The organism is Streptomyces sp. NPDC102451 (genome assembly GCF_044765485.1).
Classification (GTDB): Bacteria; Actinomycetota; Actinomycetes; order Streptomycetales; family Streptomycetaceae; genus Streptomyces.
In genome coordinates, this window is record NZ_JBIWKD010000014.1 from 1 (window position 1) to 113,528 (window position 113,528).

At 71.3% G+C, this 113,528-nt stretch carries 98 protein-coding genes, 1 tRNA gene and 2 pseudogenes (1 of these 101 running past the window's edge); 37 read left to right on the top strand and 64 right to left on the bottom strand.

Going from position 1 to position 113,528, the window contains the following annotated elements; genetic code table 11:
* Positions 1-440 precede the first annotated feature (440 nt).
* Complete coding sequence (locus ACIRD8_RS26710; RefSeq protein WP_403996563.1) at positions 441-1,448, bottom strand: stage II sporulation protein M; 1,008 nt, start codon at positions 1,446-1,448, stop codon at positions 441-443.
* A 119-nt stretch (positions 1,449-1,567) separates the two neighbouring features.
* Here ACIRD8_RS26710 and ACIRD8_RS26715 point away from each other — a divergent pair, with 119 nt between their 5' ends.
* Complete coding sequence (locus ACIRD8_RS26715) at positions 1,568-2,518, top strand: RDD family protein (RefSeq protein WP_403996566.1); 951 nt, start codon at positions 1,568-1,570, stop codon at positions 2,516-2,518.
* 31 nt (positions 2,519-2,549) lie between these two features.
* On the opposite strand, the gene ACIRD8_RS26720 is transcribed toward ACIRD8_RS26715, so the two are convergent.
* From ACIRD8_RS26720 to ACIRD8_RS26760, 9 genes are all read right to left on the bottom strand, one after another.
* Positions 2,550-3,182 (bottom strand): hypothetical protein, encoded by a 633-nt coding sequence (locus tag ACIRD8_RS26720; protein ID WP_403996569.1) that lies wholly within the window; start codon positions 3,180-3,182, stop codon positions 2,550-2,552.
* 124 nt (positions 3,183-3,306) lie between these two features.
* Positions 3,307-4,764, bottom strand: a complete 1,458-nt coding sequence (ahcY, locus tag ACIRD8_RS26725; RefSeq protein ID WP_403996571.1) for an adenosylhomocysteinase — start codon at positions 4,762-4,764, stop codon at positions 3,307-3,309.
* A gap of 262 nt (positions 4,765-5,026) precedes the next feature.
* The gene (locus ACIRD8_RS26730) at positions 5,027-6,112 is read right to left on the bottom strand and encodes a cation diffusion facilitator family transporter (protein WP_403996574.1); all 1,086 of its coding nucleotides are present in this window, start codon (positions 6,110-6,112) and stop codon (positions 5,027-5,029) included.
* Between the two features lie 87 nt (positions 6,113-6,199).
* Positions 6,200-7,390 (bottom strand): mannose-6-phosphate isomerase, class I, encoded by a 1,191-nt coding sequence (manA, locus tag ACIRD8_RS26735; RefSeq protein WP_403996577.1) that lies wholly within the window; start codon positions 7,388-7,390, stop codon positions 6,200-6,202.
* Between the two features lie 55 nt (positions 7,391-7,445).
* Positions 7,446-8,582 (bottom strand): SIS domain-containing protein, encoded by a 1,137-nt coding sequence (locus ACIRD8_RS26740; protein WP_403996580.1) that lies wholly within the window; start codon positions 8,580-8,582, stop codon positions 7,446-7,448.
* A 40-nt stretch (positions 8,583-8,622) separates the two neighbouring features.
* The gene (locus ACIRD8_RS26745; protein WP_015577430.1) at positions 8,623-8,805 is read right to left on the bottom strand and encodes a Trm112 family protein; all 183 of its coding nucleotides are present in this window, start codon (positions 8,803-8,805) and stop codon (positions 8,623-8,625) included.
* Positions 8,806-9,002: 197 nt separating this feature from the next.
* The gene (locus tag ACIRD8_RS26750; RefSeq protein ID WP_403996583.1) at positions 9,003-10,370 is read right to left on the bottom strand and encodes a phosphomannomutase/phosphoglucomutase; all 1,368 of its coding nucleotides are present in this window, start codon (positions 10,368-10,370) and stop codon (positions 9,003-9,005) included.
* A gap of 61 nt (positions 10,371-10,431) precedes the next feature.
* Positions 10,432-12,048, bottom strand: coding sequence for an L-lactate permease (locus ACIRD8_RS26755; RefSeq protein ID WP_403996586.1), 1,617 nt, complete (start codon positions 12,046-12,048; stop codon positions 10,432-10,434).
* A 222-nt stretch (positions 12,049-12,270) separates the two neighbouring features.
* Positions 12,271-12,642: a DUF3499 domain-containing protein gene (locus ACIRD8_RS26760; protein WP_403996589.1), complete on the bottom strand. Its 372-nt coding sequence runs from the start codon at positions 12,640-12,642 to the stop codon at positions 12,271-12,273.
* A gap of 322 nt (positions 12,643-12,964) precedes the next feature.
* Here ACIRD8_RS26760 and ACIRD8_RS26765 point away from each other — a divergent pair, with 322 nt between their 5' ends.
* Complete coding sequence (locus ACIRD8_RS26765; RefSeq protein WP_403997029.1) at positions 12,965-13,393, top strand: metallopeptidase family protein; 429 nt, start codon at positions 12,965-12,967, stop codon at positions 13,391-13,393.
* Positions 13,394-13,407: 14 nt separating this feature from the next.
* Here the strand turns inward: ACIRD8_RS26765 and ACIRD8_RS26770 are convergent, their stop codons facing one another.
* From ACIRD8_RS26770 to ACIRD8_RS26780, 3 genes are all read right to left on the bottom strand, one after another.
* Positions 13,408-14,943, bottom strand: a complete 1,536-nt coding sequence (locus tag ACIRD8_RS26770; RefSeq protein ID WP_403996592.1) for a DUF5719 family protein — start codon at positions 14,941-14,943, stop codon at positions 13,408-13,410.
* Positions 14,940-18,761, bottom strand: a complete 3,822-nt coding sequence (locus ACIRD8_RS26775) for a glycosyltransferase family 2 protein (protein WP_403996595.1) — start codon at positions 18,759-18,761, stop codon at positions 14,940-14,942. Before ACIRD8_RS26775 ends, ACIRD8_RS26770 begins: the two co-directional genes overlap by 4 nt.
* Before the next feature lie 259 nt (positions 18,762-19,020).
* The gene (locus ACIRD8_RS26780) at positions 19,021-19,284 is read right to left on the bottom strand and encodes a WhiB family transcriptional regulator (protein WP_031093859.1); all 264 of its coding nucleotides are present in this window, start codon (positions 19,282-19,284) and stop codon (positions 19,021-19,023) included.
* Between the two features lie 657 nt (positions 19,285-19,941).
* Between ACIRD8_RS26780 and ACIRD8_RS26785 the strand changes: the two genes are divergently transcribed.
* The 3 genes from ACIRD8_RS26785 to ACIRD8_RS26795 are packed head-to-tail and all read left to right on the top strand — an operon-like array spanning position 19,942 to position 22,770.
* Complete coding sequence (locus ACIRD8_RS26785) at positions 19,942-20,442, top strand: cysteine dioxygenase (RefSeq protein WP_403996598.1); 501 nt, start codon at positions 19,942-19,944, stop codon at positions 20,440-20,442.
* A gap of 52 nt (positions 20,443-20,494) precedes the next feature.
* On the top strand, positions 20,495-21,451 hold the full coding sequence (gene cofD / locus ACIRD8_RS26790) for a 2-phospho-L-lactate transferase (RefSeq protein ID WP_403996601.1): 957 nt from the start codon (positions 20,495-20,497) through the stop codon (positions 21,449-21,451).
* The gene (locus ACIRD8_RS26795; protein ID WP_403996604.1) at positions 21,448-22,770 is read left to right on the top strand and encodes a coenzyme F420-0:L-glutamate ligase; all 1,323 of its coding nucleotides are present in this window, start codon (positions 21,448-21,450) and stop codon (positions 22,768-22,770) included. The genes cofD and ACIRD8_RS26795 overlap by 4 nt, the downstream gene beginning before the upstream one ends.
* Before the next feature lie 15 nt (positions 22,771-22,785).
* Here ACIRD8_RS26795 and ACIRD8_RS26800 read toward each other — a convergent pair whose 3' ends face one another.
* The 3 genes from ACIRD8_RS26800 to ACIRD8_RS26810 form a co-directional block, all read right to left on the bottom strand.
* The gene (locus ACIRD8_RS26800) at positions 22,786-23,790 is read right to left on the bottom strand and encodes a DNA-3-methyladenine glycosylase family protein (RefSeq protein WP_403996607.1); all 1,005 of its coding nucleotides are present in this window, start codon (positions 23,788-23,790) and stop codon (positions 22,786-22,788) included.
* A gap of 78 nt (positions 23,791-23,868) precedes the next feature.
* Complete coding sequence (locus ACIRD8_RS26805; RefSeq protein WP_403996610.1) at positions 23,869-24,960, bottom strand: sugar phosphate nucleotidyltransferase; 1,092 nt, start codon at positions 24,958-24,960, stop codon at positions 23,869-23,871.
* A 78-nt stretch (positions 24,961-25,038) separates the two neighbouring features.
* Positions 25,039-26,502 carry an N-acetylmuramoyl-L-alanine amidase gene (locus ACIRD8_RS26810; RefSeq protein WP_403996613.1) on the bottom strand — a complete coding sequence of 488 codons (1,464 nt, stop codon included), beginning with the start codon at positions 26,500-26,502 and terminating at the stop codon, positions 25,039-25,041.
* 140 nt (positions 26,503-26,642) lie between these two features.
* Here ACIRD8_RS26810 and ACIRD8_RS26815 point away from each other — a divergent pair, with 140 nt between their 5' ends.
* The 4 genes from ACIRD8_RS26815 (at position 26,643) to ACIRD8_RS26830 (ending at position 32,605) form a co-directional block, all read left to right on the top strand.
* Positions 26,643-27,395, top strand: a complete 753-nt coding sequence (locus tag ACIRD8_RS26815) for a TIGR03089 family protein (RefSeq protein ID WP_403996616.1) — start codon at positions 26,643-26,645, stop codon at positions 27,393-27,395.
* 186 nt (positions 27,396-27,581) lie between these two features.
* A complete protein-coding gene (locus ACIRD8_RS26820; protein ID WP_403996619.1) occupies positions 27,582-28,958 on the top strand; it encodes an LCP family protein in 1,377 nt (458 codons plus the stop codon).
* 223 nt (positions 28,959-29,181) lie between these two features.
* Complete coding sequence (locus ACIRD8_RS26825) at positions 29,182-30,876, top strand: LCP family protein (protein WP_403996622.1); 1,695 nt, start codon at positions 29,182-29,184, stop codon at positions 30,874-30,876.
* Between the two features lie 49 nt (positions 30,877-30,925).
* A complete protein-coding gene (locus ACIRD8_RS26830) occupies positions 30,926-32,605 on the top strand; it encodes an LCP family protein (protein WP_403996625.1) in 1,680 nt (559 codons plus the stop codon).
* Between the two features lie 69 nt (positions 32,606-32,674).
* Here ACIRD8_RS26830 and ACIRD8_RS26835 read toward each other — a convergent pair whose 3' ends face one another.
* A complete protein-coding gene (locus tag ACIRD8_RS26835) occupies positions 32,675-33,697 on the bottom strand; it encodes a glycosyltransferase family 2 protein (RefSeq protein ID WP_403996628.1) in 1,023 nt (340 codons plus the stop codon).
* Positions 33,698-34,030: 333 nt separating this feature from the next.
* Here ACIRD8_RS26835 and ACIRD8_RS26840 point away from each other — a divergent pair, with 333 nt between their 5' ends.
* A complete protein-coding gene (locus ACIRD8_RS26840) occupies positions 34,031-35,395 on the top strand; it encodes an LCP family protein (protein WP_403996631.1) in 1,365 nt (454 codons plus the stop codon).
* A 26-nt stretch (positions 35,396-35,421) separates the two neighbouring features.
* Here ACIRD8_RS26840 and ACIRD8_RS26845 read toward each other — a convergent pair whose 3' ends face one another.
* Both ACIRD8_RS26845 and ACIRD8_RS26850 read right to left on the bottom strand, forming a co-directional pair.
* Positions 35,422-36,849 (bottom strand): MFS transporter, encoded by a 1,428-nt coding sequence (locus ACIRD8_RS26845; protein WP_403996634.1) that lies wholly within the window; start codon positions 36,847-36,849, stop codon positions 35,422-35,424.
* Positions 36,850-36,853: 4 nt separating this feature from the next.
* Positions 36,854-38,098: a M20 family metallopeptidase gene (locus ACIRD8_RS26850; RefSeq protein WP_403996637.1), complete on the bottom strand. Its 1,245-nt coding sequence runs from the start codon at positions 38,096-38,098 to the stop codon at positions 36,854-36,856.
* A gap of 59 nt (positions 38,099-38,157) precedes the next feature.
* On the opposite strand from ACIRD8_RS26850, the gene ACIRD8_RS26855 reads away from it, so the two are divergent.
* Entirely contained in the window at positions 38,158-39,303 is a 1,146-nt protein-coding gene (locus tag ACIRD8_RS26855) for an Lrp/AsnC family transcriptional regulator (RefSeq protein ID WP_403996640.1), read from the top strand.
* Between the two features lie 52 nt (positions 39,304-39,355).
* On the opposite strand, the gene ACIRD8_RS26860 is transcribed toward ACIRD8_RS26855, so the two are convergent.
* On the bottom strand, positions 39,356-39,904 hold the full coding sequence (locus tag ACIRD8_RS26860; protein WP_403996643.1) for an acyl-CoA thioesterase: 549 nt from the start codon (positions 39,902-39,904) through the stop codon (positions 39,356-39,358).
* A 119-nt stretch (positions 39,905-40,023) separates the two neighbouring features.
* Between ACIRD8_RS26860 and ACIRD8_RS26865 the strand changes: the two genes are divergently transcribed.
* Entirely contained in the window at positions 40,024-41,280 is a 1,257-nt protein-coding gene (locus tag ACIRD8_RS26865) for an LCP family protein (RefSeq protein ID WP_403996646.1), read from the top strand.
* Positions 41,281-41,366: 86 nt separating this feature from the next.
* Here ACIRD8_RS26865 and ACIRD8_RS26870 read toward each other — a convergent pair whose 3' ends face one another.
* Together ACIRD8_RS26870 and ACIRD8_RS26875 are read right to left on the bottom strand one after the other, a co-directional pair.
* Positions 41,367-41,576 (bottom strand): DUF397 domain-containing protein, encoded by a 210-nt coding sequence (locus ACIRD8_RS26870; protein WP_403996649.1) that lies wholly within the window; start codon positions 41,574-41,576, stop codon positions 41,367-41,369.
* Positions 41,573-42,483 (bottom strand): annotated as a pseudogene (locus ACIRD8_RS26875) (helix-turn-helix domain-containing protein). Before ACIRD8_RS26875 ends, ACIRD8_RS26870 begins: the two are co-directional and overlap by 4 nt.
* Before the next feature lie 22 nt (positions 42,484-42,505).
* Between ACIRD8_RS26875 and ACIRD8_RS26880 the strand changes: the two are divergent.
* From ACIRD8_RS26880 to ACIRD8_RS26895, 4 genes are all read left to right on the top strand, one after another.
* Positions 42,506-42,943, top strand: a complete 438-nt coding sequence (locus ACIRD8_RS26880) for an ATP-binding protein (RefSeq protein ID WP_403996652.1) — start codon at positions 42,506-42,508, stop codon at positions 42,941-42,943.
* Positions 42,944-43,226: 283 nt separating this feature from the next.
* The gene (locus tag ACIRD8_RS26885) at positions 43,227-44,264 is read left to right on the top strand and encodes a helix-turn-helix domain-containing protein (RefSeq protein ID WP_403996655.1); all 1,038 of its coding nucleotides are present in this window, start codon (positions 43,227-43,229) and stop codon (positions 44,262-44,264) included.
* A 16-nt stretch (positions 44,265-44,280) separates the two neighbouring features.
* A complete protein-coding gene (locus tag ACIRD8_RS26890) occupies positions 44,281-45,177 on the top strand; it encodes a hypothetical protein (RefSeq protein ID WP_403996658.1) in 897 nt (298 codons plus the stop codon).
* Between the two features lie 128 nt (positions 45,178-45,305).
* Positions 45,306-45,608 carry a hypothetical protein gene (locus ACIRD8_RS26895; RefSeq protein ID WP_403996661.1) on the top strand — a complete coding sequence of 101 codons (303 nt, stop codon included), beginning with the start codon at positions 45,306-45,308 and terminating at the stop codon, positions 45,606-45,608.
* A gap of 10 nt (positions 45,609-45,618) precedes the next feature.
* On the opposite strand, the gene ACIRD8_RS26900 is transcribed toward ACIRD8_RS26895, so the two are convergent.
* Positions 45,619-45,840, bottom strand: coding sequence for a hypothetical protein (locus tag ACIRD8_RS26900; protein WP_403996664.1), 222 nt, complete (start codon positions 45,838-45,840; stop codon positions 45,619-45,621).
* 197 nt (positions 45,841-46,037) lie between these two features.
* A complete protein-coding gene (locus ACIRD8_RS26905; protein WP_403997032.1) occupies positions 46,038-47,195 on the bottom strand; it encodes an acyl-CoA dehydrogenase in 1,158 nt (385 codons plus the stop codon).
* Positions 47,196-47,404: 209 nt separating this feature from the next.
* Here ACIRD8_RS26905 and ACIRD8_RS26910 point away from each other — a divergent pair, with 209 nt between their 5' ends.
* Entirely contained in the window at positions 47,405-48,748 is a 1,344-nt protein-coding gene (locus ACIRD8_RS26910) for a UDP-glucose dehydrogenase family protein (RefSeq protein WP_403996667.1), read from the top strand.
* A 143-nt stretch (positions 48,749-48,891) separates the two neighbouring features.
* Here ACIRD8_RS26910 and ACIRD8_RS26915 read toward each other — a convergent pair whose 3' ends face one another.
* From ACIRD8_RS26915 to ACIRD8_RS26925, 3 genes are read right to left on the bottom strand one after another with little or no spacing between them, the layout of a single operon-like run.
* On the bottom strand, positions 48,892-50,085 hold the full coding sequence (locus tag ACIRD8_RS26915) for a dipeptidase (protein WP_403996669.1): 1,194 nt from the start codon (positions 50,083-50,085) through the stop codon (positions 48,892-48,894).
* A 10-nt stretch (positions 50,086-50,095) separates the two neighbouring features.
* Positions 50,096-50,632, bottom strand: a complete 537-nt coding sequence (purE, locus tag ACIRD8_RS26920) for a 5-(carboxyamino)imidazole ribonucleotide mutase (RefSeq protein WP_403996671.1) — start codon at positions 50,630-50,632, stop codon at positions 50,096-50,098.
* On the bottom strand, positions 50,629-51,768 hold the full coding sequence (locus ACIRD8_RS26925; RefSeq protein WP_403996674.1) for a 5-(carboxyamino)imidazole ribonucleotide synthase: 1,140 nt from the start codon (positions 51,766-51,768) through the stop codon (positions 50,629-50,631). The genes purE and ACIRD8_RS26925 overlap by 4 nt, the downstream gene beginning before the upstream one ends.
* A 176-nt stretch (positions 51,769-51,944) precedes the next feature.
* Here ACIRD8_RS26925 and ACIRD8_RS26930 point away from each other — a divergent pair, with 176 nt between their 5' ends.
* Positions 51,945-52,463, top strand: a complete 519-nt coding sequence (locus ACIRD8_RS26930; protein ID WP_403996676.1) for a GtrA family protein — start codon at positions 51,945-51,947, stop codon at positions 52,461-52,463.
* A 28-nt stretch (positions 52,464-52,491) separates the two neighbouring features.
* Here the strand turns inward: ACIRD8_RS26930 and ACIRD8_RS26935 are convergent, their stop codons facing one another.
* Both ACIRD8_RS26935 and ACIRD8_RS26940 read right to left on the bottom strand, forming a co-directional pair.
* A complete protein-coding gene (locus tag ACIRD8_RS26935) occupies positions 52,492-53,760 on the bottom strand; it encodes an ATP-binding protein (RefSeq protein WP_403996679.1) in 1,269 nt (422 codons plus the stop codon).
* Between the two features lie 14 nt (positions 53,761-53,774).
* Positions 53,775-54,452, bottom strand: coding sequence for a response regulator transcription factor (locus tag ACIRD8_RS26940; RefSeq protein WP_031098784.1), 678 nt, complete (start codon positions 54,450-54,452; stop codon positions 53,775-53,777).
* Positions 54,453-54,939: 487 nt separating this feature from the next.
* Between ACIRD8_RS26940 and ACIRD8_RS26945 the strand changes: the two genes are divergently transcribed.
* The gene (locus ACIRD8_RS26945) at positions 54,940-56,430 is read left to right on the top strand and encodes an oligopeptide:H+ symporter (protein WP_403996682.1); all 1,491 of its coding nucleotides are present in this window, start codon (positions 54,940-54,942) and stop codon (positions 56,428-56,430) included.
* Positions 56,431-56,532: 102 nt separating this feature from the next.
* Here the strand turns inward: ACIRD8_RS26945 and ACIRD8_RS26950 are convergent, their stop codons facing one another.
* Together ACIRD8_RS26950 and ACIRD8_RS26955 are read right to left on the bottom strand one after the other, a co-directional pair.
* Positions 56,533-57,024 (bottom strand): ATP-binding protein, encoded by a 492-nt coding sequence (locus ACIRD8_RS26950; protein WP_403996685.1) that lies wholly within the window; start codon positions 57,022-57,024, stop codon positions 56,533-56,535.
* Positions 57,025-57,222: 198 nt separating this feature from the next.
* Positions 57,223-57,591, bottom strand: a complete 369-nt coding sequence (locus ACIRD8_RS26955; RefSeq protein WP_403996688.1) for an STAS domain-containing protein — start codon at positions 57,589-57,591, stop codon at positions 57,223-57,225.
* Between the two features lie 294 nt (positions 57,592-57,885).
* On the opposite strand from ACIRD8_RS26955, the gene ACIRD8_RS26960 reads away from it, so the two are divergent.
* The 3 genes and pseudogenes from ACIRD8_RS26960 to ACIRD8_RS26970 all read left to right on the top strand — a co-directional run.
* Positions 57,886-58,869, top strand: coding sequence for an RNA polymerase sigma factor SigF (locus ACIRD8_RS26960; RefSeq protein ID WP_403996691.1), 984 nt, complete (start codon positions 57,886-57,888; stop codon positions 58,867-58,869).
* A gap of 197 nt (positions 58,870-59,066) precedes the next feature.
* Entirely contained in the window at positions 59,067-60,215 is a 1,149-nt protein-coding gene (locus tag ACIRD8_RS26965) for a DegT/DnrJ/EryC1/StrS family aminotransferase (protein ID WP_403997035.1), read from the top strand.
* Between the two features lie 34 nt (positions 60,216-60,249).
* A pseudogene (locus tag ACIRD8_RS26970) lies at positions 60,250-61,575 on the top strand (lipopolysaccharide biosynthesis protein); the annotation flags it as partial.
* Here the strand turns inward: ACIRD8_RS26970 and ACIRD8_RS26975 are convergent.
* The 10 genes from ACIRD8_RS26975 to hutU form a co-directional block, all read right to left on the bottom strand.
* On the bottom strand, positions 61,535-62,665 hold the full coding sequence (locus ACIRD8_RS26975; RefSeq protein WP_403996694.1) for a glycoside hydrolase family 26 protein: 1,131 nt from the start codon (positions 62,663-62,665) through the stop codon (positions 61,535-61,537). The pseudogene ACIRD8_RS26970 and the gene ACIRD8_RS26975 sit on opposite strands and share 41 nt — an antisense overlap.
* The gene (locus tag ACIRD8_RS26980; protein WP_403996697.1) at positions 62,662-63,072 is read right to left on the bottom strand and encodes a hypothetical protein; all 411 of its coding nucleotides are present in this window, start codon (positions 63,070-63,072) and stop codon (positions 62,662-62,664) included. Before ACIRD8_RS26980 ends, ACIRD8_RS26975 begins: the two co-directional genes overlap by 4 nt.
* Before the next feature lie 18 nt (positions 63,073-63,090).
* Positions 63,091-64,779: a hypothetical protein gene (locus ACIRD8_RS26985; protein ID WP_403996700.1), complete on the bottom strand. Its 1,689-nt coding sequence runs from the start codon at positions 64,777-64,779 to the stop codon at positions 63,091-63,093.
* Between the two features lie 324 nt (positions 64,780-65,103).
* Positions 65,104-65,886 (bottom strand): polysaccharide deacetylase family protein, encoded by a 783-nt coding sequence (locus ACIRD8_RS26990; RefSeq protein ID WP_403997038.1) that lies wholly within the window; start codon positions 65,884-65,886, stop codon positions 65,104-65,106.
* 26 nt (positions 65,887-65,912) lie between these two features.
* Positions 65,913-67,190 carry a glycosyltransferase family 2 protein gene (locus ACIRD8_RS26995; protein WP_403997041.1) on the bottom strand — a complete coding sequence of 426 codons (1,278 nt, stop codon included), beginning with the start codon at positions 67,188-67,190 and terminating at the stop codon, positions 65,913-65,915.
* A gap of 88 nt (positions 67,191-67,278) precedes the next feature.
* Positions 67,279-68,361: a GNAT family N-acetyltransferase gene (locus tag ACIRD8_RS27000; protein ID WP_403997044.1), complete on the bottom strand. Its 1,083-nt coding sequence runs from the start codon at positions 68,359-68,361 to the stop codon at positions 67,279-67,281.
* Between the two features lie 140 nt (positions 68,362-68,501).
* On the bottom strand, positions 68,502-69,683 hold the full coding sequence (gene hutI / locus ACIRD8_RS27005; protein ID WP_403996703.1) for an imidazolonepropionase: 1,182 nt from the start codon (positions 69,681-69,683) through the stop codon (positions 68,502-68,504).
* A gap of 107 nt (positions 69,684-69,790) precedes the next feature.
* The gene (locus ACIRD8_RS27010) at positions 69,791-71,161 is read right to left on the bottom strand and encodes a formimidoylglutamate deiminase (protein ID WP_403996706.1); all 1,371 of its coding nucleotides are present in this window, start codon (positions 71,159-71,161) and stop codon (positions 69,791-69,793) included.
* The gene (locus ACIRD8_RS27015; RefSeq protein ID WP_403997047.1) at positions 71,152-72,375 is read right to left on the bottom strand and encodes an allantoate amidohydrolase; all 1,224 of its coding nucleotides are present in this window, start codon (positions 72,373-72,375) and stop codon (positions 71,152-71,154) included. The genes ACIRD8_RS27010 and ACIRD8_RS27015 overlap by 10 nt, the downstream gene beginning before the upstream one ends.
* A 17-nt stretch (positions 72,376-72,392) precedes the next feature.
* Positions 72,393-74,057, bottom strand: a complete 1,665-nt coding sequence (gene hutU / locus ACIRD8_RS27020) for a urocanate hydratase (protein ID WP_403996709.1) — start codon at positions 74,055-74,057, stop codon at positions 72,393-72,395.
* Between the two features lie 128 nt (positions 74,058-74,185).
* On the opposite strand from hutU, the gene ACIRD8_RS27025 reads away from it, so the two are divergent.
* The 5 genes from ACIRD8_RS27025 to ACIRD8_RS27045 all read left to right on the top strand — a co-directional run bounded on the left by ACIRD8_RS27025 (position 74,186) and on the right by ACIRD8_RS27045 (position 77,912).
* Positions 74,186-75,544, top strand: coding sequence for an APC family permease (locus ACIRD8_RS27025; RefSeq protein WP_403996712.1), 1,359 nt, complete (start codon positions 74,186-74,188; stop codon positions 75,542-75,544).
* A 202-nt stretch (positions 75,545-75,746) separates the two neighbouring features.
* Entirely contained in the window at positions 75,747-76,151 is a 405-nt protein-coding gene (locus ACIRD8_RS27030; protein ID WP_403996715.1) for a hypothetical protein, read from the top strand.
* Complete coding sequence (locus ACIRD8_RS27035) at positions 76,148-76,951, top strand: winged helix-turn-helix domain-containing protein (RefSeq protein ID WP_403996718.1); 804 nt, start codon at positions 76,148-76,150, stop codon at positions 76,949-76,951. The genes ACIRD8_RS27030 and ACIRD8_RS27035 overlap by 4 nt, the downstream gene beginning before the upstream one ends.
* Positions 76,952-76,989: 38 nt before the next feature.
* Complete coding sequence (locus tag ACIRD8_RS27040) at positions 76,990-77,460, top strand: roadblock/LC7 domain-containing protein (RefSeq protein WP_403996721.1); 471 nt, start codon at positions 76,990-76,992, stop codon at positions 77,458-77,460.
* A gap of 77 nt (positions 77,461-77,537) precedes the next feature.
* Entirely contained in the window at positions 77,538-77,912 is a 375-nt protein-coding gene (locus tag ACIRD8_RS27045) for a hypothetical protein (protein WP_099177260.1), read from the top strand.
* Positions 77,913-77,922: 10 nt separating this feature from the next.
* On the opposite strand, the gene ACIRD8_RS27050 is transcribed toward ACIRD8_RS27045, so the two are convergent.
* Positions 77,923-78,462, bottom strand: coding sequence for a hypothetical protein (locus tag ACIRD8_RS27050; protein ID WP_403996724.1), 540 nt, complete (start codon positions 78,460-78,462; stop codon positions 77,923-77,925).
* Positions 78,463-78,612: 150 nt separating this feature from the next.
* Positions 78,613-79,461, bottom strand: a complete 849-nt coding sequence (locus tag ACIRD8_RS27055) for a MurR/RpiR family transcriptional regulator (protein WP_403996727.1) — start codon at positions 79,459-79,461, stop codon at positions 78,613-78,615.
* Positions 79,462-79,616: 155 nt separating this feature from the next.
* Between ACIRD8_RS27055 and ACIRD8_RS27060 the strand changes: the two genes are divergently transcribed.
* Positions 79,617-80,198, top strand: coding sequence for a thioredoxin domain-containing protein (locus ACIRD8_RS27060; RefSeq protein ID WP_403996730.1), 582 nt, complete (start codon positions 79,617-79,619; stop codon positions 80,196-80,198).
* Between the two features lie 22 nt (positions 80,199-80,220).
* On the opposite strand, the gene ACIRD8_RS27065 is transcribed toward ACIRD8_RS27060, so the two are convergent.
* On the bottom strand, positions 80,221-81,024 hold the full coding sequence (locus ACIRD8_RS27065) for a maleylpyruvate isomerase family mycothiol-dependent enzyme (RefSeq protein WP_403996732.1): 804 nt from the start codon (positions 81,022-81,024) through the stop codon (positions 80,221-80,223).
* 135 nt (positions 81,025-81,159) lie between these two features.
* On the opposite strand from ACIRD8_RS27065, the gene ACIRD8_RS27070 reads away from it, so the two are divergent.
* Complete coding sequence (locus ACIRD8_RS27070; protein WP_403996734.1) at positions 81,160-81,582, top strand: hypothetical protein; 423 nt, start codon at positions 81,160-81,162, stop codon at positions 81,580-81,582.
* A gap of 299 nt (positions 81,583-81,881) precedes the next feature.
* On the opposite strand, the gene ACIRD8_RS27075 is transcribed toward ACIRD8_RS27070, so the two are convergent.
* The gene (locus tag ACIRD8_RS27075; RefSeq protein WP_403996737.1) at positions 81,882-83,285 is read right to left on the bottom strand and encodes a cystathionine beta-synthase; all 1,404 of its coding nucleotides are present in this window, start codon (positions 83,283-83,285) and stop codon (positions 81,882-81,884) included.
* A gap of 163 nt (positions 83,286-83,448) precedes the next feature.
* On the opposite strand from ACIRD8_RS27075, the gene ACIRD8_RS27080 reads away from it, so the two are divergent.
* The 3 genes from ACIRD8_RS27080 to ACIRD8_RS27090 all read left to right on the top strand — a co-directional run bounded on the left by ACIRD8_RS27080 (position 83,449) and on the right by ACIRD8_RS27090 (position 87,214).
* Positions 83,449-84,492 (top strand): SGNH/GDSL hydrolase family protein, encoded by a 1,044-nt coding sequence (locus ACIRD8_RS27080; RefSeq protein WP_403997050.1) that lies wholly within the window; start codon positions 83,449-83,451, stop codon positions 84,490-84,492.
* Between the two features lie 149 nt (positions 84,493-84,641).
* Entirely contained in the window at positions 84,642-85,862 is a 1,221-nt protein-coding gene (locus ACIRD8_RS27085) for an acetyl-CoA C-acetyltransferase (protein ID WP_403996740.1), read from the top strand.
* Positions 85,863-86,368: 506 nt separating this feature from the next.
* Complete coding sequence (locus ACIRD8_RS27090; RefSeq protein ID WP_403996743.1) at positions 86,369-87,214, top strand: hypothetical protein; 846 nt, start codon at positions 86,369-86,371, stop codon at positions 87,212-87,214.
* Here the strand turns inward: ACIRD8_RS27090 and ACIRD8_RS27095 are convergent.
* Positions 87,211-87,540: a hypothetical protein gene (locus tag ACIRD8_RS27095; RefSeq protein WP_403996746.1), complete on the bottom strand. Its 330-nt coding sequence runs from the start codon at positions 87,538-87,540 to the stop codon at positions 87,211-87,213. The genes ACIRD8_RS27090 and ACIRD8_RS27095 overlap by 4 nt on opposite strands.
* A gap of 100 nt (positions 87,541-87,640) precedes the next feature.
* Between ACIRD8_RS27095 and ACIRD8_RS27100 the strand changes: the two genes are divergently transcribed.
* Entirely contained in the window at positions 87,641-87,871 is a 231-nt protein-coding gene (locus ACIRD8_RS27100; RefSeq protein ID WP_124277313.1) for a DUF4287 domain-containing protein, read from the top strand.
* An 83-nt stretch (positions 87,872-87,954) separates the two neighbouring features.
* Here ACIRD8_RS27100 and ACIRD8_RS27105 read toward each other — a convergent pair whose 3' ends face one another.
* The 6 genes from ACIRD8_RS27105 to ACIRD8_RS27130 all read right to left on the bottom strand — a co-directional run bounded on the left by ACIRD8_RS27105 (position 87,955) and on the right by ACIRD8_RS27130 (position 93,756).
* Positions 87,955-88,842, bottom strand: a complete 888-nt coding sequence (locus ACIRD8_RS27105) for a Bax inhibitor-1/YccA family protein (protein ID WP_403996749.1) — start codon at positions 88,840-88,842, stop codon at positions 87,955-87,957.
* A gap of 93 nt (positions 88,843-88,935) precedes the next feature.
* On the bottom strand, positions 88,936-89,424 hold the full coding sequence (locus ACIRD8_RS27110) for a hypothetical protein (RefSeq protein ID WP_403996752.1): 489 nt from the start codon (positions 89,422-89,424) through the stop codon (positions 88,936-88,938).
* A 270-nt stretch (positions 89,425-89,694) separates the two neighbouring features.
* Positions 89,695-90,825, bottom strand: a complete 1,131-nt coding sequence (locus ACIRD8_RS27115; RefSeq protein ID WP_403996755.1) for a hypothetical protein — start codon at positions 90,823-90,825, stop codon at positions 89,695-89,697.
* A complete protein-coding gene (locus ACIRD8_RS27120) occupies positions 90,825-91,730 on the bottom strand; it encodes an NAD(P)-binding domain-containing protein (RefSeq protein WP_403996758.1) in 906 nt (301 codons plus the stop codon). The genes ACIRD8_RS27115 and ACIRD8_RS27120 overlap by 1 nt, the downstream gene beginning before the upstream one ends.
* Positions 91,727-92,932 carry a hypothetical protein gene (locus tag ACIRD8_RS27125; protein ID WP_403996761.1) on the bottom strand — a complete coding sequence of 402 codons (1,206 nt, stop codon included), beginning with the start codon at positions 92,930-92,932 and terminating at the stop codon, positions 91,727-91,729. The genes ACIRD8_RS27120 and ACIRD8_RS27125 overlap by 4 nt, the downstream gene beginning before the upstream one ends.
* A 212-nt stretch (positions 92,933-93,144) precedes the next feature.
* On the bottom strand, positions 93,145-93,756 hold the full coding sequence (locus ACIRD8_RS27130; protein WP_403996764.1) for a hypothetical protein: 612 nt from the start codon (positions 93,754-93,756) through the stop codon (positions 93,145-93,147).
* A gap of 277 nt (positions 93,757-94,033) precedes the next feature.
* Between ACIRD8_RS27130 and ACIRD8_RS27135 the strand changes: the two genes are divergently transcribed.
* Positions 94,034-95,440 carry an XRE family transcriptional regulator gene (locus ACIRD8_RS27135; protein WP_403996767.1) on the top strand — a complete coding sequence of 469 codons (1,407 nt, stop codon included), beginning with the start codon at positions 94,034-94,036 and terminating at the stop codon, positions 95,438-95,440.
* On the opposite strand, the gene cutA is transcribed toward ACIRD8_RS27135, so the two are convergent.
* From cutA to ACIRD8_RS27175, 8 genes are all read right to left on the bottom strand, one after another.
* The gene (cutA, locus tag ACIRD8_RS27140; protein ID WP_403996770.1) at positions 95,344-95,667 is read right to left on the bottom strand and encodes a divalent-cation tolerance protein CutA; all 324 of its coding nucleotides are present in this window, start codon (positions 95,665-95,667) and stop codon (positions 95,344-95,346) included. The genes ACIRD8_RS27135 and cutA overlap by 97 nt on opposite strands.
* Before the next feature lie 201 nt (positions 95,668-95,868).
* Positions 95,869-95,955: transfer RNA gene (locus ACIRD8_RS27145), tRNA-Leu, on the bottom strand.
* 250 nt (positions 95,956-96,205) lie between these two features.
* Positions 96,206-98,620, bottom strand: a complete 2,415-nt coding sequence (locus ACIRD8_RS27150) for a glycosyl hydrolase 2 galactose-binding domain-containing protein (RefSeq protein ID WP_403996773.1) — start codon at positions 98,618-98,620, stop codon at positions 96,206-96,208.
* Complete coding sequence (locus ACIRD8_RS27155) at positions 98,617-99,528, bottom strand: ATP-binding cassette domain-containing protein (RefSeq protein WP_403996777.1); 912 nt, start codon at positions 99,526-99,528, stop codon at positions 98,617-98,619. Before ACIRD8_RS27155 ends, ACIRD8_RS27150 begins: the two co-directional genes overlap by 4 nt.
* Positions 99,510-100,454, bottom strand: a complete 945-nt coding sequence (locus ACIRD8_RS27160; protein WP_403996780.1) for an ABC transporter ATP-binding protein — start codon at positions 100,452-100,454, stop codon at positions 99,510-99,512. The genes ACIRD8_RS27155 and ACIRD8_RS27160 overlap by 19 nt, the downstream gene beginning before the upstream one ends.
* Before the next feature lie 4 nt (positions 100,455-100,458).
* Positions 100,459-101,364, bottom strand: a complete 906-nt coding sequence (locus tag ACIRD8_RS27165) for an ABC transporter permease (RefSeq protein ID WP_403996783.1) — start codon at positions 101,362-101,364, stop codon at positions 100,459-100,461.
* A complete protein-coding gene (locus tag ACIRD8_RS27170) occupies positions 101,361-102,356 on the bottom strand; it encodes an ABC transporter permease (protein WP_403996786.1) in 996 nt (331 codons plus the stop codon). Before ACIRD8_RS27170 ends, ACIRD8_RS27165 begins: the two co-directional genes overlap by 4 nt.
* Before the next feature lie 85 nt (positions 102,357-102,441).
* On the bottom strand, positions 102,442-104,175 hold the full coding sequence (locus ACIRD8_RS27175; protein ID WP_403996789.1) for an ABC transporter substrate-binding protein: 1,734 nt from the start codon (positions 104,173-104,175) through the stop codon (positions 102,442-102,444).
* 224 nt (positions 104,176-104,399) lie between these two features.
* Here ACIRD8_RS27175 and ACIRD8_RS27180 point away from each other — a divergent pair, with 224 nt between their 5' ends.
* From ACIRD8_RS27180 to ACIRD8_RS27190, 3 genes are all read left to right on the top strand, one after another.
* Positions 104,400-105,419: a LacI family DNA-binding transcriptional regulator gene (locus tag ACIRD8_RS27180; protein WP_403996792.1), complete on the top strand. Its 1,020-nt coding sequence runs from the start codon at positions 104,400-104,402 to the stop codon at positions 105,417-105,419.
* Positions 105,420-105,590: 171 nt separating this feature from the next.
* Positions 105,591-106,358 (top strand): ABC transporter ATP-binding protein, encoded by a 768-nt coding sequence (locus ACIRD8_RS27185; RefSeq protein WP_099177280.1) that lies wholly within the window; start codon positions 105,591-105,593, stop codon positions 106,356-106,358.
* 60 nt (positions 106,359-106,418) lie between these two features.
* On the top strand, positions 106,419-108,950 hold the full coding sequence (locus ACIRD8_RS27190) for an ABC transporter permease (RefSeq protein ID WP_403996796.1): 2,532 nt from the start codon (positions 106,419-106,421) through the stop codon (positions 108,948-108,950).
* Positions 108,951-109,009: 59 nt separating this feature from the next.
* Here ACIRD8_RS27190 and ACIRD8_RS27195 read toward each other — a convergent pair whose 3' ends face one another.
* The 4 genes from ACIRD8_RS27195 to ACIRD8_RS27210 all read right to left on the bottom strand — a co-directional run.
* On the bottom strand, positions 109,010-110,314 hold the full coding sequence (locus ACIRD8_RS27195) for a class I SAM-dependent methyltransferase (protein ID WP_403996798.1): 1,305 nt from the start codon (positions 110,312-110,314) through the stop codon (positions 109,010-109,012).
* Positions 110,315-110,566: 252 nt separating this feature from the next.
* Positions 110,567-111,970 carry an NAD(P)/FAD-dependent oxidoreductase gene (locus tag ACIRD8_RS27200; protein WP_124277324.1) on the bottom strand — a complete coding sequence of 468 codons (1,404 nt, stop codon included), beginning with the start codon at positions 111,968-111,970 and terminating at the stop codon, positions 110,567-110,569.
* 448 nt (positions 111,971-112,418) lie between these two features.
* Complete coding sequence (locus tag ACIRD8_RS27205; RefSeq protein ID WP_403996801.1) at positions 112,419-113,360, bottom strand: exopolyphosphatase; 942 nt, start codon at positions 113,358-113,360, stop codon at positions 112,419-112,421.
* Between the two features lie 40 nt (positions 113,361-113,400).
* On the bottom strand, positions 113,401-113,528 hold the final stretch of the coding sequence (locus ACIRD8_RS27210) for a DUF501 domain-containing protein (protein ID WP_403997052.1). It continues 403 nt past the right edge of the window; the window shows 128 of its 531 coding nt (coding positions 404-531); its start codon lies beyond the right edge, outside the window; it ends in the stop codon at positions 113,401-113,403.

Here is a 113,528-nt window from a genome sequence, read left to right on the forward strand (position 1 = left end):
CTCTATCAGACTCTTTCGTGTCCGATTCCCGGCCGAAGCGGGTTCCTGCTTGGCGGTTAATTTACCACCGTGCTTTCCAGTTCTTCGCTTTCGCGTTTCCCTTTCCGGCGGTTCCGACTTTACCAGACTCTTTTCCGTTCCGTTTCCGGTCCGAATTTGATTCCGGTGGCCTGTGGAGTGGCCTTTGCCTTTCGGCTGACTCGACTTTATCAGAAGCAATTCGGCCGGAGCGAATCCGGCTTTTGCTTGAAAGAGAAGAATCGATCGGCTCTGCGAGGAACACGCCCTCTGCACGAGCGAGATGAACTTTAGACGTTCCCGACCGAGCTGTCCAGCTCGGCGGAACCGTTAAAATCTACCTCTCCACGCAGACCGTGTCAACAGTCTTTGTGGGCGACCAGAAGACTAGCAGGTCAGCGGCCCCGCTCGCACATCGCCCCTCAGGCGACGGCGGGAAGCTCGGCGCTGCGCTCCCCCGCTTCCAGGTCTCCCGTGTCCCCGGCACGGGCGGCTCGGCCTCCGAGGACATAGACGTAGGCGAGAAAGGCCAGTTCAGCCGCGACGCCGATGGTGATGCGGGCCCAGGTGGGAAGGCCCGACGGGGTGACGAAGCCTTCGATGACACCGGAGACGAACAGGACCAGCGCCAGGCCGATGGCCATGCCTATCGCGGCGCGCCCCTGCTGGGCCAGTGCCGAGCGCCGGGTGCGTGGCCCAGGGTCGATGACCGTCCAGCCGAGACGGAGGCCTGTGCCCGCTGCGACGAAGACTGCGGTGAGTTCGAGCAGGCCGTGCGGCAGGACGAGCCCGAGGAAGGTGTCCAGCCGGCCGGCCGAGGACATCAGCCCGATGCCGACGGCGAGGTTGAGCACGTTGACGAAGAGGATCCAGATCACCGGTAGGCAGAGGAACGCCCCCAGCACCAGGCACATGGCCGCCGCCTGAGCGTTGTTCGTCCAGACCTGGGCGGCGAAGGAGGCGGCCGGGTGACTGGAGTAGTACGTCTCGTAATCACCTCCGGGCCTGGTCAGGGCGCGCAGGTCCTCCGGGGCGGCGATCGACGCCTGGACCTCCGGGTGTGTGCCGATCCACCAGCCGATGACTGCCGCCAGCAGGACGGAGAGCACTGCCGTGGGTATCCACCAGTGGCGCGAGCGGTAGACGGCTGCGGGAAAGCCGGCGGTCAGGAAGCGCGCGGCGTCACGCCACGAAGCGCGCCGGGTCCCCGTGACGGTGGAGCGTGCGCGGGCCACGAGCTGCGTGAGGCGAGCGGTCAGCATGGGGTCCGGGGCACTGGACCGGATCAAGGACAGATGGGTGGCGGTGCGCTGGTACAGGGCGACGAGTTCGTCCGCCTCCTCGCCTGTCAGGCTGCGTCCTCGGTGCAGTAGATGGTCCAGGCGGTCCCACTCGGCGTGGTGGGTGGTCACGAAGACATCGAGATCCATGGTCGGCTGCTGCTCCAGGCATGGGTGCGTACGGGTCCGTACTGCGGCGGTGCGCTGCGGGTCAGCTTGGCAGACTGTGGTCCCGAGGGGCAGGGAAGGGCGGCGAGGGGTGGGTGGCGATGAATGAGCTCGTGACCGGGGACGCGGTCGTACTGGGGTTGCAGCCGGCGAGGCTGCCCAGCCGGGCGTTGGCGATCGCCATCGATCTCGCTGTGCTCCTGACCGTCTTCGTTCTGCTCTCCATCGGTCTGGCCGTGGCGACCGTGACGCTCGACGAAGCGGCGACCGCCGCGATCGCCGTCGCCACGTTCCTTCTGGTGCTGGTGGGCGGACCGGTCGCGGTCGAGACGCTCAGCCATGGCCGTTCGCTCGGAAAGCTTGCCTGCGGACTGCGCGTGGTGCGGGACGACGGCGGGCCGATCAGGTTCCGGCACGCGCTTGTGCGGGGGGCGATGGGGCTGGTCGAGATCCTGGGGACGTTCGGGGCCGTGGGCTGCATCGCCTCACTGGTGTCGGCCCGTGGCCGTCGGCTGGGTGACGTGTTCGCGGGGACGCTCGTCGTACGTGAGCGGGTGCCTGCGGGGCGGGCTCTCGCCGTGCCGCCGCCCCCGCCCTGGCTGGTGGGACGTTTCGCGCAGCTGGACCTGTCGGGCGTGCCGGACGGGCTCTGGCTGGCCATCCGGCAGTACCTGACGCGGATGACCCAGCTCGACGCCGCGGTGCGCGGGTCCATGGCCGAGCGCCTGTCCTCGGACCTCGTCGCGCGTACGGGCGTTCCGGTGCCCGATGGGGTTCCGGCGGCTGCCTATCTGGCGGCCGTGGTGAACGAGCGTCAGGCGCGGGATGTCCGGAGGGTGGCCGCGGCGGTGGGTCGCACGATCCGGGCCGGAGCGCCCGTCGCCGGATCCGTGGCCGGCCCCGTGCCCGCGCCCGTGCACCGGGAGCCCTCGGATGGCCGGGCTGCGGTGTCCGGGCCGCCTGCGGCTGCCCGGACCCCGGCGGCTCCCGCAGGCGGGGACACGGCCGGGCCCGAGGGCCGGGCCCCGACAGGCTTCGCCCCACCCGCCTGAATCCCGGCCCATTCGGGCCACTCGTCGCGCCTCAACCTCCGTCTGACGCGCGGGGCATGGCCGAGGGCGGGGATTCGAGGTGTTCGAGCTCGATGCCCGGCGCCGCCAGCACCACGTCGCCAGCGATGTGTACGGCGTGCTGATCACCGGTGTCCAACGCGTTGACCTGGTATTCGTCCACGACCAGGGGCCCGTTGTCAGTGGCGTGCGCTTCACTGTTCAGCAGCGACCAGGACTGGTCGACGGTACGGGGGGCGAGGACCGGGTCCGTGAAGGTGACCAGACGGACGCGGGTCGCGGGGGAAGCGGGGGTGAGGCGCAGGAGCCGGGCAATGGCGACGAGGAATGCGGGGGACGTGCCGGAGAAGGTGTGGGCGCGGACGTTGCCTTCGGTGGCATGAGTGCCGGTGGGATCGGTCCGGACCCAGGTGACCCCGTCGAGGGCGGCGCCGCGGATCTGCCAGCTCGCGGCGTGCAGTTGGAGACGGATGGGGCGGCCGAGCTCGTCCAGGGCCAGATCGACGGAACCCAGGTGATCGCCCGAGGGGGCGGTGGTCTGGGAGACGTAGCGCCAGCCCGACGGGCCGGGCGCGCAGTGGAAGTGTTCTTCGCCGAGGGGGGTGTGGTCGTGGACATCGTGGAGCGAATAACGGCCGCGGGGCATGGGGTCCTTCGGGTTCCTCGGGCTGTGCGGGTGCGGTACGGGGCAGGCCCCCGGCACGGGGGTGCGGGGGCCTGCGCTCGGACCTGCTGCTGAGAGCTGCGCCGGCCGGTGGCCGACGGCCGGCTCAGTAGCGGTAGAGGTCGGACTTGTACGGGCCTTCCACCTGGACGCCGATGTAGTCGGCCTGCTCCTGGCGCAGGGTCGTGAGCTTCACGCCCAGCGCGTCGAGGTGGAGACGGGCGACCTTCTCGTCCAGGTGCTTCGGCAGCACGTAGACATCGGTCGGGTACTCCTCGGGCTTGGTGAACAGCTCGATCTGGGCCAGGGTCTGGTCCGCGAACGAGTTGGACATCACGAACGAGGGGTGGCCGGTGGCGTTGCCGAGGTTCAGCAGACGGCCCTCGGACAGCACGATCAGGACCTTGCCGTCGGCGAACGTCCAGGTGTGGACCTGCGGCTTGACCTCGTCCTTGACGACGCCGTCGATCTTCGCCAGGCCGGCCATGTCGATCTCGTTGTCGAAGTGGCCGATGTTGCCGACGATGGCCTGGTGCTTCATCCGGGCCATGTCGGAGGCCATGATGATGTCCTTGTTGCCCGTGGTCGTGACGAAGATGTCCGCGGTCTCCACCACGTCGTCCAGCGTCGTGACCTGGTAGCCGTCCATCGCGGCCTGCAGGGCGCAGATCGGGTCGATCTCCGTGATGATCACCCGGGCGCCCTGGCCGCGGAGGGACTCCGCACAGCCCTTGCCCACATCGCCGTAGCCGCAGACGACGGCGGTCTTGCCGCCGATGAGGACGTCGGTGGCGCGGTTGATGCCGTCGATCAGCGAGTGGCGGCAGCCGTACTTGTTGTCGAACTTCGACTTGGTGACCGCGTCGTTGACGTTGATCGCCGGGAAAAGGAGGGTGCCGTCGCGGTGCATCTCGTACAGCCGGTGCACACCGGTCGTGGTCTCCTCGGTCACGCCGCGGATCTCGGACGCCAGCTGGGTCCACTTCTGCGGGGACTCACCGAGCGTGCGGTTCAGCAGGGTGAGGATGTACGCGTACTCCTCGCTGTCCGCGGTCGACGGGTCCGGGGCCTGGCCGGCCTTCTCGAACTCGACGCCCTTGTGGACGAGGAGGGTGGCGTCGCCACCGTCGTCGAGGATCATGTTCGGGCCGCCGGTGGGGGTGTTCGGCCAGGTCAGGGCCTGCTCCGTGCACCACCAGTACTCTTCCAGGCTCTCGCCCTTCCAGGCGAAGACCGGGACGCCGGCGGGGGCGTCCGGGGTGCCGTTCGGACCGACCGCGATCGCGGCGGCGGCGTGGTCCTGGGTGGAGAAGATGTTGCAGGAGGCCCAGCGGACCTCGGCGCCCAGGGCGACGAGGGTCTCGATGAGCACCGCGGTCTGCACCGTCATGTGCAGCGAACCGGTGATCCGGGCGCCGGCCAGCGGCTGCGTGGCGGCGTACTCCTTGCGGATCGACATCAGGCCGGGCATCTCGTGCTCGGCGAGGGTGATCTCCTTGCGCCCGAAGGCGGCGAGGGAAAGGTCGGCGACCTTGAAGTCCTGGCGATTGGCGGCCGTCGTCATAACGGGCTGCTCCTCGTAGTGGGTCGAGGGTGGGCTGGCTGGCTCTGCGGCGGCCACGGACACACGAATGCCCGGGCGATCCGCAGTGCAGTCCGTCGGAGGCCCTCTCTCCCTCGGCCGGTCCGCTTCCGCGGACCGATCGACCGCCATCAGCAGCGACGTCTGGTACTCCCCCGAATCTACACCGAACGGCCCAGTGAGCCCCAGCCCGCCCGGGGGGCGGCGTGGGGCACGGGGCCGTTCGGGGCTGATCTTCAGCGGCTCAGTGGCCGGATCCCGCCGGTTCGTCGCCCGCAGGTGCGTCGCCCGCAGGTGCGTCGCCCGCCGGTGCGTCGCCCGCCGGTGTGCTCCCCGCAGGAGCATCGCCCGCAGGCGCGTCGCCGGGAGCGGCGGGGCCGCCCGGGGTTTTGCCGGGGTTGGTGCCGGCCGCGGCGGCCGCCGCGTTGTAGATGTCGGGCTCGAGGTAGATGACCCGGGCGATCGGGACGGCCGCGCGGATCCGGTTCTCGGCGGCGTTGATCGCCTCGGCGACCTCGGCGGCGGACTCCTCGGCGCGCACCGCGATCTTGGCGGCGACCAGGAGTTCCTCCGGACCGAGGTGGAGCGTGCGCATGTGGATGATGCGGGTGACGGTGTCGCCGTCGACCACCGAGGCCTGGATCTTCTCGACGTCCTCGATGCCGGCCGCCTCACCGAGCAGCAGCGACTTCGTCTCCGCGGCGAGAACGATCGCGATCACGATCAGCAGGATGCCGATGCACAGGGTGCCGATGCCGTCCCACACTCCGTCGCCGGTGCCCAGCGCCAGGCCGACGCCGCCGAGGGCCAGGACCAGGCCGACGAGGGCGCCGAAGTCCTCCAGGAGGACGACGGGGAGCTCGGGCGCCTTGGCGCGGCGGACGAACTGCGTCCAGGACAGCTTGCCGCGGGTCTGGTTGGACTCGGCGATGGCCGTACGGAAGGAGAAGCCCTCGGCGATGATCGCGAAGACCAGCACACCGACCGGCCAGTACCAGGCCTCGATCTCGTGCGGGTGCTTGATCTTCTCGTAGCCCTCGTAGATCGCGAACATGCCACCGACGGAGAACAGCACGATGGACACGAGGAAGGCGTAGATGTAGCGCTCGCGCCCGTAACCGAAGGGGTGCTGGGGGGTCGCCTCGCGCTGGGCCTTCTTGCCGCCGAGCAGCAGGAGTCCCTGGTTGCCCGAGTCCGCCAGTGAGTGGACGCTCTCAGCCAGCATCGATGAGGAGCCACTGAAGAGGAACGCCACGAATTTGGCCACTGCGATCGCGAGGTTGGCGGCGAGTGCCGCCACGATCGCCTTGGTTCCGCCTGACGCGCTCATGGGTGCGTGGTGTCCCTTCCTCGGTGCTGCGGCACGGGCGCCGCGCTACGGCCGGACATTGTTGCAGCCGCTGGTGCGGACGGTATGTCAGACCACCACGGTCGCGCGGAAGAGCGTTCCGGTACCGGCCACTTCTACCGTTTCATCCGCCGGGACGAATACGGATTCGCCGGGTGCGAGGCCGATCCCGCCTGCCCGTGGGGCGCCTGCCGTGCAGAGCAGGATCTGTGCGGTGGCAGCCGTGAGGTCGACGGGGGCACCGCCGGACGGCAGGACGTAGCGCGAGAGCCGGAATTCGTCGACCGGCGTCTCGTACACCTCCTCGCCGGTGGGCGCGGCCTCGGGGCGCAGGATGCCGGGCTCGGTGGCCTCGAAGCGGACGATGCGGAGCAGTTCGGGGACGTCGACGTGCTTGGGGGTCAGACCGCAGCGCAGCACGTTGTCGGAGTTGGCCATGATCTCGACGCCCAGGCCGCCGAGATAGGCGTGGGGCACGCCCGCGCCGAGGAACATGGCCTCGCCGGGCTGGAGTTGTACGTAGTTCAGCAGCATCGCCGCGATGACGCCGGGGTCGCCGGGGTAGTGGTGGGCGATCTGGGCGTACGGGGCGTGGGCGCCGCCGAGCCGTTCGGCGGCCTCGGCCGCCTCAGCGACCGTGTGCGTCATCTCGTCGGGGTCCGCGGTGAGGATCGCCGTGAGGACCTCGCGCAGGGCCCCGTCCTCGGGGTGGGCGCGGAGCAGGTCCACGTAGGGCTTGAGGGAGTCGACGCCGAGGGCGGCTATCAGGTCCGCGGCCTCGGCGGGCCTGCGGAAGCCGCACAGCCCGTCGAAGGGCGTGAGCGCGCAGATCAGCTCGGGCTTGTGGTTGGCGTCCTTGTAGGTGCGGTGCGGTGCGTCGATCGGGATGCCCCGGCGTTCCTCGTCCGCGTAGCCCTCCTGCGCCTGGGCGAGGTCGGGGTGGACCTGGAGGGACAGCGGGGCGCCGGCCGCGAGCAGCTTGAGCAGGAAGGGCAGGCGGGGGCCGAAGGTGCGGACGGCCGCGGCGCCGAGTTCGCGCTCGGGGTCGGCGGCGATGACGTCCGTGAGGGACTGCTCGTCCGTCCCCGGGTTCGCGGCGTCGGCCGCGGCGGCCCGGGTGAGGCGCGAAGGGGCTCCCGGGTGGGCGCCCATCCACATCTCGGCCTGCGGTTCGCCGGTCGGGGCTGTGCCGAGCAGCTCGGGGATGGCCGTGGTGGACCCCCAGGCGTAGGGGCGCACGGTGTTGGAGAGCCGGTCCATGGAGATGTGTCCTCGTGTGATGCGCGGGGCGCGGGTCCCCGGGGGTGGCGGGCCGTCAGGCCCGGTTGTCGGAGGCCAGGGAGGCGTAGACGGCGGCGAAGTCGGTGACCGCGAGGAGCTCGGCGAGGGCTTCGAGCTCGCTGCCCTCCTCCGGTTCGAGTTCGCTGATCGCGGTGTCGTGGCTCAGGGCCAGTTCACGGGCGGCCGGGCTCGCGGTCAGGCCGCCGGTGGGCCGGTCGCGGAGCAGGACGACACGGGCCCGCATGGCCTCGGGCTCGTCCACCCGGTCCCGGAAGAAGTCGTCGGGGTCGGCCCCCGCGGCGAACGCTCCGGCGAGCAGCCCCCCGTGGGAGGGCAGCGCCTCCGGAAGCTCGGCCACCAGGGCCGGGCGGCCGGCGAGCTCGGCCAGGACGGCGGCGAACCGCCGTCCGACGGGACCCGCGGCCTCACCCTCCGTCCAGATGAGGGGCAGGCTGTCGGCGAGTTCCGCGGCGAGGGTCTTGGCCGGGTTGCTGTACGTGGCGATGGCCGGCCCGCAGCGCTCCGCGGTGCGGTCGAGGCGGTCGGCGACCTTCTGCAGCGTGTCCGTGGGCGCGTCGATCAGGCCGACCCGGTCCAGCAGGGCGAGCAGCGGGGTGAGCAGGGCCCAGAGCGTGCCGGGGCCCGCGGCCGAGGTCTCGGCGTCGTACTCGCCGTGCGGGGCGGCCGCCATGGGGACGACGAGTCCGTGGACCCCGTCGACCGCTTCGCGGAGCGGGGACCGTACGGGTGCGACGGCGACGACGGTGCAGCCGCGGCGGTACGCCTGCTCGGCGAGCAGCGCGAGGCCGGGTTCCGAGCCGTCTGCCGTGGCGATGAGCAGCAGGTCCACGGATCCGGCCCAGCCGGGCAGGGCCCAGCGCAGCGCTCCGGCGGCGGCCTCGACCCCGGTGGGGCGGATCGCGATGACGGGCGCGGAGGCGCCGGCCAGGGCGCCGATCAGGTCGGCGACGCCGGACGCGGCGGTGCCTGGCCCCGCGACGAGGACGGCACGCGGCCGGCCCTCGGGGGCCAGGGAGCCGATCCCCGCCTCGGCAGCGTGCCGGGTGGCGGTGCGGACGCGGGCTCCGGCCTCGGCGGCACCGCGCAGCAGACCTCGCCGGTCGGCTCGGGCCAGTGCTTCCGGTGCGTCGAGCAGCGACTCGTCGAGCATGGTGGTGGGCCTCCGATCACCGTGCTGATCAGCGTGCGGGTTACGCGGGGCGGCGGGCCTCGTCGACGAGCAGCACCGGGATGCCGTCCCGCACCGGGTAGGCGAGGCCGCAGTCGGTGCCGGTGCAGACCAGCTCGGGGCTTTCGGCCGCGGACCTGTCGTCGAGCCCGGCGTGGCAGGCCGGGCAGGCGAGGATCTCCAGAAGGCCGGCTTCGAGCGGCATGGGGTGGGTCCCTTCGGGCATGCGGTGCGGATCCGGTCCGGACCCGGGTTCGGGTCCGCGGAGCTTGGGGCGTGGTCAGCCTACCGCCGGGCCGGGAGGGTCGCGGCCCGGCGGCCCCCGCCCGACCGCGCATGCGTCGGCGTCAGGCCCGGTGGCGGTGCGGACGCGGTGGGTGCAGGACGTCCGGCCGGGACCGGTCAGGCGCGGACGAGGGCGAGGACCTCGTCGCGTACCGCCGTCATGGTGCTCTCGTCCCGTGCCTCGACGTTCAGACGCAGCAGTGGCTCGGTGTTGGAGGCGCGGAGGTTGAACCACCAGTCGGGGCCGGTGACCGTGAGTCCGTCAAGCTCGTCGAACCGCACGTCGTCGCGGTGGTCGTACGCCGCCCTGATCACGGCCAGCCGGTCCGCCTGGTCGGCCACGGTGGAGTTGATCTCGCCGGAGCCCGCGTAGCGGTCGTACCGGTCGAGGAGCCCGGAGAGCGGGCCGTCCTGGCCGCCGAGCGCGGCGAGGACGTGGAGGGCGGCGAGCATGCCCGTGTCGGCGTTCCAGAAGTCGCGGAAGTAGTAGTGCGCGGAGTGCTCGCCGCCGAAGATCGCGCCGTGTTCCGCCATCTCGGCCTTGATGAACGAGTGGCCGACGCGGGTACGGACGGGGGTTCCGCCGTTCTCGCGTACGACTTCGGGGACCGACCAGGAGGTGATCAGGTTGTGGATGACGGTGCCCTTGCCGCCGTTGCGGGCCAGCTCACGGGCGGCGACCAGGGCAGTGATCGCGGACGGGGAGACGCCTTCGCCGCGCTCGTCGACGACGAAGCAGCGGTCCGCGTCGCCGTCGAAGGCCAGGCCGAGGTCGGCGCCCTCGGCGAGGACGCGGGCCTGGAGGTCGACGATGTTCTTCGGGTCGAGGGGGTTGGCCTCGTGGTTGGGGAAGGTGCCGTCCAGCTCGAAGTACATGGGTACGAGGTCGAGGGGCAGGCCCGCGAAGACGGTGGGGACGGTGTGGCCGCCCATGCCGTTCCCGGCGTCCACGACCACCTTGAGCGGCCGGATCCCGGAGAGGCCGACGAGGCCCAGCAGGTGCGCGGCGTAGTCGGTGAGGGTGTCGCGCTCGGTGACGGTGCCCGGGGTGGTGGCGGAGGTGGCGGGCAGGCCGTGCTCCGACCACTGCTCGACCAGCGTGCGGATCTCGGTCAGGCCGGTGTCCTGGCCCACCGGTGCCGCCCCGGCGCGGCACAGCTTGATGCCGTTGTACCGCGCCGGGTTGTGCGAGGCCGTGAACATCGCTCCGGGCAGGTCCAGCGCCCCGGACGCGTAGTACAGCTGGTCCGTGGAGCAGAGCCCGATGAGGGTCACGTCGGCGCCGCGCGCCGTCGCACCGCGGGCGAACGCGGCGGCCAGGCCGGGTGAGGACGGCCGCATGTCGTGGCCGATGACGATCGCGTCCGCGTCGGTGACCTGGACGAAGGCGGCACCGAACAGTTCGGCGAGCGGCTCGTCCCACTGGTCGGGCACGACTCCGCGCACGTCGTACGCCTTCACGAGCTGCGACAGGTCAGCAACCACGGACGGTCCTCCTGGGATCTTTACGGACCGCCCAAACTACCCGGCGGCACCGGACCGCCGGTCAGGGGAGCATCCAGCCCAGCACCACCGTGCTCTGCGCCATCACGATCAGGCACATCACCAGCAGCAGGCCGAGGCTCCACGGCAGGACCTTGCGCAGCAGATCGCCCTCGCGTCCGGCGAGCCCGACGGCCGCGCAGGCGATCGTCAGGTTCTGCGGGGAGATCATCTTGCCCAGCACTCCCCCGGAACTGTTGGCGGCGGCCAGGAGCACGGGCGAGAGGCCCGACTCCTGCGCGGCGGACACCTGGAGCGCACCGAAGAGGGCGTTGGCCGAGGTGTCGGAGCCGGAGACGGCGACGCCGAACCAGCCGAGCACCGGGGAGAGGAAGGCGAGCCCGGCACCCGCCGCGGCGACGGACTGGCCGATGGTGGCGGCCTGTCCGGAGAGGTTCATGACGTAGGCGAGGGCGAGGACGGAGGTGACCGTGAGGATCGCGTAGCGCAGTTCGTGCACGGTGGCCACCCACTCCCGCGCCGCCGCACCCGCCCGTACGCCGATGACGAAGGCCGTGATCAGGCCCGCGAACAGGACGAGGGTGCCGCCCGTGCCGAGGAGCGGGAGGGAGAACACGTTGGCGCCGACCGGTTCGCCGTCGGGCCCCGCGACGTCGAGGAACGGCCAGTCGAACACGCGCGTGGCCTCGGCCAGCAGCCGCTTGACGGGCGGGATCTGGGCGATGGAGAACACCGCGACGATCAGTGCGTACGGGGCGTAGGCGCGCAGCACCTCGCGGCGCGGGTCCTCCTGGTCCAGGTCCTCGCTGCGTACGCCCGTCAGCACGGCGGCGCGCACGGGTTCGGCGGCGGGCCTGCGGGCTCCGGGGAGGGCGATCAGCGCGCCCGCGCCCACCAGGGCCGCCGCGATGTCGGCGAGCTGCGCGGAGACGAAGTTGGACGCGGCGAACTGCGCGACGGCGAAGGCCACTCCGCAGACGAGCGCGGGCAGCCAGGTCTCCCGCAGCCCTCGCCTGCCGTCGACCAGGAAGACCAGGATCAGCGGGACGACGAGCGCGAGCAGCGGGGTCTGGCGGCCGACGACCGTGGCGACGTCGTCCAGCGGCAGCCCGGTGACCTGGGCGAGCGTCACCACGGGCGTGCCCATGGCGCCGAAGGCGACGGGCGCGGTGTTGGCGACCAGGGAGACGACGGCGGCCTTCACCGGGTCGAAGCCGAGCGCGACGAGCATGACGGAGCAGATCGCGACGGGAGCGCCGAAGCCGGCCAGCGCCTCCAGGAGCGCGCCGAAGCAGAAGGCGATGACCAGCGCCTGGATGCGGGGGTCGTCGGAGACCCGGCCGAAGGAGCGCCTCAGGATGTCGAAGTGCTGGGTGCGGACGGTCATCCGGTACACCCAGAGGGCGTTGACGACAATCCACATGATGGGGAAGAGCCCGAAGAGGACGCCTTGCGCCCCCGCGGACAGGGTCTGCCCGACGGGCATGCCGAAGGCCAGCCAGCCGACGAGCACGGCGACGGCGAGCCCGATGAGTCCGGCGCGGTGGGCCTTCATGCGGACGGCGCCGAGCAGGACCAGCACGGTCACCAGTGGCAGGGATGCGACGAGAGCGGACAGACCGAGCGAATCGGCTACGGGTTCGAGTTGCTGGACAAACACACAGGCCTCCCCGGGATTCCGTGATGCGGAAGCGATCTCTCACGGGTGGGGGAATGGTCGTGTCCGCGACAAGCCAGCGTCAATGCTCCGTACCGGAAAAGTTCTTCAGGGCGGAGACCGGGGGCGGGCCGGACGGCGATGTGACAGGTGGGACCGGTGGGGCAGACGGTGCCTCAGCCGCCCCGCACAGACGCTGCGTCGGGGCCTTGCGCAGACGGTGTGTCAGGAGTCCGGGGAGCGCAGCACCCGGAGGTGCCCGCGGCGCGCGACCTCCACCGGGTCCGCCGCCCGGGGACCCCGGCCGCCCTGCTGCCGGTCCTGGGGCCTGGCCGCCTCACGCACGGCGTTGGCGAGCGCTTCGAGATCGTCACCGTTGGGGCGGGTGGGAGCCGAGGGGTCGGAGAGCCGGACGACTTCCCAGCCGCGCGGCGCGGTGAGCCGTTCACCGTGCTCGGCGCAGAGGTCGTAGCAGTGGGGCTCGGCATAGGTGGCGAGCGGGCCGAGGACCGCGGTCGAGTCGGCATAGACGTACGTCAGTGTCGCGACGGCGGGACGGCCGCACGCGGTTCGCGAACAGCGACGTACAGGGCTCACGATGTTGGACGGTACCGCACTCTTGAGCGGGCTGCGACGACTCTCCCTCAGCTCACCCCGTCGTGTCGCCCATCGAACGGGGCCCGGCGCGGGGCCGGCGCAGCCGTTCCGACCTGCGGGGAAGCCCCTGTGCGCCGGTGTGCGCGGGCCGGGCCGAGGCCGCCGGGGAGAACGTGAGCGTTCGTTCGACGGAAGCTCAGCGATCACATCGAGGACCGGAATCGCACTCGATCCTGGCTGGAATGGTCATCCGGGGACACACAGCGAACCGGCGGAGAAGCCGTGATCGCCGCGGCCCGAGGAGAGTTACGCTGCGTCGGTGATGGACAGTCCCGTACCGCCCCTCCCCTCCGAGCCCCGGCCCCGCCGCCGCGACCGCCATGGCCGCGGCATGCGCGGACCGGTCGCACCGCCACAGGTGCCGCTGTCCGTCAGCAGGGCCGACAGTTTCCGGGATCTCGTCCAGGATTCGGTGGAGCGGCTGGAGCGGCGCTGGCCGCAGCTCACGGATGTCGACTTCCTGGTCCTCGATGTGCCGGACGCGCTCGAGGAGACCGTGCCGCTGGGGCGCGCGCTGTCCGCCGCGAAGGGACGGCCCGCCCAGATCGTCGTCTACCGGCGCCCCGTCGAGATCCGCACCAAGAGCCGCGACGAGCGCGCCCTGCTGATCCACGAGGTCGTGGTGGAGCAGGTCGCGGAGCTGCTCGGCCTCTCGCCCGAGTCGGTCGACCCGCGCTACGGGCAGGACTGAGCAGCCCGCGGTCCTCAGTCGTCCAGGACCGTGAGGTCCTGCTCCGCCTCGGGCACCTCGACCGTGCCCCCGTCGTCCTGCAGCGTCTGCACGGTGAACATGTCGATACCGCCCTCCGCGATCGTGAGCGTACGAGCCGCGTGCACCGGGCCGCCCGACTCGGTCTCCACCGTCAGGGCGTAACCGCCCTTGAGGCCGGCCGGGGCTTCCGGCGTGACCTCGATCGTCGTGCCGCCCTTGACCGTGTACGTCTTGACGGCCGCCTCGCCGCCCCCGCTGCCCGCCGACGCCGTGACCTTGACCTTGGCCGTTTCGCCCGGTGCGGTCAGGGAAAGCACCGAACCCTTCGCCCGGTTGTCGGCGACGCTCGCCCGTTCGCCGACGGGCCCGGTCGCCGGGATGAACGCGACCTCCTGCTCGGCACCGGTACCGCGCACCACGCGCAGCGCGGCGACCACCGGGGTCCTGCTGCCGTCGGTGGGCGTCAGCCGGAGCGATCCGGGCTCCCCGCGGGTGACGTCCTTGAGGTCGACGCTCGCGGTCATCTGCGACTTGATGTGCAGGGTGTCGTTCCCGGCGGGTGAGAACGCCCCGTTCTTGCCCAGGAGCTGGACCTTCACATCGGCGTCGTCCTCCCCCGGCGCGAACGCCACCAGCCGTACGGAGGTGGCGTCGGCCGGGATCCCGGGCAGGACCTGGGTGCCCGCCGGGTCGGCGGAGGCGGCCAGCCAGTCGCTGCCCACCTCGTCCTCGGCGGCGCTCACGACCGCGCCGACACGCCCCGACCGGGTGGTGACGTGGACGGTGACGTTCTCGGCGGCCTCGCTGGTCAGGGTCGAGATCAGCATGGGGACGCTCGACCGCGCCGGGACGGTGATGCCCTCCCCGACGTCGGACTTCAGGGGGCCCTCGGCGCCGTACAGCTCGATGTCGGCGACGGCGGCGGTGTCGTCGGGGTTGGTGAGGTGCACGTAGTCCTGACGTGCCTTCCCGGTGCTCGCGCCCGGGAACCAGAAGTCCGTGTCGGGGGCCGTGCAGCTGACGCCGAGCAGGCCCCGAGCACCGCCCGCGGCGGCCGTGGTGGTCTGCTGGGCGGTCCAGCCCGGGGCGAACCTTCCGGTGGCGGTGCCGACGAGCGCGGGAGCTCCGGACTTGGAGGTCTCGGCGGTGGCCGGCTTGCCGAGGTCCTTGAGGGAGACGACGGGCTTGCTGTCGGCCGCCTTCTTCTTGGCGTCGGCGTCGGCCTTGTCGTCAGCCTTGTCGTCGGCCGGCTCGTCCTCGTCCGCGGGCAGTGCGTCGGCCGCCTTCAGCTCGGCGGCTCCGTCCTTCGGCCCGTCCTTCGCCACCGGGGTGAAGGACGTGTACGTCGTATCCGCCAGCTCGGACGTGCTCGGGGCCGGGCAGACCAGGCTGGAGCGCTCGACGGGAAGCCGGGCGGCGGCCTTCGCCTCCGTGGCTCCCTCGTCGCCGGGCACCGTGAGCGCGGCGAAACCGGTGACGGCGGCCAGGGCGACGACGCCCGCGATGAGGGACAGGGGGGTGGACTTCACTCGGACTCGCCTCGCGATGCGTTGCCGTTGCCGTGCGGCCACGGGTTTTCCTGGCCCGGGGTCGCGTTCTCGTCGTGCCCGTCACGCCCGTCGTACGGGGCGGGTTCGCCGGTCCCCGTGGCGTAGGGCTGCTGCTGGGCGTAGCCGTACGGGTCGTAGGCGCCCTGCTGCTGGTACGGATCCTGCTGGTACGGGTCCTGCTGATAGGGATCGGGGTGGTAGTACTGCCCGGCGTCCTGCCCGCCCTGGTACTGGCCGTAGTCGGCGCCCTGGTACTGCTGCGCGTCCCACTCCCCGTACTGCTGCTGCGGGACCGCCGCGTAGGTGCCGGTGCCGTCCTGGGCGTCCGGGACGGCGGCGTACGTACCCGTGCCGTCCTGGTCGTCCTGGACCGCCGCGTACGGGTCGGTGTTCTGCTGGGCCGGGATGTACTCCCCCGGCGCCTGTTCCGGAAGGCCGGGAGCCTGCTCGCCGTATCCGGCCCCGGTCTCCGGGCCGGCCTCCGCGTACGCCGTCCCCACGCCGTCGTCGCCCGCCGCCGCGGCTTCCGCCTGGGCGGCGGCGCGCAGCCTGCGTGCCCGGCGGCCCTCCCCCTCGACCGGCTCGGCCGCGACGGCCTCGGTCTCCTCGGGCAGGTCGTCGTCGATCTCCCGGCGGCGACCCGGCAGGGCCATCACCACCAGGACGACGCCGAGCGCCACCTGCGCCCAGACCCAGGCGGTGTGCGTGACGGGTGCGTCGTAGGTGAGGTCCAGGGCGCCGCCCTCGGTGGGCAGGTCGAAGCCCTGCGCCCAGCCGTCGACCGTCTTCGGGGTCAGCGCCCGGCCGTTCAGCGTGGCCTGCCAGCCCGGGTCGGCCGCGTCGGCGATCCGCAGCACCCGGCCGGAGTCGCCCTCGGGAATCTTGCTGTGCGCCTCGACGGCCAGCGACCCGACGGGTACGGGCTCGGCGCCCGCGCCGGAGGGCACGATCGCCACACGGGAGACCTGGCGGTCGACCCGCCACAGGGCGCTGCCGTCCAGCTGGCTGAGCCTGCTCAGGCCCGGGGTCGAGTCCAGCACCCGGCTCATCTCGCGGGGCGCCCCGTCCCGTACGAGGACGTAGCGGATCGCGAAGCCGCTGAGCTGGCTGCCCTGGTCGGCGCCGGAGCCCGCGACCAGGTTGGCGACGACCTTGTCGAGGTGGGTGTTGCTGCCGCCGGCCTCGGTGAGCTCGGCGTCGCCCAGCCGGGCGCCCGAACCACGGACCAGGCTGTAGGAGACGGCGGCGGGTGACGTGCCCCCGAGCACCAGCGTGCGGGCCTGGTCGCGGGTGCTGCTCTCCTCCGCGACGAAGGCGGGCACCTGCACGGGGTCGCGGCGCTCCAGCGGACCGGCCGCGCCGCCGATCATCCAGCCGGCCGCGGCCAGGACCGGGGCGAGCCCGGCGGCCAGGGCGATCAGCGCGGCGACCGGCTGACGCCAGCCGAAGCTCAGCGCGGCGACCCGGACCCGGGCACCGTCCGCGCCGAGGAGCGCGGCGGCGAGCAGCGCGATGCCGTAGACGAGGGTGGCGGGCCCCGCCCAGGTGGAGCCGTTGGAGAGCGCCGCGAAGACCAGGGAGACCAGCACGACGGCCCAGGCGGTGCGGATCGCGAACTGCCGCTCCCCGCGCAGCAGGGCCGCCAGCGCAGCCAGCACGATGCCCAGCAGCAGGACGCCGCCCGCGGCCTTGGGGCCGCCGGGGCTGATGCCGAGCAGGTCGAGGGCGGACGCCGTGCCCGTACCGATGTCGAGCCCGGCCTCCTTCAGGAAGTTCGACGGGCTGCTCAGCAGGGACAGCGACCAGGGCGCGAGGACCAGGACCGGGGTACCTGCCATGGCCAGGAAGCGCAGTCCGTACGCGGTGATGTCGCCCCGCCGCAGCACGAGCACCCCGATGCCGAGGACCACCGCGAGCGGCCAGACGACCGGCGTGAAGGCCATGGTGAAGGTGAGCAGCAGGGTGTACGCCCAGGTGGCGCGCCAGCTGCCGCGTGCGGTGGAGCCGTCGCCCCGCAGTCCGTGCGCGGCGACGGCCGCGCGGGCGATCAGCGGGAGCAGGACGGCGAGGACGGCCGTGCCCAGCCGCCCGGTGGCCAGCGCCCCGGTCGCGGCGGGCAGGAAGGCGTACGCGACGCTCGCCCAGGCCCGCAGGAGCCGGGACTCGATCAGCGGCCGGGAGGCGAAGTACGCGGTGAGCCCGGCCAGCGGGACCGAGCAGACGAGCAGGAGGGTGAGCGCGAAGCCCGTGGAGCCGAGGAACAGCGCCGACAGGGCGGCGATCACGCCGAGGTAGGGCGGGGCGGACTGGGTTCCGCCGGTGCCGACGGGGTGCCAGCCGTCCGCGTAGCGCCCCCAGAGGTCGGAGACGTCAGCGGGGGCGGGCAGCAGTGCGCCGCCCGCGAGGGCGCCGCTGCCGAGGAGGCCTCGGCAGGCGACCAGCGAGACGAGGAGGAGGAGCGCGAAGAGCACGGGGCCGGGCTTGCGGCCGACCTTCTTGAGCCGTGCGAACTGCTCTATCTCCAGGAAGTCGGCGTCGTCACCGCCGGGCCCGGACTCCACCACTCCGTGACGTGAACCGCCGGAGTCGGAGTCGGTGCGGCTGCCGAAGTTGCCCGCGACCTGTTCGAAGGTGGCCCGGACCGTGGCACCGGGCGGCGGGAAGAGCGACCGCAGCTCGGCCGCGTCCACCGCCCCTCCCTTGCGCGCGCGGCGCGCGGCGAAGATCCGCCCGGGCCGCAGCAGGGTGCCGAAGAGTCCGGCCACCTCGTCGAGCGCCTGCCCGGGCACCTTGCCGACGAGGTAGGCGAGGGTGCGCAGCAGGGTGCCGACGACGAGGCGGAGCAGGGCCCACGGCAGCTGTTTGCCGCGGGCGTTGACGAGCATCGTGTAGACGGCACCGGCCTTGTCGACGCGGTGCGGACTGGCGACGGAGCGTCCGGCACAGTCGATGGGGCGGCGTTCCCTGGCGGAGGCCTCGGCATGCCGCAGGACGGCGTCGGGCGCGACGAGCACCCGGTGTCCTGCCATGTGGGCGCGCCAGCAGAGGTCGACGTCGTCGCGCATCAGCGGGAGCCTGCGGTCGAAGCCGCCGAGCTCCTCCCAGACGTCGCGGCGCACCAGCATGCCGGCGGAGGAGACGGAGAGCACCGTACGGACCTGGTCGTGCTGGCCCTGGTCCTGCTCGCGGCGGTCGAGGCCGGTCCAGCGGCGTCCGCTGTTGGCGATGGAGACGCCGACCTCGAGGAGTTGCTTGCGGTCGTACCAGCCGCGCAGCTTGGGTCCGACGATCGCGGCGTGCTTGTCGTTGTCGACGACGCGGAGCATCTCGGCGAGCGCGTCCGGCTCGGGTGCGCTGTCGTCGTGCAGCAGCCAGAGCCACTGGACGGGTTCGCCGTGCGGGAACTCCGGCAGGTCGTACGCGTCGTCGCGCCAGCTGCGGGTGACCGGGTCCCAGCCGCTGGGGCGCTTCAGGTACGGCAGGTCGTCCGGGGTGAGGACGCCGGCCGTACGGGTCGCCTCCTCGACGGCCGTACCGAAGCTCGTACGCCGGGCCAGGTGGAGCACGCGCTCGCCGCCGAGCGCCTCGGTGACCAGGCGGGCGGAGTCGTCGGCGCTGCCGGTGTCGGCGGCGACGACGTTCTGTACGGGGCGCTCCTGCCCGAGCAGTCCGCCGAGCACATGGGGCAGCCAGCGTGCCCCGTCGTGCGAGACGAGCACGGCGGTGACGACGTGCCGGGGGAACTCTGGGGCGGCGGCGGCCGCGTTCGGCGCCGCCGAGTGGCTGTGCACGGACATCGGGGTACGGGCCCTCCGGCCGGGTCCGGAGGGGGTCCCCCCCGGGGGCTGCATCGGTGTACACGCGCGCCGCGGCGGGGCGTTGGCGCGTCTCTCGGACGGGGCCCCACACTAACGGTACGGATGTCCGCCCCGCGCCGAACGGTTGACCGGCGGGAACCGGGGAGGGCCGGACACACCGATGGCCTGAGGGCGGCACCCTGCGTCACAGGGCACGGCTCCCAGGCCATCGCGGTCCCGGCGTCCGGGGTGTGCGGCGTCAGATGGCCGCCTTCTTCAGACGTCGCCGCTCGCGCTCGGAGAGGCCGCCCCAGATCCCGAACCGTTCGTCGTTGTTGAGGGCGTACTCAAGGCATTCGGAGCGGACTTCGCAGGCGAGACAGACCTTCTTGGCCTCGCGGGTGGAGCCGCCCTTCTCGGGGAAGAAGGACTCGGGATCGGTCTGGGCGCACAGCGCGCGCTCCTGCCAGCCGAGCTCCTCGTCCGCGTCCTCGACCAGCAGTTGCTGGAACAGCTCGGTCATGTGCGCCCCTCGTCTGTCTCTTGCGTCCCGTGATGCGGCCGTTATCGATACGGCCGAACGACACGAGTGAAATTACAAGTGTGTAGCTTCGGGCCAGTCAAGCGAAGATCTGCTATTGGCCTTGGTATTCACTCTGCGGAACCAAGCGTATGCGCTAAGTGTTCAAATCACCAAAAACCTGACATATGCCATCGGCGTCATCCGGCTCCGCTTCTCACCGAGTGAGACGAGTGGGATGGCCCCGATGTTTCGATTCGATCACCGAAGCGACCAAGATCACAGTAGGGTCACGGACTTTCAACCGCGTTTACGGAAGCGGTTGATGCGCCACCTTGCCCCTGCGAGGGGTGCCAAAACCTTTCTCCATTAGGCGCAACCGGATGGGGTGAAACATTGCCGCCAAATCGGGCATTGAGTTGACAGGGGACGGATCCACCCGGTCTCCTTGACTTCATGCACGCGACCGCAGTGACGTACCAGGCCCACACCCGTGGGTTCCGTACGGCTGTCCAGGCCCGCTGTTGCTGTTCCAGCTGTCACAGCTGTTGAAGCCCTCGCGCTCCAGCTCCGATCCAGCTTCGTTTCATCGCATTCCGGTCACCCCAGGCTCGGGGACCCCCCGCACGCGCACCCACATGCCGAGGAACCACCGCACCCATGAACAGCGACAGCGACCTTTCGATCGCCGGCGACATCCTTGAGGTCCAGCACCTTCTCCAGCCGGCCAGCCCCCACCCCTCCACCGTGGCCGGGTTCGTCGGACTCGCCCGCTCCATCGCCGCCGACCGCGGCCGGTGGGCGCCGCTCGTCCGGTACGACACCACCACCCGCTGGTACCACCGGCTGCAGACGGGGCCGGGCTACGAGGTATGGCTGCTGAGCTGGGTCCCCGGCCAGGGCAGCGGCCGCCACGACCACGGCCTCTCCTCCGGCGTACTCACCGTCCTGGACGGCGAGTTGACCGAGCACACGGCACGCGGGGCACAGGCCCTGGGGGCGGGCGCGCAGCGCGTCTTCGCCCCGGGGTACGTCCACGAGGTCGTCAACGACTCGCTGGAACCGGCCGTCAGCCTGCACGTCTACTTCCCGGGCCTGACCGACATGCCGATGTATTCGGCCCGGTGCGCCACGGCCGCCGACGACGTCGTCCCGGCCTGAGGCTCCGCCACCGCCCCACAACGATCAGGCTCCGCCTGACAGACTGTCGTTCATGCGCATTGTGGTTCTGGCCGGCGGTATCGGTGGTGCTCGTTTTCTGCGTGGCCTCAAACAGGCCGCGCCCGACGCGGACATCACGGTGATCGGCAATACCGGCGACGACATCCATCTGTTCGGACTGAAGGTCTGCCCCGACCTCGACACCGTGATGTATACCCTCGGCGGGGGCATCAACGAGGAGCAGGGCTGGGGGCGTACCGACGAGAGCTTCCGGGTCAAGGACGAGCTCGCGGCGTACGGGGTGGGGCCCGAGTGGTTCGGCCTCGGCGACCGTGACTTCGCGACCCACATCGTCCGTACGCAGATGCTTGCCGCGGGCTACCCGCTGAGCGCGGTCACCGAGGCCCTCTGCGCCAGGTGGAAGCCGGGCGTCCGGCTGATCCCCATGTCCGACGACCGCGTCGAGACACATGTGGCGGTGGACGTCGACGGCGAGAGCAAGGCCATCCACTTCCAGGAGTACTGGGTGAAGCTGCGCGCCTCCGTGCCCGCGCAGGCCGTCGTGCCGGTGGGCGCGGAGCAGGCCAAGCCCGCGCCGGGGGTGCTGGAGGCCATCGCCGCGTCCGACGTCATCGTCTTCCCGCCGTCGAACCCCGTCGTGTCGGTGGGCACCATCCTCGCCGTGCCCGGCATCCGGGAGGCGATCGCCGAGGCCGGGGTCCCGGTCGTCGGGCTCTCCCCCATCGTCGGTGACGCGCCCGTGCGGGGCATGGCCGACAAGGTGCTGGCTGCGGTGGGCGTCGAGTCCACCGCCGCGGCCGTCGCCCAGCACTACGGTTCGGGGCTGCTCGACGGCTGGCTCGTCGACAGCGTGGACGAGGCAGTGGTCGGCGAGGTCGAGGCGGCGGGGATCCGCTGCCGCGCCGTCCCGCTGATGATGACGGACGTGGACGCCACCGCCGAGATGGCCCGGCAGGCCCTGGCGCTGGCCGAGGAGGTACGGGCATGAGCGGCGGACCGGCCGGCACGGCGCCCTCGTACCGGGTGTGGGCGCTGCCCGGGGTGCCCGAGGTGCACAAGGGTGACGACCTCGCGAAGCTGATCGCCGCCACCGAGCCGGGTCTGGTGGACGGTGATGTCCTGCTGGTCACCTCGAAGATCGTCTCCAAGGCTGAGGGCCGGATCGTCGAGGCCACGGACCGGGAGGCGGCGATCGACGCCGAGACCGTCCGGGTGGTCGCCCGGCGCGGGACGCTCAGGATCGTCGAGAACCGGCAGGGGCTCGTCATGGCCGCCGCCGGGGTCGACGCCTCGAACACCCCGGCCGGGACGGTGCTTCTGCTGCCCGAGGACCCGGACGCGTCGGCCCGGCTGATCCGCGACGGCCTGCGGGACACGCTCGGGGTCGAGGTCGGGGTCGTCGTCACGGACACCTTCGGCCGCCCCTGGCGCAACGGCCTCACGGACGTGGCGATCGGAGCGGCGGGGGTCAGGGTCCTGGACGATCTGCGGGGCGGCACCGACGGGTACGGCAATCCGCTGAGCGCCACCGTCGTGGCCACGGCCGACGAACTGGCCTCGGCCGGCGACCTGGTGAAGGGCAAGGCCTCCGGGCTGCCGGTCGCGGTGGTGCGCGGGCTCCCCCATGTGGTGGCGGACGCCTCCGAGGACGAGGGTGCCCGCGCGATGGTGCGGGTCGCGGCCGACGACATGTTCCGGCTGGGTACGTCCGAGGCGGTGCGGGAAGCGCTGAACCTCCGGCGCACGGTGCGGGAGTTCACGGACGAACCGGTCGACCCCGGGGCCGTACGACGGGCGGTGGCGGCGGCAGTGACGGCTCCGGCGCCCCACCACACCACGCCGTGGCGGTTCGTCCTGCTGGAGTCGGAGCAGTCGCGTCACCGGCTGCTGGACGCCATGCGGGACGCCTGGATCGCCGATCTGCGGCGCGACGGGCGCAGCGAGGAGTCGGTCGCCAAGCGGGTGCGGCGGGGCGATGTCCTGCGCGACGCGCCGTACCTGGCGGTGCCGTGCCTCGTGATGGACGGCTCGCACACCTACGGGGACGAGCGCCGGGACACCGCGGAGCGCGAGATGTTCGTGGTCGCGGCCGGTGCGGGCGTGCAGAACTTCCTGGTGGCGCTCGCGGGTGAGCGCCTCGGCTCGGCGTGGGTCTCCTCGACGATGTTCTGCCGGTCCGTGGTGCGCGAGGTGCTGGACCTGCCGGACTCCTGGGATCCGCTGGGCGCGGTGGCCGTGGGGCACCCGAAGGGGACGCCGCCGGCACGGCCCGCCCGGGACGCGGGGGCGTTCATCGAGGTCCGCTGAGGCGAGCCGCCCGGCTCACAGCCGGGCGATGTCGCGTGGCGTCATCCGGGGGGCACGGCGGGCCGGGGTGTGGCCCGAGAGCATGATCAGACGCGTCGCCCGGTGGCGCTGGCCCTCGTACGGGGCGAGGAGGGCCAGCATCTCCTCGTCGTCGGCGTTCCTGTTGTCCGCGAGTGCGTGGCCGACGATGCCCGGCAGATGGAGGTCGCCGACCGTCACCGCGTCCGCCGCGCCGTTCGAGCGCTGGAGGGTCTCCGCCGCCGTCCAGGGGCCGATGCCCGGGATCAGCTGGAGCCGGGCCGTCGCCTCGGGGAGTTCCATGGCGGCCGCCTCCTCCATGCGCCGCGCCACCCGGACCGCGCGCAGGATCGTGGCGGAGCGTTTGGCGTCCACGCCCGCGCGGTGCCACTCCCAGGACGGGATCAGCGACCAGGTCCTGGCGTCGGGCATGACGTACAGGCCGTACGTGCCGAAGGTCACGTCGGCGGGGCCGGGCGCTGGGGTGCCGTAGGTGCGGACCAGCAGCCGCCAGGCGCGGTAGGCCTCGTCGGTGGTGACCTTCTGCTCCAGGATCGACGGGATCAGGGACTCCATGACCAGCCCGGTGCGCAGCAGCCGCAGCCCGGGCCGGCGGCGCTGGGTCAGGGCGAGCAGCCGGTGGCGCGGCCGGAAGTCGTCCGGGGTGTCGTCCGCGCCGAGCAGCGCCGGGAGTCCGTCCAGGAGCCACTGCGCGCCCGGGCCCCAGGCAGCCGCCGAGACGCTGCCGTCCCGGGACGCGGAGACGCGCAGGGTGCCGGGGCCGGCCGGGGTGCGGGTCGCCCGCCAGAAGGATCCGTCGGGCAGCGCACGGTAGGTGGGGTCCGCGGGGCCGCGCCGCAGCGGGCTCAGGACGAGCCGCAGGTCGAACGGGCCCGGCGGGGCCCACGTCCGGGTCCGCGGCGTGGCGGACGCGGCGCCGGCACCGGACCCCGGATCCTGCCGGGGCACGGCGGTGGTGCGGGGTACGAAGCGTCCTGCCACGGGTGAGGTCCTCGGTCGTCGGGGGTGCCTATCGAGGGTAAGGCCGACGCGGACCTTTCAGCGGGTGGAGGGGCCGGGTCACTGGTCGGACGAGAAGCGGACCGAGGCGTCCGGGAGGACCGCGCCGCACCAGACACGGATCCCGTCCCGCAGTTCGTTGTCGGCTCCCACCTGGGCGCCGTCGCCGATCACCGCGCCCGTGAGCACCGAGCGGGCGCCGATCCTGGCGCCGGCTCCGACCAGCGAGTCGGTGATCACCGCGCCCGGCTCCACGACGGCGCCGTCCAGCACGGTGGAGCCGGAGATCCTGGCGCCCTCGCCGATCAGGGCGCCCTCGCCGATGACCGTGCCGCCGGTGAGCTTGGCGTCGGCGGCCACCGAGGCGGTGGGCAGGACGAGCCGGTCGCCGCAGCGGCCGGGGACCGCGGGGGACGGGGCGCGGCCGAGGACCAGGTCGGCGGAGCCGCGGACGAACGCCTGCGGGGTGCCGAGGTCCAGCCAGTACGTGGAGTCCACCATGCCCTGGAGATGTGCGCCGTCGGCCAGCAGGCCGGGGAAGGTCTCGCGCTCCACGGAGACCGGCCGGCCGGCCGGGATCGTGTCGATGACGGAGCGGCGGAAGATGTACGCCCCCGCGTTGATCTGGTCGGTGACTATCTCCTCGGGGGTCTGCGGCTTCTCCAGGAAGGCCGTCACCCTGCCCGTGGCGTCCGTCGGTACGAGACCGAAGGCGCGCGGGTCCTCCACCCTGGTGAGGTGCAGGGAGACGTCCGCCCCTGAGGTGGCGTGCGCCGCGACCAGGGCCCGGATGTCGAGGCCGGTGAGGATGTCCCCGTTGAACACGATGACGGGTTCGTCCGGGCCCGAGGCCAGGCGCGACGCCACGTTCCGGATGGCTCCGCCGGTACCGAGGGGTTCGTCCTCGGTGACGTACTCGATGGAGAGGCCGAGCGACGAACCGTCACCGAAGTACGGTTCGAACACCTCCGCGAGGTAGGACGTCGCGAGCACGATGTGCTCCACCCCGGCCGCCCTGGCACGCGCCAGTTGGTGCGTGAGGAAGGGCACCCCCGCCGCCGGGACCATCGGCTTCGGGGTGTGCACCGTGAGCGGGCGCAGCCGGGTGCCCTTGCCACCGACCAGGAGGATCGCTTCTTTTGCCTCTGTCACAGCACCGTCTCTGCTTCCTGCTGGGGCCGGGCCTCGTATCGGCTGGCCAGTGTATGCAGACCGTTCGGAACCTCCCGGTCAGCGGCCCTGCAGCTTCGCCGAACTGGTCCGCGCCGTGCCGAGCTTGTTGTAAAGACGGATTCCTGGGCATTCGGTTGCGAACCCGTCGCGGTGCCCGGAGATGACGTTGAGTTTGGCCTTCGCACCCTTCTTGTACTTCCCGCTGCCGCCGGAGACGAGCGTGACCTTCCCCTTGGGGTTGCGGCCGAACAGGCCGAGCTTCCAGGCGGTGAGCTTGGCGATGGCGGTGACCGCGGCCGCGGGCGGGTTCTTCGAGCTGTACGTCCCGAGTACCGCGATGCCCATGCTGTTCGAGTTGAAACCGAGGGTGTGGGCGCCGAGCACCGCCTTCGTCACGCCTCCGGCGCGCCCTTCGTAGATGTTTCCGCACTTGTCGACGGCGAAGTTGTAGCCGAAGTCGCGCCAGCCGCTGCTCTTGACGTGGTAGCGGTAGATACTGCGCAGGACGGAGGGCGCCTGGGCGCAGGTGTAGTTGTTGCCGGTGGCGCTGTGATGGATGAAGGCGGCCTTGACGGTCGAGGTGTACGCGAAGGCACGTTCGCGCAGGCTCTCGTCGGCGCCCCAGCCCTTGCGGGTGACGATGCGCGGGCGCGGTCCCACGAACGGCTTGGCGCCCGCTCCGACGACCGCCTGCTCCTCCGACTCGGCCTTGCTCAGTGCGGGGATCTCGGCGGCACCGAGCGGCGCGAGGTCGGCGTTGACCGCGGAGCTCTCGGCCGCGGCCATGCTGAGGCCCGCGGACTCCGGGAGCGCGCCGGCCTGGGCGGCCGAGGCCGTCGCGGGCGTCGCGGTGCCCGCCGGCTGGGTGACGGCGGACGGGGTGCCCGCCGTCGGGGTGCCTGCCGCCGGGGTGGCCTCGGCGGTCGACGGCTCCGGGTCGTCGCCCGGGTCGACGAGCTCCACCCGGAGGCCCGCCGGGAGGGGCGCGGTGTCGGGAGGGCCGCTCCGGGGTCCGGCGGTCTCGGACCGTACGCGTACCTCGACGCCGTCCGAGTCGCCGACCCAGAGGGGGGCGGTGGAGCCACGCACCGTGCCCGATTCGCGTTCGGGGCTGCCCGAGTCGGCGGCGTGGTCGGTGTTGTGGGTCTCCAGGGACTGCCAGCCCGACCACCTGGTGGTGCCGGTCGCCCGGGTGCGGACCTGGACGGTGCCGTGCAGTTCGGCGTCGGCGTCGTCCCAGACCACGCCGACGAGCGAGAAGCGGTGCGAGTCACGTCGCAGCAGCCCCTGTGCGGCTGCCGGATTCATGGATTCGGTGGGTTTGCCGGTGGTCCGCGGGACCGCGTCGGTGAGCGGCCGGAGGCGCAGTGACTGGGTCGAGCCCACGGGTTCGGCGGGAGCGGCCGCTGGCGCCCGCGGGACCGGGGCCTGGACGGGGGCGGCGGAAGCGGGCGCGGCGAGCGGGAGGGTGAGTGCCGTCGCGCAGGTGACGCCGATCGAGGTTGCAAGAAGTGCACGCATACAGGAAATCCTTGACAGAGTCCGGCATTCCCGGCTACTGGAGTAAAGCCGCCACCAGTTGACGCACCGTCTGCCGAACCGGTGTACGGGGCACTCGTCACGCCCTGCCGGGCCGGCGCCCGCCGCGTACCCTTGCGCGGATGAACGCCAGCGATCGCACCCCCGCCGACCTGCTGCGATCCGCGCTCGCCGCGGACCCCGGCCGCCCCCTCGTCACCTTCTACGACGACGCAACCGGAGAGCGCGTCGAACTGTCGGTGGCCACCTTCGCCAATTGGGTGGCCAAGACCGCCAATCTGCTCCAGGGCGACCTCGCCGCCGAGCCGGGCGACCGGCTCGCCCTGCTGCTCCCCGCGCACTGGCAGTCGGCCGTCTGGCTGCTCGCCTGCTCCTCGGTGGGGGTCGTCGCCGAGGTGCAGGGCGACCCGGCCTCCGCCGACCTCGTCGTCAGCGGACCGGACACGCTCGACCGGGCCCGTGCCTGCCGAGGTGAGCGGGTCGCGCTGGCGCTGCGTCCGCTGGGCGGCCGCTTCCCCCGGCCCCCCGAGGGGTTCGCGGACTACGCGGTGGAGGTGCCCGGCCAGGGCGACCGCTTCGCCCCGTACGCCCCGGTGGACCCGGCGGCCCCCGCGCTCTCGGTGGGCGGCGTCGTCCTGACGGCGGACCAGCTGGTCGCGCGGGCCCGCGAGGACGCGGCGGAGCTGGGACTCGGCCAGGGGTCCAGGCTCCTGACGGGCCGTACGTACGACACCTGGGAGGGGCTGTCCGCCGGACTCTTCGCCCCGCTGGCCGCGGGGGGCTCCGTGGTCCTCTGCCGCCATCTGGACCAGCTGGACGAGAACGGGCTGGCCAAGCGCGCCGAAAGCGAGCGGATCACCGGCACCGCGGTATGACAAGCGCTCCGAACGCCACCCGTCCGGCCCACGGCGGGCCGAGCCCTCACGACTGCGCACCGGCGGCGGTACATGATCGGGCGGTACGAAGCACCGCCGAGAACGCCGCCTGAATGCACAACCAAGCGTGAGGTTCAGCCGTCTACTCCTGCGACCGGCGGCCCATCGCGCCGCCGAACGTGAAGGATGGACGCAGACGTGAGCGACAGCCCCGGCACCCCGGCCGACCCGGACCGCCCGGACCACTCGGCCGGGGGCGGGCCTGCGGACGGACCGCGGGACGCCGCCGGGGCGGCCCCCGAGGACGACGCCGCCGTGCCCCCGTCCGGGGGCGACAGAGGCTCGGGGGCGGACGGGAGCGACGGCGGGGCCCCGGACGGCACCTGGGGTGAGCGGCCCGCGCGCGAGCCCCAGGGCCGCGGACGCCCCTGGCTCCGCTGGACCGCGCTCGCCGCCTCCCTGCTCGTGCTGGTCGCCGCCGGCGTCGGCTGGTGGCTGTACAAGAAGCTCGACGGCAACATCACGACCGACACGAGCGCGGCCGCCGAGCTCAAGGCGTACGAGAAGGAGCGCCCCCGGCCGATCGCGCGTGACGCGCAGAACATCCTGCTCATCGGCTCCGACACCCGCTCCGGCGACAACAGCGCGTACGGACGTGACGACGGCGGCAGCCAGCGTTCGGACACCACGATCCTGCTGCACCTCGCGGCCGACCGCGGGAGCGCGACGGCGGTGTCCATCCCGCGCGACCTGATGGCCGAGATCCCCAGCTGCCACACGGACGACGGCAAGGCCACGACAAAGCGGTTCGCCCAGTTCAACTCGGCCTTCGAGCTCGGCGGCACGGCCTGCACGATCCGTACGGTCGAGAAGATGACGGGCATCCGCGTCGACCACCACATGGTCATCGACTTCAACGGCTTCAAGGACATGGTCGACGCCGTGGACGGTGTGGAGGTCTGCCTCAAGGAGCCGGTCGACGACCCCGACGCCCATCTCAAGCTCCCCGCGGGCCGCCAGAAGCTCGACGGCGAGGAGGCCCTGGGATACGTGCGGGCCCGTAAGTCGATCGGGAACGGCAGCGACACCGAGCGCATGGACCGTCAGCAGAAGTTCCTGGGGGCACTCGTCAACAAGATGCAGAGCAACGGCGTGCTGCTGAACCCGACGCGGCTCTACCCGGTGCTGGACGCGGCGACCAAGTCGCTCACCACGGACCCGGGCCTCGACTCCCTGAGGGACCTGTACGACCTGGTGCGCGGGATGCGGAACGTCCCGACGGAGAAGGTGCAGTTCCTGACCGTGCCCCGGCGGTCCTACCCCGCCAACCCGAACCGCGACGAGCTCGTACAGCCGGACGCGGACCAGCTGTTCGCGCAGCTGCGCAAGGACGAAGTAGTCACCGTCGTCCCTCCCGAGGAAATCGAATCCGGGGATTCACAGACGGATCACAGCTCCGGGAACGACACGTCCGGCCGAAAGTCCGGCGATACGGATGCGAGCCCGACCCCCGCGCCCACGTATTCGGGGTCGAATGCTGCGGACGACCTGTGCGGCTCGTAAAGCAATTCCCAAGAGATGGACGACAATCGGAGCGGAATAGGCAGAATGCCCGGTTGTAAAGAGCGTGGAATGTGTCACGCGCGCCCCCTGTGGTCGATTCCGCCGGATAGTGTGACGCGATCCGGTGCTCGCGGCGACCAGACCGCGCACGGCCGGAACGGACAACCGAGCGCCCTGCCGGGGGAGGCGTCTCGCGTGGGACCGACGGAGGATCCAGGAAACCGTGGACGCGCATAGTCGTGGGCGGGCGGACGAAATCGACCCCGCCGACCAGTGGGTACTCAACCCGCGGACCGGTAATTACGAATTGCGACTGAACCACTCCGGAACAGAGTCGTCCAGCCCTTCCGGTACCCCGAATCCGTCCGCCGGCCGGAGTGAATCCCGCGTCGCGGTACCCGCTCAGCGAAGCCGCCGTACGACCGGGGGCGGCGGGGACCGGACACCGCCGGCCGCCCGCCGGGGAGGCAAGCCCCGCACATCACGGCGGAAGAAGGTCCTGCTGTGGACCGGCGGGATCATGGCCTTCGTGGTCGTCGCCGGATCGGCGGGGGCCTACGCGCTCTACCAGAAGTTCAACGGCAACCTCGCCACCGTCGACGTCGGTGACGCCGGCAGCAAGAGCGTCGCCGCCGACGGCCCGCTCAACATCCTGATCATCGGCACGGACAAGCGGACCGGCGAGGGCAACGAGGGCTACGGCGACAAGGGCAGCACGGGCCACGCCGACACCAACATCCTCTTCCACGTCTCCGCCGACCGCACCAACGCGACGGCGATGAGCATCCCCCGGGACCTGATCACGAATGTCCCCGACTGCACCACCAAGCAGGCGGACGGTTCGGAGAAGGACATACCCGGCTCGCAGAACGTGCGCTTCAACGTCAGCCTCGGCCAGGAGGGGCGCGACCCCGGGTGCACGATGCGCACGGTCAAGGAGATAACCGGTCTGTCGGTCGACCACTTCATGATGGTCGACTTCAACGCGGTCAAGACGCTCTCCACGGCGGTCGGCGGCGTCAAGGTCTGCCTGGACAAAGCGGTCAAGGACCCGGACTCGCACCTCGCCCTGCCGGCGGGCGAGTCCACGATCCAGGGCGAGGACGCGCTGGCCTTCGTCCGTACCCGGCACAGCTTCGGGAACCAGAGCGACCTGGACCGGATCAAGGTCCAGCAGCAGTTCATCGGCTCGATGATCCGTCGGATGAAGTCCGACGACACCCTGACCGACCCGGGCAAGCTCTTCAAGCTCGCCGACGCGGCGACCAAGGCGCTCACCGTCGACTCCGGCATCGGGTCGATCAAGAAGCTGACCTCGCTCGCCAAGGAGCTCGGCAGTATCGACACCGAGAACATCACCTTCGTCACGATGCCGGTGAAGGACAACCCGGCCGAGCCGACGCCGGTCACCGTGGTCGTGGACCCGCAGAAGTCGCAGCAGCTGTTCTCGATGATGCGCTCCGACACCTCCCTCACCGAGGTGAAGAAGAAGGAGCAGGCGGCCAAGGACAAGCAGGAAGCGGTCCTCCAGGGCAGCAGGGCCGAGGCCGCCGACATCCGTGTCGACGTACTCAACGGCGGCGACATCACCGGCGCGGCGGCGGAGACCGTCACCTGGCTTCAGGACGAACAGGGCGTCACGGGTGCCACGAACAAGGCGAACGCCCCGGCGAAGATCGACCGTACGACGCTGGCCTACGCGCCCGAGCAGGCCGACCAGGCCCGCGCGCTCGCGGACCTCATGGGCCTGCCGGCCACCGCGCTCAAGCAGGGAACGGCCGGCAGCGAAGGGCTCCAGCCGATGGTGCTGACCCTGGGAGCGGACTTCGAGGGCGCGGGGGTGCCCGTCACCGGTCCGGCGAAGGCGCCGGAAGACATTCAGAGGGCAAGCGCCGACAAGGCGGAATGCGCGAAGTGACGACGGGTCCTCGCGCCACAGCGGAATTCATAGGAGCAGGGGGGTCCTGGTGGGACGGAGCAGTACGCGCGGGGAGGGGACACGGCCACGTGGCCGGCACGACGGGCCGCCAAAACGGAGCGGTGGTGAGGCCTCCGACGGCGCCAGGCCGAGGGGCCACGGCCGACGGGAGCGCTCCACCCCCGCCGGGAGCGGCCAGGGACCGGCACGTGCCGACCGACGGCGCGCCGCCGGCAAAGGCAAAGGAGGCAAACGACGTGTCCTGCGCTGGGTGGCGTCCGTTCTCGCGCTGCTGATACTCGGCACCGGCGGCGCCGGTTACCTGTACTACAAGCACCTCAACGGCAACATCAGGAAAGAGGACCTGACGCTCGGCGACAAGGCGATGGCCGACCACAAGGCCAACGCAGCCGGGCAGACACCTCTGAACATCCTGCTCATCGGCTCCGACGCCCGGGACTCCGAGGCCAACCAGAAGCTGGGCGGCGCGAAGGAGACCTTCGGCGGCACGCCGCTCGCCGACGTGCAGATGCTGCTTCACCTCTCCGCGGACCGCAGCAACATCTCGGTCCTCAGCATGCCGCGCGACACCATGCTGAAGATGCCCAAGTGCACCGACCCGAAGTCCGACAAGGTCTACCCGGCCAGCACGGTCGACGTCCAGACCAACGAGAGCCTGGGCCGCGGCGGCCCCGGCTGCACGGTGGCCGCCTGGTACGAGCTCACCGGCATCACCATCGACCACTTCATGATGATCGACTTCGCGGGCGTGGTCTCCATGGCCGACGCGGTCGGCGGTGTCCCGGTCTGTGTCGACGCCAACGTCTACTCGCACACCAGCACCGGCAAGGGATCCGGGCTGAAGCTGGAGGAGGGCAAGACCTCCGTCAAGGGCAAGCAGGCCCTCCAGTGGCTGCGCACCCGGTACGGCTTCGAGGACAACACCGACCTCGGCCGGACCAAGGCCCAGCACCAGTACCTGAACTCGATGGTCCGTGAGCTGCGCAAGGGCACCAAGCTCACCGACCCCGGAAAGCTGATGGACCTCGCCGAGGCGGCCACCAGCGCGCTGACCGTCGACAAGGGCCTCGACACGGTCAAGAAGCTGTACGACCTCGCCGAGGAGCTCAAGAAGGCCCCGACCGACCGCATCACCATGACGACCATGCCGAACGTCTACGGCACGGGGCAGTTCAGCGGCCGGGTGTACCCGAAGGCCGAGGAGGCCGAGCAGGTCTTCCGCATGATCCGGGAGGACATCCCGCTCGACGGCAAGGCGTCCAAGCGCAAGACGCCCGTCGTCAAGGACCAGGCCGCACCCACCGACGAGATCGGGGTGAGCGTGCGCAACGCGACCTCCACGGACGCCCTCGGTCCGGTCCAGGGCCGTGCGACCACGGTCAAGGACCTGCTCACGGAGGCGGGCTTCACCAAGGCGTCGATCGACTCGCAGAACGTCGAGGCGGCCGCCAGGACCGGCATCCTGTACCCCAGCGCGGACCTGGAGGGCGACGCGCAGGCCGTCGCCAAGGCGCTCGGGATCCCCGTGTCGCAGGTGAAGAAGTCGACCGACGTCTCGGGCATCGTGCTGTCCGTGGGCGCCGACTGGCGCAAGGACGAGGCGTACCCCGCCAAGGACGCCGAGGAGAAGACACCGGAATCCGCGAACCCGCTCAACGGCGCGGACGAGGAGGCGTGCATGCACGTCAACCCGGGCTTCACCTGGTGACGTCGTACGTACCGGAAGGGCCCCGCCGTCACCGGCGGGGCCCTTCCCCGCTTCCCGCGGGTACGGCGGTCAGACCGTCTGCTCCCGCACGGCCGGGCGGCGGCTGGCGATGACCCGCTTCGCCAGCGAGCGGGGGCTGGTCAGGAAGCCGTACCCCCAGGACATGTGCATGGTGGCCAACGCCACCGGGATCTGCGCCCGGGCCTTGAGCGGCAGGCCCTTGCCCGCGGGCAGCGACCCGGCCGCGATGGCCGCGACGTACCCGGCGGGCACGACGAACGCCCACGGAGTGACAGCGGCCCCTACGACGATGCCCGCGGCTATCGCGCAGACCGCGGTGGGCGGGGCCAGGTAGCGCAGGTTGATCGAGCCCGAGTGGTAGCGGGCCACGACGTGGCGCCAGCGGCCGTACTCCTTGTACTGCTTGGCGAGCGCGCGGATGCTGGGCCGCGGGCGGTACTGCACCTTCAGCTCCGGCGAGAACCAGATCAGGCCGCCGGACTCGCGGATGCGGAAGTTCAGCTCCCAGTCCTGGGCGCGGATGAACTCCACGTTGTAGCCGTCGGCGCGCTCCAGCGCCTCTCGGCGGAAGACGCCCAGATACACGGTCTCGGCCGGGCCCGCCTTCCCCCCGGTGTGGAAGGCCGCGTTGCCCACGCCGATCTTCGACGTCATCGCCGCGGCGACGGCGTCCTCCCAGGCGTTCTCACCCTCGGCGTGCATGATGCCGCCGACGTTCTGCGCGCCGGTCTCCTCCAGGAGGCGGACGGCGGTCGCGATGTAGTTCGGCGAGAGCATGCCGTGGCCGTCCACCCGTACCACGATCGGGTGATGTGACGCCTTGATCGCGGCGTTGAGCGCGGCGGGCGTGCGGCCGGTCGGGTTGGGGACGGTGTGGACCCGGGAGTCCTCCCGTACCAGCTCGGCGGCGATCTCGTCCGTACGGTCGTTCGAGGGGCCGAGGGCGATCACCACCTCCATCTCACCGGCGTACTCCTGCTCCAGGATGTGCCGGACCGAGTTCCTGAGATGGCGTTCCTCGTTGAGCACCGGCATGATCACGGAGACGGCGGGGTACTGCGCGGCAGACATGTGGTCCTCGGGGGGTCCTCGGGGGTGCCAGGGTTCCGGGGGATTTCGCACCCCAGGAGGCGGCGTGATTCGGCCGCCACGTTACCGCGAACGGGGGACAGCGGCGCGCGCCGCCGGGTCTCCTGCCGGTCTGCAGATCGTATGGGCCTACCGTGCGAAAGTCCCACTCGCACCGCGGAGGTGTCCCTCGTGCCCACGCCGCACCGATCGCCCCGTCCACCGCACCCCCGCACAGCTTCCCCGCAGCGCAGGCCCTCACGGCAGCCCGGAGCCGGTGGCCGTGCCACGCGGCGGAACCGGACCGGGAGGAAGAAGCCGCCACCCCGGTGGGGCATGCGGATCGCCACCGGGCTGTCCGTGCTGGTGCTCGGCGCCGGCGGCATCGGCCATGCCGTGGTGAGCGGTCTGGAGACGGGGATCGACCGGGTCGACCCGTTCAAGGACATGAAGAACCGCCCCCAGGGCGGCCACGGCATGAACTTCCTGCTCGTCGGCACCGACGGCCGCGACAGGATCACCGCGGCCGAGAAGAAGAAGTACAAGCTGGGCGGCGCCCCCTGCCACTGCACCGACACCCTCATGCTGGTCCACGTCTCGGCCGACAAGCAGCGGGCCAGCGTCGTCAGCCTGCCGCGCGACAGCTACGCGGAGCTCCCCGCCCACACCGACGCCACCACCGGCAAGGAGCACTCCCCCCACCCCGTGAAGCTGAACGCCGCGTACGCCGAGGGCGGGCCCCACCTCACGGTGCGGACCGTCGAGCAGATGACGGGCGTCAAGATCGACCACTACCTGGAGATCGACTTCACCAGCTTCATGAAGACGGTCGACACCCTGGGCGGGGTGGAGATCTGCACCGCGAAGCCGCTCAAGGACTCCTACACCGGCCTGGACCTGACCGCCGGCACCCACAAGCTGGACGGTGGCCAGGCGCTCCAGTACGTACGCTCCCGGCACCTGGACGGGGCGGCCGACCTCGGCCGGATGCAGCGCCAGCAGAAGTTCATGGCGGCGCTGGTCAAGCAGACGACCAGCAGCGGTGTGCTGATGAACCCGATGAAGTTCCAGCAGGTCGCGTCGTCGATGCTCGAATCGGTACGCGCCGACAAGGGCTTCGGTACGGACGAGATGCTGGAGCTCGGCAAGGCCATGCGCGGCTTCACCCCGGCCTCGTCCGAATTCGCCACCGTACCGCTGGAGGAGAAGGGCTTCCCGGTCAAGGGCATCGGCTCCACCGTGAAGTGGGACGCCGAGAAGTCGAAGGACATGTTCCAGGCCCTGCGCGAGGACCGCCCGCTGGCCCCGCACGTGCCGAAGGAGCCCAAGGCGACGCTCGTCGACGTGGCCCCTGAGCAGATCCGGGTGCAGGTCTACAACGGGACGCCGAAGGACGGGCTCGGCCAGGACCTCGACGAGGCGCTGCGCTCCACCGGGTTCAACACCACCCGCGCCCCGCTGAACGGCGGGCCGCACGACCTTCAGCGGACGCTGGTGACCTACGACCCGCGCTGGGACCGGTCGGCGAAGTCCCTGGCCGCCGCGCTGCCCGGGTGCGAGCTCAGGGCGGTGAAGGGGCAGGGCGGGACCATGAAGGTCGCGGCGGGCGCGGACTTCACCAAGGTGCAGCGCGTGAAGGCCGAGAACCCGCAGAGTGGCGAATTCGGCACGGTGACGGGCGACCAGGTGGTCTGCCCCTGACCTGGACCCGGCGCCGCGGGGCGAGGTCACCCCTCGCGGCGCCGCGAGAACGCGGTCGCCACGAGGGCGATGACCGCCGCGGCGGAGGCGGCCAGCCAGAGGGCCGTGTAGCCGCCCTCGCCCGGTTCGCCGGTGGAGGCCGACAGGAACGCGCCGAGCAGGGCGGCGAAGACACCGCCCGCCACGGCCCCGCCCAGCGTCTTGACGTTGTTGTAGAGGGCGGCGGCAATGCCCGTCCTGGACGGATCGGAGGCCTCGACGATCACCGTCGGCATGGCTCCCAGCGCCAGCCCGATCCCCAGGCCGGTGAACGCGGACCCGGCCGCCATCTGCCAGAGCTCCTCGTGCAGGAAGGCGAACTGCAGGAAGGTCAGGGCGACCAGCCCGAAGGCCACCATCAACGTGGGCCGGTAGCCGATCCGCCGGGCGACGGCGGCCGTGCCCAGCGAACCGATGACGCTGCCGACGGCCCCCGGCAGCAGGACCAGGGAGATGGACAGCGCGCTCAGCCCGAAGCCGTACCCGGTGACCTCGGGGTCCGCCGCGTAGAACGTGGAGTTGGGCGCCTGGCTCCCGAAGTAGAAGACCCCGAACAGGAACGCCGCGCAGTAGAACGGGGCCGTGGTCCGGGCGGCCAGTGCCCGTACGTCGACGAGGGGCTCGGGGCTGCGCAGTTCCACCAGCACCCACACCGCAAGCAGCACGAGACCGAGCACCACCGGCCCCAGGACCCGCGCGGAACCCCAGGATCCGCCGTCCGCCCCGGAGACCCCGCCGAGCAGCGCGACCATGGCGCCGCCGAGCAGCACCACCCCGGCCCGGTCCACCCGGCCGCCGGCCCTGTTCCGGGACTCCGGCACCGCGACGAAGGAGACGGGCACACAGATCACGGCGAGCGCGGCGGGCACCAGCAGGGTCAGCCGCAGGTTGCCGAAGGCCGAGTCGACGAGTCCCATCACGACCCCGCCGGCCATCGCGCCGAGCGTCAGCGCGCCCACCAGACGTGCGATGGCCCGCCGCGCGTCGGCGACCGGAAGCCTGTCCCGTACGAGGGCGATCTCCAGGGGCAGCAGGGCGGCGACCGGGCCCTGGAGCACCCGGCCGGCGAGGAGCGTGCCGTAGTCCGGGGCGAGCGCGACCACGAGGGTGCCCACCGCGATCACCGCCAGGGCGATACGGAGCATCCGCCGGTGGCCGTGGAGGTCACCGAGGCGGCCGAACAGCGGGACGCAGACGGCGGCGGCCAGCAGCTGCACGGAGACGACCCAGTTCAGGGCGGCCGAGCCGATGCCCAGGTGGTCGGCCAGGTCGGGCAGCAGCGGGGCGAGTCCGACCTGCAGGAAGCCGCTGGTCACCTCGAAGAGGACGAGCAGGCCGACGACGGCGGTGACCGACGCGGGGAGGGGCTCCCGGCCCGCCGGGGCGTCCGGCGGCGGGGTGGCGGTGGCGGTCATGGGGCTACTCCTGCGGGGAGGGGGCGGGCGTGGCCTCGGCGGAGGCACCGGGCTCCAGCGGTGTGCCGAGCCGGCGCAGTGCCAGGCCGGCGAGGAGGGCGGCGGCGTGCGGCAGGGCGTCGTCGTCGTAGACCGCCTGCGCGGAGTGGTTCATCGGGGCGGTGGCCGGGTCGGTGCCGGGCGGGCAGGCACCGAGGCCGACGAAGGCGCCGGGCACCTTCCGGAGTACGAAGGAGAAGTCCTCGGCCCCGGCCATCGGCTCGGGCGCCTCGAAGACGTGCCCCTCGCCCAGGACCTGCCGGGCGGTCTCCAGGGCGAACGCCGCCTCCTCCGCGTCGTTGACGGTCGGCGGGTACTGCTCGACGTAGTCGATCTCGGCGCTCACCCCGTGGGCCGCGGCCACCCCGTGCACGGTCCGCTCGAAGGCGGCGCGTATCCGTGCGTGGGAGGCGTCGGAGAAGGTCCGTACGGTGGCGGCGAACCGGGCGGTCTCCGGGATGACGTTGGCCGCGGTGCCCGCCTCGATCCTGCCGACCGTGACGACGGCCGGGTCGAAGACGTCGATCTCACGCGTGACGGCCGTCTGGAGCGCGGTGACCATGGCGCACATCGCGGGCACCGGGTCGGCGGCGGAGTGCGGCGAGGAGCCGTGCCCGCCCCGCCCGCGCACGATGACCTCCACCGCGTCCGAGGCGGCGAGCATGGGCCCGGGCCGGGTCGCGGCGAAGCCGGTGGGCGCGCCGGTGGAGATCACATGCAGGGCGTACGCGGCGACGACGCGCTCCCCGGCTGCGTCGAGGACACCCTCGTCGATCATGATCTGCGCGCCGCCCTGGCCCTCCTCGCCGGGCTGGAACATGAGGACCACGTCCCCGGCCAGCTCCTCCCGCCGGGCGGCCAGCAGCCGCGCGGCGCCGACCAGCCCGGTGACATGCAGGTCGTGGCCGCACGCGTGCATCCGGCCGTCGACGACGGAGGCGTACGGGAGCCCGGTGTCCTCCTGTACCGGGAGCGCGTCCATGTCGCCGCGCAGGAGGACGGCGGGGCCGGGCCGGCCGCCGCGCAGCACGGCGGTCACGGAGCTCAGTGCCGTACCGGTCCGGATCTCCAGGCCCAGTCCGTCCAGCGCGGCGAGGATCTTTGCCTGGGTCAGCGGCAGGTCGAGGCCGAGCTCCGGCTCGCGGTGCAGGGCGTGGCGCAGTTCGGTCAGGGCGGGGGCGAGGTCACGGGCCTCGTGGAGCAAAGACATGGGCGTATCGTGCAGAGCGAGACCCCTCACCCATGATCGTCCGCAGGAAAGCGCTCCCCATGAGCCGTTCGACGCATGAATCCACCGGGCTCCCCGAGCGCCTGCTGCGCACGGAACAGCCCGAGCCCCTGGACGAGCTGGACTACCTCCTCATCACCGCGCTCCAGACCTCCCCCAGGGCGGAGTGGGCCCAGATCGGGAAGGTCCTCGGGGTGGACGCCTCGACGGCGGCCCGCCGCTGGAACCGGCTCACGGAGGCGGGGCACGCCTGGCTCAGCTGTTACACGGTGGCGGTGGGGCCGGCGGTGCCGATCATCGCGTTCATCGAGGTGGACTGCGCGGCCGGGGCGCTGCACGAGGTGGCGGCGGAGATCGCGGACGATCCGCATCTGATCACCATCGAGCACGTCACCGGCGCCCGGGACCTGGTCCTCACCGCCGCCTTCCCCGACCTGGCGACGCTGGCCCGTTACGTCGGTTTCCGCCTCGGCCTGCTGCCCGGGGTGTCGGCCACCCGGTCCCAGACGGCGACCGCCGTCCACACCGAGGGCAGCCGCTGGCGGCTGGACCGGCTGGACCCGGACAGCCAGGACATGCTGGCCAAGGACCGGGCGCCCGCCATGCCTCGGCGTGGGCTGCCCGCCCCGGACGCACTGGACACCCGGCTCTACCTGCTGCTGAGCGAGGACTTCCGCCAGCCGGCCGCCCGGCTCGCCGAGCGCCTCGGGGTCAGCCCCACCACCGTGCGCCGCAGGCTGGACCGCATGCACCGGCAGGACGCCCTGATCTACCGCTGCGAGGTGGCCCGCCACCTCTCCGGCTGGCCGATCTCGGTCACGCTCTGGGGCGTCGCCCCGGCCGGCGAGGCCTCGCGCATCGCCTCCCAGCTCATCCGCATGCGGGAGACGCGGCTCTGCGCGTCGCTGACCGGGCCGCACAATCTGATGCTCACGGTGTGGCTGCGCTCCGCCGAGGACATCGGCGCGTTCGAGGCCAGGCTGGCGGACCGTTTCCCCGAGCTCACCGTCGCGGACCGGGCGGTGGCCCTCTGGCAGCTGAAGATCGCCGGGCATGTGCTGGACCCCCTGGGCCGTCACATCAGAGGGGTTCCCGTGACGTTCTGGGAGGAGCCCGGCGCCGAGCAGGCCGAGGACGCGCTGCTGGAACGGCTGCGCGTCCCCCGCCGATCGGCTGCGCGGCCGTAGCCGGCGGAGGACGCGGGGTTCGGAGGTGGGGCATGGGGTCATGCGGCCGGAGTCAGTCGTCGATGCCCTCGGCGGCCCGCTGCTCCCGCAGCTCCTTGATCGCGCGTCGCCGGGCGAGGCGGTGCGTACGCCGGATCTGGGCCTCCTGGTAGCGCCGCTTGTCGCGCTCCGTCTCCGGGGCCACCTGCGGTACGCGGCGCGGCTTGCCCTCCTCGTCCACCGCGGCGAACACCAGATAGGCACTGCCGACCTGCTGGGCCGGGGTCGACTCGTTCCACCGCTCGGCCATGACGCGGACGCCGACCTCCATCGAGGAGCGGCCCGTCCAGTTCACCTGGGCGCGGACGTGAACAAGGTCACCCACGCGGACCGGCTCCAGAAAGACCATTTCGTCCATCGAGGCCGTCACGGCGGGTCCGCCGGAGTGCCGGCCGGCGACCGCTCCCGCCGCGTCGTCGACCAGCTTCATGATCACGCCGCCGTGCACCGTACCCAGGAGGTTGGTGTCGTTGCCGGTCATGATGTGGCTGAGGGTGGTCCGGGAGGCCGAGGTCGGCTTGACCGGAATATCGTCCTCCGGTAGCTGGGACTGATCTGTCATGCCGTCCACCTTATGCGGGGGCTTGCACCCGGTTGCATTGCATCAGCTTGGCAACAGCCGTGCCCCGATCCCCCGTACACCCTGTAAGAGCCACAGGCCGAGACGGCACACTGGTCCGCATGAGCGATTGGCCCGAAGGACGGAACGGCGGACCCGGCGAACGCTACGGGCGGGGCAGCGCGAGCCCCCGGCCGGAGAGCGCCCGCGCCATGCCCCACGTCCGGCGGCGCCCCACGCCGCCGCAGTCCCCGCCCCACATCCCGCCGCAGCAGGGACAGGGCTACGACGACGGCCCCGGCTACGACAGCGGCTACAACACGGGCCAGGTCTACGGCGGCGGACAGCGCGGCGGCGGCCGCGGCGGTGACAGCGGATACGTCCAGCCCCGCCCGGCACCCAACTGGGGCCGGCGCCTCAAGGTCGGCGTGCTGTCCCTGGTCGTGGTGGTGCTCGCCGTCTCCGTCGGCACGTACTTCTGGGCCGACGGCAAGCTCAAGCGCGAGGTCGACCTCTCCAAGGTCATCGACCGCCCCTCCGAGGGCGACGGCACCAACTACCTGGTCGTCGGCTCCGACAGCCGTGAGGGCATGACGGCCGAGGACAAGAAGAAGCTGCATACCGGCTCCGCCGAGGGCAAGCGGACCGACTCGATGATGATCCTGCACGACGGCTCCAACGGGCCGACGCTGATCTCCCTGCCGCGTGACTCGAACGTCGAGATCCCCTCGTTCGTCGGCTCCGAGTCCGGCAAGAAGTTCGAGGGCACCGGCCGCCAGGTGAAGCTGAACGCGGCGTACGCCGAGGACGGCCCGGAGCTGCTGGTCCGCACGGTCGAGTTCAACACCGGGCTGCACATCGACCACTACGTCGAGATCGGCTTCGGCGGCTTCGCCAAGATCGTGGACGCCATCGGCGGGGTCGAGATGGACATCCCGAAGGCCTTCAAGGACAAGAACTCCGGCGCCGACTTCCAGGCCGGCAAGCAGACCCTGAACGGCGAGCAGTCCCTCGCCTTCGTCCGTACCCGGTACGCGTTCGCGGGCAGTGACCTGGACCGCACGAAGAACCAGCAGAAGTTCCTCGCGGCCCTGGCCTCCCAGACGGCGACCCCGTCGACGATCCTCAACCCGTTCAAGCTCTACCCGACGATGGGCGCGGGCCTGGACACGCTGATCGTCGACAAGGACATGTCGCTCTGGTCGCTCGGCAACATGTTCTTCGCGATGAAGGGCGTCACGGGCGGCGAGGGCACGTCGATGAACATCCCGCTCACCGGGCAGAGCGTGAACGGCAACCTCGTCTGGGACAAGGACAAGGTCAAGCAGCTCGTGGAGCAGCTGAAGAACGACGAGAAGGTCACGGTCAAGGGCAGCTGACCGGCCACAGCCGTCCCATCCGTCGGCACCCTGGAAGATCCGGACGGGGAACCGTCCGGATCTTCCGGCAGTGGGGCGCGAGTTGCTCAGCGCCTAGCCGCGTACGCCACGAAGTCCACCCATGCAGTCGCCCCGAACCTCGCTCGTGGGCCCGGCACGTTCTTGGAGTCGCGCACGTGCACCATGCCCGTGGCAGTCGCAACCTCGACGCAGTCACCTTCGTTGCCGTCGCTGCTGTAGCTGCTCTTGACCCAGGTCAACTCGGAAACGTTCTGCGTGGAAGCCCTGCGAATCATGTCTCTCCCAGCATTCGCTCGATGAGGGCCAGGGTCTCTCGGGGCGTGAGAGCCTCGGCCCGGATGATGCCATACCGCAACTCAAGGATACGGAGCGGTTTCGGCTCGGTCACCCTGCGCCCGTTGAACGCCCCGTGCGACCACCCCACCGCCGAACCGTCTCTGAACTTCAACACTCTGATGTCCCCGTCCATGCCGGGATGCGCCTCGCGACGCGTAGGCATCACTTGAAGAGTGACACTGCGCAACTGCCCGATCGTCAGCAAGCGTTCAAGTTGTCCCTGCCACTCCCAAGCGTTCAAGTTGTCGCTGCCACTCCATCGTGCCCCCGATGGGCCGCCTGAGTGCCGACTCCTCCTGCACGAAACTCATTGCAGGCCCTGGCGATCGCTCGAAGATCGACTGCCGCGCGATGCGCGCGGCCACCATCCGTTCCACCTCATCCTGCGAGTACGGGGGCTGCCGGGCCTCGAACAGCGCCCGCGCATGCCCCGGGGTCTTGCAACAGCCCGTGTAGGCCGTGCGCCGCGTAGGCCGCAATCTCGACCGACTTGGCTTCCACGCCCGCCAGGTCCCGCACCTTCTTCGGGTACCGGACCTGCGCCAGATCCTGCTTCATCGCAGCGATCTTGCCGCCCGCCCCACACACCTCGTCCACCCGGTCCAGGAACTCCGGTCGAGGAATCCGCCTCCCGCCCTCCACTTTGCGGACCAGGTCCTCCCCGTACCCGATCGCCGCTCCGAACTCGCCGGCCCGCATCCCGGCCGCCTCACGCCAGGCCTTGATCTGGCGGCCCACCGCGGCGACCACCGCCACCCCCGACTCGTCGTCGGGATCGACGTCCCAGCCGGGCTCGTCCGCCCCGCCGTCCTCCACGCGCTGCGTACCCGCCTCGTCCACGCTCATCCGTGCCCCACTTCCGACGTGCATGCCGTTCCTGCTCAACCCTGCACGTCCCCAGCCCGAACATTCCGCTCCCACCCGGCAGTTCACCGTGCTGCTCTCCCCCACCCGCCGGGGTGCGCAGCTCGCCCGCCTCCTCGCCACGGCGCACCTGGGCGACTGGGGGCTGCCCACGGAGTCAGCCGCACAGATCGTCGCCGAGTTGGCGACGAACGCCACTGTCCACGGCCGCGTACCGGGGCGGGACTTCCAACTGAGCCTCGCGGTCCACGACGACAGACTTCTTCGCATCGCGGTGACCGACACCCGGGGCGAGTGGCCACCGCGCCCGGCACCACCAGCCGATCACGCGGAATCCGGGCGCGGTTTGCTGATCGTCGAGGCACTCGCAAACCGCTGGGGCGTGGACGTCGGGCCCGTCCCACGCAAGACCGTCTGGGCCGAACTCGACCTCGCACCGTGACCACCGCCACCGGGTCGCGGGAACCCACGACCCGGTGAGCCGCGACGCGGCGCCCCACGATGCATAAAGCTTTAAAGAAACTGGAGAAATCACCTTCCCCACCCCAACCCCACCCGCTCCCGTCCACATCACTCGCGCGGGTGACATAGGGCAACTCTGCTGGATTTAGGGTGGCTTACCAGGCATATGCTCGCCCCGACCACCCCAGACATGCGACGGCCCCCGACCGGGACAGCGAATCCCGATCGAGGGCCTGACCACCGAGGAAGCAGAGACCTTCCCGATGGATACCCAGCAGATTATCGCGCCCCCGTGCGCCCCGCCCCCGTCACCCGGGGACATCACACCGTCATCCGGTGTCATCCACCTCAACGTGCGGCACACCGCCGGGTTCACCGTCATCGGCAACCACCTGGCCCAGCACCGCGGCCTCTCGCTCGTCGCGATCGGGCTCGCCGTGCACATCCAGTCGCTGCCCGCCGGGGCGAAGATCGGCATCAAGCGCCTCGCCGAGCGCTTCCCGGAGAGCGAGACCCGTATCGCCGCCGCCCTGCGGGAGCTGGAAGCCGCCGGTTACCTCCACCGCAGCCGCGTACGCCTCCCCGGAGGCCGCATCGTGACGCGCACGCTCTCGTACAACCAGCCGGGCTCGGACGCGCCCACCGCCACGCCTCGGCCGCAGACCAGGCCCAAGCGGCCCGTACCTCCGCCCCACACGGCCGAACCCGCCTCCGCGCCCGAGCCGCCCCGACCGCTCCCCGAGCCGGTAGCCGCCGACGTACCCGACCCTGCGCCGAAGCCGCCCGCACCCCGGCCGGTCACCACACCAGCAGAGCCGGAACCCGCACCGCACGCGGGGCCCGCCCCCGCCCTCGTACCGCCTCCCACCGCACGCATCGCCCCGCCCCCGCCGCTGCCCCAGCCTCAGGCGCTCACCCAGGAGCTCCAGCGGGCGGCCTCCGCGCTCCTCGCCGACCTGCGCCGCCACGCACCCCAACTCACGCTCTCCGAGCAGGACATCAACACCCTCACCCCCGGTGTCGCCGCCTGGCTCGAACGCGACGCCCACCCCGACACCGTCCACCACGCCCTCACCCACGACCTGCCGGTCCCGCTCAGACATCCGGCGAAGCTCCTGCGCCACCGCATCACCACACTCCTGCCGCCCCCGCTCCCCGGCGCCCAGGACCTCGCCTCGCCTGCACGCCCCCGCGCGATGGTCATCCCGCTCCAGAACTGCGACCGCTGCGACCGCGCCTTCCGCTCCCGCCACCCCGGCCACTGCCGCGACTGCCGCACCGACCTGCCCACAGCAGCCTGACCCCGAACGGAACCCCATGGTCAGCGCACCGCACGAAGCGATGCACCGCGTCTTCCAGGAATACCCGAACCTGTTCACCAGCGTCTCCGAAGCACTGGGCGTCACCTTCCCACCCGGCACCTCCGCGAAGGTCATGACCACCGACCTCACCGAGAACCGGCCACTGGAGCGACGCGTCGACACCCTCCTGCGCATCGAGACCGAGAACGACGGCCCCTTCCTCCTCGCCGTCGAGGCCCAGGGCAGAAAAGACCCCGACAAGCCGACCAGCTGGGCCTACTACCTCGCCCATCTCCTGGAGAAGTACCGGCTCCCCACCACCCTGCTCGTCGTCTGCCAGGACCACAGCACCGCCCGGTGGGCGGCCCGCCCCGTCCCCCTGGGCGCACCGCAGTGGCCGGCGCTCACTCTGCGGCCCCTCGTCGCCGGGCCCCACAACATGCCCGTCATCACCGACGTGGCCGAGGCCCGCAAAGACCCGGCCTTCACCACGCTGGCCCTCATCACACACGCCAACGATCCGGACATCGGTGCCATACTGAAAACGCTGTCGACCACCCTGCGGGACACACCGGAAAGCATCGCGAACCCGCTCATCGAACTCACCGCACAAGGCCTGGGCAACCGCCCCGCCGCACAACAATGGAGGAACCTGGTGGCCGTGGACCTCTCCTTCTACACCTCACCCCTCTCCGAGGAAATCCGGAACGAAGGCCGGGACGAAGGCCGGGACGAAGGCCGGGCGAAGGGTCGGGCCGAGGACATCCTGCGGTTGCTCGAACTGCGCGGCGTCCCCGTCCCGGACGAGGCCCGCGAAAGGATCGCCGGCTGCGACGACCTGCGTCTCCTGGACCAGTGGTTCAGCAGCGCCGTCACCGCCACCACGGCCAAGGACGTCTTCGCCGAGGAGTGAACCCGGCCCGGTGACCGCACCCCGTTCCCAGGCCCAGCTCCCCACACATCCAAGGGTGTCCGGGTCCAGGCGGACGTCTCCACCGAGGCGAGTGCGGCAGCCGTGCGTGGCTACCTGAAGGTGCGCCTGTGAGCGCGAGCAGCTGGCGCCACCGCATGCGCGAGGCACGCGCCCAGGACCCGGACGCCACCGCACGACTGCTCGATGAGCTCGGGACGGAAGAACGCGAAGCCGCCGAGATCGAAGCGGTCCACCGTACGAGCCGCCTCGGAGCCATGCAGGAGTACCAGCCGGGGGCGCCACTGCGGGAAGAGCTTCGCCTCCGTCTCAGCGGCCCGGAGGCCGCAGGCACACCGATCGAGCCTGAGGTCACCGGACTGTCACGAGGCAGCCCTGCCGTCCATGCGCCGGGTCATATCGATGCTGCCTGATCCTCGTCCATCAGATCCTGTAGGCCAGCTCCACGAGCCAGGCGCCGGCGCTCAACGGCTCCGGAGGATCCACCCCCATGCCCAGTACAGCGACGGCGAGGGCGTAGTCGGACTCCTCCACCATTTCCTGGGAGAACCAGCCGCCGAGAAACTGTCCCAGTTCGGGAAAGCGGGCGTGCCACTCCCCATGAGTGCGGGGCGTTGCGGGCGGCGGGGCTGCGCCGTTGTCCACGCTCTCGCTCAGCCGATCAGCGAGACGTAGCAACCACTGTGGTCGGCCGTTTGATCGATCATATTCACTGGCTCACCAGCCCGGATGCCGGCTACCTGCGGAGGGCCTGACGGTACCGGAACGGACAGCCACAGGCGGGGGTGCCACCTCTGCGATCGGCGACACCCCCGGTGGTCCTGCCGCGCGGAACGCGGCCGTTACGGCAGGTTCCGCGCCATGACGATCCGCTGGACCTGATTCGTACCCTCATAAATCTGGGTGATCTTGGCATCGCGCATCATGCGCTCGACCGGGTAGTCACGGGTGTAGCCGTAGCCGCCGAGCAGCTGGACGGCGTCCGTGGTGACCTCCATCGCGACGTCGGAGGCGAAGCACTTGGCCGCCGCTCCGAAGAAGGTGAGGTCGCCGTCGAGGCGCTCGGACTTGGCCGCCGCCGAGTACGTCAGCTGGCGGGCCGCCTCCAGCTTCATCGCCATGTCGGCGAGCATGAACTGGATGCCCTGGAAGTCGCCGATCGGCTTGCCGAACTGCTTGCGCTCCTGGACGTAGCCCTTGGCGTAGTCGAGGGCGCCCTGGGCGATGCCGAGCGCCTGGGCCGCGATCGTGATGCGGGTGTGGTCCAGGGTCTTCATCGCGGTGGCGAAGCCGGTGCCCTCCTCGCCGATCATGCGGTCGGCGGGGATACGGACGTTGTCGAGGTAGACCTCGCGCGTCGGGGAGCCCTTGATGCCGAGCTTCTTCTCCGGGGCGCCGAAGGAGACGCCCTCGTCGGACTTCTCGACGACGAACGCCGAGATGCCCTTGGAGCGCTTCGTCGGGTCGGTGACGGCCATCACCGTGTAGTACTCGGACTCGCCCGCGTTGGTGATCCAGCGCTTCACACCGTTCAGGACCCAGAAGTCCCCGTCACGGACGGCCTTGGTCTTCATGCCCGCCGCGTCGGAGCCGGCGTCCGGCTCGGACAGGGCGTACGAGAACATCGCGTCGCCCTTGGCGAGCGGGCCCAGGTACTTCTTCTTCAGGTCCTCGGAACCGGAGAGGATCACCGGGAGCGAGCCCAGCTTGTTCACGGCCGGGATCAGGGAGGACGACGCGCAGACACGGGCCACCTCCTCGATCACGATGACCGTGGCGAGCGCGTCGGCGCCCGCGCCGCCGTACTCCTCCGGTACGTGCACCGCGTGCAGGTCCGAGGCGACCAGAGCCTTCAGCGCCTCGTGCGGGAAGCGCGCCTCCTCGTCGACCGCGGCGGCATGCGGGGCGATCTTCGCCTCGGCGAGCGAACGGATCGTCTCGCGGAGCATCTCGTGCTCCTCGGCCGGACGGTACAGGTCGAAATCGGTCGAACCCGCCAACGCGCTCACTCCCCAAGGATGCTAACTACCGTTAAGTAACCCAATTTTAGTGGCCCTGCCGAGCGCAGGCATACGGGCGGGGTACGTGAGCTTGCCGACAGCCCCGGAGGCAGGCCCGGAGACGGCCCCGGAGACCGCCGGAAAACAGCGTTCCGCACGCACGGTTATGCTCGGCTCCGCACGTCTGTCCGCATCGTTCAGGAGCACCCATGGCCCTCAGGATCACCGTGATCGGCACCGGCTACCTCGGCGCCACCCATGCCGCGGCCATGGCGGAGCTGGGCTTCGAAGTCCTCGGGCTCGATGTCGTGCCCGAGAAGATCGAGATGCTCTCGGCGGGCAGGGTCCCGATGTACGAGCCGGGGCTCGAGGAGATCCTGCAGAAGCACGTCGCGGGCATCGAGGGCTCGACCGGGCGGCTGCGGTTCACCACCTCCTGGGAGGAGATCGGCGCGTTCGGCGATGTGCACTTCGTCTGCGTGAACACCCCCCAGAAGCACGGCGAGTACGCCTGCGACATGAGCTACGTGGACAGCGCCTTCGAGTCGCTGGCCCCGCAGCTGACCCGGCCCGCGCTGGTCGTGGGCAAGTCCACCGTCCCCGTGGGCTCCGCCGCGCGGCTCTCCGCGCGGCTGGCCGAGCTGGCGCCGGTGGGTACGGACGCGGAGCTGGCCTGGAACCCGGAGTTCCTGCGCGAGGGCTTCGCGGTGAAGGACACCCTGCACCCGGACCGGGTCGTCATCGGGGTGGAGAGCGAGCGGGCCGAGAAGCTGCTGCGCGAGGTCTACGCGGGACCGATCGCCGAGGGCTCGCCCTTCGTGGTGACGGACTTCCCGACCGCCGAGCTGGTGAAGACCTCCGCCAACTCCTTCCTCGCGACCAAGATCTCGTTCATCAACGCGATGGCCGAGGTCTGCGAGGCCGCCGACGGCGACGTGGTGAAGCTCGCCGAGGCGATCGGCCACGACGAGCGCATCGGGAAGAAGTTCCTGCGGGCCGGGATCGGCTTCGGCGGGGGCTGTCTGCCCAAGGACATCCGGGCCTTCATGGCGCGCGCCGGTGAGCTGGGTGCCGACCAGGCGCTGACCTTCCTGCGGGAGGTCGACTCCATCAACATGCGCCGGCGCGGCCACATGGTCGAGCTGGCCCGCGAGGCCGTGGGCGGGGGCTCGTTCCTGGGGACGCGCGTCGCGGTGCTGGGCGCCACCTTCAAGCCGGACTCGGACGACGTACGCGACTCCCCGGCCCTGAACGTCGCCGGGCAGATCCATCTGCAGGGCGGCCAGGTCACGGTCTTCGACCCCAAGGGCATGGACAACGCCCAGCGCCTCTTCCCGACGCTCGGCTACGCGGACACGGCGCTGGACGCGGTGCGCGGGGCGGACGTCGTGCTGCACCTGACGGAGTGGCGCGAGTTCCGGGAGCTGGACGTGGCGGCGCTGGGCGAGGCCGCGGGGCGCCGGATCATCCTGGACGGCCGCAACGCGCTGGACCCGGCGGTGTGGCGCGAGGCGGGCTGGACCTACCGGGCGATGGGGCGCCCGAAGGCGTAGCGCCTGACGGGACGGGGCAGGGTGACCGGTTCCGCCCGGTGGTCGTCTTGTCCTCAATCGCCGGACGGGCTTGATTTGGCCCTGCCCGGGATTTCGGGTGCGCCGCCGGGCGGGGCGGATCACCCCGCCCGCGTGTGGTGTGGCTACGCCGCCGGGCCGTCCAACTGCTCGATCGTCGCGTGCGACGGGCCGACGCGGGTGCTCAGCTCGCGGGACACCACCTCCGCATCGCGAAGGACCCGTACGGCGTTCTGCCAGGTCAGCTTGGCCACGTCGCCGTCCGACCAGCCGCGCGTCAGCAGCTCCGCGATCAGGTGCGGGTAGCCCGAGACGTCCTCCAGCTCCAGCGGGAGGAACGCCGTGCCGTCGTAGTCGCCGCCGACGCCGATGTGGTCGATCCCGGCGATCTCACGCATGTGGTCGAGGTGGTCGGCGATCGTGGCCACGGTGGCCATCGGGCGCGGGTTGAGCGCCTCGAAGTCCGCGTGGATCCGCATGGCGGCCGGGGTGGTGTCCAGGTGGTGCAGGCCGTGCTCCCGCATGTTCCGGTCGGCGGCGAGCGTCCACTCGACGGCCGCCGGCAGGACGAACTTCGGCACGAAGGTCGCCATGGCCACGCCGCCGTTGGCCGCGAGCATCCGCAGCACGTCGTCGGGGATGTTGCGCGGGTGGTCGCAGACCGCCCGGGCCGAGGAGTGCGAGAAGATCACCGGTGCGACGGAGGTGGCGAGCGCGTCACGCATCGTGGTGGCCGCCACATGGGAGAGGTCGACCAGCATCCCGACGCGGTTCATCTCGCGTACGACCTCACGGCCGAACTCCGACAGGCCGCCCACGCGCGGGGAGTCGGTCGCCGAGTCCGCCCAGTCGGTGTTGTCGTTGTGCGTGAGCGTCATGTAGCGGACGCCGAGGGTGTGCAGCGCGCGCAGGGTGGCCAGCGAGTTGTTGATGGAGTGGCCGCCCTCGGCCCCCATCAGGGAGGCGATACGGCCCTCCGCGCGGGCCTTCTCCATGTCGTCCGCGGTCAGGGCGCGCGCGAGGTCGTCCGGGTAGCGCGCCAGCATCTCGCCGACCACGTCGATCTGCTCCAGCGTGGCGCTGACCGCGTCGTCGCCCGCCAGGCGGGGTGCGACGTAGACGGACCAGAACTGCGCGCCGACGCCGCCGGCCCGCAGCCGCGGGATGTCGGTGTGCAGGGTGCCGGTCTGGTCCTGGGAGATGTCACGGGCGTCGAGGTCGTAGCCGACCTGCTCGCGCAGGGCCCAGGGGAGGTCGTTGTGGCCGTCGACGACGGGGTGGTCGGCGAGGAGCAGCCGGGCGCGGTCCAGGTTGTCCATCGTCGCCGCCCTACTTACCGAAGCCGAAGGAGTCCGCGCCCTGGGTCTTGGCGCGCAGCCGCTTGCCCTTCTCCGTCGCCTGCTCCTTGAGCTCCTGCTGGAACTCCTTCATCCGCTCCAGCAGCGCGCTGTCGTGGGCGGCGAGGATCCGGGCGGCGAGCAGACCCGCGTTACGGGCGCCGCCGACGGAGACCGTGGCGACGGGGACCCCGGCCGGCATCTGGACGATGGAGAGCAGGCTGTCCATGCCGTCGAGGTACTTCAGCGGGACCGGGACGCCGATCACCGGCAGCGGGGTGACGGAGGCGAGCATCCCCGGCAGGTGGGCGGCCCCGCCCGCTCCCGCGATGATCGCCTTGAGGCCGCGGTCGGCGGCCCTCTCGCCGTACGCGATCATCTCGTGCGGCATGCGGTGGGCGGAGACGACGTCGACCTCGTAGGGGATCTCGAACTCGTCGAGGGCCTTGGCGGCCGCTTCCATCACGGGCCAGTCGGAGTCCGAGCCCATGACGATGCCGACGACGGGGGCGGAGCCTGGTGCGGTCATTCGGTGATCGTTCCTCGCAGGTAGTCGGCCGCGTGCCGGGCGCGCTCCCGCACGTCCGCCAGATCGTCGCCGTAGGTGTTGACGTGGCCCACCTTGCGGCCGGGCTTCACGTCCTTGCCGTACATGTGGATCTTGAGCTGCGGGTCGCGGGCCATGCAGTGCAGGTACGCCTGGTACATGTCCGGGTAGTCGCCGCCGAGGACGTTGCACATGACCGTCCAGGTGGCGCGCGGGCGGGGGTCGCCGAGCGGGAGGTCGAGGACCGCCCGTACGTGGTTGGCGAACTGCGAGGTGACCGCGCCGTCCTGGGTCCAGTGCCCGGAGTTGTGCGGGCGCATCGCGAGCTCGTTCACGAGGATGTGCCCGTCGCGCGTCTCGAAGAGCTCGACCGCGAGGTGGCCGACCACTCCGAGCTCGGCGGCGATCCGCAGGGCGAGCTGCTGGGCCTCGCCGGCGAGGTGTTCGTCCAGTCCGGGCGCCGGGGCGATGACGGTGTCGCAGACCCCGTCGACCTGGATGGACTCGACGACCGGGTAGGCGACGGCCTGGCCGTGCGGCGAGCGGACGATGTTGGCCGCCAGCTCCCGCACGAAGTCGACCTTCTCCTCGGCGAGCACGGGGACACCGGCCCGGAAGGGCTCCGCGGCGTCCGCCTCGGAGCGGACCACCCAGACGCCCTTGCCGTCGTAGCCGCCGCGGACCGTCTTGAGGATGACGGGGAAGCCCCCCACCTCGTCGGCGAAGGCCGCGGCGTCCGCCGGGTCCGCGACGATGCGGTGGCGGGGGCAGGGCGCGCCGATCTCCGTGAGCTTGGCGCGCATCACCCCCTTGTCCTGGGCGTGCACGAGCGCGTCGGGCCCGGGGCGTACGGGGATGCCGTCCGCCTCCAGGGCCCGCAGGTGCTCGGTCGGCACGTGCTCGTGGTCGAAGGTGATCACGTCACAGCCGCGTGCGAAGGCGCGCAGCGTCTCCAGGTCGCGGTAGTCGCCGACGACCACCTCGCCGGCCACCTGGGCGGCCGAATCCTGGGGAGTGTCACTGAGGAGCTTGAATTTGAGGCCGAGGGGGATGCCCGCCTCGTGGGTCATCCGGGCGAGCTGGCCGCCGCCGACCATGCCGACTACAGGGAACGTCACGTCTCCAGGGTATCGGGCCGTGCGAGGGCTCCCTCACCCTCTCCGGCCGGGGCCCCGCGTCTCCGGGAAGGACGCCTCCTCACGCGGGACGGGGGACGGCTCACGGGCATCACACGGGAGGGCTGGTTAGCATGGCCGGGTTGACGAAACCGACCGGACGGGGCTGAGCGATCACCATGAGCGAACGGGGCGCACTGCGGGCCCGGCTTGATCTGCTGGCCCGGGAGGTCGCCAAGTTCGGCGCGGTCGGCGCACTCGGGCTGGTCGTGAACATCGTCGTCTCCAACCTGATCTGGCGCACCACGGACATTCCGGTTGTGCGGGCCGGGCTGATGGGGACGGTCGTCGCCATCCTCTTCAACTACGTCGGCTTCCGCTACTGGACCTACCGGGACCGCGACAAGACCGGCCGGACCCGGGAACTGATGCTGTTCCTGCTGTTCAGCGCCGTCGGCGCGGTGATCGAGACGGGCGTGCTGTACGTGGCGACGTACGGCTTCGGGTGGAACAGCCCGGTCCAGAGCAACGTCTTCAAGATCCTCGGCATCGGGATCGCCACGCTGTTCCGCTTCTGGTCCTACCGCACCTGGGTGTTCAGGGCGCTGCCGGCCAAGGAGGCCGTGCTCAACGCGGAACGATTTCTGGAGCAGCGGCGACCCTCCGACGAGGTGACACCCGGTCCCGTGCCCCGCTGACGGCGGCGGTACGGGCGGTGCGGACCGCTCAGCGCACCGGGCGTACGGATTCCTTGCGGCTCGGCGCGACCCGGCTGAGGAAGAGGGCGAAGACCGGCGGCTGCTGCTGGAGCAGTTCCAGCCGGCCGCCGTCGGCCTCGGCGAGGTCCCGGGCCACGGCGAGGCCGATCCCGGTGGAGTTCCGGCCGCTGATGGTCCGCTCGAAGATCCGCGCCCCGAGGTCGGGCGGGACGCCGGGGCCCTCGTCCGTGACCTCGACGACGACCTGGTTGCCGGTGACGCGGGTACGCAGCGCGACCGTGCCGCCCCCGTGCATCAGCGAGTTCTCGATCAGGGCGGCGAGCACCTGGGCGACGGCTCCCGGGGTGCCGACGGCCTCCAGGCCCTGCTTCCCCGAGCAGACGACGGCGCGGCCGGCGCTGCGGTAGGCGGGGCGCCACTCCTCGATCTGCTGCTTGACGACCTCGTCGAGGTCGAAGACGACGGCGGAGCCGGTGCGCGGGTCACGGGCGTTGGTCAGCAGCCGCTGCACGACGTCCGTGAGCCGCTCCACCTGGGTCAGCGCGATGTTCGCCTCCTCCTTCACCGTGTCCGGGTCGTCGGTGACGGAGATCTCCTCGATCCGCATGGAGAGGGCGGTCAGCGGCGTACGGAGCTGGTGCGAGGCGTCCGCGGCCAGGCGCCGCTCCGCGGTGAGCATCCGCGCGATCCGCTCGGCCGAGGAGTCCAGGACGTCGGCGACCCGGTCCAGCTCCGTCACCCCGTACCGCTTGTGCCGGGGGCGCGGGTCGCCCGATCCGAGGCGTTCGGCGGTCTCGGCGAGGTCGGTGAGCGGGGAGGTGAGCCGGTTGGCCTGGCGTACGGCGAGGAGTACGGCGGAGACGATGGCGAGCAGCGCCACCGCCCCGATGATCAGCAGGGTCCGGCCGACCTCGCGGGTCACGGCGGAGCGGTCCTCCTCGACGGTGACCTTCTCGCCCTGCTCCCCCGTCTCCGAACTGCGGATGGCGTTGCCGTCCGTGGGGCGCTCGCCGACCTCGATGGGGGCACGCCCGGGGATCTCGACACGGGCGTAACGGCTGGGGTCGACCTGCTCGGCGAGCACCTGGGGGGTGATCCGCTCCTCGCCGAGGAGCCGGCTCTCGACGACGCTGATCAGCCGGAACGCCTCGGAGTCGACGCTCTCCTGGGCGCTGTTGCTGATGGTGCGGGTCTCGACGATGACCAGGGAGACGCCGAAGACGGCGATCACGACGAGCACCACGGCGAGCGTGGAGTTGATCAGTCGGCGGCGCATGACTGTTCTGTACGTCAGCTCTTCTCGAACCGGAAGCCGACGCCCCGGACGGTGGCGATGTACCGCGGATTGGCCGCGTCGTCGCCGAGCTTCTTGCGGAGCCAGGAGATGTGCATGTCGAGCGTCTTGGTGGAGGACCACCAGGTGGTGTCCCAGACCTCGCGCATCAGCTGGTCGCGGGTGACGACCCGGCCGGCGTCCCGCACGAGGACCCGCAGCAGGTCGAACTCCTTGGCGGTGAGCTGGAGTTCCTCGTCGCCCATCCAGGCCCGGTGGGACTCGACGTCGATCCTGACGCCGTGCGTGGCGGGCTGCGGGGCGGGCTCGGTGGCGCCGCGGCGCAGCAGGGCGCGGACCCGGGCGAGGAGCTCGGCGAGGCGGAACGGCTTGGTGACGTAGTCGTCGGCGCCGGCGTCCAGGCCGACCACCGTGTCGACCTCGTCGGCCCGGGCGGTGAGCACCAGGATGGGGACGGCGTGGCCGTCGGCCCGCAGCCGCCGGGCGACCTCCAGGCCGTCCATGCCGGGCAGCCCCAGGTCGAGGACGACCAGGTCGACGCCTCCCTGGAGTCCGGCGTCGAGTGCGGTCGGACCGTCCTCGCGGACCTCGACCTCGTAACCCTCACGACGCAGGGCGCGGGCCAGTGGCTCCGAGATGGATGCGTCGTCCTCGGCGAGCAGTACACGGGTCATGCAGTGATGGTAGTCCGCACAGGCCCGCCGGGGTGAGGCACTGGGCAGGCCCTGCGGGTCAGGGCCACGAATCGGGCATCCTCCTTCGAATATGGGACTGTGGTTCCACTGACACCTGTGATCCATGTCTCAAGTCCTTTCATATCCCCGTGTGTCGTGTCGTATGGTTGCTCGACGCCTGTTGCACCACCGAAGGACCTTTGGGCAGCTTTTAGCGCCAAGGGTCGCTTTCGTGTACGGGCCGGTTCCCGCCGGTCCCGATCAGTGAATGACCTGTGGGCCGGGCCCGGAGCGCGAGGACGCGTGCCGGGCGTGGATCCCGGAGCGGTCTGTCCCACGACCTCGCCCCCGAACTCCTCACGGAGCGGTGGCCGGATCGAATCCCCTCGAGGCGTCAGGGGTGGGGCGTGTCCGCCCGGTGCCGGCTACCCCCCACCGGGCGCGTACCGCTCACGAGGCGGCGCGTCCCGACCAGCAAGGATCGACCATGGCGTCCAGCCTGACGAAGGACTCGGCCAGTACTTCTGGTTCGGAGAAGACCTTCTTCGGCCACCCCCGCGGCCTGGCCACTCTCTTCATGACGGAGATGTGGGAGCGCTTCAGCTACTACGGCATGCGCGCCCTTCTCCCGCTCTACCTGATCGCTCCCAGCGGGCTTCACATGAACCCCGCCACGGCCACGGCGATCTACTCGGTCTACCTGTCGCTGGTGTACCTGCTCACCATGCCCGGCGGCTGGATCGGCGACCGCGTCTGGGGACCCCGCAAGACCGTCGCCATCGCGGGCGGCGTCGTCATGCTCGGCCACCTGACGCTGGCGCTGCCCTCCGAGGGCACCTTCTTCGCCGGTCTCGGCCTGGTCGCCATCGGCTCGGGCCTGCTGAAGGCGAACATCTCGACGATGGTCGGCCAGCTCTACGACGGCCCGGACGACCCGCGCCGTGACGGCGGCTTCACGATCTTCTACATGGGCATCAACCTCGGTGCCTTCGCCGCCCCGCTGATCATCGGCACCGTCGGCGAGAACGTGAACTGGCACCTGGGCTTCGCCCTGGCCGCCCTCGGCATGGGACTCGGTGTCGCCCAGTTCCTGCTCGGCACCCGCCACCTGAACGAGCGCAGCCTCGTCGTGCCGAAGCCGCTCTCCGCGGACGAGCGCTCCTCCACGCTGCGCAAGTCGATGATCTGGCTGGGTATCGCCGCCGTCTTCTACCTCGGCACGGTCGTCACCGGCGTCTACACGCTGAACTGGCTGCTGGTCCCGATCACGGTCGCCGGCCTGGTCATCCCGGTGATGGTCCTGGCGCGCATCAAGCGCGACAAGGAGCTCAGCAGGACCGAGCAGGCGAAGATGTCCGGCTACATCTGGTTCTTCGTGGCCGCCGCCATCTTCTGGATGATCTACGACCAGGGCGGTTCGACCCTGGCGATCTTCGCCGACTCCTCGGCGGAGAACTCGGTCCTCGGCTGGGCCTTCCCGGTCTCCTGGTACCAGTCGGTCAACCCGGTCCTGATCATGGCGCTGGCCCCGGTCTTCGCCGCCTTCTGGATGGCGCTGAACCGGCGGGGCAAGGAGCCGAGCACGATCGTGAAGTTCAGCTCCGGCCTGGTGCTGGTCGGTGCGTCGTTCTTCCTGTTCCTGGCGCCCCTGGCCATCGCGGGCGACGGCCACAAGGCCGCCGCGATGTGGCTGGTCGCGATCTACTTCGTGCAGACCGTCGGCGAGCTGACGCTCTCCCCGGTCGGCCTCTCGGTCACCACCAAGATGGCCCCGGCCAAGTACGCCAGCCAGATGATGGGTGTCTGGTTCCTGGCCGTGACGGCGGGCGACTGCACCACGGGTCTGCTCTCCCTCGCGGGGGTCGACCTCAACGGCAACGGAGTGGTGGCGCTCCAGGCCGCGCTGGCGGTCTTCGCGGGTGCCGCGATCTTCATGTACCGCGGCAAGGTCAAGAAGCTCATGGGCGACGTCCACTGACACGGACCTCCCCGCACACGGCCGAGGGCCCGCACCGATCATGATCGGTGCGGGCCCTCGGCCGTTCGTACGCCGTACTTGGCACGGAGGTGCGCGGAAGGATTACGCCGGAGCGGCGAGCTCCGCCCAGACGGTCTTGCCCGGCTGTTCCGGCGTACGCGTCACGCCCCAGTCCAGACAGAGCCGCTGCACGATGAACATGCCGTGCCCGCCGGGCCGCCCCGCGCGGTGCGGGGTGCGCGGTGCCGGCTGGCCCGCACCGGCATCGACGACCTCGACCCGGAGCATCTTGGGCGAGCAGGCGATACGGAGCTCCTCAGGACCGTCCGCGTGCAGGCAGGCGTTCGTCACGAGCTCCGAGACGACCAGGAGGACGTCCTCGGCCGCCGCCCGGCAGTCCGCGCTCGACGCGGGCAGCCAGCCCCAGTCGTGGAGCGCCTGCCGGGCGAAGTCGCGGGCCATCGGCACGATGCCGCTGGCCTGCCGGAGCGAGAGCGTGCGCCACTGCCGGTCAGCGGGAACGGCAGAGGCGGGGCCCGTGCCGTCCGGCTCGCGGCCGAGGCCGCCCGGCGGATGCTGCCGGGTGGTGCTCATCAGCGCTTCACCTCACCGATTCACCGTGTTGCCATCGAACAGAACTGATCAGATACAGAGTGTGCGGGTTCCATGACCCCGACGGGATGTCTCCTGCCCGGCCGAATGGTGACAACACCCTTTTCGCCTACGCCATGAGCGTGACTCGCGTGACAGCCGGGGCTCCCGAGGCCGGGGATACGCATGGGAACGCCGCTGTCAGCTGCTCAGAGCGTCTGCGAGGGTGGCGTGGACGGTGAAGACCGCCTCCGCCCCCGTGATCTCGAAGACGCGAGCCACCACGGGCTGCATTCCGGCCAAATGGACCCCTCCTCCGGCGGCCTCGGCCTTCAGACGCGCACCGAGCAGCACGTTGAGCCCGGTGGAGTCGCAGAAGTCGAGCCCCGAACAGTCGACCACCAGGCGCGCGCGCCCTTGCGCGACCGCGCTCTCCAGGGGCTCCCGAAGCAGATCGGCGGTGTGGTGATCGAGCTCACCCACCGGCGTCACGACCTCGCTCGACCCCTCGGTCCGGACGCCGACGTTCAGCCGACCCCGGTTCGCACTGCCGACCGTCCCGCGGTCCATTGACTGTCCCTCTTCGCCGTCCGTCACTACCCACGTCCCTGTGTACGCGGCTTCATCGTGGCTGGCCCCCGACGTGCGTAAAACATTACGCGTTTCCCTCGCCACACGGTAGTCGAAGAACTCAACAAACCGGACATACAGGCGTATTTGGCGCTTGTAACTCACGGCTGGAAACGGGTAAGGGTAGAAGGGACATCTGCACGAGTAATTTCGATCGGCTTCGGAGGCGCCGCTTCACCGCAGGAAGACGTATGGGCATCGGCAGCCATATGCCGAGAACGATGGAGGAGAACCATGTCACCCCGGCTCGACGTATCGCGTACCCACATCGCGACGTCGGCATGTCCTCAGGGACCGACCGATTCCGACTCCGCTGCCGCGAGCGCCGTACCCGGCCCGCGTACCAGCACCGGCACCACCACCGACCTGACCGCCGACGACCACATCCCGGGCGAGGGCTTCGAGGGTCTCGAGGGACTCCCCGAGATCCCGCCCTACGACGAAGTCGGCGCGCTGGACGCCAGGGCCCTGTCGAAGACACTCTTCGCGCGGCTCGAAGCCCTCGAGGAGGGCACCCACGAGTACGCGTACGTACGCAACACCCTCGTCGAACTCAACCTGGCCCTGGTCAAGTTCGCAGCCGCCCGGTTCCGCTCCCGCAGCGAGCCCATGGAGGACATCGTCCAGGTCGGCACCATCGGCCTGATCAAGGCGATCGACCGCTTCGAGCTCAGCAGGGGCGTCGAGTTCCCGACGTTCGCGATGCCGACCATCGTCGGCGAGATCAAGCGCTTCTTCCGTGACACCAGCTGGTCCGTGCGCGTCCCGCGCCGGCTGCAGGAGCTGCGGCTGGACCTGGCCAAGGCGGGCGACGAGCTGTCCCAGAAGCTGGACCGCGCGCCCACGGTCGTCGAACTCGCCGACCGCCTCGGCATCGGCAGGGACGAGGTCGTCGAGGGCATGGCCGCGAGCAACGCGTACACCGCGAGCTCGCTGGACGCCAAGCCCGAGGACCACGGCGACGGCAACGACGGCGCGCTCGCGGACCGCATCGGCTACGAGGACCACGGCCTCGAAGGCATCGAGTACGTCGAGTCCCTCAAGCCGCTCATCGCCTCGCTCCCGCTGCGCGACCGCACGATCCTCTCCATGCGGTTCGTCTCCAACATGACGCAGTCGGAGATCGGTGAGGAGCTCGGCATCTCGCAGATGCACGTGTCCAGGCTGCTCTCCCGGACCCTCGTCAAGCTCAGGAAGGGCCTGACCGTGGAGGAGTGACCCCGCGTCACCCGCACACCGGTACGACCTTGCGGAAGGACCTGCCCTGCACGACGGGCGGGTCCTTCCGCATTGTTGACGAAGTGCCCGGGACTGGGCCACATTGGGCTGGGTTCTGGGGGGAACACATGACTCATGGGGAAAGCGGTCCTGCCGACCGTGCCGTGCGGGAAGCGACGGAAGCGGCGGAATCCGCGATGGGTACCCGGCTCGGCCGGGAGTGCCTCTACGTCCCGTCCTGCCGGCTCGGCCTCTATCTGGCGCTCCGCCACTGGTGCGAACCCGGCGGCAGGATCCTGATGTCCCCGGTCAACGACGACGTCATCCTCTTCGTCGTCCTCGCCGCCGGACTGCGCCCCGTCCAGGCACCGCTGTCCGCCGCGGACGGTTCGATCGACGTGGACGCCGTGCCCGACGCCGTGTGGAACGGCCTCTCGGCCGTCCTCACCACCAACCTGTACGGCAATCCGGACCCGGCCCGGCGGCTGCGCGAGCGCTGCGACCGCCTCGGCGTCCCGCTGATCGAGGACGCGGCGCACGCCATCGGCAGCGTCACGGACGGCAGACCGGTCGGCTCCTTCGGGGACGCGGCCGTCTTCAGCCTCTCCAAACACGTCGGCGCGAAGGCCGGAGGCTTCCTCGCCGTCGCCGACCCCGCCCTGCGCGCCCCGCTGGAGCGGGCCCGGGTCGCCCTGCTCGACCCGTCCCGCCTCACCGCCGAACTCGCCTACGCCGTACGCCCGTACGCGGAGTCGGCCGTGCGCGGGCTGCGGCTCGCCCCGGCCGCCTGGTGGGCGCTGCGGCTCCTCGGACTCCAGGAACGGGAGGAGATCCGGATGCCGTTGCGCCCGGAGGAGCTGCGCCAGGCCCTGGGCGCCGCGCCCTCCCTGACGGCCTTCCACTCCTGGGTCCGCGTCGACCTGCACGACTACCGCATCGCCCCGGGCCGCCCACGGCTGCGGCGCATCCGGCGCCTGCTGGCCGGCCTCGACACACGGCTCGACGCGCACCGGGCGGGCACCGAGCGCCTCCTCGCGAGCCCCTGGGCGCCTCCGGTCGCCGCCGGTGCCCCCGTACAACCTTTGTTCCGGGTGCCGTTGCTGGTGGCCGACCGGGACGCGGCCGTCGCCGCGCTCGCCCGCCGCCGCATCACCGTCGGCTATCTCTACGACCCGCCGCTCGACACCTACGCGGGCACGCCGTTCACCGACCCGTCGCCCGCCCCCGCCGAGGCGGCCTGGTTCGCCCGGCACGCCCTGCCCGTCGACCCGTTGCGCGCCGGTCCGGTCATCGAGGTCCTGGCCTCGGCGGGTGTCCGCCCCGCGGGAGAGCTGCCCGGTGGCTGACACGGCGAGAGCCGGCCGGCCGACGAGGGAGGCGGTGCCCCCGCCCGCGCCGAAGGGCGGAGCGGGCGGCGACTCCATGTTCCGCAACGCGTACGCCCTGATGCTCTCCACCGGTGTCTCCGCCGCTCTCGGCCTGGGCTTCTGGCTGGTGGCCGCCCGCTACTACACGGAGGAGGCCGTCGGCCAGGGCTCCGCCGCCATCGCCGCGATGCGGCTCCTCGCCTCGGTCACCGCGACCACGATGATCGGCGCGGTCGTCCGCTACGTGCCCCGCGCCGGACGCGCCACCGGCTCCCTGGTCGCCCGCACCTACCTGGTCAGCTCGGTCGTCGTGACCCTCGCCTGTACGGTCTTCCTGCTCACGCTGGACCTGTGGGGTGATTCGTACGCCCCGCTCGGCACGCTCTCCGCCGGGCTCGTCTTCACCGGATCCTGCGTCGCCTGGGCGGTCCTCACCCTCCAGGACGGGGTGCTGACCGGGCTGCGCAAGGCCGTCTGGGTGCCCGTCGGCAACGCGGTGTTCTCCCTCGGCAAGCTGCTGCTCCTCGTCGTGTTCGCGGGCGCCCTGCCCGTCCTCGGTGTCTTCGTGTCCTGGGCCGCGGCCATCGCACTGTCCGTACTGCCCCTCGGCTGGCTGGTCTTCCGCCGGCTGATCCCGCGCCAGGCCGGCGCCGACCGGGACCGCGAACCGCCCCGGATGCGCGAGATCGGCAGGTTCCTGGCCGGTGACTCCGTCGGCGCGCTCTTCAGCCTGGCCATGATCAATCTGCTGCCGGTGATGGTGGCCGTGCGCTTCGACGCCGCGCACAACGGCTTCTTCTACATCGCCTACACCGTGGGCGGCACCATGGAGTTCATGGCCATCAACATGGCCTCCTCCCTCACCGCGCACGCCTCGCACAGCCCCGGCCGGCTGGCCGAGGGCGTACGCGGGGCGCTGCGCCGCATGGCGGTCCTGCTCGTCCCCGTCGTGGCCGTCCTGGTGCTCTTCGCCCCGCAGATCCTCCGCCCCTTCGGCTCCGACTACGCCGCCCACGGCACCCTGGTCCTACGGCTGCTGGCCGCGGCCGCCCTGCCCCGGGTCGTGGTCGAGCTGTACATCGGCGTGCTGCGGGTGCAGGGCCGCACCGGCGCGCTGGCCGTCCTGCAGGGCGCGATGTGCGTACTCGTCCTGGGGAGCGCGGCCGTGCTGCTCGGCCCGGCGGGGATCGCCGGAGCGGGCTGGGCGATGCTGACGGCGATGACCGCCGTGGCGGCCGTGTCCGCGCTGGGGCTCCGCTCGGCCCTCACCGGCCGGGCGCCCGGGAAGAGGGGGCGGGTCAGCGGCCGGGCACCGGCTGCTCGAACCAGCCGTCCCGGCCCGCCGTGCGGTACCCCTCCAGGCCCGGCCCGTCGTCGACCGTGAGGTCGCAGCCCTTGCCCGGGACCGCCCGGTTCCAGTGCACGAGCGCCTTGGCGCCGGGCATCGTCCGGGCCACCTCGGGGATCTCCTCGTACCACTCGCGCTGGCGGTCCTCGTCCGCCGGATCGGGGACCGTGGCGAACTCGGCGAACATCAGCGGCTTCTCGGCGCTGATGTGGGTGCGCAGCCACTCGTACGCCGGCCGCTGGCTGCGGTCGAAGTCCTTCCAGTCCGTGGTGTCGTGGCAGGTGAAGTAGTTGTACTGGTCCATCCCGATCCAGTCGACGTAGTCGTCGCCCGGGTAGAGCCGCTCGAAGAGCTTCCCGTTCGCGAGGTAGCCGGAGACCGTCCACACCCACACCACGTTGTCCACACCGAGCTCCTCGAACCGGTCGTGGAGGTGGCGGTAGGCGGCGACGTACTCCTCGGGGGTGCCCGCGTCGCCGACCCGGGCGTCGACCTCCTGGTCGAAGGAGAAGAACACCCGCTTCCCGTACGCCTTGATGCGGCGCGCCTGCGGGTCGATGATCTCGCGGTCGTACGCCCCCGACGCGAGCTTCGCCCAGCCGAGCTGGTCCTCGGTCCAGCCCGCGTGGTGGGGTTCGCGCCACACCGTGGACTCCCAGGCCAGCATCAGCAGCCGGTCCCGGCCGAGTACCTGCTCGTCGGGGGTCAGGAGCTGTCCGTCGAGGTCGGTGTTCGACATGTCGTGGTACGTGTACAGCAGGTCGAGCTTCCGGCCGATCTTCTTCTCGAACGCGTACACCGCGTCCTTGAGCGAGCCGTTCGGGGCGTACGGGATGTAGGCCCCCCACCAGGCCCCGCACGGCGGTACGAGTGTGGCGGTGGGGGCGCACGTGCCGCCGGGGACCGGGCCGGTGGCGGCGTCGGCGGGGAGGGCTCCGGCGGACGGCAGCTTCTCGTCGTCCCCCGGGGAGGGCGTGCCGAACCAGGCCAGGAGTCCGGTCAGCAGCGCGGCGGCGGAGAGCAGGGCGAGCACCGCGTACGTACGGGGCCGGGGCTGCTCCGGTGCGCGGCGGCGGGTCACCGGTGCCTCACGGCCCGCTCGACGGCGCCCCGGGTGGCCGCGGGCAGCGGAAGCCCCGGGAGGACCGAGGCGAGGGTGGTGAGCGCGGCGAGGGACACCAGGAACGCCGTCCCCGAGAAGCCCTCCACCAGGAACAGCGAGGTGGCGACGGCGACGGCCACGGAGAGCCCGAGGGGCGCGGCGAGCGCGGCCGTTTCGAGCCGGGCACCGGGCCTGAGCGGTCCCGGCTGCGGATACAGCAGGGCGAGGCCGGGGCCGAAGCAGACGAAGAGGAGCACGGGGATCCAGCGCAGGGGCGCGCCCCCCGGCAGCGCGGTCGCGGCCAGCGCCACCCATCCGGAGAGCGCCAGGGAGGCTCTGATCGGGGTCTGCCGGGCGGGGAGTGCCGGTTGCCGGTTCTCGGACACGTAACTGCCTTCCTGGGCTCAGGGGCTGTCGTAGCGCAGGACGACGCCGTACTCGGTCCGCTCGACCACGTGGAAGAGCGGCGAGGCGGTGAGGTCCCGGGTCAGCGCGGCGAAGCCGCCGGGGGGCAGCAGCCCCTCACCGGCGGTGTAGATGTCCTGGGTGCGCGTGAGGATGACGTAGGCCGTGGTGCCGGCGGGCAGCCGCGTCGAGAGATAGTCCGCCGGGTCCTTGAGCATCTCGACGTTCTCGGGCAGCTCCTGCTCGGCGAAGAACCAGTGCTCCAGGTGGTCGTAGCGGTGCAGTGCCTTCGGGAAGGAGCCCGTGGTGGCCAGGATCAGCGCCCCCTCGGGGGCCCGGTCGATGGCGCGGGTGACGAGCGCGGTCTCCGCGGGCGGGGTGTAGTTCATCCGCTCCTTGCCGTAGTACGAGGGCATGAACCCGGCCGGCAGCGCGATCAGGGTCACCGGGAGGGCGACCGCGCAGATCCTCCGTACGGCGGGCCGCACCCGGTGCGCCCCGCTGCCTCCGGGGGCCGGGACGAGCGCCGCGGCGGCGAAGAAGGCGGCGCCCGGGAGCGCGAACAGATAGACCCGGAAAAGCATTTCGCCGCCGTAGTCGTTGACCACGAACAGGGGTACGGGCGCTGCGGAGGCCAGCAGCAGCGGCAGGGCGCTGTGCACCAGGCGGCGGCGCAGCAGGAGGGCCGCGCCCGCGAGGACGGCGACGGCCAGCACCATCAGGATGTTGGCACGCCCCGCGAGTTCCGGGCCGGCGCCGGTGAGCTGCCCGGCGTATCCGGCGCGGGAGTTCTGGGTGAGCTGTCCGAGGGAGTCGCGCAGCGTGCCCAGCGTCTCGGTGAACAGGGGGCGGCCCATGGTGAGGTCCCAGGCCAGCATGAGCAGCCCGGCCACGGCGAGGAGCCCGAGGTTGCGGTAGCGGCGGGTGAGGCAGAACGCGAGGAGGGTGACGCAGAGCATCACCGGGGTCAGCTGGTGCACCGCGTTGACGGCCGCGATCAGCGGCACGAGGACCACGACGCAGACCGCGCGCTGCCGGGTGCCGGTGGGCGGCGGGACGGCTGCGGCGGCCGGGTCGAGCCAGGCGCGTGAGCGCAGCCGCCCCGCCGATCCCGGGCGTACGAAGTGCCGTACGACGACGGCGAGCACGGCGAGGTGGAGGAGGTAGGCGAGGCCCTGCGGGGCGAGGTAGTCCTGGCCCACCCAGTTGGCGAGCTGGAAGATCCAGACCGCGGCCCACACGAGGCGCCAGTCCTCGCTGAAGGTGCGGTAGATCAGGATCAGGACCGGCATCATCAGCAGGCCGAGGACGACGGGCGCCCAGTTCAGATAGGCGGCTGCGCTGTCGGCCCCGAAGGCGCGGACCAGCCCGCCGTTGAGCGTGAAGAAGCCGGGCCACTGGTCGTAGGCGGACATGTTGCCGGACAGGCCCTCGCCCGGGCGCAGTTCGCCGTTGGCCAGCAGGTGGTCGATGACGGCGTCGTGCTTGGAGGCCCAGGGGTAGCGCTCCGAGTCGTACAGGACGGCGGGGACGCCCTTGAGCGCCATCAGCAGGGCGGCGCAGTACAGGGTGGGCCACCAGGGGGCGGTGCCCGCGCGGCGGAGACCGGCCAGGAAGCCCGCGGTCAGGACGAGCAGGGAGAGGTAGTAGGTGACGGGCAGCCGGTCCAGGAGGCCGTACTCGCCCATCGAGCGGAACCCGATGTGCGGCAGCGAGGAGATCCAGAGGACGGCCGCCAGGACTAACGGCAGCCAGGTGAGCAGTACCTGGGGTCTCAGCGCACCCGGGAGGCGGCGGGGCGTCTCCCCCGGGGCGGCGCCGGGAGGCAGCACCGGCTCGACGCTCCCCGCGGTGTCCCCCTCGACCGGCGCGGGCACATGCTGTGGCACGGTGCGACTCCCCCCACGGATGTGGTCGCGGCCGTCACGCCGCTGTCCTGTCCCCTAAGCGAAGTATAGGAATCTGCTTCGCCTTTGTGGTGCTCCCGGCCATTTCTCCGCCCGCCACCCGTGTCACCCCGCGAACACCGGCCCCCGCGCGGCGGCCCGCGCCCGCCGGTACCACCGCCAGCCGACGGTGGGCAGCGAGTCGCGGAACGGCGCCACCGGCGCGCCCTCGCCCGCCATCCAGCGCTCGACGTCCCGCACGGTGTGGCTGCGCCGCAGGATCAGCCGTGCGATCCGGTACGGCTCGTCCCGGCCGGAGCTCAGCGCGTGCCGGACGGCCACGGCGGACTCGTAACCGGCGTCCCGGGCGGCGCGGCGCACCCGCACGCTGTTGTATCCGTGCGGGTAGGCGAGGTGGGCCACCTCATGACCCAGGACGTCCTCCAGCGCCGCCTTGGAGTCGACGAGTTCGGAGCGCAGGTCCGCCGCGGGCAGCGTGTCCAGCTGCGCGTGGGTGACGGTGTGCCCGCCCACCTCCATGCCGTACTGCTCCAGCAGGGGCGCCTGCTCCAGGCACATCATCGGCGCGGGCGGCAGCAGGCTGCCCCCTTGGCCCGGGCGTGCCAGCGCACCGGTCGTGAGATAGGCGGTGGCCGGCATCGACCGTCCGGCGAGCGCCTCGGCGGTCGGCCCCGGCAGGTCCGCGAAACCGTCGTCGAAGGTCAGGACGACCGGCCGGTCCGGCAGCGGCTCACGTCCCGCGAGATGGGCGGCGAGGGCGCCGACCGGGACCGGGGTGCGGCCGCAGGCGCCGATCGCGTCCAGCTGGGCGGCGAACTCCCTCGGTTTGACGGTGAATTCGGCGATCCACCCCGGCGGGTCGTCCATCACCGCGTGGTACAGCAGCACGGGGATCCGGGACGCCCCACGCGCGCTCACGCCCCCTCCCAGGGGAGCGGCGCACCTCGGACGGCGAGCCGGGCCCGTACGTACCCGAGGGGGCCGTACAGCAGACCGCGCCGCTCCAGACGGGACAGGTGCCGGGGCCACGGGTAGGTGTACGCGCCGTGCGTGCCGGGAACGCCGGTGCGGCCCGCGGCGTCTGCCGTACGCGGCGCCGTCATCGCGCGGGCATGGGCCAGGCCGCGCGGCAGCCGGGCCAGCAGGGGCGGCAGCAGGGCGGGGCTGCGGAGCAGGAGCGCGGTGAGCGAGGCGGTGAGCCCTGCGCCGTAGCCGTACGCCTGCCCGCACAGGTCCTCCCAGCGCTCCCGGTGGTGGTGCCAGACGACCGCCTCGGGCGTGTAGTGCAGCGGGTGCCCCTCGGCGAGGAGGCGTACGAACGCGTAGAGGTCGTCGCCCCCCTTGGCCGCGGTACCGGTGCCGGTCGCGGGGTCGAAGCCGCCGACCGCCCGCAACGGCCCGGCGCGGAACGCCATGTTGGCGCCGGAGCCGAACCGCCCGGCGGTGAACGGGAAGAGCGGCTCGTCGGCGGGCGGGTGCGCGGGGTCGTAGCGGCGCTCGGCGAACCCCTTGGCGAACCCGCCGTGGCTCTCCAGCAGGACCTGCGCCGGGGTGGTCAGCCTGGCCGGCAGGATCAGGCCGGTGACGCAGGCCGGCCGGGGGTGCTCACCGAAGGGCCGGGTGAGGGCGGTGAGCCAGTGCGGGTCGGCGATGACGTCGTCGTCGGTGAAGGCGAGGACGTCGGACGTGGCGACGGCGATGCCCCGGTTGTGTGCGGCGGCCAGACCGGGCACCGGCTCCAGCGCGTAACGCACGCCCCGGCCGGCGTAGGCGGAGGCCACCAGCTCGCGGGTGGCGCCGGTGGCCGGGGCGTTGTCGACGACCACGATCTCGAAGTCGGGGTGGTCCTGGGCGAGCAGCGAATCGAGGGCACGGGCGAGCGGCGCGGGGCGCTCCCGGGTCGCGACGACGACCGTGGCCCTCGGCACCTCCCCGGCCGGCGGCCGCTCCGGGGCGTCCGGGACGACGATCTCGTCCGCCGCCTGCTTCGCGAGCACGGCGGCCGGATCGTCACCCGCCCTGACCCGCCCGACGACCGTGCCGACCGGGCGCCCGCGCAGCCGTACGAGGGCGAAGAACCGCTGGTCGTCCCCGTCGCGCGGGGTGGTGTCCAGGGGCGGCCCGCCGGGCACCGGCCCCAGCCGTACGCCCGTGCCGTCGGCGGCGTCGAGCTCCAGCTCGGCGACGGCCAGGCCGGTGAGCCGGCCGATGTCGGGTAACCGCGGCGTCTTCCCTGTCTGTCCGTTCCGGTACGGCATCCGGTCCCCCCGGGTCGTGACGCTATGGACGTTTCGGTTCGCGCAGCCGGCCGGCCCGTTCGAGGCCGCGCTGCGCCAGGCCCGCCAGCCGGGGCCGGTTCCGTACGAAGCTGTGGGCGCGGCGGGAGGGCTCGCGGCCGATCCACTGCAGCGCCGCGCCCGGGCCCGGCCTCACCGACGCGCCCTCGTACACCGTGAGCTCACCGGTCTTCAGCGCGTCCTTGTACTCGGCGGCCCCGCGCCCCATGTCGAGCATCCCGATGCCGTCGTCCGCAGCCGCCCGCGCCATCCCCAGATGCAGGATCAGGCCCGGCGAGAACTTCGCGAACGCGGGGTCGTACGCCGGGAACCAGCAGGAGAGCACCGTGCGCGAGCGCAGCCCGAAGTGGGCGGCCACCGGCCGGTCTCCCGCGTACAGGACGGAGAGCAGGCCGGAGCATCCGGGCGCCCGGGTGTGGAAGAGGAACTCCGCCAGATCGCGGATCCACTCCTTGGCGAAGCGGTCGCGGCGGCCGGTCCTGCGGTACTGGGCGGACTTCCACCCCATCAGGGTCCCCAGCACCGCCGGGTCACGCTCGTCGAGGACGAACCGCACCTCCCCGGCGTCGCGGCCGAGCTTGCGCTCCTTGGCCAGGGTGGTCCTGAGGAACTTCGGCGACCGGGCGCGCAGGGCCTTCTCGTAGCTCTCGTAGCCGTCGCCGACGTCGATGACGTACGAGGCGTACGCGCGCGCTGCGTCCGGCTCGAAGAGCTTCTGGCCCTCTTCGAGGTTGTCGAACTCCCAGGCCGAGAGCCCGCAGGCCCGCAGCAGTTCCTTCGTGTCCGGCTCGGACCCGGGGCGCAGCACGGCGCCCTGGACGTCGGAGACCCCCAGGCCGATGGCCCGGCCGTGGCCGAGCCGCCCCCGCTCGAAGGGGAGGAAACCGGCCGTCGCCCCGGAGCCGTCGCCGATGACCGCCACCCGGGCGCGCGGCCGGACGCGGCCCACGGCGAGGGCGAACTCCGGTTCCATGAACGGATGGGCCGGGGCCCCGGACTTGGCCCGCAGCTCCCGCCAGCTCTCGATGTCCCCCGCGCCCAGATCTCCGGGCCTGACCACACGTATGCGCCTGCTGCTCACCAAGACCCCCCGGTCCTACCCCCTGAGCCACGCTGCCCAGAACGGTACCGGGCGCGGTCACCCAGCGGTAGACGACCGCGACATCCCGTGACCGACCGGTGAAAAACGGCTCCGCCGCCGGGGCGTCAGGCGGCCCGCTGTCCGCCCCGCCACACCGCGCTCACCAGCGGGACCCCCGGCCGGTAGGCGAGGTGGACATGGCTCGGCGCGTCCAGCATCACGAGGTCGGCGCGGGCGCCGGGGGTGATGCGGCCGATGTCGGTGCGGCGCAGCGCCGCGGCCCCTCCGGCGGTGGCCGACCAGACCGCTTCGTCGGGGGTCATGCCCATGTCCCGTACGGCGAGGGCGATGCAGAACGGCATGGAGGAGGTGAACGAGGAGCCCGGGTTGCAGTCCGTGGACAGGGCGACGGTGGCGCCCGCGCCGAGGATCCGGCGGGCGTCGGGCCACTGCGCGCGGGTGGAGAACTCGGCGCCGGGGAGCAGGGTGGCGACGGTCCTTCCCTGGCCGAGCGCGTCGAGGTCGGCGTCGTCGAGGTGGGTGCAGTGGTCGGCGGAGGCCGCGTCCAGCTCGACGGCGAGCCGGACCCCGGGGCCGTGGCCCAACTGGTTGGCGTGGACGCGGGGGTGCAGGCCCCTGGCCGCCCCCGCCGTGAGGATCGTGCGCGCCTGGTCCTCGTCGAAGGCGCCGCGCTCGCAGAAGACGTCGATCCAACGGGCGTGCGGGGCGCAGGCGTCCAGCATCGGCCCGGTGACGAGGTCGACGTAACCGGAGGGGTCTTCGGCGTAGTCGGGGGACACGATGTGGGCGCCGAGGAAGGTGACCTCGTCGGTGTGGGTGGCCGCGATCCGCAGGGCGCGCGCCTCGTCCTCGACGGTGAGGCCGTAGCCGGACTTGGTCTCGAAGGTGGTGGTGCCCTGCCGGAGCGCCTCCGCCAGATAGTGCGCGACGTTGGCGGAGAGCTCCTCGTCGGAGGCGGCGCGGGTGGCGGCGACGGTGGTGCGGATGCCGCCCGCGGAGTAGGGGCGGCCGGACATACGGGCGTTGAACTCCGCGGTGCGGTCCCCGGCGAACACCAGGTGGGAGTGGGAGTCCACGAAGCCGGGGATCACGGCCCTGCCGCCCGCGTCGACGGCGTTGTCAGTGGCGGGTGCTTTGCTGGATTCACCGGTCCACACGATGCGGTCGCCGTCGATGACGACGGCCGCGTCCCGGATCAGGCCCAGGGGGGTCCCGTCTCCGAGGGAGGGGTCGTTGGTGACCATGTTCGCGATGTGGGTGATGGCGGTCGTCGTGGTCGTCGTCATCCGGGCACAGCTTTCTTCTGGCGCGGGCTCGGGTCCGGGCCGGACTTCCGGCACGGACCCGAGCCCGGGTCGGACTCGGGTCTACGGTGCGGGGATCCGCCGCGCGCTCAGCCGTACAGCGCGGCGACGGCCGAGGCGAGCGCTCCGGGCACGTCCTCGATCCGTGTGTGCCGGCCGTCCCGGACGATCTGCCGGCCCGCGACCACGGTGTGCCGCACATCGGCGGCGGTGGCGGCGAATACGGCTGCTTCGGCCGCCATCCGCGGCACCGGCCCCGCTGTTCTGACGGAGTCCAGCGCGACGGTGGCGAAGTCGGCCCGCGCGCCCGGTTCGAGCACGCCGGCGTCCGGGCGGCCGAGCGCCGCGTGTCCGTCGGCGGAGGCCGCCCTGAGCAGGGCCGCCGCCGTCCAGTGGCCGCGCACATGGGTGCGCAGCCGTTCGTTCAGCTCCATCGCCCGGGACTCCTCGAAGAGGTCGATCACGGCGTGGCTGTCGCTGCCCAGCGAGAGGGGGGAGCCCGCGCTCTGGAGCGCGGCGGCTGGGCCGATGCCGTCGGCCAGGTCGCGTTCGGTCGTGGGACACATGCAGGTGCCCGTCCGGGAGGAGCCCAGCAGCTCGATGTCCTCGGCCGTGAGGTGCGTGCTGTGGACGGCGGTGGTGTGCGGTCCGAGGACCCCGTGGTCGGCGAGGAGCCGGGTGGGGGTGCGGCGGTGGGCGGCGAGGCAGGCGTCGTTCTCCGCGGTCTGCTCGGAGAGATGGACGTGCAGCGGGACGCCCCGCTCCTGGGCCCAGCCGGCGACGGTGGCCAGCTGTCCCGCCGGCACGGCGCGCACGGAGTGGATCGCGGCGCCGATCACCACCATGTCGTCGTCGCCCTTGAGGAGGGAGGCCCGCTCGGCCCAGGCGTCGGCGGTGGTGTCGGAGAAGCGCAGCTGGTGCCGGCTCGGCTTCTCGTCGAATCCGGCGGCGAGATAGGCGGTGTCGAGCAGGGTGATGCGGATGCCGGCTTCGGCCGCCGCGGCGATGAGCGCCTCGCCCATGGCGTTCGGCTCGTCGTAGGGCGTTCCGCCGGGCGCGTGGTGGAGATAGTGGAATTCGCCGACCGCGGTGATCCCGGCCAGCGCCATCTCGGCGTACGTGGCCCGGGCCAGGTCGTAATAGGTGTCGGGGGTGAGACGGGCGGCCGTGCGGTACATCAGCTCGCGCCAGGTCCAGAAGGTGCCGGTGCCCACCTGGACGGTGGAGCGCAGCGCGCGGTGGAAGGCGTGCGAGTGGGTGTTGGCCAGCCCCGGGACGGTCAGCCCCTCCAGCACGGTGGCCCCGGGCGGCGGTGCGTCGATGCCGGTCCGGACACCGGCGATGCGCCCGTCGGCCACGTCCAGGAGGACCCCCGGCTCGACATGGGTGCCGAGCCAGGCGTGCGACATCCAGTACGTCGCGGTGACCGGTGTGCCCGTCGGTTGCGTTGTCAGCTGCACGCGAGACCTTCCAGTACGTCGGCGAGTGCCCTCACCCCGGCCACGCAGTCGTCCTCCGTGGCGTGCTCGGCGGGTGAGTGCGAGATCCCGGTGGGGTTCCGTACGAACAGCATGGCGGTCGGCACGGAAGCGGACAAAATACCCGCGTCGTGTCCGGCCCCCGTGCCGAGCAGGGGCACCGTGCCCCCACCGGCGTCCGCGCCGTGCGTGCCCCGCTTCTCCAGCACCCGGCGGATCTCGTCCCGCAGCGCGTGCTGGAAGTCCACCACGGGCGTGAACGACTCGCGTACGACGTCGAGATCGATCCCGGCCCGCTCGGCGTGCTCCCGCGCGGCCCGCTCGACACCGCTGACGACGGCGTCGAGTGTGTCCTGGTCGGCAGCCCGTGAGTCGAGCCAGCCCCGCACCAGGGAGGGGATCGCGTTGACCCCGTTCGGCTCGACGGCGATCTTGCCGAAGGTCGCGAGACCCCCGGCGAGCTCCGCCTCGCGCCGGGCCGCGAGCACGGTCTCGGCGTACGTGAGCATCGGGTCGCGGCGGTCGGCGAGGCGTGTGGTGCCGGCGTGGTTGGCCTCGCCCCGGAAGTCGAACCGCCAGCGGCCGTGCGGCCAGATGGCGGAGGCGACCCCGACCGGGTCCCCGGTCAGGTCCAGGGCGCGCCCCTGCTCCACATGGAGTTCGACGAACGCACCGATCCGGGCGAGGCGTTCGGGGTCGGGCCCGATGGCGTCGGGGTCGTACCCGGCGGCCTCCATGGCCTGCGGGAGCGAGACGCCGTCCCCGTCGCGGAGCCGGTGCGCGTTCTCGACGGTCAGCTGCCCGGCGGCGAGCCGTGAGCCGACGCAGGCGAGCCCGAACCGGGCCCCTTCCTCGTCGCCGAAGTTGGTGATGGCGAGAGGTTTGGTGAACACCGCTCCCCTGCGGCGGAGTTCGTCCAGGGCGGCGAAGGAGGACACCACGCCGAGGGGGCCGTCGAAGGCGCCCCCGTCGGGCACGGAGTCGAGGTGGGACCCGGTGACCACGGCGTCCCCGGCGAGCGGATCGCCGAGCCAGGCCCACTGGTTGCCGTTGCGGTCGATCTCGTGGTCGAGGCCGCGCGCCTCGGCCTGCGCCTGGAACCACAGGCGGCAGTCGGCGTCGGCGCCGGTCCAGGCGTAGCGGCGGTAGCCACCGGAGGCGTCGCTGCGGCCGATGGGCCGCAGCGAGCGCCACATGGCGTGGAAGGTGTCGCTCACGCGGTGCCTTCCTCCCGCATCGGGATGCGCACGCCGCGCTCGTCCGCCACCGACTCCGCGATGTCGTAGCCCGCGTCCACGTGCCGGATGACGCCCATGCCGGGGTCGTTGGTGAGGACACGGCGGATCTTCTCGCCGGCCAGCTTCGTGCCGTCGGCGACCGAGACCTGGCCCGCATGGAGGGAGCGGCCCATGCCGACACCGCCGCCGTGGTGGATGGAGACCCAGGAGGCGCCGGAGGCGACGTTCACCATGGCGTTCAGGAGCGGCCAGTCGGCGATCGCGTCGGAGCCGTCGAGCATGGCTTCCGTCTCGCGGTAGGGGGAAGCCACCGAACCGCAGTCCAGGTGGTCACGGCCGATCGCGAGCGGGGCGGCGAGGGTGCCGTTGCCGACCATGTCGTTGAACATGTCGCCCGCCTTGTCGCGCTCACCCTGGCCGAGCCAGCAGATGCGCGCCGGAAGGCCCTGGAAGTGGACACGCTCGCCGGCCATCCTGATCCAGCGGTGCAGCGACTCGTTCTCCGGGAAGAGGTCGAGCAGCGCCTTGTCCGTCTTGTGGATGTCCGACGCCTCGCCCGACAGCGCCGCCCACCGGAAGGGACCCTTCCCCTCGCAGAAGAGGGGCCGGATGTAGGCGGGCACGAAGCCGGGGAAGTCGAACGCCCGGGCGTATCCGGCGAGCTGGGCCTCGCCCCGGATCGAGTTGCCGTAGTCGAAGACCTCCGCCCCGGCGTCCATGAAGCCGACCATGGCCTCGACGTGCGCGGCCATCGACTCCCGGGCGCGCAGGGTGAAGTCGGCGGGCTTCTCGGCGGCGTACGAGGCCATGTCGTCGAAGTCGACGCCGACGGGCAGATAGGCGAGCGGGTCGTGCGCGCTGGTCTGGTCCGTGACGATGTCGACGGGGGCACCCTCGGCGAGCATCCGGGGCAGCAGCTCCGCCGCGTTGCCGAGCAGGCCGATGGAGAGCGGGCGCCGCGCGTCGCGGGCCTCGACGGCCAGCTGGAGCGCGTGCTCCAGGGAGTCGGCCCGGACGTCCAGGAAGCGGTGCTCGATCCGGCGCTCGATGGCGCGCGGGTCGACGTCGATACAGATCGCGACGCCGTCGTTCATGGTGACGGCCAGCGGCTGGGCGCCGCCCATGCCGCCGAGTCCGGCGGTCAGCGTGATGGTGCCGGCCAGGGTGCCGCCGAACCGCTTCGCGGCGACGGCGGCGAAGGTCTCGTAGGTGCCCTGCAGGATGCCCTGCGTGCCGATGTAGATCCAGGACCCGGCGGTCATCTGGCCGTACATGGTGAGCCCGAGGGACTCCAGCCGGCGGAACTCCTCCCAGTTGGCCCAGTCGCCCACCAGGTTGGAGTTGGCGATCAGGACGCGCGGCGCCCACTCGTGGGTCTGCATGACGCCGACCGGCCGCCCGGACTGGACGAGCATCGTCTCGTCCTGCTTGAGCGTCCGCAGCGTACGGACCATGGCGTCGAAGGACCGCCAGTCGCGGGCCGCCTTGCCCGTGCCGCCGTAGACGACGAGCTTGTCGGGGTGTTCGGCGACCTCGGGGTCGAGATTGTTCTGCAGCATGCGGAGGGCGGCTTCCTGCTGCCATCCCAGGGCGCTCAGTTCCGTACCGCGCGGTGCCCGTACGGGGCGGGGTCCTGACATGGCGGTGCCTCCTCGCGAATGTGGCTCTGTTATTCACATCCTGTCTCCCTGAATACTCCTAGTCAACAGGTGAGGTCCTCCCCTCCCCCGGGCAGGCCTTCAAGTCACCACATTCCCGGGGAGGCTCCGTGTCCGCATCGCGGCCCACGAAAGCGTCGACCACGTCCGGTGAACCCGCGCTCAAGCGGGCCATCGGCCCCAAGCTCCTCATCCTGTTCGTCATCGGCGACATCCTCGGCACCGGCATCTACGCCACCACCGGCAAGGTCGCGGGGAAGGTCGGCGGGGCCCTCTGGCTGCCCTTCCTGATCGGCTTCGTGGTCGCGATACTCACGGCGGCCTCGTACGTCGAACTCGTCGGCAAGTACCCCAAGGCGGCCGGGGCCGCGCTCTACACCCAGAAGGCGTTCAAGGTCCCGTTCCTGACCTTCGTCGTCGCCTTCATGGTCATGTGCTCGGGCCTGTCCTCCGCCAGCGCCGCGGCGCGCGCGTTCAGCGGCGACTACCTCGGCGAGTTCACCGACGCCCTGCCGCCCACCCTCGTCGCGATCCTCTTCATCCTCGCCCTCGCCGCGATCAATCTGCGCGGGGTCGCCGAGTCCGTGAAGGCCAACGTCGTCCTGACGCTCGTCGAGCTCAGCGGCCTCGTGGTGATCCTCTCGATCGGCGCCTACGCCGTCCTGTCCGGCGGTGGCGAGCCCTCCCGGCTCACCGAGCTGGAGACGGGCGGCACCGGATACGCCCTGCTCACCGGCGTCCTCGGCGCGACGGCGCTCGGCTTCTTCGCCTTCGTCGGCTTCGAGGACTCGGTGAACATGGCCGAGGAGACCCACGACCCGGCCAGGACCTTCCCGCGCGCCATCTTCATCGGCGTCGCGGTGACGGGCACCATCTACGTCCTGGTCGCCCTCGTCTCGTCCCTGCTGGTCGACTCCCGCACCCTGGAGGGTTCCAGCGGGCCGCTGCTCGAAGTGGTGAAGGCGGGCGGCGTCGACTTCCCGCCCAAACTCTTCGCGCTCATCGCCCTGTTCGCGGTCACCAACTCGGCACTCATCAACATCATGATGGCCTCGCGGCTCTGCTACGGCATGGCCAACGAACGCATCCTGCCCCGCGCGATGGGCAGCGTCCTCGCCAAGCGCCGCACCCCCTGGGTCGGCATCGTCTTCGTGACCGTGCTCGCCGTCGGCCTCGTCTCCACCGGCGAGATCGAGGGCCTCGGCGACACCACCTCCTTCCTCCTCCTCTGCGTCTTCGCCGTCGTCAACATCGCCGTACTGGTGCTGCGCAAGGACCGGGTGGAGCACCGGCACTTCCGTACGCCGACGGCGCTGCCCGTACTGGGGGCCGTCACCTCCCTGATCCTGGCGAGCCCGCTGGCCGACCGGGCCGCGGACGTCTACATCCGCGCCGGGATCCTCCTCCTGATCGGAATCGGTCTCTGGGCGGTCAACAAGGCGGTGATGTCCGCCCAGGAGAAGGCCTGACAACGGGCGGAGGCGGACCGGATCCGCCACGGGACGACAGCCGGCCGGACGACGTTCCGGCCGGCTGTCGCGCGCCCGGCCACGGTCCCTTTACACCGCCCGCCGCATGTACCTATGGAAAATGCCAGAACTCCCACCAGGCGCGCACACGTTGCGTAGCCTCTCCATTACATCCGCACGCCACGTCGGGAGGGAGTTCGCGTTGCCCGGAATCGACGAATGTCTGATCGAGGTCATGAGACTGCCCGGTGCCCGGGGTGCCGCGGTGGTCGACTGGACGAGCGGTCTCGCGCTCGGCACGATCGGCGAGTCGCCCAACGGCGACCACGAGGCCACGGCCGCCGAGACGGCCGAGGTGGCGAGGATGGCCGCCGAGCAGCCGGTCTTCGCGCAGGCCGACGCGCCCACCGGGTTACCGGGGCCGCCCGCCCCCGCCGTCGAGGACGTCATCGTCACCACCGCCCCCGGCTACCACATCCTCCGTTTCGTCGAAACGGCCTTCGACAGCAGCGTCTTCCTCCATCTCTGGCTGGACCGTGCGGAGGGCAACCTCGCCCTGGCACGCATACGGCTCGGCGAGATAGCGGAGCGGCTGGTCCTGGCATGAGACCCACCGCGACCGCCCCGCCCGTCGCACCCGAACGGGCGGCGCCCTCCCCGATGCTGCAGCGGCTCGAGGCGGAGCGCGCCACCGGCGCACTGATGCGCGACCGCGGCACCCTGTACCTCGCCGACGGACAGGTCGTCCACGCGGAGAGCCCGGCGACCCCCGGGATCGACATCCTGCTCACCACCGGCGGAGCCCTGCGCTCCGAGGGCTGGTGGGACGCGGTCGCCCAGGCGGGTGCCGGACAGCGGGTCGGCCGCTACCTCGTGGACAGCGGCCGGGTCCCCGGCGGCGCCCTGGAGCTCTGCCACCTGGGCGCCCTGTACGACGCGGCCTTCTTCGCCCTGGCCCCCACGCACACACCGGCCCGCTTCCGTTACGGCGTCTCCCACTGGATCGGCCCGGTCCGCCCCGTACCCGTGCACGCCGTGCAGCGCGAGACGCTCCGGCGCCGGGAACTCCTGGACCGGATCTGGCCGGACGCGCTCACCGACAGCGCACCGCTCGCCCCCACGGCCCACCCGGTCGACGCCCCGGTCCCGCCGCGCCAGCGGCGCGTCCTGGCCCTGGTGAACGGCGAGCGCACGGCCACGGACATCGCCCAGGAACTGGGCCGCTCGGCCTTCCACATCCTGGTCGACCTGCGCCGGCTGGCGGCCGCCGGACTGGTCGAAGCGGTCCGTCCCGCCGCCGGACCCGCATCGGGGTCCGGGCAGGGCCGCATCACGCTGCCCGAGGTCACGACCGACCCCGATGTCGCCCTGCTGCGCCGGCTCAGAGACGCATTGGAGGCCTTGTGATACGCGCGCTCAGACAGCGTGCCGGGAGGAGACAGCTGATGGTGCCCGAGGCAGAGGTAAGGGACGTCCTCGACGAGCTCCAGCGGTTACGCGCCCGGGTCCCGCTCCTGACCGGTGCACTGGCCGCCAGTACGGACGGCCTGGTCGTCGCCCAGGACACCCCCGGCATCGAGGCGGAAGGCGTCGCCGCACTGACCGCCGCCGCGCTCGGGGTCTCGATCCGGATGACCGACGCCACCGGACGCGGCGGCTTCCGCGAACTCCTGATCCGTGGCGAGAGCGGCTACATCGCCACCTACGCGGCGGGCTCCTCCGCCGTCCTCACCCTGCTCGCCGAGGACCGCATCAACGTCGGCCGTCTCCACCTCGAAGGCCGCCGCGCGGGTGCGCGCATCGGCGAAGTGGTCGACGCCGCGCAGGACCGCCCCGACCGCCCCGTGCCGCCTCCGCGGCCGCAGCAGTCGCCGCGGGCCCTGCCCCGCCGCACCACCCCACCGGATGCCACGTGACACCCCGCACCACCCGGCAACGCACCACCCAGCAGCGGACCGGCCACCGGGCCGGCCAGGGAAAGGAAACGAGCACTATGGCCAACACCGAAGCGTCACTGAAGGATGCGATGGCGTCGATCGAGGGGACCGTCGGTGTCGCACTCGTCGACTACACCAGCGGCATGGCGCTGGGCACCCTGGGCGGCGGCAAGGACTTCAACCTGGAGGTCGCCGCCGCCGGGAACACGGACGTCGTCCGCGCGAAGCTCCGGACCATGGAGCACCTGGGCATCAAGGACGAGATCGAGGACATCCTGATCACCCTCGGCGCCCAGTACCACCTGATCCGGCTCCTCAAGACCCGCGGCAGCAACGGCCTGTTCCTCTACCTCGTCATCGACAAGGCCAGGTCCAACCTGGCGATGGCCCGCCACCAGCTGCGGAAGATCGAGGCGGAACTGGAGGTCTGATCCGGCTCCCTCACCGGCGGCGACGCCGCGCCCCACCGGGCGCGGCGTCCCCCGCCATGGGACCGGTCGTCCGGTACGCCTTCACCCGGCTGCCCGTGGGCCGGCCGCGCTCCACCCAGTCGGTGCGCACCCAGTACAGGGCGTCGTCCCGCCGCTCCCGCTGCCCGATCCGGGCGGCCTTCAGCCAGAGCCCGGCACCGGCCCCGGCCAGCACGAGTCCGCCCGCACCGGGCAGCACGTACGCGCTCGCGACCGCCACGAGGAACGCGCCGGCCAGCCACCAGCGGTATTCACGCCGCCGGTTCCGTACGGTCACGTCCCGGTCCTGGAGGAAGTCGCCGCGCCCGGCCCGTGCGGCGCCCCTCGCGAGCTCCGCGTACCGCCCCGTGCGGCTGAACGCCACGGCGGCCAGGGTCACCAGGAACAGCGCGGCCCCTGCCAGCAGGCCGATCCGGCGGCCGGTGAGGCCCGGGACGAACGCGCCGACGGCAGCCGCCAGCAGCCCCGGCCACCACAACGGCGCCGCCCCGGCCCGTACGATCACGGCCACCCTCGCCAACGACTGCGCTCCGCGCCCCACGTCCGTACCCCTCTCACGCGGTTCCCTGTCGACCTTCTGGGCGCGGAGATTAATAGGCACAGATGAGCGATCTCTGAGAATCGGCGGAGGCGGGCCGTCCGGAGCACCGGCGCCCGCCGGTCACTCGACGAACAGCCCCCGCGCCGCGGCCCTCGCGTCGAACTCCTCCAGCCGGGCCTGCGCCTCGGGCAGCCCGTCGCACATGGCCTCCAGCAGCACCCGCCCCAGCAGCATCGGCGCACACGCGGTGTCGAAGGCCAGCCCGGTCCCCACGGCCCCCGGGATCAGCAGATCGCTGTGGGCCGCCACCGGTGCGAACGCCGAGTCGGCGACGGTCACGACGGTCAGCCCCTGCTCCCGGGCGTACGCCAGCGCGTCCACGACCTCGCGCGGGTGCCGCGGCAGCGCGAAGCACAGCAGCACGCTCGCACCGGCCCGCCTGGCGGCGTCGACGCGGTCGTGCAGCATGCTGCCGCCCTCGTCGACGACCCGCACATCCGGGTGCACCTTGGCGGCGAAGTACCCGAACCCCCGGGCCTGCGAGGACGCGGCCCGCAGCCCGAGCACGAGCAGCGGCCTGGACCCGGCGAGCAGCCGCCCCGCCCGCTCCACCGGGGCAGGGTCGGCGAGCAGTTCGGACAGCTGCCGCAGGTTCTCGATCTCGGCCCGCACCGCCTGCTGGTACTCGTTGAAGCTCTCCTCCACGCCGTCCCCGCCGGCCGGCCCCTCCGGGGTGACGTCCCTGAGGTGCTTGCGCAGGGCGGGGTACCCGTCGAACCCGAGCGCCACCGCGAAGCGGGTGACGGACGGCTGGCTGACCCCGGCCAGCTCGGCCAGCTCCACACTCGACAGGAACGGGGCGTCGGCGGCCCGCCGCACCATGGAGTGCGCGATCCGCCGCTGGGTGGGCGTGAGCCGCTGCCCCTCGAAGAGCCGCTGCAACCGCGCAGCCGGGCTGCTCCCGCTCATGCTGTCCCCTCCACCTGTCCGCCGCGCCGGTCCGGCACCGAGGAATCCATTCAGCCAGCAAGCGGTCTGCATGTCCATATACAGCCCGCGTCCCGTGCGGCCCGCTCCCCGCCGCTCGCATTGCGGGACCGTCCTCGTCTGCCGACCCTGGGGGCATGATCCCAGCCAATACGAGAGGGCCCGGCGGTGTCGTCGTCCGCTACGGCGACACCGAGGCCGCGCACGTGCTGAGCGTCTACGCCGATCTGCGCTGCCCCTACTGCAAGCGCATGGAGCTGGGCCTCGGAGCCGTGATGGAGCAGGCCGCCGACGAGGGCCGGTTCGCGGTGGACCACCATTTCGGCACGTTCATCGACGACTCCGCGGGCGGCAGCGGCTCCCTTGAGGCGCTGGCCGCGCTGGGGGCCGCCGCGGACGAGGGGCAGAAGCCGTTCATGCACTTCCTGCGGGCGCTGTACGCCGATCAGCCCAGCGAGGACGTGGACGCCTTCGCCGACCGGGCCACCTTGCTGCGGCTGGCCGACGAGGTCGCGGCGCTGCACACCGACGCCTTCCGGCAGAAGGTCATGGAGCGCACCTATCTGCCCTGGGCGGCGCAGGTGTCGGCCGCCTTCGAGACCAGCGGCGTCCGGTCCACCCCGACGGTCCTGATCGACCGCACCCCGGTCTCCGTCATCAACGCCATGGGATACGCGGTGACGCCCGAGGCCTTCCTCGCCGAGGTGACTCCCCCGTGAACCCGGCGTCCGCCCATCACGCTCAGAACACCACGCGGGCCGCCGTCAGCGCGGCCCGCGCCCCGGGGTCGCCCTCGATCTCCAGGCCGCCGCGCACCGGCCGCCCCGACACGTGCCGGGCGAAGTCCACGGCGTCCGCGTGGAGGGTGGCCGCCGGGGTGCCGATGCCCAGCAGACGGCGTCCTCCGGCGGGGCCGCTCAGGTCGAGCTCCACGGCGGGCCCCGTCCAGGCGAGGGCCAGGTCCAGCACCACCTGGTCCACGATCTCCCGGTCGTGCCCGTCGAGGATCAGCTCGCCCCCGATGGCGTCACAGAGGTCCACCCGGTGCATCCAGGTGTCGCGGGCGACGAGGACGTTGCCGAGGTAGTCCATCGAGTCGTCGGGCAGGGCCTTCGCCTCCGGGTAGAGCAGACTCAGCCGGACCCTTCGCCGGGCCGGGGCGGGCATGCGGCGCAGCGCGATGAGGCCCTGGGGGGCGAAGTGGGCGAGGGCGCCGATAAGCTCACGGCCCGGAACCGCCTTCCGGTCCTCGATCTGGCTCTCGTTGTGCCCGTCCAGCGGGCCGAGGTGCGGATGGGTCCGCGCGGCCCTGCGGATCCGGCGCACCGCGACCCAGGGGCGCGGCACCTCCTCGTACTGGCCGACGGTGTGCGCCAGCATGTCCCGGACCGTCCAGCCGGCGCAGACGGTCGGGCGCCTCCAGTCCTCGTCCGAGAGTTCACGGAACGTGGAGAGCGTCGCCCGCAGCTCGGCCTCGTTGACCAGCCGGGCCCGTCTCCCGGACGTCCGGGGAATCGCACGGGCGGAGGATGTCGTGGTGGCCATGGGCGCGCCTCCCGTCTCCGGTCCTCCGGCAACAACGCTACGCCGACGGGGCCCGGCACGCCCTGCGCGACGGGCCGCCGAAACAGGGGGGCTAACCCCACTGACCCGGGGGCCCGCGGTTCGTACCGTAGGCGTATGGAAGCCCGTGACCCTGAGCTCAGGCGAGAGCTCGACGCGACCCTGCAGGCCCGCAGCGAGCTGGGGCCCGACTACGAGTCCGCGCTCATCGACTCGTTCCTGGAGAAGGTCGAGCAGCGGCTCGCCGGCACGCACGACCAGCGGACGAGGCGCCTGTACGCCGAGCAGCAGATGGCCGCCGCCCGTGGCACCGTGCGGCCCGCCGGGCCGGCCATCGGCACCTTCGGGGAGCGGTTCGGCTTCGGGGTCGTCTCCCTGGTCCTGGCCATCCCCCTGTCCGCGATCGGCGTCGCGAACGCCGGGATCGAGGGGCTCGTCGTGGCCTGGCTGGGAATCGTCGGCGTGAACGCCGTGCACGCCGCCCGCACGTGGCCATGGGCCCGGGGAAAGCGGCGTACCGCGTCCGACTGGGACGGCTGAAACAGCTGGGAGCAGGGAGCAGCTCCGCATATGAATAATCGCGGGGACCGCCGCACCCCCGGTTGCCCGGAGGGCGGGACGACGGCGGTCCCCGCGAGGGACGCGGTCCCGGGTCAGGGCCGGGTGCCGCGTCCGGGCGACGGTGGAGGTCCGGGAGCCGCTCCGTAGTCCGTGTCGCCGTTCGTGGTGCCGGCGGGTTTCCCTGCCGACACCCCTTACTGTGCCGTAGCCGTGTTAAGCCGGTGCTGCGTCAACGTGTCGCGCTCGTACCGTTTTCGCGAACCCCGGAAACCTGGGCGCTACGGCTTCGGCGCCGCGTCCTTCGCCAGGAAGGCCAGGAGGTCCTGCCTGCTCACGACGCCCTTCGGCTTGCCCTCGACGAGGACGATCGCCGCGTCGGCACCGTCCGCGCCGCTGAGCACGGCCATCAGGTCCTCGACGGGCTCCCCCGAGCCGACCTGCGGCAGCGGGGCCGACATGTGCTTCTCCAGCGGGTCGGTCAGCGTGGCCCGCTGTGTGAACAGCGCGTCCAGGAGCTGACGCTCCACGACGGAGCCGATGACCTCGGCGGCCATCACGTCCGGGTGCCCCGCGCCCGGCTTCACGATCGGCATCTGGGAGACGCCGTACTCCCGGAGTACGTCGATGGCCTCGCCGACCGTCTCCTCCGGGTGCATGTGGACGAGCGAGGGCAGCGGGCCCTCCTTGAAGTCGAGCACCGCGCCGACCCGGGCGGACGGACCGGAGTCCTCCAGGAAGCCGTAGTCGGCCATCCACTCGTCGTTGAAGATCTTGCTCATGTAGCCACGGCCGCTGTCCGGCAGCAGGACGACGACCACGTCCTCCGGGCCGAGCCGCTTGGCGACCTCCAGCGCCGCGACGACCGCCATCCCGCAGGAACCGCCGACGAGGAGCCCCTCCTCCTTGGCGAGGCGGCGGGTCATCTGGAAGGAGTCCTTGTCCGAGACCGCGACGATCTCGTCCGTGACCGTACGGTCGTAGGCGCTCGGCCAGAAGTCCTCGCCGACACCCTCCACGAGGTAGGGACGCCCCGAGCCGCCGGAGTAGACGGAGCCCTCCGGGTCGGCGCCGATGACCTGCACGCGGTTCTCGCTGATCTCCTTGAGGTAGCGGCCCGTACCGGTGATCGTGCCGCCGGTGCCGACGCCCGCGACGAAGTGGGTGATCCTCCCCTCCGTCTGCTCCCAGAGCTCAGGACCCGTGGTCTCGTAGTGCGAGCGCGGGTTGTTGGGGTTGGAGTACTGGTCGGGCTTCCAGGCCCCCGGCGTCTCACGGACCAGACGGTCGGAGACGTTGTAGTACGAGTCGGGGTGCTCGGGGTCGACGGCCGTCGGGCAGACGACGACCTCCGCACCGTACGCGCGCAACACGTTGATCTTGTCCGTGGACACCTTGTCCGGGCAGACGAAGATGCACTTGTAGCCCTTCTGCTGGGCGACGATGGCCAGGCCGACACCCGTGTTGCCACTGGTCGGCTCGACGATCGTGCCGCCGGGCCGGAGTTCGCCGCTCTCCTCGGCCGCCTCGATCATGCGCAGCGCGATGCGGTCCTTCACCGACCCGCCGGGGTTGAAGTACTCGACCTTGGCCAGGACCGTCGCCTGAATGCCTGCCGACACATTGCGCAGCCTGACCAGCGGGGTATTGCCGACAAGACTGATCATCGAATCGTGGAATTGCACCGTGTACTCCGGGATCTCCGTAATGGTCAGGCAAGAGTATGCGTACGGGCAGGAGATCGGGCGAAGCGATTGAGCTACGTCCTCCGCGGGGCAGGTAGTGCTGTGTACGGCTGTAGGGCTGTACGGCACTGAGGAGGTGGACCGGACTGTGTCGAGAGCGAGGGTGGCACGGCGGATCGCAGCGGGTGCGGCCTACGGTGGCGGCAGCGTCGGTCTGATCGGTGCGGCGACGGTGGGGCTGGTGCTGGCCGAGGTGCAGCTGGCGAAACGGCAGGTGGGCGGGGGCAAGGCACCGGTCCCGCCGAGTGCGGACGGACGGTACGGGGTGGCGTTCGCCGGCCCCGCCGATCCCCTGCGCTTCGTCCTGCTGGGCGACTCGACGGCGGCCGGCCAGGGGGTGCGCAGGGCGGGGCAGACCCCGGGGGCGCTGCTGGCGTCCGGACTGGCGGCGGTGGCCGAACGGCCGGTGGATCTGCGGAACGCGGCCCTGCCGGGGGCCCGGTCGGACGATCTGGAGCGGCAGGTGTCCCTGGTCCTGGCGGATCCGTCGGGAGTGCCGGACGTCTGCGTGATCATGATTGGCGCGAACGACGTGACCCACCGGATGCCGGCGACGCAGTCGGTGCGCTGTCTGAGCACGGCCGTACGGAGGCTGCGCACGGCCGGTGCGGAGGTCGTCGTGGGCACCTGCCCGGACCTGGGCACGATCGAGCCGGTCTACCAGCCGCTGCGGTGGCTGGCCCGGCGGGTGAGCCGGCAGCTGGCGGCGGCGCAGACGATCGGAGCGGTGGAACAGGGCGGGCGGACGGTCTCGCTGGGCGACCTGCTCGGCCCCGAGTTCGAGGCGAACCCCCGGGAGCTCTTCGGCCCCGACAACTACCACCCCTCGGCCGAGGGGTACGCGACGGCCGCGATGGCGATGCTGCCGACCCTGTGCGCGGCCCTCGGACTGTGGCCGGAATCCGACCACCTCGACGGTTCGCGCCGCGAGGGCATGCTGCCGGTCGCCAAGGCGGCCTCCCGCGCCGCACGGGAGGCGGGCACCGAGGTGACGGCGGCGCGGGCGCCCTGGGCCCTGCTCAAGCACCGCAGGCGCCGGCGCCTGCCCGCCCACACGGAACCGGTGCCTCACGACGACACGGGGACGGACACGGACGGCGGGCCCATGCCGGGGCGGGGGTCGGGCGCGACGTGGCGGAGGGCATGAGCGCACCGGGGGAACAATCCAGGCGACTGAGCGGTTGCTTAGAAAAGAGGTCCGCATCACATCACCTGTTGGGTGACCTCAGCTATACGTCCGGGTAACTTCCAAGGCAGTCCAGCCTTCCTGCCTTCCAGCCCTCATGGAGCCGCGTGATGCCCGAAGCCGTGATCGTCTCTGCCGCCCGTTCGCCCATCGGCCGGGCCTTCAAGGGGTCCCTCAAGGATCTGCGCGCGGACGACCTGACCGCGACCATCATCCAGACCGCGCTGGCCAAGGTCCCCGAGCTGGACCCGAGGGACATCGACGACCTGATGCTCGGCTGCGGCCTCCCCGGCGGCGAGCAGGGCAACAACCTGGGCCGCATCATCGCCGTACAGATGGGGATGGACCACCTCCCCGGCTGCACGGTCACCCGTTACTGCTCGTCCTCGCTCCAGACCAGCCGCATGGCGCTGCACGCCATCAAGGCAGGCGAGGGCGACGTCTTCATCTCCGCCGGTGTCGAGACGGTGTCCCGCTTCGTGAAGGGCAACTCCGACAGCCTGCCGGACACGCACAACCCGGTCTTCGCCGACGCGGAGGCCCGCACGGCCGCGCGCGCGGAGCAGGAGGGCACGAGCTGGACCGACCCGCGCGAGGAGGGCCTGGTCCCGGACGCGTACATTGCGATGGGGCAGACCGCCGAGAACCTGGCCCGGATCAAGGGCGTCACCCGTCAGGACATGGACGAGTTCGGCGTACGGTCGCAGAACCTCGCCGAGGAAGCCATCAAGAACGGCTTCTGGGAGCGCGAGATCACCCCCGTGACGACGCCGGACGGCACGGTCGTCTCGAAGGACGACGGCCCGCGTGCGGGCGTCACCCTGGAGGGCGTGCAGGGCCTGAAGCCGGTGTTCCGCCCCGACGGGCTCGTCACCGCCGCCAACTGCTGCCCGCTCAACGACGGCGCCGCCGCACTCGTGATCATGTCCGACACCAAGGCACGCGAGCTGGGCCTGACCCCGCTGGCCCGCATCGTCTCGACGGGCGTCTCCGGCCTGTCCCCCGAGATCATGGGCTACGGACCGGTCGAGGCCAGCAAGCAGGCGCTGAAGCGCGCCGGGCTGACCATCGACGACATCGACCTCGCCGAGATCAACGAGGCGTTCGCCGCCCAGGTCATCCCCTCCTACCGGGACCTCGGCCTGCCGCTGGACAAGGTCAACGTCAACGGTGGCGCGATCGCCGTCGGCCACCCCTTCGGCATGACCGGCGCCCGCATCACCGGCACGCTGATCAACAGCCTGCAGTTCCACGACAAGCAGTTCGGCCTGGAGACGATGTGCGTGGGCGGCGGCCAGGGCATGGCCATGGTCATCGAGCGGCTGAGCTGAGCCGCAGCGGAGGGTAGGGGTCGTCCGAGGTACGAGGGCGGCACCTGCCCGCAGCGGAGGCGAAGCTCAGCGCGAGCGACAACACGAGCGGCTGAGCTGAGCCGCAGCGGAGGGTAGGGGTCGCCCGAGGGACGAGGGCGGCACCTGCCCGCAGCGGAGGCGAAGCTCAGCGCGACCAAAAAAGCGAGCGGCTGAGCTGAGCCGCAGCGGAGGGTAGGGGTCGTCCGAGGTACGAGGGCGGCACCTGCCCGCAGCGGAGGCGAAGCTCAGCGCGACCAGGGAAGCGAGCGGCTGAGCTAACCGGGCCGAGCTCCGAACGTGACCGAATCTCCCCCAGGATGTGATCTGCATCCCGGGGGAGAGTCGTTTCTGCAGGTCACACCAGCCACAGAGCTAAACACCAGGCCCAAAGACCTGTCCAATTCGTGACGTAATGCACTGACAGCAGGCACCAGTACAGGACAAGCTGATGTAGGAAGTCGGGGGTGTCGATTGAAACCGGGAGTATGTCAGTGAGCGCCATGCCGTTTGCCCTGTTGCTGACCACCGCCGCTGCCACGGCCGTCGGCGCCGCCGCTCTGCACGCTGCTCACGGGCTGCGCAAGCAGGTCACAGCCCTGCGCACGGAGCTGGCGGAGGGGCGGAGTCCGCTCGCCTCCGTACCCGAGCAGCAGAACCGGAGCACCGGCACACCCGCCGAGGAGATACGCGCGGCCGTGGCCGACGCGCTCGCCGAGGAACGGGAGCGCGAGCTCGCCGAGGCTCGTGCCTTCTGGGCCGCCCAGGAGGCCCGCGACGCCGCCGACGCCCCGTCCCTGCTGGGCGGGCTCGGCGAGGACGCCCCCTTCTTCATGCCCCGCCAGACGGACTTCGCGGGTCTGGAGGCGATGGACCTCGACGCCGGCGATGCGCTGGACGAACTGGCGGAGCTGGCGGAGCTCACCGACATGCCCGAGGTCACCGAGTACGCCGAGGACTCGCCCGAGCTGGCCGCGGCCCGTCGCCGCCACCCCTCGCACCCGGACTTCATCCCCGTGCAGACACCGGTTGTCACCGACCATGAGCGTACCGTGAACCGGCTGGAGCGGCTCGCCGATACCGGTACGGAGCTCACCGACGTGCGCCCCGGCCCCCTCGGGACACTCGATGTGTACGTCTTCGCCGACGGCACCACGCTCTGTATGACCCCGGGCCACCGGGAGACCGCCGAACGGCTCGCCGCCTCGCTGCGCTCCGGTGAGCAGCCGGTGCTGCTGGGCGGTTCCGGGGTCTCCGGCGCCTATGCGCTGACCTTCTCGTGCGGCCAGGAGAACGTCTACATCCTGGCCGACCGCGTCATCGCCTCCTTCTAGCGCGGCCCGGGTGCGTATGCGCGCGCCGCCGCCTCCTCGACACGACGCACGGCCTCGTCCAGCTCCTGGGACGAGGCCGTTTCCAGTGCCACGGCCAGATCCCGCCCGGCGACCGCCAGCTGGTCGCCCACGGCGAATATCCCCGCGTCCGGCATGGTCCTCGGCTCCCGGTCCGGGGCCTCGGCGCGCTGGGCCCGGGCGGACAGCTCCCTGGCCGTCGCCAGGGCCTCGGCGGCCACGCCGCGCTGCAGCCGGCTCTGCGGCGTACTCCGCAGGCGGTCGGCGAAACGGTCCACGGCGGTGATCAGGGGGGTCGTATCAAGCACGCCGTGACCCTACGCGCCCCTCCAGGATGGTTGCCAACGCGCCCACGCTCGGGCACGGTGTCGGGAAGGACCAGCAACGCGTACTGCGTCGGAGGCGCCGATGTCTCAAGTCTTCTCCGAAGAAACCCATCGCAACCTGCTCTCACGGATCCCCCATTGCACCGGTCGTGACATCGCCGACTGGCTCCGCACCGTCGACGAAGGCCCCTCTCTCTTCCGCTTCGAGGAGAAGGTCAGCTGGCTGCGGAGCGAACACGACCTCACCTACGGCCACGCCAAGGCGATCATCCATGAGTACGACCTGAGACGGGCCGCGCGGAAGCTCCTCTGAGGCACGCATCCCCCCGCGAGGACGAAACGGGACGGCCCGCAGGCATGGTGCCTGCGGGCCGTCCCGTCGTCGTACCTACGGGGTCAGTCGTCCCCGTTGAGGATGGAGAGCAGACGCAGCATCTCCAGGTAGATCCACACCAGGGTCAGGGTGAGGCCGAAGGCCGCCAGCCAGGACTCCTCGCGCGGTGCGCCGTAGGCGATGCCGTCCTCGACCTGCTTGAAGTCCAGGGCGAGGAAGCACGCGCCGAGGATGATGCCGACGACTCCGAAGAGGATGCCGAGGCCACCGCTGCGGAAGCCGAGGCCGTCACCGCCGCCGAAGACGCTGAACAGCAGGTTGACCATCATCAGGAGCACGAAGCCCATGGCGGCCGCCATCACGAAGCCGTAGAAACGGCGGGTGACGCGGATCCAGCGCATCTTGTACGCGATGAGGACACCGGCGAAGACACACATGGTGCCCATCACCGCCTGCATCACCGTGCCGGGGCTGATGTAGGTGCTGACCGTGCTGGAGATCACTCCGAGGAAGACACCCTCGAAGGCCGCGTAGGCCAGGATCAGCGCGGGCGACGCCTTGCGCTTGAAGGACTGGATGATCGCGAAGACGAACGCCACCAGGGCGGCGCCGATGCCGATGCCGTAGGACTTGCCGAGGTTGGCCTCGTCGACCGGCAGCAGGGCCCAGGAGAGCGCGGCGGTGAGCACCACGGTGCCCAGCGTCATCGCCGTACGGGTGACGACGTCGTCGATCGTCATCGCGCCGGAGCGCGCGGGCGCCTGCGGGGCGCCGTACTGGGTGTCCTGCTGGGCGTACGGGTTCGTGGCGTACGGGTTGGCGGCGGTGCCCTGCGCGTACGGGTTGGTGCCCGCTGCGGCGGCCCCGGCCTGCGGCGCCGCGTTGAAGCCCGCGTGGCCGTTGTCGCGGCTGAACCCCCGTCGCGAGAAGACCGGGTTGCTGCTCCTCATTTCACTCCTTCATGGCCACCCTGCGCGGCCTTGCGTCAAGAGTAATGGGTAGGCAAAACAATCACCCTAGTACCGAAGGAGGATCTTCGTGCGTCAGCGCTGACCGTGCACGGCCTTGATGAGTTCGGCGAGGGAGGTCCTGGCCTCGCCGTCACGCTCCTCGTCGATCGCTTCGAGCGCGGCGGCCGCGGCCTCCCGGACATGGTGCGGAAGCCCTTCGGCCGCCGTCAGGCGGTAGGCGGCCTCCCGCCGCGCCGCACGCTCGGAGGAATCCACCGCGTCCGGGCCGGCCAGCGGGAAGACCGAGGCCTCGTAGGCGGATATCCCCAGCACCACCATGTCGCCGATCCCATCGGCGTACCCGCGCGCGGCGGCCTTCCCCTGCCCCTCCCGGATGCTCTCGGCCATGCGGCGGCGGAACAGGATCGCGCCCAGGGCGGCCCCGCCTCCCAGGGACAGGGCGCAGGCGAAGGCGAGGAATGGACCGTCCCAGACGAATCCGGTGAGCGCCCCCAGACCCGCGAGCGCGACCGCCCATCCGGCCGCCGTCCAGGAACTCATCTGCCCAGATGTGGTGTCCATGACCAGAGTCTCCCAGCCGGCCGCCCACGCCCCGGCGGCGGGTGCCTCCGGACCCGCCGTACGACCGGGCCCGCCCGTACGCACAGTAGCCACGCATGCACCGCGCCAGGATCCGGCGAGGACCACCGTAAGAAGTTGACGCCTGAAGTACCGCGCGGCCGTCCCGGGCTCCACCGGCTGAGCGGTGGTGCCCGGAGCGTGACTCGAACCGGCACCATCCGCACCATCTGGCCTGTGGAAACGCCCTGCCCACCCAAGTCCTCCACGCGGTCAGCTCGCGTCGGCGACCTTGCTCAGCAGGGCGGCACTCGCCGGGACGTCGTGACTCAGCCGGACCGCGTGATGCGGCAACTCTGCGAGGCGCGACGCCACCTCCGCGCGGGCGCTGTCCCGACCACCGCCGTCCACACCCCGGGCCTGCCCGAAAACGTCCGGGTACCGGTCTTCCGTCGCACCCGACATGAAGTCGGCCTCTCCCAGCGTGCGGGTGCCATCGATGACGTCCGGCGCCGCGTCGGCCTCGACCTGGGGGAAGAGAAGCGCCGCCGCCCTGCCGCCGGTGGCCAGTGGCACGTCGAACAGGTCCGGGAACTGGTCCGGGAACACCTGGACCTTCCGCTCCCGCTTCGCGCTCTCCCACAGCGGTGTGTGGTCGCCGGCCAGCAACGCCTCAGTCACGGACACGTGCTGAGTCGGGTGGAAGCTGCCCCCGGCCCGCAGATGTTCCTGCGCAGTGACGTCCCAGCCCAGCGAATGGAGCAGGCCGAGGCCAAGCGCGGCAGCGGACGGCCACGGCACGACCTCGACGTCCCGCTCGCCGGTCGGCCTGACCAGGACCCGATCGTTGGCCAGGAGCTGCCAGCCGTGCGAGGCCAGCAGGAGGGCCGACGTCGTCTTCCCCGCCCCCTTGTCGCCGAAGGCCAGGAGCGTCGCGCCGTCGTCGGGCCTCACGACCGCAGAGGAATGGAGCACCGCCCAGCCCTCCCGAAGCAGCTGACCACGGATCGCCTCCCGCGCAAGGCGCGTGGCGGCGAGGGCAAGACGCTGCGCGTCCGTCCCGGCGAGAGCGAGAAGCCCTGAGGACGGCGAACTGCGGTACGCGATCCCCTCCTCCGGCGACGTGGCGATGATGTCGTCGCCGTCATGTGCCACCAGCAGCGGGTGCTTCGCGTAGTCCACGGCCTCCGTGGGCCGGCCGTCCTGGACAAGGAGAGTGGTCTCCTCGTAGCCGCGCGGATTGACGTCCGCGCTGACGACGGCTTCGGCGCACACCTCTGCGGCGTCCACCGAAGCGGCTTTCCACCACGGCCCGAAGTAGCGCAGGGCCCAGTCCGTGACCTCCGCACGGTTACTGAAGACGGTGACGACCGCGGCGGCGGCCTCAAGTCGGGTAGCGCTCATCATGGGGCGGTCCTCTCGGTACGGGCGGGGAGACGGGTGTACGCGTGGCGGAGACTGCTGGCCGCAGAATCCAGACACAGGCGTTCGGAACGAGTGAGCAGGGGCAGGCACGGCACTACCGCACCGCCGGTGAAACGCATCGGAAGTCCAAGCCAGACATCCCCGTACGGCACGGACAGCTCCTCGACACCGTCGACCAGGCCGAGAACCTTGCGCAGAGTCGACAGCACCGCACCGGCAGGTCCACAGCGGGTGCGGCCGATGCCGTTCCGGATCAGCGCCGGACGCCGTCGGAGGTCTTCGACGACCGCACGCACGGGGACCGCGACGGGGCGGTCGTCGACGGTGGTCGTCGAGGCACAGACGACGGCGCGGTCACCATGCTCGCCGATGACATGGCCGTGCACGCGGTCAGGAGATACCTGGGCGTACCTGGCCAGGAGCAGCCGGTACCGAGCGGAGTCGAGGTTGGAGCCGACCCCGAAGACCCGAGTGCAGCCCGACACCTCAGCGAAGCGACGGGACATCAGATCCACCGGATTCGTGACGACGAGGACAGCACCGCCGTACCCCCGCAGCTCGCGTGCCAGGAGGCTGACAGCGGGCGCGTTCGCCGCCGCCCCTCCGCGCCGGATATCCCGCTCGGCAACGTTCTTGAAGTCACTGCGCAGCGCGACCACCACCGCGTCACACCCGTGGAGATCAGCGAGGCCGGCCGCCTCGATCTGCGTGTGCGAGCGGGATGTCTGCGCGAGGTCCTGAAGGTCGGCGGACAGCGCACGAGCCTGGTCGGCCTGCCGGGACACGACAAGGAGGCGTTCGGGCAGGGTGGCGGTCACGAGACCTGCGGCGAGGGTCTGCCCGACGGCGCCCGCCCCGACGATCCCCACCACCGGGCCACTCACCGAGCGCTCCCACAGGTGTGCTCCACCTCGGAGAAGACAGCATCCAGGAGCCGGGGCCCGGACGTCGTCCCGACGAGAAGCGCGCTCACCCGGTCCACGATGCCCGCCACCGCGCGAGCCTTCACAACGAGAGTCCGCTGAAGAGAGGTCAAGGGAAGCCCTGGGGACGCACTGAGGCACGTACTCAGGATGCTCACCGTGTCCATGAGCCACAGAACCATGACTTCACGAAGCCGTGGCACCTTCTCGTGCTCGGGTAAAGCCGCGACGTGCCGAGCGAGTGTAGAAGCCACCCCATGCACGATCTGTCGTCCCGCACGCGGATCCGGATGCCCGAGGGCGAGAAGCAGCGCCCGACCGGTGAGCTTGGCGACATCCGGCTGAGGTCCGGCCGCCCACTGCACCGCCGGATCGATGAAGTTGAGGCCGGTGCCGTCGATGTAGACATGCTCGGGCTTGAGATCGCCGAACACCACGGCGTCTCGGCGGGTCGAGATCGCCCCGGCCATCCGCATCAGCCGACGCACCGCGTGCTGGAGCAGCTCCACGACCTCGTGCCGCTCGTGTTCCGGCAGCCGACTGTCCCGGCCGAGCCCGGGCAGACAGCAGGCGGGGTTCGGGCCGCTGAACTTCCTGCGGAAGACCCCGACGACGGACCGCTCACCGATCGGCGCCACTCGGCGCAAGCAGTCCGCGCCGGGCGGACCATGGAGATCGCCGAGCGTGACGAGGACCGCGTTCAAGAGAGCCGCCGTTTCCCGTGGGCGCGCCGCCAGCTCGTCAGCCAGAGACGTCCCCGCCACGATCCGGGTGAAGAGAACTCCGTTACGCAGACCAGCCGTCTCGCACACCCGAGGGCGTCGCAGTCTCCGCAGGGCGACCAGGTTCTGTGCCTCGCGCACCGTCACCCCGTCGGAGCCCTGGGCATACGCACGCTGCGCTTCCTGAACTTCGTCCCACGTCCCTCCGGCGCCCCGCAGGACAGACACCAAAGACATCCCGAGCCAGCTGTACTTCGCGATCAGCCCCTCGCCGTCGACCGTTACCCGGCAGACGTACGACGTGACACTCGGGCACTGCGGGCCGAGACTGACCTCCCTGTCCGGCCAAAGGCCCTCAACTGCCCGGGTTACGTCCCGCCTGCTCGCAGTGTGCAGCTGCTCCGCACTCACCGTCGTCTTCTCGCTTGTCGTGAGAGTCACTGACCGCCTCCTTGTGAGATCGCGATTTCTGTGGATGGAAGCCACGCATACGGGGAGGACGAAGCACAGCTCGAACGCTCGACGTGAGCGCACAGGCATCGATGCGGCCGCGCAGGGCGACGATCAGCTCGTCCAAGTCGTCGGCCGTGGCCCCGCCGAGGGCACACACGCGTTCGGCGGAGGCGGGCATCGTCGCGCTGTCCGGAAGTAGCTCAGAGTTCACAGCCGGCCTCCAGCTCCCGCCGCTGCACCGCCGCGAGGGCCTTAGCGTTCAGCACCAACGCCCGCACCATGCTCGGTGAGCACAGGGACCCTGGGCTTTCCATCGGCACCGACCAGTACGAGCGGACGCAGTGCGGATCATCCAGGCCGGGGCGCGGCACCCCCAGGTAAGCGCCGGGGCCCAGGCATTCGGTCTCGGGCACGTGCCACCAGCGGCAGGTGCTCGCCGGGACCAGCGCGTAGTACCGGGCGGCGTACGAGTCCACGACGACCGGGCCATCCTGCAGCGCGGTCGCCAGGAAGGCGTCGATCCTGGAGGCGTCTCCCCGGCAGGCTTCCTGGCCCATCCCCGCGGCGGCGCGGACGAGTTCGCCGGAGATCCGGACTGCGGAGAACAGGGCCCCGCAGCGGAGGAGAGTCATCTTCTCGCTCTCCCACTCGCGTCGTGCCGCCTCGCGGTCGTCGGCCGCGCAGAGCAGCCACGAGAGCACAGCGAACTCCGTGGTGGCCCGCGTATGCACGACGACCCGGGGCCGGCTCAGGACGGGATCCGCGCCCTCGTCCCCTTCATGTGCGCCCAGTGCGCCGACCCGTCGCTCCACGCGAGCCGCCCCACCCTCCTGAGGCGAGCCGACGGCCGTACTCGCCCTCCCTCTCATCGCGCCACATCCACGGCAGCCCACTGGGTACGTTCGATCACGGCGACTCCTCACAGTCGTCACGCCCCGGGATCGCGGACAGCATCGCCCTCCGGGGGCTCTGGCGTACGAGAGTGGTATCCCCGCGAAATCTCCGCCTCCCGGCGCGGGGTATCCCCATGATGGGTAGGCGCCCTGAACACGCGCCGTACACACTCGCGTCAGCAGGAAGAAGTGCTGAATGACCTACGAGCCGCCGACGGCGCTGCCGCGAGACCTCCTCAGTGACAACGACTTACAACACGCCCTGCGGGACCATGACTTCGGGACGGTGTTCCGGATCGCACGCGAACGGGCCGGGATCAGCTACTCGAAAATCGCCGCCGAGTGCGACATCAAGCCCGAACGGGTCGGGACGCTCGCACGGGGCCAGGGCCGGATCACGACGTTCGGGAAGGTCGCGCAGATCTCCGACGCCTTGCGCGTCCCCGGATACCTCGTCGGCCTAGCTCCCCGCCTGTGGGAGGCGGACAGCGCTCCTGCTGGAACGTCCCGCGCAGAGAACGGACCCCAGAACGTGCGTCGCCGAACCCTCCTCCAGGCCGCCACCTCCACCGGCCTCGCCGCCGCCCTTCCCTCCCTCCACCGGCCTGACGCTCCGCAGCGCATCACCGAGACGTACGTCGAGCGGCTCCGTGAGCGCACCGCCCGCCTGCGGCGCCTGGACGAGGTCCTCGGCGGCGGCGACACCTACCGCGTCTATCTCGGCGAGGTCCAGCACACGAAGGGCCTCCTACGGCAAGGATCCTTCACCGTCGAAGCCCGCATCCGACTCACTGCGCTCCTGGCCGAGCAGGCCCAGCAAGCCGGGTGGGCGGCCTTCGACGGCGGCCGGACACCCGATGCCGTAGCCCTCTACGAGGAGAGCCGCACGGCGGCGCGCGACGCAGACGACCCCGACCTCTACGGCAACAGCCTCGCGTTCCTCGCCTACAAAACCCTCGCGGACGACCGGCGTACCGCCGTCGCGTTCGCCGAAGACTCGTGCGCGACGATCACCGCCCGTACGCCGTCGTCCGTCCGCGCCCTCCTGTACGAGCGCCTCGCCTGGGCCTGCGCCGTCGACGGCCGAGCCGCCAGCACTGAGGAGGCCCTCACCGCCGCCCGCCGAGCTCTTGACCATGCGCCTGACGGCGAGCCTCAACCGGACTGGGCCGTCTGGGTCGACCACACCGAGCTCGACATCATGACCGGCCGCTGCTGGACCGAGCTCGGCCGCCCCCTTCGCGCGGTCCCCGTCCTCACCGACGCACTCAGCCGGTTCACCGACGAACACGCCCGCGACAAAGCCCTTTACCTCTCCTGGCTCGCCGACGCCTACCTTGCCGCCGGGGAAGTCGAACAGGCAGCTGAAACCACAGGCCGCGCCCTCCAGCTCGCGACGGGCGTCGCATCCATCCGGCCCCGGCAGCGCCTCACACCCCTGCTCGACCGCCTACGCCCCTACGCGCACACCAGCCAGGTCCGCGACCTCCTGAACCACGTGGCCGATCAGGCTCCCTCCACCGAATCCCTGATCCACCGCAAGCACCGGTCTGCGCCCATGGAGACCGGCACAGCGCACAGCTCCGGGTTGTCCCACGGGTGATGCTCCAGGAGATGCGCCTCCAGCTCCGGATACCGGTCCGCCGTCGTCTTCAGAAGGACCTGCCACTCCTCGCCGGTGCCGTACTCGCCCAGGTGCCAGAACACGCTGATGACCGGCCCGACGACCTGAGCACCAGCGGCAAGGCGCTTCTGGACTGCGAGCCCCGCAAGGGCAACGGCCTGCTCCTGTGTTTCCGTGGCTGTGGATACCTGCACGTAGTCAGTCATGACCGGGAGCCTAGCCAGAGGACAGGGCCCAGCCCCGGGTACGGGCCGTGGGCGGCGGATACGCCGACGAAGGCGCTCGGGACACCATTCGCCTACGTACGGTGACATCCCGGAGAGCATCGCGCGCAGGTGTGATTCGGGACGAGGGAAGTTGACGCCTGAAGTACCGCGCGGCCGTCCCGGGCTCCACCGGCTGAGCGGTGGTGCCCGGAGCCGGACTCGAACCGGCACGCCCCCGAGGAGGCAGCGAGGTTTAAGCTCGCCGTGTCTGCATTCCACCACCCGGGCGTGGGCGCGAGGCTCCGCGTTTGGCACAAGACCCTATCCGGGGGCATCCCTCGAACAGCGGAACATGCCCTCGATGTTGTCTTATTTTATTGACCGTGTGAGGGTCCGTCAGACACCTGACACCGCATCAGCACACGCCCGGCCCGGGCAGGGGGTACGAACCCCGGCAAACGGGAATGACGGAAAGTCGCCGCACCCGCACGGTCCATCCGCCATGGGCTGCGCCACCGTTCGCCAGGGCCCCGCCACCTCAGCCGTCGACGGTGTCGCCGACGCACCGGAGAACCGGACGTGAGCCCAGCGCCTCCGGGTCCTTCAGCACCGCGCCCGTGACGTGGAAGACGGCGCTCTCACCGGGCAGCAGAGTGACGAGCATGTCGTCCACCTCGGCCGCCGGATCCAGCCGGTCCGGGAAGAGCGCGAGATCGCGCAGCAGCGTCCGCGCCGTCACCGTGACCCGGTAGCCGATGCCCGATTCGTCACCCTGGGTGACCGTGACGTCGTACCGTGCCGGCGGCAGCGCGACACGGGTGTCCTCCTCGTAGAACTCGGCCAACCGCTGCTCGCCCAGCTCCGCCACCAGCACCTCGCGGGTGCTGTCGTCCGGCTCGGCGACCGAGGGCGGCAGGGGCACCCGGGTGACTCCGCGGGCCGCGGTGCCCACCGCCACCGTCTCCTCGGCCAGGACGGTTCCGTCCAGGGAGCGCCGGGTCAGCCGCAGCGTGCCCTCCCACGGGCGGGCGGAGTCGTTGACCAGGTGCAGGGCGCCGTCGCGTACGGCCATCAGCCGGTCCGCGTACACCTGGCGCAGGGCGTACCAGAGCGGTTTGCGGCGGCCGTCGCCGTCCACGGCCGCCCAGGAGACCACCGGCCAGCAGTCGTTGAGCTGCCAGACGATCGAGCCCATGCAGTACGGCGTGTGGGAACGGAAGTGGCGGATCCCGAAGGCGACCGCGCGGGCCTGGTTCAGCTGGGTGAGCCAGTGCCAGTCATCGAAGTCCGTCGGCTGCGGCAGGTGGTCGCCCAGGCCCCGCAGCAGCTTGGCGTCGCCGTCCTCCGCCTTCTGGTGGTGGGCGAGCAGCGGGGAGCCCGGGGCGAGCGGGCCGCTGACCGCGCGGCGGAGCGTCGCGTACGCGGGCGGGCCCTGGAAGCCGAACTCCGCGACGAAGCGGTGGGCGGTGTCGGCGTAGTGGCTGTAGTCGACCCGGTTCCAGACGTCCCAGAGGTGGACCGTGCCGCGCGCGGGGTCCTGCGGGGGCAGCTCCGGGGAGCCCGAGTAGGGCGACCCCGGCCAGTACGGGCGCGAGGGGTCGGTCTCGGCGCAGAGGGCGGGCAGCAGCTCGTGGTAGTAGCCGTGGCCCCAGGTGCGGCCTTCGAGCTTCTCCTGCCAGCCCCAGTCGGCGTGGCCCTCCAGGTTCTCGTTGTTGCCGCACCACAGCACCAGTGAGGGGTGCGGGGCGAGCCGGACGAGGTTCTCGCGTACCTCCGCGGCCACCTCGTCGTACAGCGGCTGCTCCTCCGGGTAGGCGGCGCAGGCGAACGGGAAGTCCTGCCAGACCAGCAGCCCCTTCTCGTCGCACAGCTCGTAGAAGTCGTCGCTCTCGTAGAGCCCGCCGCCCCAGACGCGGATCAGGTTGACGTTCGCGGCGAGCGCCTGGTCGAGGCGGTCGGAGATCCGCTGCCGGGTGATCCGGGCAGGGAAGCAGTCGTCGGGGATCCAGTTCACCCCGCGTACGAAGACGGGCTCGTCGTTGACGGAGATACGGAACGCCTCGCGCTCCAGGCCGACGCTCCGGAAGCCGGTCCGGCCGGCCCAGGCGACCTCGTCGCCCAGGCGGACCGTGACGTCGTACAGCGGCTGCTCGCCGTGGCTGTGCGGCCACCAGCGCGTGGCCTGGGGGACGGACAGGGTGGTCGAGACGCGGTGCGCGTCGGCACCGGCGTCGGCGACGAAGACGGTGCACGCGCCCAGCACCTCGACCGAGCCGGACAGGGCCGCGCCGCCGGGGCGGTCCACGTCCAGGGTGACGGACAGGCGCGGCACCCCGTCCTCGTCGAGGTCGCCGATGACCTTCACCCCGGCGAGGCGCGGGCCGGTCCAGGACTCCAGCGCGACCGGCCGCCAGATGCCGGAGGCGACCAGGGTGGGGCCCCAGTCCCAGCCGAAGTTGCAGGCCATCTTGCGGATGAAGGCATACGGCTCGGTGTACGCGCCGGGCCGGTCGCCGAGCGTGTCGCGCAGCGCCTCGGCGTAGGTGTACGGGGCGGTGAAGCGCACGGCGAGGGTGTTGGTGCCCTCACGCAGCAGCGGCCGGACGGGGAAGCGGTAGCTGCGGTGCTGGTTGGCGGTGGAGCCGACCTCGGTGCCGTTGAGCAGGACGGTGGCGACGGTGTCGAGGCCGTCGAAGCACAGGTCGGTGAACTCGTGCCCGTCGGCCGACCAGTCGAAGGCGGTGCTGTACGTCCAGTCGGTGCGGCCGATCCAGCCGAGCCGTGTCTCGTTGTCGTCCAGGTACGGGTCGTCGATCAGTCCGGCGGCCAGCAGGTCGGTGTGGACGCAGCCGGGGACGGCCGCCGGGACGCCTCCTGTGGGGAGCCCCACCGGAACGGCGCTGTCGGCGCTGAGCGTCCAGCCGTCGTGCAGGGGCAGGTGGCGAGAGGTCACGCGGAGGTCCTTCCGCAGTCGGGGAGTCCGGCGCAGGCGACGAAGTGGTCCGGCTCGGTCTCGTACAGGTCGGTGTCCCGGGCGCCGCCCTCGTGGAAGGCGCAGGCCTCCACGGGTTCGGCGGACGTCCAGGGCTGGTTCAGCCGGGGCACGGCCGCCAGGAGGGTGCGGGTGTAGGGGTGGAGGGGGTTGCCGAAGACCTTCTGGGTGTCGCCGCGTTCGACGACCCGGCCGTTCCTCAGCACCACGGTCTTCTCGGCGAGGTAGGTGCCGAGCGAGAGGTCGTGGGTGATGTAGAGGACGCCGAGGCCGCGCTCCTTGAGGCCGGCGAGGAGGTTGAGCACATCGATGCGGGTGGAGGCGTCGAGCATGCTGGTGATCTCGTCGGCGACCAGGAAGCGCAGGTCGAGCAGGAGGGCGCGGGCGATCAGCAGGCGTTGCAGCTGGCCGCCGCTGAGCTGGTGCGGATAGCGGCCGAGCACCTGCCCGGGGTCCAGGCGTACGTCCCGTACGGCGCTCTCCACACGGTCGGCCCACTCCTTGTCGGGGACGCCCGGGTGGTAGGCGCGGCGGACGAGGTCGAAGACGCGGTCGGCCTTGAAGACGGGGTTGTAGCAGCTGAAGGGGTCCTGGAAGACGCCCTGGACGCGGCGGTAGAAGTCCTTGCCCGGCCGAACCTGTTCGCCGTCCAGGGTGAGGCTGCCCGAGGTAGCCCGGGTGAGGCCCAGGACCATGCGGCCGATGGTGGACTTCCCGCTGCCGCTCTCCCCGATGAGCGAGACCAGTTCACCGGGGGCCGCCTCGAAGGAGACCCGGTCGACGGCGGTGGTGGAGCCGCCGCCGAAGGCGCCGGCCCGGAAGGTCTTGGTGACACGGTCGAGGGTCAGCATCAGGCCGCCTTCCAGCATGCGACGGAGTGGCGGGGGGCGATCTCGACGACGGGCGGCTCCTCGGCGCACCGGGCGTCGGCGAGGGGGCAGCGGTCGCGGAAGCGGCAGCCGGCCGGGGGATTCAGCAGGGAGGGCGGGGAGCCCTCGATGCCGCTGAGCGGCTTGTCCTTGTAGCGGGCGCCGACCTGGGGCAGCGAGCCGATCAGCATCTTCGTGTACGGGTGGCGGGGCTCGGTCGTGAGCACCCTCGTGGGGGCCTTCTCGGCGAGCTTGCCCGCGTACATCACCATGATCGAGTCGGCGATGTGCGAGGTCAGCCCGAGGTCGTGGGTCACGAAGATCATGCTGGTGACCAGGCCCTTGTCACGGAGGCCCGTGAGGGCGCCCACGACGGCCTGCTGGTTGGAGACGTCCAGGGCCGAGGTGACCTCGTCGGCGATCAGGACGGACGGGTCGAGCAGCGTGGAGATCACCATGACGGCGCGCTGCTTCATGCCCCCGGACAGCTCGATGGGATACCGGTCCAGGACCTCGGGTTCCAGGCCGACCAGGGCGAGCCTGCGGTGCAGTTCGTCCGTGTCCACGCTGACCCCGCGCGAGGCGAGGAGCTCCCGGATCATGCGGCCGATGCGCCGGGTCGGGTTGAGCGCGCTCATCGAGTACTGCGGGACGAGCGAGATCTTGTGGAAGCGGTAGGCGTTCATCGCCCGGTCGTCGGAGAGCGGCAGTTCGTCGCCGTCCAGCGTGACGGTGCCGCCGACGTGCCGCATCCGGCCGTCGAGCCGGATGAGGGACTTGCCCAGGGTGGTCTTGCCGCAGCCGGACTCGCCGGCCAGGCCCAGGATCTCGCCGTCCGCCAGGTCGAAGCCGACGCCGTCCAGGGCCCGGACCTCGCCACGCAGCGTGCGGTAGTGGACCCGCAGATCGTTGACGGTCAGGGTCATGTGCTCAGGACTCCCTCAGCTTCGGGTTGAAGACCTCGTCGAGGCCGACGTTGGCGACGTAGAGCGCGCCGACGATCGCGGTGATCCCGGCGCCCGGCGGAACGAACCACCACCACATGCCGAGTTGGAGCGCGCTCCACTGCTGGGCGCTCTGCAGCATCAGACCGAGCGAGACGCCCTCGGTCGGGCCGAGCCCGATGAAGTCCAGCGAGGAGGCGATCAGGATGGACCCGCCGAAGAGCAGGATGAACATCATGAAGAGGTACGAGCTCATGTTGGGCGCGATCTCGCGGAACACGATCCGCCAGGTGCCGCTGCCGCTGAGCCGGGCCAGGTCCACGAACTCCCGGGTGCGCAGCGAGAACGTCTGCGCGCGGATCGCGCGGGCCGCCCAGGGCCAGGACGTCAGGCCGATGAAGAGGCCCTGCACCGCGACGCTGCGCACCCCCATGTAGGCGTTGATGATCAGCAGGACGGCGAGGGCGGGGATCACCAGGACGACGTTGGTGAGCATGTTGAGGATCTCGTCGGTGACGCCGCCCCGGTAGCCGGCGAGGAAGCCGACGACCATCGCGATGACGGCAGCGATGGCCCCGCCGACGACGCCCACCAGGAAGGTCGCGCGCAGCCCGTGCACGAACTGGGCGTACACGTCCTGGCCGAAGGTGGTGGTGCCCATCCAGTACGTGCCGTCCGGCGCGGACGCCTGCGGGCCCACGTACTCGTTGGGGTTGCCGCTGTCGAGCAGCATCGGCCCGACGACACCGATCGCGAGCAGGATGAGGACCAGGGTCACGCCGATGATCAGCTTGGGGTTGCGCACCGCGTAGTGCAGCGACTCGCGGCCCGGCTTGGCCACGGGCGCCTCGGCGGAGGGGGCCTCGGGCGCCGGGTCGGGCAGTGTGCTCATGAGGTGCCTCCTGCCATGCCCGTACGGGTGCGGGGGTCGACGACGACGTACACGATGTCGATGAGGAAGTTGGCGATCAGTACGCCGATGACGATGAACAGGAACGCGCCCTGGAGCAGGAAGAAGTCCTGGTTCTGGATCGCCGCCAGGATCAGTGAGCCGAGCCCCGGATAGGCGAAGACGATCTCGGTGACGAGCGCCCCGGCGACCAGCACGCCCAACTGGAGCGCCAGCCCGGTGACCTGGGGCAGGACGGCGTTGCGGAAGGCGTAGCGGCGAATGAGCCGCTGGGGCGCGCCGAGGGCCGACAGATAGGAGGAGTAGTCGGACTCCAGCTCGTAGATGATCATGTTGCGCATGCCGATGGCCCAGCCGCCGAGCGCGACGAGGAACAGCGAGAGGAACGGCAGCACCCAGTGGTGCAGCGCGTCCAGCACGAAGTCGGCGCTCCAGCCGGGCTGGATGTCCAGGCTGTAGCCGCCGGAGATGGGGAACCAGCCGGCCTTCGCACCCAGCGCCCAGGCGAGGATGACGGCGATCCACATGTACGGCATGGCCGTCAGCAGATAGCCGGCCGGCAGCACCGTGTTGTCGAGGACCTTGCGGCGGGCGGACAGCGCGCCGATCCAGTTGCCGACGAACCAGCTGAGCAGGACGGCCGGGATCATCAGGCCGAGCGTGTACGGCAGCGCGTCGAGCAGGACGTCGCCGACGGGCGTGGGGAAGACGAAGATGGAGATCCCGAAGTCGCCCTGGAGCAGCGCGCCCCAGAAGTGCAGGTACTGCTGCCACAGCGGCTCGTCGAAGCCGAACAGGTTGTTGTAGTAGGTGCGCATCGCCTCGGCGGCCTCGGGCTGCGAGACGCGGGCTCGGGCGACCATGGCGGAGACCGGGTCGCCGGGCATGAAGCGCGGGATCATCCAGTTGACGGTGACGGCGACGACGAACGTCAGTCCGTAGATGAGAAGTTTGCGGGCGAAATAGCGGCGCAAGGGTGTGCTCCCCTGGTGGAGAGCCCCGCCGTGCGCGCACGGTCAGGTGTACGCGCACGGCGGGGCGGTCATGGAGTCAGCGGCGTCACTTGGCGGGCTTCAGCTGGGTGAGCGTCTCGAAGCCGCCCATCTCCAGCCAGTTGCGCCACAGGGCCGGCGCCGTCCTCGGGGCGCCCTCGGCGTCCGACGGCCAGTTCGTCCAGGTCCCGGTGGTGGACTGCGACCAGAGGCCGTTGTACCAGAGCGGGATGATGGGCATCTCGGTCAGCTGGATGTCCTGGATCTTCGAGACGGCGGCCTTCATGCCCGCCGTGTCGTCGGTCTTGACCCCGCCGAGCTCCTGCACCAGCTTCCAGGCCTCCTCGTTCTCGTAGCGCCCGAAGTTGACCGTGTTCTGCTGCTTCTGGACCGGCATCTGGAAGATGTAGTCGTAGTACGTCCAGGGGGTGTTGGACAGCTGGCGCTCGTTGTTGATGACGAGGTCGAAGTCGCCCTTTCCGCGCTGCTCGTTCAGGGCGTTCTGGTCGGGGAACTCGGTGCTGATCTTGATGCCCGCGTCCTTGGCCCCGGCGGCGATGACCTTGGCCGCCTCCATCCAGTCGGTCCAGCCCGAGGGCACGGCCAGCTTCAGGCTGAGCGTGGAGCCGTCCTTGTTCTCGACGAAGCCGTCGCCGTTCTTGTCCTTGTAGCCGGCGTCCGCGAGCTCCTTCTTCGCCGCGGCGGCGTCGTGCGTGAAGCCCTTCTCCGCGATGAGGGCCTTGTCGTCGAACTGCTCCCACTGCGGCAGCAGACCGGTCGGGGAGGCCGGCTTGACCAGGTCGCCGTACACACCCTTGACAATCTTCCCGGTGTCGACGGACGCGGCGAGCGCCCGACGGAAGGCCGCGTCGTCCATCGGCTTCTTGGTCGTGTTGGGCACCAGCCAGGCGGTGTTGGCCGAGAGCATGTAGGGGGCCTCGTCGTAGTACGACACGACCTTCTTGCTCTTGATCAGCGAGGAGGCGCCCGGCAGGAAGTTGTTGCTGAGGTCCAGCTGGCCCTGGCCCAGCTGGCCGATGACGACCTCGTTGCTCGGGTTGGAGACGTCGACGATGTAGCGCGGGGCCGGCGTCATGCTCAGCGCCTTCGTGCCCCACCAGTCGTCACGCCGCTCCCAGACGACCCGGTCCTGGCTCTTGCTCTTCAGCTTGTACGCCCCGGTGCCGACCGGCTTGTCGTTGACGCCGTTGAGGATGTCCTCGTCGGTGCGCGAGCTCCAGACGTGCTCGGGGACGACCGGCTGGCCGTAGAGGGTGTAGTCCCACTCCTGGTAGCGGGCCTCCTTGAAGGTGAAGCGGACCGTGGAGTCGTCCACCGCCTTCGCGTCCGACAGCCAGCTCCACAGCGAGTGGAAGGCGGAGGCCTCGATCTTGCCGAGGCCGTAGGAGTACGCGACGTCCTTGGCGGTCAGCGGCTTGCCGTCGGCCCAGGTGATGCCCTGGCGCAGCTTCACCTCGTACGTCTTGTCCCCGGTCCAGCTGCCCGACTCCGCGAGCCAGGGCGTCAGCTTGCCCTCGTTCGGGTCGAAGTGGAACAGGGTCTCGTAGACCAGACCCTTGGTGCCGGTCGCGTGGTCCCAGTTGCGCAGCGGGTTGTAGTTGGCCGGCGGCCCCCACTGGGTGCCGGTCGTGTAGAGCGTCTCGTTGCGCGGCAGCGAGCCGCCCTTGCCTGCCGTGCCACCGGTGCCGCCCGCCCCCGAGCCGCCTCCCGTGCACGCGGTCGCGGCGAGTGTGAACACGGCGAGTGCGGTCGTGACCCGCAGCCGGGTACGCGTACCCATAGCCCCTCCTTTTCCCCCGCGCCGTCCCTGCCGAGCGGAGTTACTGAACCGGGTAAGTGCCGTGAAGGTATGGGCGCCCAGGAGTCGTGTCAAGGGTGCGGGAGCGCTCCCATTGCAGTTTTTTCCCGGGCTCACGCAGAGGTCTGGACCGCTCGGGGGAAGACAGAGGTCAGGGGGCCCCGGCTAGGATGCGGGATGAACACGAACCGGTTAAGCGAGGTCGCATGTCCAAGCACCGCCCCACGATCGCCGACATCGCGCGCCGCGCCGGGGTCTCGAAGGTCGCGGTGTCGTACGCCCTGAACGACCGCCCCGGCGTCTCCCCCGCGACCCGCGCCTCCATCAAGGCCATCGCCCAGGAGATCGGCTGGCGCCCCAACAGCGCGGCCCGCGCCCTCACCCACGCGCGGGCCGACACCGTGGGGCTCGCACTGTCCCGGCCCGCCAGGATGCTGGGGGTCGAGCCGTTCTTCATGGAGCTGATCAGCGGCATCGAGACCGAGCTGTCCGCCCGTGGCTGCGCCCTGCTCCTCCAGGTCGTCACCGACCCTGTGCAGGAGCTGGAGATGTACCGCCGCTGGTGGGGCGAGGGCCGGGTGGACGGGGTGTTCCTCGCCGATGTGCGCTCCCCCGACCCGCGCATCGAGGGCATCGCCGAGCTGGGCATGCCCGCCGTGGTCATCGGCCACCCCTCGGCGGCCGGGACCCTCACGCCCGTGTGGTCGGACGACTCGGCGGCCCTGCGCGACACCCTGACGTATCTGGCCGCGCTCGGCCACCGCTCCGTCGCCCGGGTTGCCGGACTCCCCGAGCTGATCCACACCCAGCTGCGCGACCGTGCCCAGCGCGAGATCAGCGCCGAACTCGGACTGGGCGAACCGGTGGTGGTGCACACGGACTACTCCGGCGAGGAGGGGGCGCACGCCACCCGCCGGCTGATCAGCTCGGCCGAGCGGCCGACCGCCGTCATCTACGACAACGACATCATGGCCGTCGCCGGGCTCTCGGTCGCCCAGGAGATGGGCCTGGACGTCCCCGCCGACCTCTCGCTCGTCGCCTGGGACGACTCCCAGCTCTCCCGCGTCGTGCGGCCCCCGCTGACCGCGCTGAGCAGGGACATCCCCGCGTACGGCAGCCACGCGGCCCGTACGCTGCTGGCGATGGTGGCCGACGGATCGGCCCCCGGCTTCGAGGACGCGGCGGCCCGCCTGGTGCCCCGCGGATCCACCGCTCCGCCCCGCTGAGGTCCCGGCCCGGCTCAGGGTCGGTGTCCTACCTCAGGACTACACCGGCGCCCGGCGGGTGCGACTCAAGGGGGCCCCGCGAACGGGCACGAGGGCTGACGTCCCGGCGCCGTACGGCGGCGAGGATGGAGGGGTCCCCGTGAACACGCCGTTCGAACCAGGAGTACCCCTGTGACCACCACCACCGTTCACCGCACCACCGCGGTCGCCGCCCGCGCGACGGAGCTGTCGAAGGTCTACGGCGCGGGTGAGACCCAGGTGGTCGCCCTCGACCGCGTGACCGTCGACTTCCCGCAGGGGGAGTTCACGGCGATCATGGGCCCGTCGGGTTCCGGGAAGTCCACGCTGATGCACTGCGTGGCCGGCCTCGACAGCTTCAGCAGCGGTTCCGTACGCATCGGCGAGACCGAGCTCGGGACGCTGAAGGACAAGCAGCTCACCAAGCTGCGCCGGGACAAGATCGGCTTCATCTTCCAGGCCTTCAACCTGCTGCCCACCCTGACCGCGCTGGAGAACATCACCCTGCCGATGGACATCGCGGGGCGTAAGCCCGACGCGGCCTGGCTCCAGAAGGTCATCGACATGGTGGGCCTCTCCGAGCGGTTGAAGCACCGCCCCACGGAGCTCTCCGGCGGCCAGCAGCAGCGCGTCGCGGTCGCCCGCGCCCTGGCCTCGCAGCCGGAGATCATCTTCGGTGACGAGCCGACCGGGAACCTCGACTCCCGCTCCGGCGCGGAGGTCCTCGGCTTCCTGCGCAACTCGGTGCGCGAGCTCGGCCAGACCGTGGTGATGGTGACCCACGACCCGGTGGCCGCCTCCTACGCGGACCGTGTGGTCTTCCTCGCCGACGGCGCGGTCGTCGACCAGATGCTGAACCCCACCGCCGACGGGGTCCTCGACCGGATGAAGGCGTTCGACGCGAAGGGCCGCACCAGCTGACGTCCCACAGGCTGTCGCACCCCCCTTCCGCACTCCGAACTCCCCCCAGGAATTGACGACATGTTCCGTACCGCCGTGCGCAATGTCCTTGCGCACAAGGCCAGGCTGCTGATGACCGTGCTCGCCGTGATGCTCGGCGTCGCCTTCGTCTCCGGCACCCTGGTCTTCACCGACACCCTCGGCAACGCCTTCCGCAACCAGTCCGCCAAGAGCTACGACGACGTCGCCGTCGCCGTCACGACCTATGCCGAGCGCGGCGACGAGGAAACCGCCGCCGTCGACGAGGCCACGCTCAAGAAGATCAAGGCCCTCGACGGCGTGGCGGAGGCCACCGGCCGGGTCTCCGGATTCGCCGGCGTCGCCGACACCCACGGCAAGCTCATCGGTGACGGCTGGTCCAACACCGGTTCCAACTTCGCCCCCGGTTCAGGCGGCAAGGACGCCCAGTACACCTTCACCGAGGGCACGGGGCCCGTCGAGGCCGGGCAGATCGCCCTCGACCGGAGCACCGCGGACAAGGGTGAGTACCGGGTCGGCGAGAAGGTGCGGGTCGCCACCAACGGGCCGGTGAAGGAGTACACCCTCGCCGGTGTCTTCACCACCGAGGACGGCGCCGTCAACGCGGGCGGCAGCCTGGTCCTCTTCGACACCGAGGTCGCCCAGCAGCTCTACCTGCGGCCCGGCGAGTTCAAGGACGTCACCGTGACCGCCGCGCCCGGCGCGTCCGACCAGAAGCTGCTCGCTGCCGTGAAGCCCCTCCTCCCGGAGAACGCCGAGGCCAAGACCGGGGCGGCCCTCGCGGACGAGGAGGCCGAGATGACCGAGTCCGGCCTCAAGAGCCTCAACTCGATGCTGCTGGCCTTCGCGGGCATCGCGCTCTTCGTCGGTGTGTTCCTGATCGCCAACACGTTCACCATGCTCATCGCCCAGCGCACCAAGGAACTCGCCCTGATGCGCGCCGTCGGCGCCTCCCGCCGGCAGGTCAAGCGGGCCATCCTGCTCGAGGCCGGTGTGGTCGGTGTGATCGCCTCGGTGATCGGCTTCGCGCTGGGCGTCGGGCTCGCGACGGCGCTGCGCTCCGCGATGGGCATGTTCGGCGGGAAGATCCCGGCCGGTCCGCTGGTCGTCTCCCCCACGGCGGTCGTCGCGGCGTTCGCCGTGGGCGTGCTGATCACCGTGTTCGCCGCCTGGCTGCCCGCCCGCCGCGCCGCCAAGATCCCGCCGGTGGCGGCGATGAGCAGCGTGCACGCGGTGGCCACCACCAAGTCGCTGGTCGTGCGGAACTCGTTCGGCGGGGTGATCACCCTCGCCGGGTCCGCCCTGATCGTCGCCGGTGCCGCGCAGGGCGACGAGAACGGCCGCTGGCTCATCGGCGGCGGGGCCTTCCTCGCCCTGATCGGTGTCATCGTGCTCATCCCGCTGCTCTCCCGGCCGGTGATCGCCCTGGTGCGCCCGCTGCTGCGACGGCTGTTCGGGGTCTCCGGCAAGCTGGCCGCACAGAACGCGGTCCGCAATCCGCGCCGCACCGGGGCCACCGCCTCCGCCCTGGCGATCGGGCTCACCCTGGTCACCGGCATCTCGGTGCTCGGCGTGACGCTCGGCCAGGCGATCGACAAGATGACGACGGACAACATCCGGGCCGACTACATGGTCTCGATGGCCAGCGGGGGCCCCCTCGACGAGACGGCTCTCTCCGCCCTGCGCAAGGCCGATGGCGTCGAGGCGGCATCCCCGCAGCGTGCCGTCTGGCTCACCGTCGGCGAGGACGACAGCGTCTCGGCCTCCGGAGTCACCCCGGGCGATGTCGAGAAGGTCTTCGACCTGAAGACGGTCTCCGGGTCGCTGGCCTCCCTGAAGGACGGCGAGATCGCCGTCGACCGCAAGACCGCGAAGTCGCACGGCTGGAAGACCGGCGACAGCGTGCCGGTGAAGTTCCAGGACGAGAAGAAGGAGACCCTGAAGGTCGGGGCCCTCTACGAGGGCAACGAGTTCCTCTCCCCGGTCCTGATCTCCGAGGACGTCGTCGACCCGCACGAGACCCTCGCCGACATCCGCGAGGTCTGGCTGACCATGGACGGCGGCCAGACCGACGCCAACGAGAAGGCCGTGATCGACGCGCTCGGCGACAACCCGGCGATGAGCGTCATGGACCGCCAGGGCATCCGCGACATGTTCGGCGGGTTCATCAACACCGCGCTGAACATCATGTACGCGCTGCTGGCGATGGCCCTGATCATCGCGGTGCTCGGCGTCGTGAACACCCTGGCCATGTCGGTCTTCGAACGCCAGCAGGAGATCGGCATGCTGCGGGCGATCGGTCTCGACCGGCGCAAGGTCAAGCGCATGATCCGCCTGGAGGCCGTCGTCATCTCGCTCTTCGGAGCGGTGGTCGGGGTCGCCCTCGGTACGTTCCTCGGCTGGGCGATCGGCAAGAGCCTGTCCGCCTCGATCCCGGGCTACGCCCTGGTCATCCCGTGGGACCGGCTCGGCATCTTCCTGCTGCTGGCAGGGCTCGTGGGTGTGCTGGCCTCGCTGTGGCCGGCCCGCAGCGGCGCGAAGCTGAACATGCTGACGGCGATCAAGACGGAGTAGCCGCACGGACGAAGGGCCGGTACCCGCACCGCGGGTACCGGCCCTTCCGCGTTCCCGGATCAGCCGTTGGCCGACGCCGTCCACTCGCGGGCGCGCAGCGGCATGCCCGCCCCGCCGCCCTCCCGCGGCCGCACCGCGAGGATCTGGTTGACGCCGATCTTGTTGTGCTCGAAGGAGAGCGCCGAGGCGGCCATGTAGAGCCGCCACACCCTGGCCCGGCCGGGCGAGGTGGCCCGTACGGCCTCCTTCCAGTGCCGTTCCAGATTGGCGACCCACTGGCGCAGGGTCAGTGCGTAGTGCTCCCGGATCGCCTCGACGTCCCGGGCCTCGAAGCCGGCCTCCTCCAGGGTGGCGACGGTGCGGCCCACCGGGGCCAGTTCACCGTCGGGGAAGACGTAGGCGTCGATGAAGTCGTCGACGTGGTAGGCCGACTCGTCCTTCTCGGGGCGGCGGGCGATCTGGTGGTTGAGCAGCCGCCCTCCGGGCTTCAGGAGCGCGTAGAGGTCGTCGGCGTACTCACGGAAGCGGACCGTGCCCACGTGCTCGGCCATGCCGATCGAGGAGATGGCGTCGTACGGCCCGTCCCTGACGTCACGGTAGTCCTGGACCCGGATCTCGATCCGGTCGGTGAGCCCCTCCTCCGCGATGCGCTTGCGGGCGAAGGCGGCCTGCTCGGTGGAGAGGGTCACTCCGGTGACCCGGGCGCCGTACTCACGGGCCGCGTGGATGGCCATGGAGCCCCAGCCGCAGCCGACGTCGAGGAGACGGTCGCCCTCCTTCAGCGCGAGCTTGCGGCAGACGAGGTCGAGCTTGTCGCGCTGGGCGTCCTCGAGTGTGGCGCCGTCCTGCCAGTAGGCGCAGGAGTAGACCATGGACGGGCCGAGGACCATCGCGTAGAAGTCGTTGCCCACGTCGTAGTGGTGGCTGATCGATTCCTTGTCGCGGCGTCTGGTGTGCAGCGGCCCCGTCCGGCGGCGGACCTCCTCAGCGGGCGGGGGCGGCGGCGGCCAGGGCCCGGCCAGCTGGACCAGGCCGCGGGCGAACTCCCGCACCTTCGGGTCGCGGACGGGGTGGACGGTGTCCTTCGCGTCGGCACCGCGTTCCCAGAGCAGCGAGGCCAGGGCGTTCAGAACCTCGTACAGGTCACCATCGACGTCGATCTCACCGGCCACCCAGGCGCGGGCCAGGCCCAGTTCGCCCGGCTTCCAGAGCAGCCTCCGCAGGGCGCGGCGGTGGCGCAGGACGAGGGCGGGGGCACCCGGCGGCCCGGATTCGCTGCCGTCCCAGGCCCGGATCCGGACCGGCAGGGGTTCTCCCAGCAACTCTTCGGCAAGAGCGGTCAGCCGCGATGCGGCGTCGGCCATGGTGCACACCTCCGTGGTGGTGTTTCCGAACGTGCCTAAATTCGCATATACGCACCCGAACCAGGCCGCGACACCTCGGGGCCACGGCGAGGTACACCACCCTCAACGCCGTCCGGCAGCCGCGCCATCCCGTTCCTCGGCAACGGAACGGCAAAATACCTGCGCCCACCATCTACTTCCGGGGGTGCAGGAACGCCGGAGGGGTCGTCCGCACCACGGATGGCGGACGACCCCTTCGGTGACGTACGGGCGCTAGGAGGCCTTGGCCTTCTCGCCGGACTTGCTCTTGTCGCCGTCGGCCTTGGCCGCGACCGGCGCCGGGCTCGGCTTGGCGGCCTCGTAGAACTCCTCGCGCGGAGTCTCCATGGCGCCGAGCGAGACGACCTCGCGCTTCAGGAACATCGCCAGCGTCCAGTCCGCGAAGATCCGGATCTTACGGTTCCAGGTCGGCATCGCCATGCCGTGGTAGCCACGGTGCATGTACCAGGCGAGACGGCCCTTGACCTTGATCTTCACCTTGCCGACGACGATCATCGCGACGCCCTTGTGCAGGCCGAGACCGGCGACCGCACCCTTGTTGGCGTGGCTGTACTCCTTCTGCGGGAAGCCCCGCATGCCGGAGATGACGTTGTCGCCGAGGACCTTGGCCTGACGCAGCGCGTGCTGGGCGTTCGGCGGGCACCAGGCGTTCGGGTTGCCGGCGCGGCGGCCGACCATGTCCGGCACCTGGGCGTTGTCGCCCGCGGCCCAGATGTAGTCGGTGCCCTGCACCTGGAGCTTCTCGGAGGTGTCCACGTGACCACGCGGGCCGAGCGGCAGACCGAAGCGGGCCAGCGCCGGGTTCGGCTTCACACCGGCGGTCCACACGATCGTGCTGGAGTCGACCTCGAGGCCGTTCTTCAGGACGACGTGGCCGTCGACGCAGGAGTCCATGGAGGTCGAGAGGTAGACCTCGACACCACGGCTCTCCAGGTGCTCCTTGCCGTACGCGCCCAGCTTCGGGCCGACCTCGGGAAGGATCTTGTCGGCGGCGTCGACCAGGATGAAGCGCATGTCCTCGCGCTTCACGCTCGTGTAGTACTTCGCCGCGTCGCGCGCCATGTCCTCGACCTCGCCGATGGTCTCCGCACCGGCGAAGCCGCCGCCCACGAAGACGAACGTCAGCGCCTTGCGGCGGACGTCCTCATCGGTCGTCGAGTCGGCCTTGTCCAGCTGCTCGAGGACGTGGTTGCGCAGACCGATGGACTCCTCGATGCCCTTCATGCCGATGCCCTGCTCGGCGAGGCCGGGGATCGGGAAGGTACGGGAGACCGCGCCCATCGCGATGACCAGGTAGTCGAAGGGCAGCTCGTAGGCCTCGCCGACGAGCGGCGCGACCGTGGCGACCTTGCGGTCCTGATCGATGGTCGTGACACGGCCGGTGAGAACCTCTGCCTTGGGCAGCACGCGTCGCAGCGGGACGACGACATGCCGAGGCGAGATGCTGCCGGCAGCAGCTTCGGGGAGGAAGGGCTGGTACGTCATGTACGAGCGCGGGTCGACGACCGTGACGGTCGCCTCTCCATACCGCATCTTCTTCAGAATGCGACGAGCTGCGTACAGGCCTACGTACCCACCGCCTACAACGAGGATCCTGGGACGCTCCGTGGTGCTCATGCCATCGAGTATCCACCCCCCTCGGGGGGCATGCTCGTGAGCCCCTTCACAAGGTATGGCCAACCCTCTGCTACACTTCGCCGCCCACGTGACCCAGGTCATGGTGCGGGTGGGGAACCACGACGTTCCGGCGAACGTTGTTCACCGCTTGTGAGCTGGCCCTTGAGCCCCCGGACACGATGAACCACCTGCCCGGGACACGCCGCCGCCACACCCCCGAAACGACCCCGCAGCACCCCCACGGACACCTCCGGGCGGCCCCGACTGCCCTCCCGGGGCAGAACTTCGCCCAGTGGGGCCGAATTCCTTGTGAAGAAGTTCACGAAGTTCGTCGGAGCACCTCGCGAAAGCCCTCCCCGGACACGTCCGGAGAGGGCTCCACCAGCTCAAAGGTGCAGGCCGGAATGCGTATGAGCGGCATCTCACCGCACCCGCCCCGGCGCTGTGATCAAGCGGCCGACCAGGCGATCCCGTCAAGGATGTCGTGCTCGCTGACGACGACCTCACGGGCACCGGTCCGCTCCATCAGCGCGAGCAGGACGAGCGCACCCGAGGGGATCACATCGACCCGGCCCGGGTGCATCGCGGGGATCGCCGCGCGCTCCTCGTGCGTCGAGGCGAGCAGCCGCTCGGTGATCTCCCGCACCCGCTCGACGGAGACCCGGGAGTGGTGGATCGCCTCGGAGTCGTACTCCGTCAGCCCGAGCGCTATCGCGGCGACGGTGGTGACCGTCCCGGCCAGGCCGACGAGCGTCGCCGCCGAGGAGATCGGCACGGTCTCCTCGGCCAGATCCAGGGCGGCGCCGATGTCCGCGCGGATCGCGGCGACCGCGGCGGGCGTGGGCGGGTCCACCACGGCCCCGTCCACGACGAGGTGACGCTCGGTCAGGCGCACGCAGCCGATGTCCACGGACCGGGCCGCGCGCACCCGGTCGTCGCCGACGACGAACTCGGTGGAACCGCCGCCGATGTCCACGACGAGGTACGGCTTCTCCAGGTGGTCGCCGCCCACCAGCTCCTTGGTGGCACCGTCGAAGGAGAGCTGCGCCTCCTGGTCACCGGTGACCACCTCGGGCTCGACGCCCAGGATCTCCAGCACCCCGCGTACGAACGTGTCGCTGTTCTCCGCGTCGCGCGAGGCGGACGTGGCGACGAAGCGGATCCGCTCGGCGCCGAGCTCCTTGACCGCGGCCGCGTACTCGCGGCAGGCCTCGAAGGTGCGCTCGATCGCCTCGGGGGCCAGCCGGCCCGTCCGGTCGACACCCTGGCCGAGCCGGACGATCTCCATCCGCCGGTCGAGCTCCGTGAACTCCCCGGTCGCGGGATCCACGTCCGCGACGAGCAGACGGATGGAGTTGGTACCGCAGTCGATGGCGGCAACGCGGGTCATGAGGGGCTCCTGTGGTCGTGGTTACGGGGGCTCCGGGAGGTCAGGCCTCTTCGGCGCCGCACGGGGTGACGCACGGGCCCTTCGCCCACCACTCCGGCAGCATCGCGATCGCCTCGTCGCCCAGCGGGTTCACCCCGGGGCCCGCCGCCAGCGAGTGGCCGACCAGGA

What these genes read in the sequence shown, in the direction of transcription:
- ACIRD8_RS27200 (WP_124277324.1), bottom strand. Translation starts at nt 111,970, where the DNA reads ATGAGCACCACGGAGCGTCCCAGGATCCTCGTTGTAGGCGGTGGGTAC.
- ACIRD8_RS26885 (WP_403996655.1), top strand. Translation starts at nt 43,227, where the DNA reads ATGGATACCCAGCAGATTATCGCGCCCCCGTGCGCCCCGCCCCCGTCA.
- cofD (WP_403996601.1), top strand. Translation starts at nt 20,495, where the DNA reads ATGCGCATTGTGGTTCTGGCCGGCGGTATCGGTGGTGCTCGTTTTCTG.
- ACIRD8_RS26765 (WP_403997029.1), top strand. Translation starts at nt 12,965, where the DNA reads ATGGACAGTCCCGTACCGCCCCTCCCCTCCGAGCCCCGGCCCCGCCGC.
- ACIRD8_RS27060 (WP_403996730.1), top strand. Translation starts at nt 79,617, where the DNA reads ATGATCCCAGCCAATACGAGAGGGCCCGGCGGTGTCGTCGTCCGCTAC.
- ACIRD8_RS27100 (WP_124277313.1), top strand. Translation starts at nt 87,641, where the DNA reads ATGTCTCAAGTCTTCTCCGAAGAAACCCATCGCAACCTGCTCTCACGG.
- ACIRD8_RS26715 (WP_403996566.1), top strand. Translation starts at nt 1,568, where the DNA reads ATGAATGAGCTCGTGACCGGGGACGCGGTCGTACTGGGGTTGCAGCCG.
- ACIRD8_RS26965 (WP_403997035.1), top strand. Translation starts at nt 59,067, where the DNA reads ATGGGTACCCGGCTCGGCCGGGAGTGCCTCTACGTCCCGTCCTGCCGG.
- ACIRD8_RS27035 (WP_403996718.1), top strand. Translation starts at nt 76,148, where the DNA reads ATGAGACCCACCGCGACCGCCCCGCCCGTCGCACCCGAACGGGCGGCG.
- ACIRD8_RS26745 (WP_015577430.1), bottom strand. Translation starts at nt 8,805, where the DNA reads ATGCCGCTCGAAGCCGGCCTTCTGGAGATCCTCGCCTGCCCGGCCTGC.
- ACIRD8_RS26740 (WP_403996580.1), bottom strand. Translation starts at nt 8,582, where the DNA reads ATGCTCGACGAGTCGCTGCTCGACGCACCGGAAGCACTGGCCCGAGCC.
- ACIRD8_RS26840 (WP_403996631.1), top strand. Translation starts at nt 34,031, where the DNA reads ATGCGGATCGCCACCGGGCTGTCCGTGCTGGTGCTCGGCGCCGGCGGC.
- ACIRD8_RS27190 (WP_403996796.1), top strand. Translation starts at nt 106,419, where the DNA reads ATGTTCCGTACCGCCGTGCGCAATGTCCTTGCGCACAAGGCCAGGCTG.
- ACIRD8_RS26820 (WP_403996619.1), top strand. Translation starts at nt 27,582, where the DNA reads ATGGACGCAGACGTGAGCGACAGCCCCGGCACCCCGGCCGACCCGGAC.
- ACIRD8_RS26985 (WP_403996700.1), bottom strand. Translation starts at nt 64,779, where the DNA reads ATGGGCGAGTACGGCCTCCTGGACCGGCTGCCCGTCACCTACTACCTC.
- ACIRD8_RS26785 (WP_403996598.1), top strand. Translation starts at nt 19,942, where the DNA reads ATGAACAGCGACAGCGACCTTTCGATCGCCGGCGACATCCTTGAGGTC.
- ACIRD8_RS26950 (WP_403996685.1), bottom strand. Translation starts at nt 57,024, where the DNA reads ATGAGCACCACCCGGCAGCATCCGCCGGGCGGCCTCGGCCGCGAGCCG.
- cutA (WP_403996770.1), bottom strand. Translation starts at nt 95,667, where the DNA reads ATGACTGACTACGTGCAGGTATCCACAGCCACGGAAACACAGGAGCAG.
- ACIRD8_RS26865 (WP_403996646.1), top strand. Translation starts at nt 40,024, where the DNA reads ATGAGCGATTGGCCCGAAGGACGGAACGGCGGACCCGGCGAACGCTAC.
- ACIRD8_RS27090 (WP_403996743.1), top strand. Translation starts at nt 86,369, where the DNA reads ATGTCAGTGAGCGCCATGCCGTTTGCCCTGTTGCTGACCACCGCCGCT.
- ACIRD8_RS26710 (WP_403996563.1), bottom strand. Translation starts at nt 1,448, where the DNA reads ATGGATCTCGATGTCTTCGTGACCACCCACCACGCCGAGTGGGACCGC.
- manA (WP_403996577.1), bottom strand. Translation starts at nt 7,390, where the DNA reads ATGGACCGGCTCTCCAACACCGTGCGCCCCTACGCCTGGGGGTCCACC.
- ACIRD8_RS27205 (WP_403996801.1), bottom strand. Translation starts at nt 113,360, where the DNA reads ATGACCCGCGTTGCCGCCATCGACTGCGGTACCAACTCCATCCGTCTG.
- ACIRD8_RS27040 (WP_403996721.1), top strand. Translation starts at nt 76,990, where the DNA reads ATGGTGCCCGAGGCAGAGGTAAGGGACGTCCTCGACGAGCTCCAGCGG.
- ACIRD8_RS26860 (WP_403996643.1), bottom strand. Translation starts at nt 39,904, where the DNA reads ATGACAGATCAGTCCCAGCTACCGGAGGACGATATTCCGGTCAAGCCG.
- ACIRD8_RS26890 (WP_403996658.1), top strand. Translation starts at nt 44,281, where the DNA reads ATGGTCAGCGCACCGCACGAAGCGATGCACCGCGTCTTCCAGGAATAC.
- ACIRD8_RS26730 (WP_403996574.1), bottom strand. Translation starts at nt 6,112, where the DNA reads ATGAGCGCGTCAGGCGGAACCAAGGCGATCGTGGCGGCACTCGCCGCC.
- ACIRD8_RS27175 (WP_403996789.1), bottom strand. Translation starts at nt 104,175, where the DNA reads ATGGGTACGCGTACCCGGCTGCGGGTCACGACCGCACTCGCCGTGTTC.
- ACIRD8_RS27070 (WP_403996734.1), top strand. Translation starts at nt 81,160, where the DNA reads ATGGAAGCCCGTGACCCTGAGCTCAGGCGAGAGCTCGACGCGACCCTG.
- ACIRD8_RS26915 (WP_403996669.1), bottom strand. Translation starts at nt 50,085, where the DNA reads ATGGACAACCTGGACCGCGCCCGGCTGCTCCTCGCCGACCACCCCGTC.
- ACIRD8_RS27180 (WP_403996792.1), top strand. Translation starts at nt 104,400, where the DNA reads ATGTCCAAGCACCGCCCCACGATCGCCGACATCGCGCGCCGCGCCGGG.
- ACIRD8_RS26870 (WP_403996649.1), bottom strand. Translation starts at nt 41,576, where the DNA reads ATGATTCGCAGGGCTTCCACGCAGAACGTTTCCGAGTTGACCTGGGTC.
- ACIRD8_RS27045 (WP_099177260.1), top strand. Translation starts at nt 77,538, where the DNA reads ATGGCCAACACCGAAGCGTCACTGAAGGATGCGATGGCGTCGATCGAG.
- ACIRD8_RS26775 (WP_403996595.1), bottom strand. Translation starts at nt 18,761, where the DNA reads ATGTCCGTGCACAGCCACTCGGCGGCGCCGAACGCGGCCGCCGCCGCC.
- ACIRD8_RS26935 (WP_403996679.1), bottom strand. Translation starts at nt 53,760, where the DNA reads ATGCGCCGCCGACTGATCAACTCCACGCTCGCCGTGGTGCTCGTCGTG.
- ACIRD8_RS27115 (WP_403996755.1), bottom strand. Translation starts at nt 90,825, where the DNA reads ATGAGCGCTACCCGACTTGAGGCCGCCGCCGCGGTCGTCACCGTCTTC.
- ACIRD8_RS26910 (WP_403996667.1), top strand. Translation starts at nt 47,405, where the DNA reads ATGGCCCTCAGGATCACCGTGATCGGCACCGGCTACCTCGGCGCCACC.
- ACIRD8_RS27055 (WP_403996727.1), bottom strand. Translation starts at nt 79,461, where the DNA reads ATGAGCGGGAGCAGCCCGGCTGCGCGGTTGCAGCGGCTCTTCGAGGGG.
- ACIRD8_RS27195 (WP_403996798.1), bottom strand. Translation starts at nt 110,314, where the DNA reads ATGGCCGACGCCGCATCGCGGCTGACCGCTCTTGCCGAAGAGTTGCTG.
- ACIRD8_RS26960 (WP_403996691.1), top strand. Translation starts at nt 57,886, where the DNA reads ATGTCACCCCGGCTCGACGTATCGCGTACCCACATCGCGACGTCGGCA.
- hutU (WP_403996709.1), bottom strand. Translation starts at nt 74,057, where the DNA reads ATGTCAGGACCCCGCCCCGTACGGGCACCGCGCGGTACGGAACTGAGC.
- ACIRD8_RS27155 (WP_403996777.1), bottom strand. Translation starts at nt 99,528, where the DNA reads ATGCTGGAAGGCGGCCTGATGCTGACCCTCGACCGTGTCACCAAGACC.
- ACIRD8_RS27110 (WP_403996752.1), bottom strand. Translation starts at nt 89,424, where the DNA reads ATGGACACCACATCTGGGCAGATGAGTTCCTGGACGGCGGCCGGATGG.
- ACIRD8_RS26940 (WP_031098784.1), bottom strand. Translation starts at nt 54,452, where the DNA reads ATGACCCGTGTACTGCTCGCCGAGGACGACGCATCCATCTCGGAGCCA.
- ACIRD8_RS27065 (WP_403996732.1), bottom strand. Translation starts at nt 81,024, where the DNA reads ATGGCCACCACGACATCCTCCGCCCGTGCGATTCCCCGGACGTCCGGG.
- ACIRD8_RS26930 (WP_403996676.1), top strand. Translation starts at nt 51,945, where the DNA reads ATGAGCGAACGGGGCGCACTGCGGGCCCGGCTTGATCTGCTGGCCCGG.
- ACIRD8_RS26815 (WP_403996616.1), top strand. Translation starts at nt 26,643, where the DNA reads ATGAACGCCAGCGATCGCACCCCCGCCGACCTGCTGCGATCCGCGCTC.
- ACIRD8_RS27160 (WP_403996780.1), bottom strand. Translation starts at nt 100,454, where the DNA reads ATGACCCTGACCGTCAACGATCTGCGGGTCCACTACCGCACGCTGCGT.
- ACIRD8_RS27165 (WP_403996783.1), bottom strand. Translation starts at nt 101,364, where the DNA reads ATGAGCACACTGCCCGACCCGGCGCCCGAGGCCCCCTCCGCCGAGGCG.
- ACIRD8_RS26810 (WP_403996613.1), bottom strand. Translation starts at nt 26,502, where the DNA reads ATGCGTGCACTTCTTGCAACCTCGATCGGCGTCACCTGCGCGACGGCA.
- ACIRD8_RS27085 (WP_403996740.1), top strand. Translation starts at nt 84,642, where the DNA reads ATGCCCGAAGCCGTGATCGTCTCTGCCGCCCGTTCGCCCATCGGCCGG.
- ACIRD8_RS27135 (WP_403996767.1), top strand. Translation starts at nt 94,034, where the DNA reads ATGACCTACGAGCCGCCGACGGCGCTGCCGCGAGACCTCCTCAGTGAC.
- ACIRD8_RS26850 (WP_403996637.1), bottom strand. Translation starts at nt 38,098, where the DNA reads ATGTCTTTGCTCCACGAGGCCCGTGACCTCGCCCCCGCCCTGACCGAA.
- ACIRD8_RS26720 (WP_403996569.1), bottom strand. Translation starts at nt 3,182, where the DNA reads ATGCCCCGCGGCCGTTATTCGCTCCACGATGTCCACGACCACACCCCC.
- ACIRD8_RS26855 (WP_403996640.1), top strand. Translation starts at nt 38,158, where the DNA reads ATGAGCCGTTCGACGCATGAATCCACCGGGCTCCCCGAGCGCCTGCTG.
- purE (WP_403996671.1), bottom strand. Translation starts at nt 50,632, where the DNA reads ATGACCGCACCAGGCTCCGCCCCCGTCGTCGGCATCGTCATGGGCTCG.
- ACIRD8_RS26795 (WP_403996604.1), top strand. Translation starts at nt 21,448, where the DNA reads ATGAGCGGCGGACCGGCCGGCACGGCGCCCTCGTACCGGGTGTGGGCG.
- ACIRD8_RS27105 (WP_403996749.1), bottom strand. Translation starts at nt 88,842, where the DNA reads ATGAGGAGCAGCAACCCGGTCTTCTCGCGACGGGGGTTCAGCCGCGAC.
- ACIRD8_RS26945 (WP_403996682.1), top strand. Translation starts at nt 54,940, where the DNA reads ATGGCGTCCAGCCTGACGAAGGACTCGGCCAGTACTTCTGGTTCGGAG.
- ACIRD8_RS27015 (WP_403997047.1), bottom strand. Translation starts at nt 72,375, where the DNA reads ATGTGGCGCTCGCTGCGGCCCATCGGCCGCAGCGACGCCTCCGGTGGC.
- hutI (WP_403996703.1), bottom strand. Translation starts at nt 69,683, where the DNA reads ATGACGACGACCACGACGACCGCCATCACCCACATCGCGAACATGGTC.
- ACIRD8_RS26780 (WP_031093859.1), bottom strand. Translation starts at nt 19,284, where the DNA reads ATGACCGAGCTGTTCCAGCAACTGCTGGTCGAGGACGCGGACGAGGAG.
- ACIRD8_RS26845 (WP_403996634.1), bottom strand. Translation starts at nt 36,849, where the DNA reads ATGACCGCCACCGCCACCCCGCCGCCGGACGCCCCGGCGGGCCGGGAG.
- ahcY (WP_403996571.1), bottom strand. Translation starts at nt 4,764, where the DNA reads ATGACGACGGCCGCCAATCGCCAGGACTTCAAGGTCGCCGACCTTTCC.
- ACIRD8_RS26955 (WP_403996688.1), bottom strand. Translation starts at nt 57,591, where the DNA reads ATGGACCGCGGGACGGTCGGCAGTGCGAACCGGGGTCGGCTGAACGTC.
- ACIRD8_RS26880 (WP_403996652.1), top strand. Translation starts at nt 42,506, where the DNA reads ATGCCGTTCCTGCTCAACCCTGCACGTCCCCAGCCCGAACATTCCGCT.
- ACIRD8_RS26835 (WP_403996628.1), bottom strand. Translation starts at nt 33,697, where the DNA reads ATGTCTGCCGCGCAGTACCCCGCCGTCTCCGTGATCATGCCGGTGCTC.